The following is a 115,343-nucleotide window of genomic DNA, read 5'->3' on the forward strand; positions in this document are numbered from 1 at the left end:
CCATCTGCATTCCCTGATCTCTTACATCTCCTGCAGCAGGATCCTGATAATAAATAATATCCGATTCATCTTTACTGCCGTCTTCATGTTCTACAAGACCTACTTCAAACATGCTTCTTGCAATCACAGCTCTGGCTTCTTTTACCGTAAGTCCTACAACATTAGGAATGGTAATATTTCTTAACGGTCCTGAACCGATCACAACATCTACTACAGAAAATCTCGGAAGTTTGGTTTTAGGTTTTACAGCCGTTCCTTTATACAGTATTCTTAACACCGCATCTTTCTGAATACTCGGCTCAAAAATAGTATCTCCTACTTTTAATCCCACCTGCTCCAATCTCTGGAATGCAAGGCCCGAATATTTATTGATAACATCAGGAACTTCCACTCTGGCCCAGGTTCTCGGGTTTACTTTCAGCTGAATTGCTCTTCCGTCTTTTACACGCGAGCCGGGAGCCGGATACACCTGCAATACCTGGAATGGTCTGTATTTAGGATCATATTTAAAACTATCCACTTCATAATCCAGTCCGGAATCATCCAATATTTTGATTGCTTCCTGCACAGATTTATTGACAATATTGGGAACGGGAATTTCCTGGCCGTGATTGGTGTGATACTCCAGCCAACGGAATGTAAGCCAAACCAATCCCACGAAAACACCGATGGCAACAACTAAGTTCAGTAAAACTTTCCAATTGAAAAGTGATTTAAGCATACTATAATTACTATAATTAGACAGCAAATATAATTAATATTTTAGAATGTGCTTTGATTTCCGTTGAGCATTTTCGTTTTCAAAATTTCTGAATTTCCAAAATTGCATGATATAAAATCATTAAATTTGCCCTAATTGATACTTTAGAAATATGAGCAAAAAAAGTGTTGCTGTAGTGATGGGAGGCTATTCTGAAGAATATGTCGTATCATTAAAGAGCGGGCAGCTGATTTACGATTCTCTGGACAGAAATCTTTATGATGTATACAAAGTGGTTATTCTTCGGGATGAATGGTATTTTTTAGATGAAAAAAATCAGAAATTCCAGATTAATAAAGGTGATTTTACTGTAGCCATCGATAACAATACTTCGCTGAAATTTGATGTCTGTTTTAATATCATTCACGGAACACCGGGAGAAAACGGTATTCTTCAGGCATATTGGGATGCCATTGGCCAGAAATATACCGGCTGTGATTTTTACCAGAGCGCTCTTACCTTCAATAAAAAAGATACGTTAGCCGTACTTTCCAAATATGGTATTCCTTCTGCAAAGAGTGTTTACCTGAGAAAAGGCGAAGACATCAATGTGGATGAAATTATAGAAAATCTGGCTTTGCCTGTTTTTGTTAAACCGAATCAATCGGGCTCCTCACTGGGAATTTCAAAAGTGAAAGAAAAATCCGAACTCATTGCTGCAACAGAAATTGCTTTTAAAGAAGATGATGAAATTTTAATTGAAAGTTTTCTTAACGGTATGGAGGTTTCCGTGGGTGTTATTGATTATAGAGGAGAAACCATTGTTCTGGGCATCACGGAAATTGTTCCTAAAAATGAATTCTTCGATTATGAAGCCAAATATGAAGGAGCATCCGAAGAAATTACCCCCGCGAGAATTGATGAAGAAACGAGAATCCGTGTAGAAGAAATTGCAAAAAGAGCCTACAATTCTCTTGGGATGAGCGGTTTTTCAAGAAGCGAGTTCATTCTAATGGATGGAATTCCATACATGCTGGAAATGAATACCAATCCCGGATTTTCTCCTGCAAGTATACTTCCGCAGCAGGCCAAAATTTACGGAATCTCCATAACAGACCTTTGCGGAAATGAGGTTGAAAAAGCTTTGAATAAAAGAAATTAGACATTAGAGCTAGATATCGAGTAAAAAAAACTCATAATTAATAGCTCATAACTTATAACTTTATCACGCATGAAAATTGCTGTTTTTCCGGGATCATTTGACCCGATCACTTTAGGACATTACGACATCATAGAACGGGCAGCTCCGCTTTTTGATAAACTGATCATCGCCATCGGGCAGAACTCCCAAAAGAAATATATGTTTCCTCTGGAAAAAAGAATGGAATTTATCCAAAACTCCGTCGCTGAGTTCCCAAATGTAGAAGTTGATTATTTTGAAGGTTTAACAGTAGATTACTGTTTTGAAAAAAATGCTCAGTACATCATCAGAGGACTGAGAAATCCCGCAGATTTTGAATTTGAAAAAGCCATCGCCCATACCAACAGAACGTTAGCCCATAAAAAACTGGAAACGGTCTTTTTGCTGACCTCATCCGGAAAATCCTTTATCAGCAGCAGCATCGTAAGGGAAATCATCAACCACGGCGGAGAATACGGACTTTTGGTACCGGACTCGGTGAGAGTGGAAAAATAGATTATTGATAATTGATAAATGATGATTGATAAATCTTCACTATTATCAATAATCGATCATCATTTATCAATCATACAATATGCACGAACAGTTCAATTTTGCCATAGAAGTTCTCGGGACGATATCTTTTTCGATGTCGGGAAGCTTTGCGGCCATGCAGAAACGGCTGGATCCGTTTGGTGTGCTGATCATTGCGTTTGTCACTTCAGTTGGCGGCGGAACGGTAAGAGATTTATTGTTGGATATCCCGGTGTTCTGGATGCACGATCTGCTAACCTGTGCTTTGATTATCCTGACCAGCATTTTCACCATGGTTTTTAAATCTTTTGAAAAAAACTTCAGGGTTACTTTATTTATTTTCGACAGTTTCGGATTGGGGCTGTTTACCATTATCGGTGTTCAGAAAGGACTTCATGCCGATATTCACCCTTTAATATGCATCGGACTGGGAACCATTACCGGATGTTTCGGAGGTATTATCCGGGATATTCTGCTCAACAGAATCCCTTTGATTTTCAGGAAGGAAATCTATGCAACGGCCTGTATTGTAGGTGGTGCTGCATTTTTACTATTAACTAAATTTACGACTTTATCGTATACTGTTATTCAGATTTTTACCATTTTGCTGATTGTATCGATCAGAACTTTAGCTGTAAAATACCATTGGCAGATCCCGAAATTTTATGGGTATGAAAATAATTCTGAGATGTAATTTATGAAAAAATGCCTTTCTTTTTTGATTTTCTCATTGTTCCTCTCTTGTCAGCATGAGAGTAATTTTGATTTAGAAAAAGATTTATATCAATTTTCAGACAAGATGGAAAATGGTGATACTGTTGAAGTAAGTGTAAATCATTCAGCCTGTCTATTTTTATCTCATGAATTGTATACTTTTATCAAACAAAACGATACTGTATTTCTTCAGACCTATTCCGAAATAAGTTCATTTGAAAAAAGAGAACAGACATTACCAAAAATAGTTTACAACGCAAGCAATAAAAATCAATTGAGCTTTGAGAATTATTTTAAATATTTATCCAAAGAAAATAAACCAAAAACGGAAACAAATTCTGCAATTGTAAGCATTCATTATAAAAACAAAGCCCAAGCAAAATCTTTTTACAGTGAAGATCTGCGAGATAGATTTGAAAAATTAGATCGTTTTGGATTACTCCGTAAGAAAATTTATCCTAATGACACATTCTTTAAATCACCAGAACCTCCACCTCCTAAATTCGCTGACTAGTCCTAAAATAAGTTGACAAGTTATTTTAGGAGGGACACGCAAAGCAAAAAAGCACCTAAAAAAATTAGATGCTTTTATTTTTGATTAGGTTATTCATTAAAAGAATTTCCCTCGGTTTCTCATATTCGGGTTATGCATATGTTTCTGCATAGTCGGCATTTTCAGCTGCTCTTTCATCATTTTGATCTGGTCGGTCATCATTCCGGCGCTGTCCAGTCGTTTTGCCTCTTCCAGTAATTTCTGGCCTTCCTGCTTTCTTCCTTTGGAAATCGCCGCTGCGGCTAGGTTTAATGTAGCCATTGCACGGTCATGTTTCATATTGAGACCATATTCCAATGCTTTTTTCATCAGAGGTTCCACTTTTGTCGGATGATCCTGAGCCTGCGTTAATCCTGTAAGGTAATGAAAATAGCCATACTGAGACTTGTGAAGCTGTGCTTTATAGTTTGTGATATTTTTCAGCCAGTCTGCTGCTTTTTCCATATTCTGCTTTCTAAGCTGCCAGAAAGCCAGGAGGATATATTCATTTTTAAAGAAAAGCAGAATAGGAGCTCCGGCCAAAAGGAAAACTACAATTCCCCACCCCAGATTTCTGGTAAAAAACATCATATAAAGTCCCAGAAGTATCAGGACTGCAGCAACAGCAAGTTTTATATATTTATTCATTATTAAATTTTAGAAGTGCAAAGATAATAAAATTAAGGTTTAGAGTTTAGGGTTCAGAATACAGAATTCAAAACTAAAATCCTGAACTTTAAACTTTAAATTTTTTCGTAGGTCTGAAAACAGAAATCATATTGATTCTTTTCATCCTTTTCGTAGCATTCTTCATTTACTTTCTTCCATATATTTAGATCAATTTCAGGAAAAAAAGTATCAGCAGTAAAATCAGCTTTTACCCTGGTTATCTCAAGCCGGTCGACCACATCCATCGTCTGTTCATAAATTTTACCTCCCCCGATGATAAAAATTTCTTCATCTATTTTCTTCGCAAATTTTATGGCTTCTTTGATGCTTCCAACAATCAGAATACCTTCTTCAAACCAGTCGTTTCTTTTTGATACAACAATATTCGTACGGTTGGGTAGCGGTTTCCCGATACTTTCATATGTTTTTCTTCCCATAATAACCGGATGTCCGGAAGTAATATCTTTAAAGTGTTTCAGATCTTTCGGAAGACGCCAAAGTAACTGATTTTCAAAACCAATTTCGTTCTTTTCTCCCATTGCCACGACTATTGTTGTCATTAAAATTATTTTTTACAAAATTAGCACATAATTTGTATATTTGGTTAGCACAAAAAATTTTTAAAAAAATTAAACTATGAAAAACAGAGGCTGTCTGAGCGCCGGCACCATCGGCATTGCTCTTCTGATTATCGTTGCAGTTTTATTCTTCTGGGGAAAAAGCGGCTACAATAATTTTGTTACGAAAGAACAGAACGTAAATACCAAATGGTCTAATATTGAGACTGTTTATCAGAAAAGAGCAAACCTGATTCCTAACCTTGAAAGAACGGTAAAATCATACTCAAAATTTGAACAGGAAACATTAACAAAAGTTGTTGAGGCACGCTCAAAAGCAACTTCCATCAATGTTGACCCTACCAATATGACAGAGCAGGATATGGCAAGATTCCAGGCTGCGCAGGGAGAACTATCTGGTGCATTAAGCAGATTAATGGCCGTTGTGGAGTCCTATCCGAATTTAAAAGCAGACCAGCAATACATTAATTTCCAGAGAGAATATACTGCTATTGAAAACAGCATCCGTACAGAAACGGTGTACTACAACCAGGCTGCTCAGGATTATAACACCACTATTAAAACGTTCCCGAATAATATTCTGGCGAACTTTACCAATTTTAAAGAAAAACCTTATTTCAAAGCAGAAGCAGGCGCTGAAAAAGCACCTGAAGTATTCACAGAATAATGGCCGGTAATTTCCTAACAAGTCAGCAGATAGCTTCCCTTGTGGAAGCTATTCAGTCAGCAGAAGAACATTCTACCGGCGAAATCCGTGTGCATATAGATTCGAATTCGGATAATGACATTGCGAAAACAGCATTCAGGGTCTTTGAAGAATTGTGCATGGGGAAAACTACGGAAAGAAATGCCGTGCTTTTTCATGTTAATTTTGAACGGAAATATCTTACCATCATCGGAGATACGGGAATCCATGAAAAAGTACGCCAGTCTTACTGGGATCATCTGCACGATTATATCACCTCTGAATTTGCCAAAGGAAATTATTACAAAGCACTGAAAAGTGCGATTCTGGAAACCGGTCTTGAACTCAAAAAACATTTTCCTGTAACGGGAGAAAACCCCAATCAGCTGTCTAATGAAATTACGTTCTCTTAAAATAGTATTTTCATTCATCAGCATATGCTTTTACACATTCGTATCAGCACAATACTCTGTTCCTAAAAAGCCTGCGGTTCTATATCCTGTTTTTGATGAAGCTAATCTTCTATCCGAACAGGAAAAAAATGACCTTAATAAAAAACTGATTGCTTTCTCAGATTCTACTTCCACGGAAATCGAGGTCATTATCATCAAATCAACAAATGGAGAAGATGTCAATTTTCTGGCGACCATGTTCGGCGAGAAATGGGGAATCGGCCAGAAAGGTGTAGATAATGGTGTTGTTTTTTTAATTGCAACCGAAGATCACACAATGTCGATCCAGCAGGGCCGCGCGGTCGAGCAATACTTAACAGCTTCCGTTTCAGGACAGATCCTTGATTATATCGTAACACCACATTTTAAACAAGGCGAATGGTTTGAAGGCATTGATCGCGGTACTTCTGCCATCATGGAAGCGGTACAGGGAAAATTTAAACCTTTAAAGCAACATCAGAAAAACAGTGATGGCGGTCTTGTCAGAATTATGATTATCGCCTTTATCATATTCATCATTTTCGTGGTACTTTTCGGAAACCGAGGCGGCGGAAGAGGTGGAAACGGTGATGACGATGATGTTATCCTGTCAAGAAGAGGCCGGAGAAATTATCCTGGTGGGTTCTTCCCTTTCCCGGGCAGTTTCGGCGGCGGCTTTGGCGGCGGAAGTTCCGGAGGAGGAGGTTTCGGAGGATTTGGCGGTGGCGGAAGCTTCGGCGGTGGTGGTGCTTCGGGAGGATGGTAAAACATTTCCGGCTATTTACAGTTTTTATGTATCCATTTCATAATTAGGAATTTTTTCCGGTTTTTTTAATCTTAATAGTGAAAATCTCTATTATTAATGTTAAATAATCAGTAAGTTCCCTTTAAATCTGTTTTTAATCCAATTTTTTTTCATTATATTTACTGAAAACAGGTTTATGAAGAAGACGTTGGTAGTTTTTGCGCATCCTTATTTAGAGCACTCAAACTCGAATGCAGAGCTCATCAATTTCTATGTCCGGCAGCAACACTTTACCTTAAGAGACCTCTACGAAGAATACCCGAATTTTCATATTGCCGCATTCAGGGAAAGAAAGAGAATAAAAAACTATGATCGCTTTATTTTCCAGTTTCCACTGATATGGTTTGGCATGCCTCCTCTGCTAAAACTCTGGATCGATGAGGTCTTCGACCGTGACTGGATTAAAGAAGGAAATTACAACCCGCTGGAAGGAAAGGAGGTTTACATTCTGGTAACCACCGGCGGCAAGGAAAGATCTTTCCACAAAGAAGGCACCTACAAATTTACGATTGAAGAGCTGATCAGCGGACTCATTGTATCTTTGAATGTTTTTAAGGCCGATATCAGAAATATCAAAATTGTTTACGAAGCCAATAAACTCTCAAAAAAAGAAATTATTTTACATAAACAGGAGTTCACTGAACTTCTCAATCAATAAATTATGGAGACAAGCTTAGCCATGAATACCCTTTTATTCCTGGGCGTTGCCATTATTATGGTTCCGCTGGCCAGGAAATTCGGACTAAGTTCTGTCATCGGATATATTGCGGGCGGAATTATCATCGGACCGTATGTATTGCGGCTGACGGGAAATGACGTTAATGATATTATGCATGCCAGTGAATTTGGTGTAATAATGCTTTTATTTTTAGTCGGACTTGAGCTTGAGCCCAGAAAATTCTGGGACATGCGGAAAAAAATTATCGGGCTCGGTCTTACGCAGATGCTTCTTACCATTTCGCTGCTTTTCCTTGTTTTCATCATGGTGGGATGGCCGTTAGACAAATCCATTGCTATCGCTATGTGTTTTGCCCTTTCTTCTACTGCCATTGTTCTGCAGACTTTGCAGGAAAAAAACAATTTAAAAACACTTGCCGGCGAAGCTTCATTTTCCACGCTTTTATTTCAGGATATTGCGGTAATTCCTATTCTCGCTATTCTACCTCTCATTGCCAATTATAAGACCAGAGATCATGATAATGAAATCCAGGTATTGATTCAGACACTTCCGGAATGGATGCAGTTTGCAACGGTAATTTTGGGAGTGGTGATACTGATTCTATTGGGAAGATATGTCTTTGTCCCTTTTTTAAGATATGTTTCAAAATCGGGAATGACGGAACTGTTAACTGCGTCTTCCCTATTCCTCGTTATTGGCGTTTCGGAATTAATGGTTGCCATAGGATTGTCTCCTGCATTGGGAGCGTTTCTTGCAGGAGTAATGCTTGCGAACAGCGAATTCCGGCACGAACTGGAGGCCCAGATTGATCCTTTTAAAGGCTTGCTGCTTGCTGTCTTTTTTGTAAGCGTAGGTTCAACTATGAATTTTAATATCATCCGGGAAGATCCCCTTTTTATTTTCAGTACTGTTTTTGCCGTGCTGATTATCAAGTTCATGGTGCTTTTTTCAATCGGAAAATTTTTTAAGCTCGATAATCCTCAAACTCTTTTTTATGCGTTTGCGCTTTCCCAGGTAGGAGAGTTTGCATTTGTACTGATCAACTATGCTTCCAACCTTTACCTGTTGAGTCCCGAGCTTAATGCCCAGATGATGGCCGTTACAGCCATTACGATGTGCATTACTCCTTTTCTGCTGATTATCAACGATAAATTGATTACACCGCGTTTTATCAAAGAAGTTCCGGATTCCGATAATGATTTTAACATTCTGGACAGCAATGTCCAACAAAAGAAAATTATCATTGTAGGTTTCGGGCATTTCGGAAGCACGGTAGGAAGGCTTTTGAAGGCTAATAAAATTTCGGCAACTGTTTTAGACAGAGATTCTGACCGCGTTAAATTACTAAGGAGTTACGGTTTTAAAGTATATTACGGTGATGCTACTAAAATTCCTACGTTGCGTGCCGCAGGAATTGAGGACGCCGAAATACTTATCCTATGCCTGGACGATCCGGATAATAATAAATTTGTTGCCGATATTGTGCGTGAAAATTATCCTCATGTGAAAATATTCGTAAGGGCTAAAAACAGAATCGATGCATACGATTATCTGAATAACGGAATTAATAACATTTACCGTGAAACATTGGGTACAGCCGTAGATATGGCCGTAGACGTCCTTCATGAAACGGGAATGCGGAAGTATGCCGCAAGACGTCTCGGGCAAAGGTTTATGGCTATTGATAAAGAATCCATCCGCAAACTTGCCAAGGCAGAGGAAGATGATGAGATTCATCTTTTTACCACAAAAGAAATCCTCCAGAGAGAGGAGGAATTACTGGCTTACGACAATCTTAATTTTGATAATAAGCAATGGGAAGATTCTTCAAATGATGAAGATGAAAACGAAAATAATTAATGGATGCTTACACTTCCACCGCTGTTTTCCTGCTTCGTTACAGAAGTTACATTTCCTTTTTTATAAACATCTACACTTCCTCCTGACGACGCTTCTGCATTAATGGATGATGAAGCACTGATATCAATGCTTGCTCCGCTAGACGCATCGGCTTTCACTTGATCGGCAACCATATCCTTCGCAGAAACACTGCTTCCTGAAGATGATGAAACTTCTGCTTTTTTCGCTTTACCTGAAAGATCCACGCTTGCTCCTGATGAAGCATCGACATCCAGGTCTACCGCCCATATTTTCCCAGTAAAATTACTGCCGCTTCCTACAGAAATTTCAAAATCATTGGCCTCAAGATTTCCATTGACAGAAGCCGAACTTGAAACCTCCACTTCGGTTTTATCCTGGACAAATTTATCTTTTACGGTAATGCCTGCTGCAGAATTTGCATTTATTTTGGAGAAATCTTTAGCATAGATTTTAGCTGAAACCTTGTGGCTGTTCATCACTCTGATGCCTTTTTTATAATGAATATGAAGTTTGCCTCCGCTGATATCCACCAAAATCTCATCTATAATATTTTCCGGGGCGGAAATAACTACCTTTTCCAAATCCGACTTGATAATCTCGGCTTCTATGGCCTGGGAGATTTCAATCTCATCAAAGTCGCCAGTTACCTGCTTTTCTCTTACAGGCCCATGATCGGTATCGACTACTTTCTGTACCCAGTCGCCTTCACTGTTTTCGTGCTTTTCTTTCCTGCCATCACATGATGCCAATAGCATAAATGCAGAAAAAATAAAAAGTTTTGTTGATTTCATATTCAATGGTTTTATGATTGTCTTATTTTATTGACACCTAATTTATAAAAAATATTACATCCATTCTCAATATTATACGATCTGAATCATAATGAACATTTTCAAAATACTTTCTCTCTATTAACTTAAAAACAAAACACCTTAAAAATCAATAATTTATACCACATTTTCTTATTCAATGGTATAAGTATTGAACTGTATATGATACACAACACAAAAATATATATTATGATTCCATCAAAAACACACGCGATTCTGGATTACCTTGTTGGTATGCTATTAATCGCTGCTCCATGGCTATTAGGCTTTGCAGACGACAGTGCTGCTACTATAATTCCTGTAGTTCTGGGGATTTCGACATTATTGTACAGTATTCTCACAAATTACGAATATTCTTTGGCAAAAGTAATTCCGTACAAAATTCACCTTACAATCGACTTTATAGCGGGTGCCCTTTTGCTGGTATCGCCATGGCTGTTCGGGTTCAACGACAGGATTTACCTTCCGCATGTTATTTTAGGTGCCTTTGAAATTGTTGCCGTATTGCTTTCCAGAAAAGCGATATCAACAGTTCATACACCAAGACACATTTAGTACTCCTTTTTAATTTTTCAATGCAATCAATATGATAGAGCTTTTCCAAATTCGGAAGAGCTCTATTTCTTGATGATAAGATGTAAATCGTGCATTTTTTAACGGAAGATTTAATATCTTTAGGCATTATTAATAAATCATTTATGAAGAAGATTTCATCAGTATTATTAATTTCTGCGTTAGCATTTAATCAATCCTGTACTACAATGAAAAGCACTGAAACTCAAAAGGAAGTTCCTTCACCGGATGCTTCCCTGTCGTCTAATCCTTTTATGAAGAAAAGCAAACTTCAGTATGAGGCCCCTGAGTTTGACAAAATTAAAGATGAACATTTCAAGCCGGCATTCGATTTCGGATTAAAACAACATGACGCCGAAGTTCTGAAAATCGCCAACAACCCTGAAGCTCCAACTTTTGAAAATACATTGGTGGCCCTGGAAAAAAGCGGGGAAATTCTAAAAAGAGCGATAATCGTGTTTTCCAATCTTACCAGTGCCAATACCAATCCAACTTTACAGGCGCTTGATGAAGAATATGCGCCGATTTTCGCGGCACACTCCGATAAAATGTATCTGAATGAAAATCTTTATAAAAGAATCAAGGCTATTTCTGAAAATGGCTTAGACTCTGAAAGCAAAAGATTATTACAGTATTACAAGCAAAATTTTGAAATTGCCGGAGCTAATCTTTCTGCCGCAGACAAAGAAAAACTGAAGCAGATCAATCAGGAACTGGCTTCCTTATCTACCCAGTATTCCAATAAATTACTTGAGGCAAGAAAGCAGGGCGGCGTTTTCTTTACGGATGCAAAAGAACTTGACGGTCTTTCCGCAGATGAAATTGCAGCGGCGGCTACCGATGCCAAAAATGCAGGAAAAGAAGGCCAATATCTTCTGGCATTACAGAATACTACGCAGCAGCCTCTTCTTCAAAACCTTAAAAACAGATCCACAAGAGAAAAACTCTTCAAAGCATCATGGACCAGAGCGGAGAAAGGGGATGCTAACGATACCAGGGAAACCATCGAGAAGCTTGCTAAATTAAGGCTTAAAAAAGCACAGATTTTAGGCAAAAAGAGCTTCGCAGAATGGAAACTTCAGGATCAGATGGCTAAAACGCCGGAGGCAGCAACCAACCTAATGAACCAGATTGCTACCCCTGCCGTTGAAACTGCAAAACGTGAAGCTAAAGATATCCAGGATCTTATCAATCAGCAAAACGGAGGTTTTCAATTGGAGCCTTGGGACTGGAACTTCTATGCCGAACAGGTGAGAAAAGCAAAATTTGATTTGGACGAAAGTGAAATCAAGCCTTATTTTGAGATCACAACAGTTCTTGAAAAAGGGGTTTTCTTTGCTGCCGAAAAATTCTACGGACTTACTTTCAAAAAAAGAACGGACCTTCCGGTGTATCATCCGGATGTGGTTACCTATGAAGTTTTCGACCATGATGGTAAATCTATTGCGATCTATTATCTTGATTTCTATACCAGGGACTCTAAAAACGGAGGAGCCTGGATGAGCAACTTTGTTGAACAGTCTTATTTACTGGGCACAAAACCTGTGATTGTAAACTGCTACAATTACCAGAAACCTGCACCGGGAAAGCCTTCATTAATCAGTTTTGATGATGTTTCAACGATATTCCATGAATTCGGGCACTCTATCCACGGAATGTTTGCGAGCCAGAAATATCCTTCTCTGTCCGGAACAAACGTCCCAAGAGACTTTGTAGAATTCCCTTCACAGATCAATGAACACTGGGCGCTGGATCCTGTAGTTCTTAAGAATTATGCAATTCGCTACGATACAAAACAACCGATTCCACAGACTCTGGTAGATAAAATTAAGAAAGCGTCTACCTTTAACCAGGGTTATATGACTACGGAACTGGTTTCTGCCGCAGAACTGGATATGGATTGGCATACGGTAACTGACGAAAGCCAGTTAATTCCCGTTTTAGATTTTGAAAAAGAATCATTAGGGAAGCACGGATTTATTTTAAAAACTGTGCCTCCAAGATATCATACGCCTTACTTTGCCCATATCTGGGGCGGTGGTTATTCTGCAGGTTATTACGCATATCTTTGGTCTGAAACACTGGATAATGATGCCTGGGAATGGATCAAGAATAACGGCGGGCTTACCCGGGAAAACGGCGACCGTTTCAGAAAATATATTCTTTCCGTAGGGAATTCTGTGGACCTGAATCAGGCATTCAGAGATTTTACGGGACACGATCCGGATATTAAGCCTTTATTGAGAAGCAGAGGTTTTATAAAATAATTTTTAAAAGCATTCAATTTTTTGGATGCTTTTTTTGTAAACATTAATCACTACATGAGTTCTTACGCTGACTTGCAAACGCACAGATTTGCAACATTATAAGTTTTGGCTAAAGCCAAATTGAATTGATTATTGTCAAGCCGGGCTAAAGCCCGCCTCTATTGATTTGGACATTATATGATTGGTAGAAAATATTCGTGTAAATTTGTGTTTTAAAATAAAATCAGAAAATGAACTGTCCCTGCTGCTCCGGAAAAACCTACGAAGAATGCTGTAAATCCTATCATAACGGTGAGAAGAATGCTCCGACGGCTGAAGCCTTAATGCGTTCAAGATTTTCGGCGTTTGCTATTCCGAATGGTGAATATTTAATGGAAACAACGCTGCCCAGCAAAAGGAAATATCACAATAAAAAGGATTTACAGGAATGGGGAGAAAGCAACAAATGGACACGTCTGGAAATTATAAACAAGCCTTCTTTATATAAAGTGGAGTTTAAAGCTTTTTACACTGATGAAAATAATAAAGCACAGATTCATCATGAATTATCAACATTTAAATTGATTCAGAACCGCTGGTATTATGTAAGCGGTGAATTTTTAGAATAAAAAATAATTAAAGTCTGTTTCATATTAAAACAAAAATGTCCGAAAGAATCGGACATTTTATATTTTAGTGAGCTTCATTTCCGTCAACGCCGTGAGCGTGACCATGTGCAAGCTCTTCCTCTGTTGCAGGACGTGTGTTCAAAATTTCTACCTGAAAATCCAAAACTTTTCCGGCCATTGGATGGTTAAGGTCTGCTATTACTACATCCGGTGTTACCTCTACCACGAATGCCTGGAAATTATTCCCCTGGTTATCGGATAATGGTAAAATTGCACCAACCGGCGGTAATCCGGATTCCTGGAACATATCTACTGGCAGCTGTGCCATTGCATCCGGCTGTCTTTCACCATAAGCTTCTTCCGGCTGAATTACAAATGCTGCTTTATCTCCAGCCTGCAATCCCAAAATATTCTGTTCAAATTTTGGAATCATCATTCCAACACCGTACAAAAACGTAAGTGGATTTTCTGCTGTTGTCTCTTCTACAAGAGTTTTACTCCCGTCTTCTTCGATGGTGTGAAGTATGTAACTTACAGCTACAACATGATTGTTTTCGATTGTCATATTTTTTTCTTTTTTTCGTGAATTTTCACGATTAACGTTACAAATATACTGTTTTTGGATTCATTAGGAGAAAATAACGGGGTAAAGAAGCATCCTTTGCATCCTACTTCTGCCCTCTTGTTTCTTTTCTTTTTCTCTCTCTCAGCACAAAAAGATATAAACTTTCTACTTTTGCTCTTGCCCAGGGCGTTTTCCTGAGAAATTTAAGAGATGAGCTGATGCTGGGGTTATCCGTAAAACATTTGATGCTGATCTGCTCACCAAGCTTTTCAAAACCATTGTAATATTCTACCAGTTCTTCAAGAATGGCATCAAGTCTTTTTCCGTGAAGGGGATCTTTAGATTGCTGTTCCATGGTGTAAAAGTAGATATAATTTAATAATAATCAGATCTGAAATATACCGAAAAGACTTTTTGAAAAGATTATTTTAATTCTAAAAAATCCCGTTCATATATTAATCAGAACTATTTTTCTTTTTTCCGGACTCAGATTTTTCCTTTTTATTTTTAAGAATATCCTCTGCCATACCTTTAAAACTTTCAGTTTTCATGATCATCAGGTTATTGCTCGGGTTCCATATGCTTACAAACTTCTTAGAAACAGTAGTGTAGCTTTCCCAACCGGTAAATTTCTGGTGCAACATCAGTGTACAGACATCGGTAGGGGTCATGGCCTGCCAGTTTTTGATGACATGACTGTGGACTCCGCTTATCGTATGTCCTATTTCCTCGTCATTAATCTTATGTACAATCATAGTATTGTGGAGCCTTTCAGCATTTTTCACCTGATCCTTGTGATCAAAAGTAATCAGATAATCATTTCCGAATATGACCGTATCCCCGGCTGAAGTCCCCGTTAAAACATACACTTTTTTAACTTTATTTCTGATCAGCGGGATGATATTGAGATTGGTATCTTTATATATTTTAAAGATCGTATCATTACGAATTCGTTCTAAAGCATTCTGTCGTATGGTAAAATATTCGGTTTCCTGAGGCGTAAAATCTCTTTCATTAAGATCTATTTTCGCATCTTTAGGATTATAATTGGCCGGAAAACAAATGGTGCCGATCACTTTCTGGCTTTTAGAGAAAAAAATACATTTCGGGACACCTTCATCCAGATAAGAAAAATAGCCTCCTATATTTTCCCTGTTTTTATAATTTTCAATAAAAATATCGGTGCCGTTCCAGCTTGTCATCTCGCTGTGATACAGGGCAATTCCTTCTTCATTGATTTCTTTGGAGAGTTTTTCAGGATTTTGAGCATTCACAAAAAGGGTGAACAAAACAGCAAATACTGTCAGTATTGGTTTCATGGTAGTTAGTTTTTGCAAAAATAGCGATAATAATGTTGTATACCACAATTCTTACTTTTCATTTATCTTCTTTACATTTACAATATGAAAATTCTGCATACTGCCGACTGGCATTTAGGTAAAAGACTCGACCGATTTTCCAGACTTGAAGAACAGGTTTTGGTGATGGATGAGCTTGTAGAGATTGCCGATGAACAAAATATTGATCTCATCCTGATTGCCGGAGATTTATTTGACAATTTCAATCCTGGTGTCGACGCCATACAATTATTTTATAAAACGTTAAAAAGGCTGTCGCTGAACGGAAAGCGGCCTGTAATTGCTATTTCGGGAAACCACGATTCTCCGAACCTTATTGACGCACCAGATCCTTTGGCCCGGGAATGCGGTATTATTCTCATTGGCCATCCCAAAGCGATTATCACTCCTTTTGAACTGGAACATTTCAGCATTTCAAAATCTGACGAAGGATATATTGAACTTACTTTAAAAAGCCTGGATCATCCCGTGAGAATCCTTCATACGCCTTATGCCAACGAGATCAGGCTTAAGCAATATTTCGGTGAAGAAAAGGAAGCCGAACTGAATAAAGTTCTCGCAGAACACTGGCAAAAAAATGCTGATGAATTTTGTGATGAAAAAGGGATTAACCTCCTCATGACCCATTTGTACATGAATAAAAAAGGCGCTCCCCTTCTGGACGAACCCGAAGGTGAAAAGCCACTCAGGATCGGAAATGCAGACCTTATTTTTTCAGACAGCATTCCTCCACAGATTCAGTATACGGCACTAGGACATCTTCACCGTTTTCAGAATATCGGAACCGAGGAAAAACCTGTCGTTTATTCATCTTCTCCCCTTTGCTACAGCTTTAGTGAAGCGGGGCAGACCAAATATATTTCTATCATTGAAGCCGAACCTGCGAAAACCGTTCAGTTTAAAAGAATCCCGATTAAAAACGGTAAATGCCTGGAAAGAAAAAGCTTTGACTGTATCGAAAAAACGGTGGAATGGCTTACGGAAAACCAGGACACATTCGTAGAACTGACTCTGGAAAGCGAAACCTTCCTTAAAGCCGATGAAAGAAAACGACTGTATCAAACCCATACCGGAATCGTACATCTTATTCCGAAAGTTAAAAACCAGGAATTGAATGAAAACCAGCTTCGGGATATCAACCTTAATCAGGACATCCAGTCTTTGTTCGGAGATTATTTTAAATCGAAAAACGGAGGCCAGGAAGCCAATGACGAACTTATCAATCTGTTTAACGAAATTCTTAATCCTAACTTATGATTCCGGTTCAACTAACTTTAGAAGGCATCTACTCATATCAGGAGCGTCAGAAAATTAACTTCGAAAATCTTACGGAAGCCGGCCTTTTTGGTATATTCGGAGCTGTGGGCTCAGGGAAATCTTCAATCCTGGAAGCAATTTCATTTGCACTTTATGGAGAAACAGAGCGCCTTAATGCCCGTGACAGACGCGCATACAATATGATGAACCTGAAATCCAACCGATCTTATATCGAGTTTGATTTTATTAATTCCGAAAACAAAAAATACCGTGCAACACGCGAATTTAAAAGAAATTCTAAAAACTTTGAAGATGTAAAAACCCCGTCAGTCACTTTTTACGAATGGAAAAATGAAAACTGGATTCCGCTTGATCACTCGAATGCAGAGCAGATTGTAGGGCTAAGTTATGCTAATTTTAAACGGACCATTATTATTCCTCAGGGCCAGTTCAAAGAATTCCTGGAATTGGGAGCCGCAGAGCGGACGAATATGATGAAGGAAATATTCGGGCTTCAGCGGTTTGATCTTCAGAACAATGTTTCCCTTATCAATACCAAAAACCGTTCGGAACTGGATCAGCTGGAAGGTCAGCTGAAAGGATTTGAAGAGGTAAATGAAGAACAGATTTCATCACAGAAAGAAAATCTAAAGCAGGAACAGCAGAAGTTTGAAGAAATACTGATAAGTTTCAAAGAAACGGAAAACATGTATTCCAAACTGAAAATTTTAAAAGAAGACTTTGAACTGCTGCATCAGAAGAAAACCCATTTTAAGCAGCTAACTGAACAAAAGGAAAATGTAGACTTGCTGGAGAGAAAAACAGAACTCTACGACCGGGTGTCGCGAATCTTCACTCCCTTGTTTTCTGAAAAAAATAAACTGGCAAAAGAAATTGCTGAACAGCAGCAGATAAAAAAATCCCAGTTACTAATTGTACAGAACACGGAGATTCAGTTTGAAAAGGTAAAAAGCGAACTTGCAGCGATACAGCCACAGTATGAAGCCCTTCATCAGTCGAAAATTCAGGAAAACGATCTGAATCTGATTCTGCAGATGATGAGGGTATATGATGAAATTAAAATCTTAAAAGAAAGAACGGAAAATGGGTTCCAAAAAGTAAAAGAAGTTGCAACTCAGCAAAAGCTGCTTCAGCAGAAAATCGAAGAGCTTTCCAAAAAATACGAACTGTTAAAGCCCTTAAAACTGGATCCAGGATTGCTGGTGAATGTAGGAAACTGGTTTCTGGAGCACAAAAAATTAACGGAAAATCTCAATAGCCAGATTCAAAAAGCTGAAGGTAAAAAAAATGAAATTATTGCCATTTCCAAAGAGCTTGAAGTTTTAAAGATCAATCCCGAAACATTCAGAGAAGATTTTAAGATCCAGGCTGAAAATCTGGAAAGTCAGAAAAAAATACTTTCTGAAAAACGTGGTCAGCTGGAGGTTCAGCAGAAGCTTTCTCATTTTGCCATTGAACTGCACGACGGAAAAGCATGTCCGCTCTGTGGCGCCCTGGAACATCCGAATATTGTACAATATGCCGATGTTAATTCAGAATTAGATGAAATTCAGCAGCAAACAGACCAGCTGGAGCACCGGAAAGATCTTCTGCAGAAACAAGTGTCTGAAATGGAAAAAATCCTTGACCGCAAGAAAATCTTTGAAGAACAGCTAAAATATGAGGACGACCAGACAAAACAGATTCAGAATCAGATAGAAATTCATCTTAAAAATTTTACCTGGAAAGAATTTAATGCAGCGAATAAAACTGATTTTGAAGAAAAAAGACAGCATTCTTTCAGCATTGAAAAGCAGATGGAAAAACTGAATGAGCAGATCAGTGTAGAGCAGAAAAATCTTGATCAAGAAAGAAATACCCTCGACAGCTACAACAAAGCACTGGAAAAATTCCGGCTGGATGAAGCTAAAAAAGAAGAGCAGATTAAAACGAATGAAGCCAACCTGAAAATCCTGAAATGGAAGAATTATACTGAAAAAGAGGCTTTAGAAGTAGAGGAAGCCCTTAACAAACTCAGCATTTCCAACCGCGAAACGGAGCAGAATTATCAGCAGCTTCTTAAAAAAGAAAAAGAAATTTCTCCAAAGCTGGCAGAGCAAAAAACCATTGTGAATCAGCTTGAAAAACGAATTTCCGAGCTGGAGCAGGAAATTGCAGAAAATACGCTTTCAATTGAAAAAGCTGTAACAGAACAGCAGTTTGACCAAAATAAAGTGCTGGAAATTTTGGCTGAGAAAATAGATGTTCAGGAAGCCAAAAACCTTATCCAGGAATTCAGAATAAAGTTTGAAACCTTAAAAAACAGCATTCTTGAGCTTGAAATAAAATTAAAGAATTTTACTTTTGATCCTGAGGAGTTTTCAGCCGCTGAAACGCGGTTTGCCTCTCTTGAGCTTGAAGTAAAAGCAGCCAATGATGCGGTTGTAAAAACAAAAGCGGAAATCGAAAGACTGGAAAAAGAGTTTAAGAAAAAAGAAGATCTTTTAAAAGTGTCGGCGCAGCTTCAAAAGCGGGCTGAAAATCTGAAAATCATGATGAACCTCTTCAAAGGGGCAGGATTCGTACAGTACGTTTCCTCGATTTATCTGCGGCAGCTTTGTGATCATGCGAATATACGTTTTCACAGGATGACAAGAAATCAGCTGAGCCTACAGCTCAATGATAACAATGAATTTGAAATCATCGATTACCTCAACGAAGGCCGCAGCAGAAGCGTAAAAACCCTTTCCGGCGGACAGGCTTTTCAGGTGTCTCTGAGTCTTGCGCTGGCTTTGGCAGAAAGTGTACAAAGCAATGCAAAGGCAGAAAAAAACTTCTTTTTTATTGATGAAGGCTTCGGGACTCAGGATCTGGAATCGGTAAATATTGTTTTTGAAACCCTTGTGAATCTTCAGAAAGAAAACAGGATTGTAGGCATCATTTCACATGTGGAAGAGCTCAAGGAGAAGATCCCCGTATCACTGAATATCATTAAGGATGAAGAAAAAGGCAGCCAGATTGAAATCGTATAATCTGATTAATTATTGAATTTAAATATAACATGCAAAATACATCTCTTATTTTAAAACCCGGAAAAGTAAAAAGCAGCATTTTACTGGTCATCAGCATCGGATTTGTTGTTTTAGGGATTTCTCTTCTGGATAGAAATATGCTCATTGCGATCCTGAATATTGTGTTTTTCGGAATCTGTTTTATCGTTTTTCTTCTCAACCTTCTTCCCGGTTCGTCTTATCTTAAGATTGATGAAAAAGGAATTGAGATGAAAAATCTTTTCAGAATAACCTTTATTCCGTGGCAGGCGGTACATTCTTTCCGTACAAAATGGGTGGCTTTTAATAAGCTCGTGATTTTTGATCTTAATAAAAATCTTGCGGGAGAAAAATTAAAGCGCCGGCAGGGAGGTTTTCCCGACACCTACGGAATGTCTGCAGACAAGCTTGCCGAACTTCTGAATGAATATAAAGCGAAGTTTGATTCTGCCATCTAAAATTAAAATTCCGCTGAAATAACTTCAGCGGAATCTTATTATCTTATCTGCGGACCAACTTTTTCACCAAATAACTCGATTGATTTTCTCATGATATCATTTTCAGGAGCTCCGACGTCCATGTGTCCGATGAATCTCGTAATCCCGAAAATCTCTTTCATATAGGCAATTTTGTCGGCCACTTCATTAGCATTTCCGATGAATAAAGCACCATCTTTGCTTCTTCCGCCCTCATATTGCATTTTAGTGTACGGCGCCCAGCCTCTTGACGAACCGATCCTGTCCATCTGTGATTTATAATTATGAAAATATCCGTCTATGATTTCCTGGTTTTCACTTACAAAAGTATGGGAGTGAATGGCAATCTGCATTTCAGATTCCGGATGGCCGGCTCTCAGATATTCCTGCTTATAAAAATCGATCAGATTTTTAAACTGTATCGGCATTCCGCCAATGATTGCAACAACTAGCGGCATTCCCAATTTTGCAGCACTCAAAACAGACTGTGGTGTTCCGCCCACAGCTCTCCAGATCGGAAGTTTTCCACCATTTTTAGCTCTCGGATAAACAGTCTGGCTCTGCATTGGCGCACGAAGTTTTCCAGACCAGGAAACGTTTTCTTCAGAATTGATCTTTAAAAGCAGTTCCAGTTTTTCATCAAAAAGCTCTTCGTAATCATTTAAAGAATATCCATACAACGGAAATGATTCAATAAAACTTCCGCGGCCTACGAAAATTTCTGCACGACCATCTGAAATCAAATCGAGTGTTGCAAAATCTTCATAGACTTTCACGGGTTCGGAGGAGCTTAAAACCGTTACTCCGCTTGCAAGCTTTATATTTTTGGTAACACTTGCCGCCGCAGCCAGCACAATTTCCGGCGATGAAACGGCATAATCAGGACGGTGATGTTCGCCCATAGCAAAAACATCAATTCCCACTTCGTCCATCAGTTTTACCTGATCAATGATTTCACGGATTTTAATTCCTGCATCTTTATATTTTCCGGTTGACTGATCTACTGCCAGATCGCCAAACATTCCGATACCTAATTCCATATTGTTGATTTTATGATACAAAGATACTTCAGGCAAAAATCAGACACATTGATCTTTGATAAGAAACAGGTTGCAGGATTTACAGTTTGCTTTTAAGTTTAAGAAACTGCTTTTCAAAAAGATGATAGGATAAAAAAGAAAAAATTACCGAAGCCATGAAGGATAACAAAACAATGACGAGCCAGCTCCATTCAAAATAATTACCCATTTTCACAAACAGCATAATGAAAACGGGATGGAGTAAATACAGCCCATAGGTGTATTTTCCTAGTTTTGCAAGAATAGTTTTGTCTGATATTTTAAAAACATTCTTCGTTCCCAGCGTAGATAAGATCAATCCTGAAAACAAAATACTCAGCAGCAATGAGGTTACTTTAGGATCAGGTTTTATCCCGGTATTTGACAGAAGGATAATTATTGCCAGAACGGACAACGCATACAAATATTTGTAAACTGCAGGAATCAATTCCATTTTTTCAATAATATCTTTTCTGAAAACAAAAATATAAGCCGGAATTCCGCCAAATGCAAAGTAATGAATATTGGTAAAAAGATCCAGCGTAATGATCCCGTAATGTTGATACACTGCCTGCATCACGAATGAAAAAACAATACACCCTAAGAGCAGTTTCGGAATATTTTTTAAGGATATCCAATAAAAAGCCAGTCCCCAGAAGATATAAAAATGTTCTTCGATACAAAGCGACCAGATAACGTTTAAGGGTGAAACATTGGGAAATGTACCCATCCGCATCTGCATATAATTTTCCAGGAAAGCACAAGTTAAAAACCAATTGGGTTCATATCCTTCATTAGAATAGGAAATATGAAAAAAGTCAAGGACAAAAGGCGTGCAGAATGCAAATAAAACCATGGCATAATACAAAGGCCAGATTCTTAATATTCTTCTTAAAAAAAACTTTTTCAGGTCAATTTTCCCATGAGTATTTATTTTCTCAACCATCAGAATATAGGTAATCAGGAAACCGCTGAGTACAAAGAAAAAGGAAACGCCAATCCCGCCTTCTTTAGCAAAGTAATGAAGAAAATTATCTTTTGGAACCGGTGAATGATGGAGGAAAACCAACAAAAAAGACAGAAACCTCAACGAATCAAACGTATGAAAGTGTACTCTGTCTTTTTGTATAAAATTCATTATGCCGGAATAGATTATTTTTTCAGATATAAATCAAAATAATCTGTTACTTTCTGCATAAGGTGTACTCTGTCTTTCCCGATTACATTATGCGGATGTCCCGGATATACAAAATAATCTACCTGTACCCCGTTGTCTACAGCAGATTTGATAAATTTAACCGAATGCTGCCACACCACCACATCATCCTGTGCTCCGTGAATCATCAGCAGCTTTCCTTTAAGATTCTGTACTTTATCCAGAAGATTGGCTTTTGCATAACCCTGCGGATTTTCCTGAGGCGTATCCATATATCTTTCCCCGTACATGATCTCGTACATGCTCCAGTCGATTACCGGGCCGCCTGCAACGCCCACTTTGAAAACTTCAGGATGACGAAGCATAAAGCTGGTCGTCATAAATCCTCCGAAACTCCATCCATGAATCCCCATTCTTTCAGAATCTACATAAGGCAATGATTTCAGGTAATCCACTCCTTTCATCTGGTCATTCATCTCGGTAGTTCCCAGGTTTCTGAAAACAGCCTGTTCAAATTTCAATCCTCTGTTTGCAGAACCTCTTCCATCCATCGTGAAGATGATATATCCGTTCTGCGCCATATATTCGTACCAAAGATTGCCGGATGCAGGGAAAGAATTGGTGATTAACTGTAAATGCGGGCCATTGTATAAATACACGATTACCGGGTATTTTTTAGATGCATCAAAATTAGTTGGAAGGATAATCTTTCCATACAGCGGAGTACCATCGTCAGCTTTTAACACGACATCTTTTATTTCGGGACGCTGGTAATTTTTCAGCGGATTTTCAGCAGTCAAAATGGTATTTGATTTAAGGCTGTTTGTATTGATTATACTTGCTACTCTCGGAGTGGTTGCATTGCTGTAGATATCATACAAATGGTTTCCGTCGCTGCTTAAAATTCCTGTGTGGATACCATCTGCATTATCCAACCGCTGCATTTTGAAATTAGTCCAGTTGATTCTGTATAAATGCTTCTCCAAAGGAGTTTCTTTGGTGGAAGCAAAATAAATCTCTTTTTTCTTTTCGTTAAAACCTAAAATATCAGTAACCAGCCAATCTCCTTTGGTGATCTGAGCAATAAGACCTTTTTCCAAACTATAATGAAACAAATGGTTATATCCTGTTCTCTGACTCTGCCAGATGAAATCTGTATTGGAATTCGGGAAGAAGGTAAGCGGGTGCTGCGGTTCTACATATTTATCACTGGTTTCTTCAAATAATGTTTTCACAAAATTTCCTGTTGCTGCATCGTACTGATTCATTGTAAGGTGATTCTGCCCTCTATTCAGTACGCCTACAAAAATATATTTAGAATCCGGGCTCCAGGTAACCGCCGTTAAATATTGGTCTTTTTCACCTTCAATTTTCAAAAATGTGGTTGACTGATTTTTGATATTAAACACTCCCAAAGTTACCTGATGGGAAGTCTGTCCTGCCATCGGGTATTTGATATTGTGGTTCACAGCAGGTGTTACAGACCAGTCGATGATCGGGTAATCTGCAACCATGGTCTGATCCATTCTGTAGAATGCTACACTTTCGGAATTTGGCGCCGGGAAAATCCCCGTATCAATCCCGAATTCATTACGGTGAACATTGGATGCTCCGTTCAGGATATTTTCATCTGTATCATTGGTAACGGCGATTGTTTTACCATTTTTATTTATAAACAAATTGTTTTTTACGGTAAATGCAACCGTCTGATTATCTGCGAAAACTTTCAGATCTGAAGCATTCTGGTCCATTTCAATCTGATTTTTCATTTTCCAGTCATTACCAGATTTTTCAATCCAGGTCATCTTTCCGGCGGAATTGAAATATCCTCTGGAATTACTGATGAATTTGATTTGAGGAACCGCTTTTAAGGAATTGTCTGCAAGGTTTCTTTTTAATTGTGTTAAGGATACCAGCGTGTCCTGCTTATTGGTTTTCAGATCTGTGACAAGATAGCCGCCTTTCACGGCCTGAATATATGATTTTCCGTCTCCGGACCATGAAAACTGGGAAATATTTTTCACTGCAAGATTAGTTCTCAACCCATTAACAGCCTCTGCCATCGTAAATTTCTGAGTCTGGGCAAATGCAGAACTTCCCAGAAGCACCATCAGTAAAGAAAATTTATATAATTTCATTTGATAAAAATTGAATCCTCCAAAAATAAGAAATAAATATGATCCGTTAAGAAAATGTTAAAACAAAACGCTGACAATAGAAATTGAGGCATTATCCTTACCTTTTTGTTATTGAACGGAAAATTAAAATGATAGTTTTAAGCCAAAAAATCATTTCTTATCCTACGTCAATGAAACGAATCTGTTTTCCGACATACATTTGCATCATTAATAACAATCAAAATTACAAAACAATGGCAACAAAATGGACATTAGACCCGGCACATAGTGAACTTACTTTCAAGGTAAAACACATGATGATTTCAAACATTAAAGGAAACTTTACCGATTTTACCGCGGAAATAGATGCTGAAGACGATAGTTTCGCCAACGCTAAAACGACTGCAACCATTCAGACAGCTTCTATCTCTACCCACAATACAGACAGAGATAACCACTTAAGATCTGCTGAATTCTTTAACGCTGAAGCTAATCCTACAATTACTTTTGAATCTTCAGCCCTGAACAACGAGGTAACAGGAAATCTTACCATCAACGGAATTACAAAACCTGTAACATTAGACGTTGACTTTAACGGAATCAATGTGGACCCTTGGGGAAATACAAAAGCTGGTTTTTCTTTTGAAGGCAAAATCAACAGAAAAGATTTCGGACTTAACTGGAATGCCGCTCTTGAAGCAGGAGGTGTAATGGTAAGCGAAGAAGTGAAAATCGCCGGTGAATTACAGTTTGTAAAACAAGCGTAATTCATTAACGCAGTCCGGGAAGTCCTGAAGGGACGACCTATAACAGAATCGGATGGTAACCCGGTTTATTAAAAAACAAATGAGTCCGCGAGGACGAACTATCCGACAACAGGATGTCAATCCTGTTTTTATTTAAATAACATAAAAGGTTCAGGGAGCAAAAGCCTTGAACCTTTTTTAATGAATATGAGATAAAATGAACCTCAACGATCTTCAAAACATAAGTGATCTTTTCAGCAATACCGCAAAAATGCCGGTCTTGTTTCTGGGACATGGCTCTCCTATGAATGCCATTGAAGAAAACCAGTTTGTACAGGGATTTCGCAAGGCTGCTTCTGAGATCCCGAAACCCAATGCCATTTTATGTATTTCGGCACACTGGTTCACGGCAGGAACTAAAGTGACCGCCATGTCGATGCCGAAAACCATTCATGATTTCGGAGGTTTTCCACAGGCGCTGTTTGATGTACAATATCCTGCTCCGGGATCTCCGGAACTGGCTAAAGAGACCGCTGAATTATTGGAGCCTGTTTTTGTAGAAGAAGACCACAGCTGGGGATTGGATCATGGCGCATGGTCGGTGATTAAGCACATGTATCCTGAAGCAGATATTCCGGTAATTCAGATGAGCATTGATTATTCAAAACCTCCGCAATACCATTTTGATTTAGCTAAAAAACTGAACAAACTTCGCGAAAAAGGAATCCTGATTATCGGGAGCGGAAATATCATTCACAACCTGAGACTTATAAACTGGAGAAATATCAATACTGTGGGTGCTGGATGGGACTGGGCCGTTGAAGCCCGTGAGAAAACCAACAACTGGCTATTGGATGGAAATTTTAAGAATATTATTGAATATCAAAATCAGGGAATTTCGCTGCAGTATGCTGTCCCGAGTCCCGATCATTATCTTCCCTTAATCTACACACTGGGACTGAAAACTTCTTCAGATGAGCTGTCTTTGTTCAATGATGAATTGATTGGTGGTTCGCTCAGTATGACAAGTGTAAGAATTGGCTGATATTTGAACAATAAAAATCGAGGGAAAAATCCCCCGATCTTAGAATATGCATAAAGTTGTTTAGATTCTTGTGATACCAACAACGTGTGGCTGACCGTTAATCGGCTGGTAGATTTCCACAATAGCCTGCCACATAACATCTGCAGGCGGCATTGAAGCGTCGCACTTGAAACGGTAATTGGTTCCGTTTACCACTTGTGTTGATACGTCGTACGGTTTGTATTGTACTCCTACAAATCCTCTCATTGCTTCGTCAAATACTTTTTGATCTTCCGGAGTAAGAGGGTGAAATGCTGTCCAGCCTCCTACTAATGTTTCTTGTTGTTCTGTCATGATTAATATTTTTGTTTTCCTACTCTTATGGCCTTTCGGATACGCCCCGTTTGAATGGTTTCTGGCTCCATAGTTTTAGTTTTTTTAAATCTCTCAGTACACTTAGACAATGGTCTATCGTACAGATCGAAATGTTTTGTTGTGATCACATGACAAAGCTAGTTCAGAAAACGGATAAATGTTAGAGTAGATATACTCAATTTTGCATTGCGTATAATTACTTAATGATTTGCAGGAAGAATTTAAAAACATAAAAGACAGCAATAATTATCGCTGTCTCTGTATTAATTTATTCGTGGTAAATTTTACTGCACTGCCTGCAGAACATTAATATTACCGTATCCGTAATCAGAATTCGGGGTAGGATAATAGGTTGCCGACTGACGCATTTTGTTCAGCACCTGATCTCTCGTCCAGGAAGGATTTTTGGACCATACCAAAGCGGCAATTCCTGCGGTGGAAGCGGTCGCAACGGAGGATCCGCCAACATAATCGGTCTGTCCGTTGTAGTAACTCAGCACCGGAACACTATTTCCTGAAGTTCTTTCCATCTGGTAGGTAAAATCAATCTCGGCACCGGAATGACACACATCGCATTTCTGATTGGATGTATTTTCTTTTACTCCTGTCACAGCCTGCGCTTCAGCCATCCAGGCCGGGAAAATCACTCCTACGAAATTGGTAAAACTGGTTGAAGTTCCGCCTGCACAGAAAATCAATTTCCCTTTTGAATACGCATATTTCACTCCGTCTTCAATTTTTCCTACAGAGAAAATATGACCCATCGACATAGATATAATTTTTACATTGGGATTGTTCCCTAATTCCGTGAAGGCGATTTTCACTCCGTTTTGTTCGTGATAGCCATCCAACACAACATTGGATGCCGCTCGATACGTAACCAAATTGGCATTATAGGCAACTCCTACCGGCTGCCCCATATTATTTCGAGGTGCTGCCATTGCCGAAGCCATGCTTGTTCCGTGCCCGCACTTATCTGCCGAACCGTCATAGCCACTGCTCCACGGCCATATGGAGTCTACATAGACTCCGTTTTTACTGATGCTTCTGCCCGAAGACAATCCGTTGTTGAAACTGGAGCCTAAAAGAGACTGCTCTGAAGAAACACCACTGTCAATCACGCCGATGGTAATTCCGGCACCGGTACTGTAACTCCAGGCATTGATAATATTATGTTTCGAAAACGACCACGGCGCTTTGGCATTGGGTGTAACGGTTGTATAATCTGATGTGCTCAAGGCAGTCGATTCAAATCCGCATCCTGATGAGGAGCTGCTGGATTTTGCAGTCCCATTCAGTTTTCTTTCATTTTCAAAATAACGGTAGTCAGCAGGTTCCACATAACGGATATTTTTCATTTTACGTAAAGCAATCACCGTTTCCTGCTTTTCGATGGCAACGTCCATCTGGTTGAGGTATGGGTCGGAAGATAATACGATCCTGTCTTTTTTTCCTTCATACTGCTCAATCACTTTTAAAATTTCTGACTCAATAGATTTGCTGTCGGGGGTCTGGCTTCTGTCGAAAGAAGAACCGAAGCCTATGGACGCAATTTTATTTCCCTGAAAGATCGCACTCCACACAAAATGATCGGATGATCCCTTCCACGAAAATCTTCCTTTGGTTTTGATGGTTTCATTAATTTTCTCATTGATCTGTTTTGCAGAAAGCGGGTCTTTCCGGGTGATTTCCATATCTGCAGGTGAATTCTGCAGATCGTCTCTGTTACATGCCGTAAAAACAAAAAACAACATGAGCACGTAGAATACATGTTTCTTCATATAAAATAATATTTGATTGGTAAACCAAGATATCACTTTACATTGAATTACAGAATATTAAAGTTTAAATTCTGATGAATTTTTATTATGCTGAAAATAATATCCACTGAAAATTACAGAGTTTTCTCGTAGCAGACACTCTTCTCAATGCCTATATACTGTCCATAATTAGGGATTCTCATATAGCCACTTTTCTCATAGACAGAGAGTGCTTCATTCTGTTCCAATGAAGATTCCAGAACCGCTTTTTGGTAGTTTAATTCTTTTGCCCACTTTTCAAGCTCTTTCACAATAGCTGTTGCCAAACCTCTTTTCCTGAAATCAGGATGCGTGTACATTCTTTTAATTTCTACCGTATCGTCTTCAAACCTTTTAAAAGCGCCACATGCCGCAGGAATTTCATGGATGTAAACAACAATACAGTTTTTAATCATATCGATTTTATTAAACTGGCTATAAAATGCCTGGTCTTCACCATTACGAACTGCCAGATCAGCATCTAAAAGTTTTACCAAATCCCGAAAATCTCTGCAGGAAGAATCTGTTCTCTGAATTTTCATAATTAAATTTTTATTGGATTAAAAAACCAAAAGCTCCGGACGAAGGAGCTTTGTATAAAATTATTATAAGAACCAGCTGTGCGTTTTGAAAAATTTTGAAAGTAGCTTCGTCACTTCGAGTGTTTTTTCGCAACAAAGTGGAGAAAAAATGTATCGAGAATGAAATCCATCTTCAAAATTATAAACTTCTCAATACGATTTTTTTCAAAAATCTACTAAAAGTGACGAAGATAGATCAAAATGCACAACTGGTTATAAGAGTACTTTTATGAATATTAGTTTACCACGAATCTCCTTTCATTAATCAGTTCTGCGATCGCAAGCATGTCTTCCCCAATTAAACGGTCATCCTCAAGTTTTTTAACTTTTGACCGTAAGATTGCAACGTTTTCTTCAATGATTTTTGAACATTTTGACGGTCTTCTGAATTCTAAGCCTTGTGCTGCAAACATCAATTCTACCGCTAAAATATTGACCAGATTTCCAAGCACCTGATTAAATTTTCTTCCCGAAATACTTCCCATCGAAACGTGATCTTCCTGTCCGAGACTTGTCGGAATAGAATCCGCAGAAGCAGGGAAACATAATGTTTTATTCTCCGTAACCAATGCTGCTGAGGTATACTGTGGAATCATAAATCCGGAATTAAGCCCTGAGCTTTCCGTTAATAATCTTGGTAAACCGTATTTTCCTTCTAACAATAAGTAGCTTCTCCTATCAGAAATATTTCCTAATTCGGCTGCCGCTAAAGTGGCATAATCCAACGGTAAAGCCATCAGCTGACCGTGGAAATTTCCACCGGAGATGGATTCTTCGGCACTTAAAACAATCGGGTTATCCGTTACGGAATTCAATTCTGTTTCCGCCATCATTTTCAGGTGCTCAAAAGCGTTTCTGCTTGCCCCGTGAACCTGTGGGACGCATCTCATGGAATACGGATCCTGAACACGCTCACAATCTTCATGAGCCTGCAGATTTTCCGAGCCTTTTAAAAATTTCAGCATTCTTGCGGCTACTTTCTTACTGCCTTCAAAAGGTCTGATCTCATGAAGTTCTTTCTTGAAGGGACTTGCAGAACCTCTGTACGCTTCAAGGCTCATGGCTGCCGTCATATCAGCAAGATCCAGTAAATATTCAAATTTTTCCAGTCCTTTGATTGCGTGTGCTAAGATAAACTGCGTTCCGTTAATCAGTCCAAGTCCTTCTTTCGGTCCCAGTGACAAAGGAAGAAGATCGTTTTTTTCTAAAATTTCTGCCGTAGGAAACATCTCGTTTCCAACCCATACTTTTCCTAAGCCCAAAAGCGGCAATACCAAATGAGCGAGCGGGGCAAGGTCACCGGAAGCGCCAACAGAGCCCTGCTCCGGAACGACCGGGATGATATCTTTTTCCAGCATCAGGATCATTCTTTCAATCACATCGAGAGAAACTCCCGAAAATCCTTTTGACAACGCATGAACTTTGGCAATCATCATGATTTTTGAAAGTTCTTTATCAATGGGCTTTCCTACTCCTACCGCATGGGAAATGATAAGATTATATTGTAAAAGTGCGGTTTCATCCGCTGAAATTTTCGTATCGCAAAGAGGTCCGAAACCCGTGTTGATCCCATACACACAACGGTCTGACTCTACAATTTTCTGAACGTTCTTTTGTGATTTTAAAATTTGCTCTTTTGCTGCTTTATTAAGTTTAGCTTTATTGGGAGTTTTGCAGATCTCCAGAACATCATGGAAACTCAAAACATCTACGCCGTATATCATTCTCTAAATTTTGTCTTAAAATTACGCATTTAACCATAATTGGGAAAACTAATTTTCAGCGATAAAAGTTTTCTCAAAACAAGCAGATTAATTTCCTATTTTTACCGCCGAAATAAAAAAATTAATATCCTTATGAAACTTAAAACATTACTGTTTGCGTTGGTTCTTTTCAGTACTGCATCTTTCGCTCAAAAAGTGAAATACTCGAAAGAAGAAATTAAAAAGATGGAACAATACCTCTTCAATGAAGGGTTCAATATGCCGTCACCAAAGAAAACCTCAACTGTTATTTTAAAAGACGGAAGCGTTCACAAAGGTTTCTGCAGTAAAACGGATTCCAAAAAAGGACAGATCTTTGAAGTTTCCCTGAAAGACAGCATCACGAAAAAGACAGAGACTTTTGATGCCGATCATATCGCGGAAATGTATATCTATCCTAGTAATGCTGAAAAAATTGCAAAAGTGGCCAAATATATGGGCAACATCAGAAATTACAGTACCCGAAAGCTCACCAAGACCACGAACAGTGACAGAATATATTTTGTGAATCAAACCGTTTCGTTAAAAAACAAAAAAGACGATAAAGAATTCCTGATGCAGGTAATCAATCCCGGATTTGACGATATTATTTCCGTTTACCATGATCCGAGGGCGAAAGAAACCGGAGGTGTATCATTTGGCTACGGACCTCAGCTGGGAGGCGGTGTTATTAAGTCTTATTATGTAAAAAAAGGCGATAAAGTAATGTGGCTTCATAAAGATGACTTTGAAGATAATTATGATTTTCTATTTGGAGACAATGCAGAATTCATGAAAAAATATCCTAAAAATTCTGTAGAATGGGATTACTTCAGCTTTTTGGTGAATGAGTATACGACAATGAGCAACGGATAATCTTACATCTATATTAAAAAATGCTGCCTCTGATAAAGGCAGCATTTTTTATGCTTCCTAAAAGCCGCGCAGGTTTCTTATAAAACCTAAGCACGTTTCACCTGAAACCTAAGCACCTTTTATCAAAAACCTGAGCAGGTTTTGACCGAAACGTTAGCACGTTTCCGGACATTGATAATCAATAATGAAAATCAGCACATTACACCACCGATATTTTACGTATAACCGGTTAACATGGCTTCATAAATAAATAACATGTAACCTGATCCTATTACACAGCTGTTTAAACAAAATAAACACAACCCTATTACAATTTAATAGATATAGTAAATGAATCTGGAAACCCAGGTAGCTGTTCGGCTTTTTTTTTGCCTTTAAATTCCCTAAATTTGTTATATGAATCCTTCCTTAGAATTACAGCTGAAAACTTTACCATCTGAACCCGGCGTTTATCGTTATTATGATAAAAACGATCAGCTGCTGTATGTGGGTAAGGCCAAAAATCTGAAGAAAAGAGTACTTTCTTATTTCAACAAGACCCTTTCCGGTTACCGTACAAGAATAATGGTCGGGAAGATAAACCGCCTGGAAACTACGATTGTTAACAGCGAATATGACGCGCTGCTATTGGAGAATAATCTTATCAAAGAACATCAGCCGTTTTATAATGTCATGCTGAAGGATGACAAGACCTATCCGTGGATCTGTATCAAGAATGAAGATTTTCCGAGAATATTTTTAACGAGAACCAAGATCAAAGACGGATCAGAATATTACGGACCTTATGCAAAAGTGCGTCCCGCAAAGATCTTACTGGATACCATCAAACATATCTACAAGCTGAGGACATGCAACCTTAACCTGGCTCCTGCAAAGATTGAGGAAGGTAAATACAAAGTATGTCTGGAATATCACATTAAAAACTGCGAAGGACCGTGTGAAGGACTGGAAAGCAAGGAAGATTACGATGAAAAGATCGATGCCATACGCGGGATTATAAAGGGAGATTTCCGCAAAGCAAAGGAATATCTGATGAATCAGATGATGAAATATGCCACAAATCTTCAGTTTGAAAGCGCACAGATCGTAAAGGAAAGACTGGATGCCCTTGAAGATTACCAGGCTAAAAATACAGTCGTCAATCCAAGCATTGATGATGTAGATGTTTTTGGAATGACCAGCGATGAGACTGCCGCTTATGTGAACTTTTTTAAGATCAGGAACGGAAATATCATTCAGAGTTTTACGACCGAAATCAAAAAAATCCTTGAGGAAACAGATGAAGAGATTATGGAAGAGGCTTTAATTGAGATTCGTCAAAAATTTGATTCAAATTCCAAGGAGGTTTTGCTGCCTTTTCACCTGGCTATTGAGATCCCGAATGTAAAATTGATTGTTCCTAAAGTAGGAGACAAAAAGCGTATTGTAGAGCTTTCTGAAAAAAATGCCAAAGAATACCGTCTGGAAAAGCTGAAGCAGGTACAGATAGTAGACCCGGAACGACATACCAACCGCATCATGGCAGAAATGCAGAAACTACTCAGAATGCCTGTAGAACCGCGCCATATCGAGGGATTTGACAACTCGAATATCCAGGGAACGAATCCTGTTTCGGCTTGTGTTGTTTTCAAAGACGGAAAGCCCAGCAAGGCAGACTACAGAATTTTTCATCCTAGAACCGTAGAAGGTCCTAATGATTTTGCTACGATGGAAGAGGTCATTTACAGACGTTATAAAAGAATGCTGGATGAAGGAGAAGACCTACCACAGCTGATCCTGATCGACGGAGGTAAAGGCCAGCTTTCTTCAGCGGTGAAAAGCTTACGTCTGTTGGGATTATACGGTAAAATAACCATCATCGGTATTGCAAAAAGGCTGGAAGAGCTTTTCTTTCCGGAAGATTCTATCCCGTTATACCTTGATAAAAAATCCGAGACGCTTAAAATTTTACAGAGAGTACGGGACGAAGCGCACCGTTTTGGCGTAAAGCACCACAGAACCAGAAGAAAAAATTCAACGATAAAATCTGAACTGGAAGAAATTCCCGGCGTGGGCGGAAAAACAATTGAACTGCTCTTATCGCGGTTAAAATCTGTGAAAAGAATTAAAGAATCAAGCCTGGAAACTCTGGAAGAGATTCTTGGGAAAAGTAAGGCTAAAATTGTATATGATTTTTTTAATAATGAATAAAAAAGGTTGGAAAATTTCCAACCTTTTCACTATCTCAAATTATTTCTTTATAAATATCTCTTTTTCATACTCACCATTTGCTTTAGGCAATTCAATGACAATATTTCCGTTTTCATAATATCCTAGAGTTGCCTCTCCGTTCTGCAATTTCACTCTGAAAACATCTGCTTTTGTTGTTGTCTTAAAAGTCGCATACGGCGAAGAGCTGTTTGAGTTTACCAAAATAAACTGCTGATTATCCAACTGCACCTTCATTACATCAACTTTACCGTTGCTGAATTTTACGGCATTATTATCTGATGTAACCTGGTTTTTATTCTCGGGTTCCTTTATTTCTGTACTCGACGATGTTGTGGTAATCGTTGTAGAGGCAGCCGTTGTCTGAACTACAGGACTTGAAGGAGAAACCGAAACAAATGTCTGCTTAAGGGCATCCTGAAAACCTTCTTTAAATTCTTTGATATTAGAACTGCCCTTAGTTGAAGATATCACTTTATCATTACAGTCTTTAAATTGAAGCAATACTTTATTTCTAAGGAGACCGCTGTCGTTTACCACATCCGCCATTAGTACACTGCACGGATTAGCCTGTGCTTCGGCAGGCCACTGCAATTTGTCTGCCGTTACAACGGTGTAATTCTTACTTTTTAAGGTTTTGGCAAGCATCTCAGCCAGGCCGTAATCCTGTTTGAAAGTTTCGAAATTTAACGGCATTGAAATATATCGGTAGTCGGAAACTTTTTGTCCAAAGGCAAACATTGAACAGGCTGTCAGTATAACAAGTGTGAGTTTTTTCATTTTAAATAATTAATCATTTCGGAATTGTCCCATATCCAGTTTTAAAGAAAAGAAGTTGGAATAAAAATTAGATCCTCCGATTCCTGAATTGGTAATGGCATAATCTAACGTAAGACCTCTGTATCTGATCCCGATTCCCGCGCTTGGCTGGAAGGAAACCTTTCTTCGAAGATCTTCAATATCTGTAATCGACTGGAATCTGTTGACTCCAAGTCTTACAAAAATCATTTTCTGATACCCCAGCTCTGCTCCCGCATACGGAGTGATGCTGGCAATATCTGAGGAAATAAGGGCTGCTGTTTTAGCAAAATCGATATTCAAACCCGCTTCCGGCAAAACATATACACTGCTGTTAATATCAAATATTTTACTGGCACCGATGTTCAGTTTTGGCATGGTAAGCTCCATTTTATCTTTAGGGGCCGGGTTGAATTCTTCTCCGTTAACCACCGTGGAAAGCTCTTTCTGATTGACACTCCAGAAGTTTACTGTAGTGGTGGCGTCTCTCAGCATACCTCCCAGCTTCCAGCCGTTGTCCATTTTATAAATGGCACCGACATCGAAACCAAAGCCGTATCCGTTGGCAAACTTTCCTACATTTCTGTAGACAATTTTCGCATTAATTCCGACATCCAGTTTGGTATTCCCTCCCGGATTGAAAGCATATGAAAGTATAGCTGCATAATCCGATTGTGAGAATTTTGTAATTTTATCGTAATCAATATTTCCCTCGGTATCGATAAGCTGTGTGGTATTGAGGATATTATCAACCCCAAGTCTTACGACAGACACCCCGAAAACCCCGGTTTCAAGAACTTTGGCGTAAGCAAGATAGTCGTATTTGGCAATTGATTCAAAATATTCGGCGTGCATTGCTGCTCCTTGCCAGTCTTTTTCGATCGCCATGAGTCCTGCCGGGTTCCACATCGGCGAATAAACATCATCCTGGTTGGAAACTACTGCCCCGCCCATCGCCAGACCTCTGGCTCCGGCTCCGATATTTAAGAATTCGTTAGAATACTTTCTGATGATCTGCGATTGCGAAATCCCGAACATCAGAAAAAATACAGGTAAAAGATATTTTTTCATCATATAGTTGATGCTTAATTTATAGTTTTTTGTTTTTTAGCTTTTATTAATCCGTTGACAATGATTGCCAGTATCATAACTCCTGAAGCCACGTAAAAAACAGGACTCATATGTTCTGATTCTCCAAAGATAAAAAAAGCTAGTATAATTCCGTAAACCGGTTCTAAATTAACTGTTAAAATTAGTGTAAAAGGCGAAATATATTTCATGAGATTCACCGACTCCAGCATCGGAAAAGCTGTGAAAACACCTGCCAACAAGCATATTAACGCAATATCACGGTAACTTATTTCATTCATGTGAAAAATTTGACCTGTAAATAAATAAATCAGCATTAAAATGCCCCATCCACAGAAGATTTCATAAAAAATAATATTTCCTGAGCTCGTCTTGCCAAACATCTTACCATTGAATACCGAAAATATAGTCCCGAAAATTGCACACAGCACTCCATAGAAAATTCCTTCTTTGAATCTGAATTCAGTTTTGAAGATTAATAAAATACATGCAACAATAACGATTCCCATGATGACTTCAGAAACATCAATTTTTCTTTTAAAAATAATGGGCTCTAAAATGGAAGCGAATAAGGTAGAAAGGGAAAGACAGCTCAGCGCAATGGAAACGTTTGAAATTTTAATAGAATAAAAAAAACAGTACCAGTGAAAAGCCATGGAGAAGCCTATGGCAGCCAGCTGAAAAAATATTTTCTTTGAGACTTTAATACTTTCTTTACGGAATACCCTGATGTAAATAAAAAGGCATACTGCGGCAAAAAGCATCCGATAAAAAACCAGAATCTCTGCATTGGCATGAATCAATTTTCCCAAAATTGCCGTAAACCCCCATAAAAACACAATCAAATGCAATCTGAAAAGAGCCAATTTATGCATATCCTACTTCTTTTTTATTTTTTTGCAAATTTACAAATCGGTTTTACAATGCAGTTATATATTGACAACTAAATCAGCCTATTTCTAAACTTTTATTTTACTGTCTTAAGTTTTTGTATGAAAGATAAAAAACAAGAGATGCAGAATATAAGTCTATCTGTTTTTACTGTAGAAATATATTGGTCGGGTTTTAGGCAAATATGTGCAAACAAAAACCCTGAAAATTTGTTCAACTTTCAGGGCCTTCAAATAATAAACTATTAAAAAAATAAACTAGGAACTTAGAGAAAAGTGTAAGATTTCACTCTTACTTTCTCTATGGTAAAGTTAGCAAATAACGAACCATAAAAAATATATTTTTTGTTAAATATTTCATAAAATTCTGAAAACCAATTTCTTAAACAAATGTTTAGAGCAATTTTCATTCCATTTAAAAAATAGTATCTTTAAAACGAAAAAATTGTGATTTATGGACATTGAATTCAACAAAAGAGAAGATCAAAACAGATTAAAATTATCAGAAATAAATCGTTTGCTCAGTGAAATTAAGAAGGGAGGCGGGGAAAAAAGGCTGCAAAAGCTTCGTGACGAAGGGAAAATGACAGCAAGAGAACGGGTTGAATATCTTCTTGATAAAGATTCTGATTCCATAGAGATCGGTGCGTTTGCCGGTTATGAAATGTATGAGGAACACGGCGGCTGCCCAAGCGGTGGTGTAGTGGTGGTAATGGGGTATGTATCGGGGAGACAATGTATCATTGTTGCCAACGATGCTTCTGTAAAAGCGGGTGCCTGGTTTCCGATAACGGGTAAGAAAAATCTTAGAGCCCAGGAAATCGCCATGGAAAACAGACTGCCAATTATTTACCTTGTAGATTCAGCGGGTGTTTATCTTCCGATGCAGGACGAAATTTTTCCTGACAAGGAAATGTTCGGAAGAATTTTCAGAAATAATGCGAAAATGAGTGCTGCAGGGATCATCCAGATTTCTGCTGTAATGGGTAGCTGTGTTGCTGGTGGGGCTTATCTTCCGATCATGAGTGATGAGGCAATGATTGTTGATAAGACAGGTTCTATCTTCCTTGCTGGAAGTTATCTGGTGAAGGCTGCTATTGGTGAAAGTATTGACAATGAAACATTGGGCGGTGCAACAACGCACTGTTCGATCTCCGGAGTGACCGATTATAAAGCGAAGGATGATAAAGATGCTCTGAATAGGATCAAAAATATTATGAAGTCTTTGGGAAGCACTGAGAAAGCTGGTTTCGACAGGATTGAGAGTGCACAACCGAAAGAAAAACCTGAAAATATTTTCGGAATTATGCCGGTTTCAAGGGCAGAGCAGTATGATACGTATGAGATCATCAAATGCCTGGTCGACAATTCGGAGTATGAAGAATATAAACCTGATTACGGTAAAAGCATCATTTGTGCGACGGCAAGAATCGACGGCTGGTCGGTAGGAATTGTTGCCAACCAGAGAAAGCTTGTAAAAAGCGGAAAGGGCGAAATGCAGTTCGGTGGTGTAATTTATTCTGATTCTGCAGATAAGGCTACAAGGTTTATCGCGAATTGTAATCAGAGAAAGATTCCTTTGGTGTTTTTACAGGATGTAACGGGTTTTATGGTCGGTTCTAAGTCTGAACACGGAGGAATTATTAAAGATGGCGCCAAAATGGTAAATGCGGTTTCTAATTCTGTAGTTCCTAAATTTACCGTGATTACAGGAAATTCTTATGGTGCCGGAAATTACGCGATGTGTGGGAAAGCTTACGATCCAAGGCTTATTGTAGCATGGCCATGGGCAGATCTTGCGGTAATGGGTGGCGCACAGGCAGCAAAAGTTCTGGCGCAGATCCAGGAATCTACGCTTAAGAAACAGGGAAAAGAAATCACAGAGAAAGAGCATAATGAAATTCTGGAAAGCATTTCAAAGAAATATCAGAAGCAGACGGAAGCAACGTATGCAGCGGCAAGGCTTTGGACAGATGCCATCATCAATCCGGTAGATACAAGAAAATGGATTTCTATGGGAATTGAAGCGGCCAATCATTCTCCGATTACTGAGAAGTTCAATCTGGGTGTAATACAGGTTTAATGATTGATGATTGATGATTGATGATTGATTATAAATAAAAAAGATGCGGAAGGTTTCCGCATCTTTTTTTGGATATTATTTCGTTTGTGCCATATTGATTTAGTGCCATCAGCCTAGCCCTGATTGCAGCAATTGTCTGAGCTCATTTTTTTAGTTTTGGCTGCGGCGGCTTCGCCGTCGCAGCCAAAACTAAAAAAATAGCGAGTGCGGAAAGCAGGAAAAAGCTTCCAATGAAAAAAAATAAATACTGCTTTCCGGTGGAATCAAATTGCTCTAAAAAATTATTTAATACAATTCGACGAAATCAAATTCCTACCGGAAAATTAATTCATTTATCAGGAAAAGAACACTCCGCTACGAAATCTTTCCTTGTTTAGTTTTTTATTGGCCGATAATCCCCAAAGAATGAACTCTTTCATAAACAAAAGATCGTCCTTTTTTGTATCTGGCTGGTATTTCTCAATAATCCTGTCGAGTGCATTGATTCGATTAAGTGCTTTGGCATACGATTCATCCGATGATTCGTCGGTAATTTCTATGAAACCGTCGTCTTCCAGGAACCAGTCGGTAATCTGTTGGAAAGGTCCTGTTGCATCTTTCTTTTCCAGCTTTTCCACTTTAGGGAAGTAAGACGTAAACAATGTTTTAATGGCGTTGTCGATGAGGATCTGTGCCACTGCTTCTGCACCTTCCTGCTCACCTTCATAGACTAATTCCACTTTTCCGGTAATGGCTGGAATTACACCCATAAAATCGCTTAATCTTACAGATGTTTTTTCGTCTCCGGTTAGAAGGGACCTTCTTTCTGCGGTACTCAAAAGGTTTTCGAATGCCGTGATGCTCATTCTTGCACTCACTCCGCTTTTGTAGTCTACAAATTCACTGTCTCGTGCTTCAAATCCGATCTGTTCTAAAAGATCTTTTGCCAGCTCGGGTACATAGACTCCCTTTTGCTGTCGGCTGTCTAAGCTAGATTCATATTTTGTAATTTCCTTCGCCACATGAATATTTTCGGGATAGTGAGTAAGGATTTGAGAGCCAATTCTATCTTTCAGCGGCGTCACAATACTTCCTCTGTTGGTATAATCTTCAGGATTGGCCGTGAAGATAAATTGTATATCCAGCGGCATTCTTACTTTAAAGCCACGAATCTGCACATCACCTTCCTGAAGAATATTAAACAAAGACACCTGAATTCTGGCCTGAAGATCCGGCAATTCATTAATGACAAAAATACTTCTGTTGGCACGAGGAATCATCCCGAAGTGGATAACCCTGTCATCTGCATAAGAAAGCTTTAGATTGGCAGCCTTTATGGGATCTACATCTCCAATAAGATCAGCCACCGTTACATCCGGAGTCGCCAGTTTTTCAAAAAACCTTTCATCACGATGCAGCCAGTCTATCGGTGTATTGTCTCCTTCAGCCTCTATGAGCTCTTTTGCATAACGCGAGATCGGGCTTAAAGGATCATCATTAATCTCACTTCCGCTTACAAAAGGAATCCATTCGTCCAGCAGTGTTGTCATCATTCTGGCCAATCTCGTTTTTGCCTGCCCGCGCAGCCCAAGCAAATTGATATTATGGCGGCTGAGAATAGCGTGCTCCAACTGAGGAATTACAGTATTTTCATATCCGAAAATTCCCTCAAACACATTCTCCTTATTCCGGATTTTAATGATTAGATTATCTCTTAATTCGTCTTTTATGCTTTTAATGGTATATCCTGATTCTTTTAATGAACCTAATGTTTTTATATCTGGCTTTGCAGTCATTGTATGTATATTATTATAGTAATGTTTTTGAACATTATTTTATTTAACGTATTCTTTTTTTACGGTTAGCCTCATAATCTTCAAAGATCATCTGCCCGAGACCATTAAGTCCGGTATAAAAGGCTTTCCCCTGGTTGGCTTCTGTAAATTCTCTGACAAATTGCTGAAGATAGGAATCCTGAGCGATCATAAAAGTAGTAACAGGAATATGAAGTCGGCGGGCCTGAGCCGCCATATTATAACATTTCTGAACAACGTATTCATCCAGACCATAGGAATTCATATAGTAAGTACCGTCAGGTTCTCTCACGCAGCTTGGTTTGCCATCGGTAATCATAAAGATCTGCTTATTCGTGTTTCGTTTCCGACGTAAGATATCCATCGCCAGCTGAAGCCCGGCAACCGTGTTGGTATGATAAGGACCTACCTGAAGATAAGGCAGTTCCTGAATCTTCACCGGCCATGCATCATCACCAAAAACAATAATATCTAATGTATCTTTAGGGTATCTTGTGGTGATTAATTCAGCAAGAGCCATAGCGACTTTCTTTGCAGGAGTAATTCTGTCTTCACCGTATAAGATCATACTGTGACTGATATCAATCATCAGAACAGTACTCATCTGAGATTGATGAACGCTGTCTTCAACTACCAGATCACTTTCAGTAAGATGAAAATCACCGATTCCATTATTGATCTGCGCATTCTTAATACTTTCTGTAATTGAGATTTTCTCTACCGGATCTCCAAAATTATAATTCCGAAATTCCCCTGTAGTATCTTCTCCAGTACCACTTTTACTGGTTTTATGATTTCCGGTTCCACTCTTCTGAAGATTTCCAAATATTTGGTTAAGTGCCTGTTTGCGAATATTCTGTTCCATTTTAGCACTAAGCCGTATCCCATTTCCACTTCCGTTGGAATCAATTTCCTCGCGAATATATCCTTTTTTCTTAAGGTCTTCTATAAAATCTTCAATGGTATAGTCCGGTGTTGTCAGTTCATACTCTTCGTCCAGCATGCGCAGCCAGTCGATCGCTTCATCAAAATCCCCTGAAGTATAGGTCAGCAGATCGGTGAAAATCTCCAGCAATCTATCGAATACAGACATCTCCGGCTGTTGGTAATTACCGAATCTGAAACCTCTTACAATATGCTCTTTCATATCATAAAGTTACGATATAAATAAGCGTCATAGTAAAAGATTTCGTCTATTTTAATTTTTACTAATTAGAATAACATTATTATCTTCAGGAGCTTCATCTCGCTATCCACTTTTACTCCTCGTGCCAGCCTTGGCCTGACTTTAGTCCATTACGCACTCATGCATACTGCGGGGTAACCGTTACTATCGAGGCTAGGGCAGTTGTCGTAACGAGAGCCAGTAGCCCTATTATAGTATGAGTAATGAGTAATGAGTAATTGGTAATGCGTAATAAAGTATAGATAAAAGCAGGATATGATATTTAAATAAACTCTTTAAACTTTGAATCTTACACCCTGAACGCTGAACCTTCAACACTGAACTTTGAACCTTAAACTTTAAACGTTGAACTTTGAACGTTGAATGGCTATAAACGAAAAAAACCTCACACATTGCTGTATGAGGTTTGTAAAAAACTGGCGGCGACCTACTCTCCCGCGTTAGCAGTACCATCGGCGCTGGTGGGCTTAACTTCTGTGTTCGGAATGGGAACAGGTGAGCCCCACCGCTAAAACCACCCTAAAGGTTGTATATAGGTTTAAGGTTTTTTCAGTTTAATGTTCAAAGTTTTAACCTTGAATCTTAAACATTGAACCTTGAACCATTTTTATCGGTAAATTTCATCACAAAGGCAAAACCTTGGTTGCACTTATAAGGCTTTATTGAGAACCAATAGGCAATAAATCTACGGGTAATTAGTACTACTCGGCTATGCTGTTACCAACTTTACACCTGTAGCCTATCAACGTGGTCATCTCCCACGACCCTTAAAAGATGTCTCATCTTGAGGCGAGTTTCACACTTATATGCTTTCAGTGTTTATCTCTTCCAAACATAGCTACTCAGCGGTGCACCTGGCGGTACAACTGATACACCAGAGGTTTGTTCAATTCGGTCCTCTCGTACTAGAATCAAGCCCTCTCAAACATCTAACGCCCGCAATAGATAGAGACCGAACTGTCTCACGACGTTCTGAACCCAGCTCGCGTGCCACTTTAATGGGCGAACAGCCCAACCCTTGGGACCTTCTCCAGCCCCAGGATGTGACGAGCCGACATCGAGGTGCCGAACCTCCCCGTCGATGTGAGCTCTTGGGGGAGACTAGCCTGTTATCCCCGGAGTACCTTTTATCCTATGAGCGATGGCCCTTCCATACGGAACCACCGGATCACTATGTCCTGCTTTCGCACCTGATCGACTTGTTGGTCTCACAGTCAAGCACCCTTATGCCATTACACTCTACGCACGGTTACCAAGCGTGCTGAGGGTACCTTTGAAAGCCTCCGTTACTCTTTTGGAGGCGACCACCCCAGTCAAACTACCCACCACGCAATGTCCTTCCGTAAGGAAGTTAGGCTCCAAGTAAGTAAAGGGTGGTATTTCAACGTCGGCTCCACAAACACTAGCGTGCCTGCTTCAAAGCCTCCCACCTATCCTACACATTACTTACTCAAAGTCAATACGAAGTTATAGTAAAGGTTCACAGGGTCTTTTCGTCCCATTGCGGGTAATCGGCATCTTCACCGATACTACAATTTCACCGAGCTCGTGGCTGAGACAGTGCCCAGATCGTTACACCATTCGTGCAGGTCGGAACTTACCCGACAAGGAATTTCGCTACCTTAGGACCGTTATAGTTACGGCCGCCGTTTACTGGGGCTTCAGTCAAACGCTTCGCTTACGCTAACGCCCTTCCTTAACCTTCCAGCACCGGGCAGGTGTCAGACCCTATACAGCATCTTTCGATTTAGCAGAGTCCTGTGTTTTTGATAAACAGTCGCCTGGGCCTCTTCACTGCGGCCACCATTGCTGATGGCGTCTCTTCTTCCGAAGTTACGAGACTATTTTGCCTAGTTCCTTAGCCACGACTCACTCGAGCACCTTAGGATTCTCTCCTCGACCACCTGTGTCGGTTTTGGTACGGGTTGCTTCACTTCGGCTTTTCTTGGATCCGATTACACTACAGCAGCTTCGCCCGAAGGCTAGGCCTTGACACTTCCGTCCGTCTTTAGTAGCTACATCGAACCGTCCCCTTTTTAGTGTGAGCAAGTATGGGAATATTAACCCATTGTCCATCCACTACCCCTTTCGGGTTCGCGTTAGGTCCCGACTAACCCTCAGCTGATTAGCATGGCTGAGGAAACCTTAGTCTTTCGGTGAGGGGGTTTCTCGCCCCCTTTATCGTTACTTATGCCTACATTTTCTTTTCTGTCCGCTCCACAATACCTCACGGTACTGCTTCGGCGCAAACAGAATGCTCTCCTACCAGATATAATAAAATTATAAATCCATAGCTTCGGTAATATGTTTATGCCCGATTATTATCCATGCCGGACCGCTCGACTAGTGAGCTGTTACGCACTCTTTAAATGAATGGCTGCTTCCAAGCCAACATCCTAGCTGTCAATGCAGTCCAACCGCGTTGCTTCAACTTAACATATATTTGGGGACCTTAGCTGTTGGTCTGGGTTCTTTCCCTCTCGGACATGGACCTTAGCACCCATGCCCTCACTGCCGTAGAACATTTATTAGCATTCGGAGTTTGTCAGGAATTGGTAGGCGATGAAACCCCCGCATCCAATCAGTAGCTCTACCTCTAATAAACTTATATACGACGCTGCACCTAAATGCATTTCGGAGAGTACGAGCTATCTCCCAGTTTGATTGGCCTTTCACCCCTACCCACAGGTCATCCGAAGACTTTTCAACGTCAACCGGTTCGGTCCTCCACTCTGTGTTACCAGAGCTTCAACCTGCCCATGGGTAGATCACAAGGTTTCGCGTCTAATCCTACTAACTATGCGCCCTATTCAGACTCGCTTTCGCTCCGGCTCCGGACCTGAAGTCCTTAACCTCGCTAGTAAAATTAACTCGTAGGCTCATTATGCAAAAGGCACGCCGTCACAGAATTAATCTGCTCCGACCGCTTGTAGGCGTACGGTTTCAGGTTCTATTTCACCCTTCTATTCGAAGTGCTTTTCACCTTTCCTTCACAGTACTTGTTCACTATCGGTCTTTCAGGAGTATTTAGCCTTGGAGGATGGTCCCCCCATATTCAGACAGGATTTCACGTGTCCCGCCCTACTCATTTATCACTTAAATATGCCTTTCATATACGGGGCTATCACCCTCTATGGCTGTTCTTTCCAGAACATTCTATTAAACATATAAAAGCTTTTGGGCTAATCCGCTTTCGCTCGCCACTACTTACGGAATCTCTTCGATTTCTTTTCCTCCGGGTACTTAGATGTTTCAGTTCTCCGGGTTTGCTCCCATTGCTGGGTGACATGTCTTCAACATGCCGGGTTGCCCCATTCGGACATCTCGGGATCAATTCGTGTGTGCCAATCCCCCGAGCTTTTCGCAGCTTACCACGTCCTTCTTCGCCTCTGAAAGCCTAGGCATCCGCCATACGCCCTTAACGATTTCTTTCCTATTTTTAGGTTACTCAAGCACTTATAAGTGCTCGGTTTTCTCTTTGTGATGTCTTTACCGTTAATGTCAATGATCTTATTTCTATTTCTGATCTAATTCGCAAATATTGTTTTTGGCTCTATCTGCTTTTTTAAAATTAAACCATCCATGATGGTGGAGAATAAGGGAGTCGAACCCTTGACCTCCTGCGTGCAAGGCAGGCGCTCTAGCCAGCTGAGCTAATTCCCCCTCTAGTTGCTTTTAGCTTTTGGCTTAGTGCTATTGGCTTTTGGCCAGAAGCTCGTCGCTAATTGCTATCCGCTTTAATTAGTAGTCTCGGGCAGGCTCGAACTGCCGACCTCTACATTATCAGTGTAGCGCTCTAACCAGCTGAGCTACGAGACTCTTTGTGTTCCGAGTTCCGTGTTTTTGGTTCCGGGTTATCCGTATCCATTAACTCGTACCCCGTCTCTCTGTTCCCTGATACTAATTTCTAGTGGGTTTTGTATTTTTAATATAAATCAACCAATAAAAAAACTAAAGCTTTACTTTGAAGTAAGTGCATGTACCTTACGGTACTAATTTTGTTTATCGTCTTAAAGACGCTCTAAAATGAGATGTTCCAGCCGCACCTTCCGGTACGGCTACCTTGTTACGACTTAGCCCTAGTTACCTGTTTTACCCTAGGCAGCTCCTTTTACGGTCACCGACTTCAGGTACCCCAGACTTCCATGGCTTGACGGGCGGTGTGTACAAGGCCCGGGAACGTATTCACCGCGCCATGGCTGATGCGCGATTACTAGCGATTCCAGCTTCATAGAGTCGAGTTGCAGACTCCAATCCGAACTGAGACCGGCTTTCGAGATTTGCATCACATCGCTGTGTAGCTGCCCTCTGTACCGGCCATTGTATTACGTGTGTGGCCCAAGGCGTAAGGGCCGTGATGATTTGACGTCATCCCCACCTTCCTCTCTACTTGCGTAGGCAGTCTCACTAGAGTCCCCAACTTAATGATGGCAACTAGTGACAGGGGTTGCGCTCGTTGCAGGACTTAACCTAACACCTCACGGCACGAGCTGACGACAACCATGCAGCACCTTGAAAATTGCCCGAAGGAAGGTCTATTTCTAAACCGATCAATTCCCATTTAAGCCTTGGTAAGGTTCCTCGCGTATCATCGAATTAAACCACATAATCCACCGCTTGTGCGGGCCCCCGTCAATTCCTTTGAGTTTCAAACTTGCGTTCGTACTCCCCAGGTGGCTAACTTATCACTTTCGCTTAGTCTCTGAATCCGAAAACCCAAAAACGAGTTAGCATCGTTTACAGCGTGGACTACCAGGGTATCTAATCCTGTTCGCTCCCCACGCTTTCGTCCATCAGCGTCAGTTAAGACATAGTGACCTGCCTTCGCAATTGGTGTTCTAAGTAATATCTATGCATTTCACCGCTACACTACTTATTCCAGCCACTTCTACCTTACTCAAGACCTGCAGTATCAATGGCAGTTTCACAGTTAAGCTGTGAGATTTCACCACTGACTTACAGATCCGCCTACGGACCCTTTAAACCCAATAAATCCGGATAACGCTTGCACCCTCCGTATTACCGCGGCTGCTGGCACGGAGTTAGCCGGTGCTTATTCGTACAGTACCTTCAGCTTTCCACACGTGGAAAGGTTTATCCCTGTACAAAAGAAGTTTACAACCCATAGGGCCGTCGTCCTTCACGCGGGATGGCTGGATCAGGCGCTAACCCATTGTCCAATATTCCTCACTGCTGCCTCCCGTAGGAGTCTGGTCCGTGTCTCAGTACCAGTGTGGGGGATCACCCTCTCAGGCCCCCTAAAGATCATCGACTTGGTGAGCCGTTACCTCACCAACTATCTAATCTTGCGCGTGCCCATCTTTATCCACCGGAGTTTTCAATATCAATTGATGCCAATCAATATATTATGGGGTATTAATCTTCCTTTCGAAAGGCTATCCCCCTGATAAAGGCAGGTTGCACACGTGTTCCGCACCCGTACGCCGCTCTCAAGATCCCGAAAGATCTCTACCGCTCAGCTTGCATGTGTTAGGCCTCCCGCTAGCGTTCATCCTGAGCCAGGATCAAACTCTCCATTGTATGTTTGTCTGACTCACTCAAAGTTTTTTAACGCTTTAGTTTTTCCTTACTTGGTTGTTATATTGTATGTCAATGATCTTTATATCTTCCGCTTTTTAACGTAGCAATCTTCTGTCAGTGTTACTCCGTATTTGCGAGTGCAAAAGTAAAAAATTATTTTTATCTGACCAAATGTTTCTGAAGAAAATTTTAAAGTTTTTTTTAGTAACCTTAACCCTTCATCCTACTCTGTCAACTCTCTCCTGCGCTTTCCGTTTACCGGACTGCAAAGATACAAATCTTTTTATTCCTCACAAGTTTTATCTGATAAAATTTGTAATTGTTTTCTGACCCATATCTCTATAAAAGAGCTTTAATTCCCGGCCCCCTAAGGCCTCTCCTGCGCTACCTACTTCCTTCCGTTTTCAGTGGGGCAAAGATAGGGCGTATTTGTAATGCAAAACAAGTTTACAGGTGATAAATTTGCCTATTGTGGATAGTATTTTATTTAACTTCCTGATTTGTTTATGATTAAATTACTACCTGTACTTATCCACAGTTATCATTTGGCCGAAATGGCAATAGACAGGGCTGTAAGAAATATATAAAATAATGTCTGATGGTGGAGTTTTGGAAACCTTGAAGGTTGGAAAGAAGGCAATAGTATGGATGATAAGATAGATAGATAGATAGATAGATAGATAGATGATAGAGGCATGGATGGATTAGATAGGAATGGTATAGTAAAGATGGTTTTATTTAGGATGGCTGCTACTGGTATCCCGAGCATCTTTCTCTTTGGGACGCCCTGCCCTAGCCCGGATCAAGCGGCCTGTCTGAGCTCTTTTCTGTTTTATGGGTTGCGGCAGCAAAGCTGCCGCAACCCATAAAACAGAAAAAGCGAGTAGCGAGAGCCGGAATAAGCTCCTGATAAACAGCAGACGAGTGAGAGAGTTTGAGAGTTTGAGGATCTAGTGTAGGAGTGGACAAGACAATTAGGCTAAATAAAACCTCTAGCTTGAGAGAAGTGAGGATTAGAAAGTAATTTACCTAAAGTCTTTTGATGATCACCTTATATATAAAGTACCCTAAAAGACATCCAACGGTATCTGCAACGATGTCTAAGGTTTCCATAGATCTGCCAAGGCCCATTTCCTCCTGGAGAATTTCTGTAAGGAAAGCGTAAATGAGAATAATCTGAATGAAATAGTAAAATTTGATCTTCGGGAATGCAGACATGAAACAAAAACCCAGTGCTGCAAAAATGCTGAGATGTAAAAGCTTATCAATGCCTTTGAACATAAACCAATATTCGTGGTTCTCTTCTCCGGGCTTGAGGAGCATATAAGTAAGAAATGCCCAATAAATGGGCAGTATCTTACTAAATATTTTTGAAATTTTATCCAATGATAGCCTGATATTCTTCAGCGGAAAGCAATTCTGAATGATCTGCACCTTCAGCAACTTCTAATTTGATAATCCATCCGTTTCCGTAAGGATCTGAATTTAATAGTTCAGGCTGATCTTCTAGTTCTGCATTGAACTCAATCACTTTTCCTGAAATCGGTAAGAATAAGTCTGAAACTGTTTTTACAGCTTCCACACTTCCGAAAACGTCTCCTCCGTTAAGATCATCATCTACCGTATCTACATCTACATAAACGATATCGCCAAGCTCTCCCTGTGCGAAGTCCGTAATACCGATTGTAGCAACGTTACCTTCGATCTTAATCCATTCGTGATCTTTAGTGTACTTTAATTCTGATGGTGTGTTCATTTTTAATTTTTTATTTGTACAAATGTATTCAAAATTCCAGAAGCTTCAAATATCGGATATAAAAAAATGTCCTCCAAAATTGAAGGACATGTAAATTTATTTTGGTTCTAATTAGAATCCTCCTGAATCTCCAAAAGTAAATGTAGCTGAGATCCCGGCTCTTATAGTTGAAAGCGGGAATGCTGTTGATATCTTATATTTTGAAGTCATCTGTTCGTAAAATACTCTCAGGTTCAGGTTTTCTGACACATTGTAATCTGCAGATATTTTAATATTCATTAATCTTTGCCCTCCTGTAACCTGCGAATCGTCTAATAAGATATTGGTTATACTGGTTCTGCTATCTCTCAAGGAAAAATCTCCCCTGATATTCAGGTCAGTTCCTTTAGCTTTACCTCTTCCTCCTGTGTTGGCCATTCCCAGTCGGAAGTTTCTTATGATGTAACCTACTCTTACAACATACTCGCTATTTGAATCTTCTGTTAAAGTATGGTTCACCAATCCTAACAACAGTGTTCTCAGTCGGTTGTACTGAAGTCCAAACTGTATATTATTTCTCATGGTCATGTCTACCCCAATCAATGGTGAGAAATTTTCTACGTAACCTACCTGAGCGAATGTAAACGGATTGATATAATCGTCGTTGATATCTCTCTGGGTTGCACCGAGATTATTGAGCGTATTGAAATAATCTATACTGGACTGCACTCCTGTTGCTGTATATGTTGCCTGGTAAGCATGAAGGATGTCAAACTTCGAGAACTGCCCATTAATAATCGGAATATTTCTTAATCCTGAATAGGTAATTTTCCAGTTCGGAATCGGAAGCCCTGCTTTTTTAGGATTGGTCATCATTTTCGGACTTTTACCTTCTACTGCTGCCCTGAACGCAGGAATGAGAATATATGCATTTGATATTCCGTATCCGTCCTTGAATCCATTCGGTTCCAATGCACCCGGCATTTGCTGAGACAGCGCTCTTGCATTTTCCCTGATGGCCTGATAAATTGCGGTGCCGTCTTTGAATGCCGTTTTTAATAAAACCACGGAATTGGAATAGGTCACCATATCGTTGGCAAAGGTATAATTAGGATTAGGCACAGGATTCGACGGATCGCTTCTATCAACATAATTAAATCCGGTATGGGTAAAGTTTCTGTTGTAATTGTGCAAAGCACTGATGTCAATTCTTAGATCATTCATCGGCATTACCTGCAAATTGGCACGGAGCTCCCGGGTGGACATCCGGACGTACGGATCTGTCATAAACTCAGAATCACTTACCCAACCGTTTTCCATAACAGTTCTTCTGATATCCGCTTGAGAACCCAAAAGGAATCCGAGGGTAGGACCTCCCAAAGTCTGACCGTAACCGTACCAGTTAGGCGCTGACAATAATCCCGGTAAAACAGTACCATTGTTTTCGGAATAGTTAATATCCAACTGTTTAATTGACGTTAATAAGTATGCCATACTCTGAAGCGGCGTGAGCCTGTTCTTAAACTTATATTTCTTATAAGCATATCTGTTTTTCTCCCAGGCCTGAGTGTAGGCATTATTCAATGAATCAACTTCCTGCTTCCGTTTCTGAAGTTTTGCAGAAATATTTTTAAAATAGCTGAACTGCCCGAAGAACCTGGTAAAGTCTGCGGAACCGGTTGCCTGAATTACGTTGGTATTCTGGCCAATTGACCCAAGACTTCCATTAGGACTTGCCAGAAGAACGGTGGATCTTGCATTCCAGTTATAGGTAAATCCGTAACTTAATTCAGCGTCGATGAAATCTAAATACGGAAGATACTGGAACGGCAGTTTGTAATTTAGCTGAACCCTGTGGTTATATAATACCGGTCTTCCTGCTCTGAATACGTTCCCGAAAATCGAGTTATTATCCATGGTATTTACATCAACATTATCATTTAATGTTCTGGTAGCAGAATTAATTTCAAGTTTTAAGGATTTTGTAAAATTAAATCCTAAGCCATACTGCCAGCCGAAATAGAAGTTTCTGTTTTTGATGGCCCCGAAATCATCAGCATAGTTTCCACTTAAAATGGCATCGATATTACGGAACTCCAATTCGTTGTAATTTCTGTCTACTTCCGTTCTGAAAGAGAATCTCGTCGGTACGGGATTAAAATTAAATTCTTTTACCCACTTCAGATATTTGGTGGATTTTGCCGTATCACTGATCATTTTATTGAAAGGACGAATCACCCATGGCTTGAAAGTATAGTTGTAATCAACATATCCTCTCAGATATTGTCTGTAATTTCTCTTGGTGTAAATATCCCTGTAGAAATCATCATTGTAAACCGCAGTTACGGAAAGGTTTTCCACATCATAGAATTTTGGTTTTCTATTCTGGTTCATTCTTTCTTTACGCATGTTCACAACGCCAATGCTTCTTTGCTGAGTATAGGTTCGTGCTACTTTTTTAAGCTCTTCCCGGTTAGCTGCTTTTTTGAATTCAACATCGGTATCCAGAGGATTGTATTTCGGATCTTCAATCGTCTGCGAATACGAATAATTCAAAGGAATCTTAACACCGCTTTTCTCAGGAAGGAACTTGTCGACATTCACAGCAGTATTGATACTGAATGCAGATTGTGTAGACTGTGTTCTTTCTGCAGGCTTAGAGTCTATATTTCCAAATCCTACAGACGTATAGGATGCACTTGTATTTACGGTAGCAAAATCTCCAAGATTAAAGTTTAAACTTGCATTTCCAGCATAGCCTCCATCGTTTTCGATCTCGGAAAGACGGATTTCATTAACCCAGAGAACTCTGTCAATAGCAGTAGTTGTTCTGTCTCCTCCATTTCTGATTCCTAAAACAATAGTGGTAATATTTCCTAAACTTGGACGACCTTTTATATAAATACTTTTAAAAGTATTTCCTGGATCGAAAACATTATCTTTTGTTCTTCCAACGATATTGTTGGGAAAGTTTTTATCTCTTCTGATTTTTGCATCTACAAAATCCTGAATATTTAAATCAACATCATTCTCCATAGGCCAAATTTCCATTGGTGCGGTAGCTGTTCCGGGAGTAATTTTTAGAGAAGCTTCATATTCGTAATAATTATCCGTCGCATCACTTCCTAAACGAATGAAAAATTTAGTTTTCTCATCAATCTGTCCAATGGCTAGATCACTACTTCTAGGATCAGGATGATGAGCATGTACAAAAAGTTTTAATTTTTTATATCTTCTCATATCCAAAGAAGTATTCTTAAACACCCCTCTCGCTTCAGCATGTAATTGCGTTGCTTTCATATATAAAGAAGCTTCATTCTGTCTTTGTGCACCTGCATTTCCGCTTAGAATCTGCCTGTCAATCCCCGGAGGCAGTACATAAGGAGGTTGGTTCAATGCATTTTCTTCAATATTTACGCTTCCTACTTCAAAGTTATTGTTCAGTGTTGTACCACCTGCAGTTCCTTCTTCGGGAGAAGTTACCGTTTCACTGAAAATTTTATTCGGATACTTTCTCCAGTCAGATCTTACAAGATCCATTGTTCCGAACCTTAGTGTAGATGTCTGATCGAAGCCTGTTAATAATAATCTTGCGAATCTTACATTATTAAGGATTGAAGGATCTGCATCTCCTGCAGTGGTAACGTATTTAGAAACAGGAACTCTGAACAAATACCATTTTACCTGAGAGGTCTGTCCGTTCTGGAACTGTGCCTGAACCGTTTTAACATCAACAATGTTATTCTGGCCTAATGACAAACTTCCCTGATCAAGCATCACTTCATATTGATTGTAGCTTTCGCTCTGGTCTAAGTTATAATCTTTATTAATATCTTCCGAATCCGGAGTCTGTGTAGATACTTCCAGAGAGTTGCTCTGAGAATTTCCTTCGGGCCCTCTGAAATATTTGTATCGCTGTATAACTGATGATGCCTGGCTTCCTGTGAAACTATTAGACATATAAAATACAAAATCATCCACAGCAGGATCAGACACATTGGTAACGGGGTTAACAAAGGTATTTCCAAAAAGTGCCGCTTCCTGGTCTGAACTCAAACCGTCGTATCCTAAATCCTGAGCTGTTCTGTCTGCACCTTCACTGGAGAAAGCATATAAAATCGGTGGCTGCTTCGGCTGGGTTCCCCAGTTTGAACTTGTGGTAGTAGATGGTACCGAAGGAGTTGGCAAACCGTTTTCATACTGCATTTGTCCATCTTTCAGGATGTCTTCGGAGACGTTACCTAATTGTAATAAAAGTTTTGGATTGGCACCCAGCGTGTTTCCGTCTGCATAAGGATCCATCATCCAGAATTCCACATATTCAATATTCGAACTTACAAAGTTGGAAACTGAGATTGGTCTCATAATACCCGCCCATCGATCTGCTGTACTTTCTGCAGCCGGATTGGCGTTGTAAGGTCCTTTTTCTGCAGGATAGTATGAAATATCGAACGTATTGGTATAGGTTTGTTCTCCGGCAACAAAATCCCTGTTATTGAAAATTTCGGAAAACTGCACCCTCCTTGAAGCGTGGTTGGACACTGATTGCGGTGTAATACCGTTCGGAGCTCTTCCTCCTACTCCCCAGAATCTCGGATCAATGTTGTACCATGATAACAGTCCTCTTCCATATCCTTCCGTGATATCATTATTTTTACCCGCACCGTCAAAAAGAGGATCAGATTGGTTCTTTTCCGGCTTTGAAGCAAGGCTCCATGCCGTAGGTTCTTTTAAAGTGATTCTGGATGTTGTCTGCTCAAAATCGTCGATATAAGACTGATCATTAATTCCTTTATTTAAACCCGGAAGTAAATAGGCAGTCTCCATCTTAAAGTTAAGATTAGAAGGTGCTTCTGTATTTATTAACGGAATTTTATCTGTCAATCTGGTAAGGAACGGCAGTTGGTTGTTGTACATTAAGTTGATCCCTGCCATCGTATTGTTTACGGCTTCCTGTCCGTAATTTACTTTTTGAGTAAGCGGTGATTCGGAATAATTAACAACCGTTCCTCCCAGGATAAAGTTTTCATTGAATCTTCTTTCGAGGTTTAATCCTAAGAAACGCTTTCTTTGCGTATTAAAAGTAAGCTGGTTTTCCAGTGAAATATTAATTGCCTGACCGGACTGCTTTACCTGTTCGTTGATAATAGTTACCGTACCGAGCAGATAATCCACCGTGTAATCAATACCTTCGGTAAGCTGAACCCCGTTTGCGGAAACTTTTACAGAACCCTGCGGAACATTTACGGCACCAAGGGAAATCCCCTGCCCCTGCGTTCCTTTATAACGTCCTTCGATAGTGTAACGCTGAGCTAAATTGCTTGCTTCAGCACTATTTGATCCTGTCTTCTGCAGATTATAAAGGTCATTGTAGACATACTGCGGATCATTACTACCGATGACTGACTGTATATAGCTACCAAATGGCTGCACTTTGGTAAAGATTACCCTTCCCGTTTCCGGTCTTATGGTGATTCCGTTCACAAAATCGAAAATCCCGTCACCGGTTGTATTTCCATTGGTCTGCAGGTCACCATTGGCATTAAGCCGGTCCCAGTTTAGCAATTTGATTAAAGGAACATTATTTACCTGCGGATTATTAGCCACCGGGAGATAATTCAGCTTACCTCCTGACTGCGGATCTCTGTATAAAACATTGAGGATAAATCCGTCCTGGTTTACCTGTCCCGCATCAAGAGAATAAATGTTTTTCATCATCAGGTTCCACATTGGAGACGTGGTTTTCACGGTTGTATTCGGCTTTAAAAGCTTCGCCATTAATACGGTACTTTCTTCAGAGAATTCCCCGACTTTATACACCTGATTGCTGCCGTTTACCGTATAGGAGAATGAGACAGCCAAAAGCTGGTTGTCATTTAATCTCTGGTTTAATGAAATGTATCCTAACTGCGGCTGTAATATATATTCATTGGTATTTAATCTTCTTGCTTTTCTGTTAAAGATAAATTCTTCTCCGTCCTGATAGGTTGCCGTCCCGCCGGAAGCTACCGGAAGATTAGCACCTTTTATGGCATTGTACGCTGTGCTTGCATCCCTCAGTCCCGGCAACGCATTTACGGCCGAATACAAGTTAAAACCCGGTTGATCATTATTTGGAAGGACACCCGGAGCATCACCAAGATCCCGTACCCCAATGATACTTTTCTGGTACTGCAGATTGCTGTTACCCTGGTCAAGCACCCACACTTCCATTCTGGTGATGCTGATTTTTGAGTTGATCTGAGGATAATTCAGCAAAGCGTTATCATAGGTATCCAGAAAATAATGACCGATGAAGTAATGCTGGTTGTCTTCATAGTCAATGGCGTTGAGTTTAAACGTATTCATAACTCCTCCACCCTGAACGGTAATATTTCTGGCTTCCCCCTGTTGCTGGGAAAGCACTACGGTTCCGTACGTTTTCCCCAATTGAAACTCGGTTTTTACCCCGAATAAAGATTGCGAGCCGCGTATAAGACTGGTCGCCAGAGGCATATTTACGTTTCCGAATTCTACTCTTTTAATAATTTTATCTTCTCCCCCCGCACTGGGTTTATCCACATCCTGAAGTCCTTTCTGCTGAAGATCTTTCCAGCTTCCTTTGGCCTGCCATACGAGGTTCATCCTGTTTTCAAAAGCGAAACCGCTCTGGGTATCATAATTGGCTTTCAATTGAAGGTTTTCTCCTACTTTCCCCAACAAACCAAGCTGTATTCTCTGATCAATATCAAAGGTAAAACTCGTTCTGTTCTGAGGTAAGATTAATGGGTTATCGATCTTCTGGTAAAGACCTGCGAAGTCGAAAGAAACATATCCTGAAGGAATGATTTCTATTTTATTGCTTCCGAATAAGGTTTCAAAAAGACGGTTATTGATCGTTAAAGAAGGAATTAATCCTTTTCTGGCTGCATCACTTTTATCCTTTCGGAACATCAGGCTGTAACGGTCTGATTTTTCTTTATAATAAGCCCTCGTCTGTTCCGCCATCATAAATTCTTTATAATCTTCGGGAGACATCGCCGTAGGAGGGCCCGTAATGGTATTTCCGATCTTCGGATATACGTAATACATTCCGGTTTTTATATCGTAATAGGCTTCATACTGCGTGGGATCTGCGAGCTGATAGTCTTTTTTTATGATTGCCGTGTCCCTAACTGCCGGTCTTTGCTGCGCAAATGTCATTATTGACACGCACATGAACGACAGGAGCAAGAATATATTGAAATACTTAATATTTGCCACCAAATGTTAAATGTTTTTTAAAATTTGTTTTACCAGTTCTTCTGTTGAAATCTCCGGATTCTGCTTGATGATTTTGTCTGCAAGTTTCTCGCTCATCCTCTTTGGAATGCCTAAAACTTCTAATGCAGATAACGATTCTTCCTTTACTTTATTATTTGCAAGGGTAGAAATATTTTCTTCCGGATTGCTGAATTTCTGCACTTTATCTTTAAGATCTACAATAATTCTTTCGGCGGTTTTGGCACCGATGCCCTTGGCTTTCTGAATGAGCGCACTGTTCCTCGAGAGGATGGCTGAAGCAATCTCATCTAAGCTTAAAGTAGACAATAAAATAAGGGCAGATACGGCACCTACTCCGTTAACGCTTATTAACAGATTAAACATCTCTTTTTCTGATCTGGTATTGAAACCGAAAAGCAAATGAGCATCTTCACGGATAATCTGCTGAATATAAAGAAAGGTTTCCTTATTGGTGGTAAGGGTTTGCGAGGTCATTAAGCTGATCCCTACATAGTAACCAACGCCCTGAACGTTGATCACTGCGTAAGTAGGCGTAAGTTCCTGAACAATGCCTTGTAGTGAAAATATCATTATTAATTTTTAAAACTCCCAAATATAGCAAATTAAACTAATTAATGTTTTCATTTCAGAGGCGAATGCTTTTTAACTTAATTTTTAAGTCGAATTTTAAAGATAATCGAGAATAATGAAAGACTTGAAAAATCATCTTGTTATAATATCCATTTAAATTCTCCGGAATTCTAATTCACACCGAGATTAAAGATTTTGGCAGCTTCATAATTCACAAGCATTACATTTAGCATAAAAAAGAGGCTGTCTCAAAAGTGAGACAGTCTTTTTTATTGATCATAAAAAAAGGAAAGTCTGAGACTTTCCTAATTGCAGCAATTTTCATAAATTGCTGTATGCATAGTAGATCAAAGGTAATCTTTAAAGATTATAATCCCAAACAAAACTTTTTGTTTCCGCCCAATTTATTAGATTTTATAGAAGAGAATCATCCGGTACGGTTGGTTTCTGAGGTTATAGACCGATTGGATATCCGCAACCTGATTAACGAATATAAATCAGGGGGAAGTTCCAGCTATCATCCTAAAATGCTTCTGAAGGTTCTGATTTTTGGATATCTCAATAATATTTATTCGAGCAGAAAACTGGAACAGGCATTAAAGGAAAATGTCTACTTCATGTGGCTTTCAGCAATGCAGAGACCTGACCATAACACGCTTAACCGCTTTAGGAGCGATAAACTCAAAGGTCAGATCAGGGATATTTTTACTCAGATTGTGATGCTGCTTCATAAAGAAGGACACGTTAGTTTAAAAACAACCTTTGTAGACGGAACCAAGATAGAAGCCAATGCAAACCGCTATACTTTTGTCTGGGGAAGAGCTTTGAAGAAAAGCAGGGAAAGAATAGAACACCAGCTGGAAGAATTATGGAATTATACGCAGCAGATTGCTCAGGAAGAACTTAGAGATACCGAACCTGTTATTTTTAAATCTATTGATAAAGAAAAAGTAAGTAAGGTCATTCAAACCATAGATTCTGTTTTAAAGAAAAAGAAGATTTCCTCAAAAGTTCGCCAGAAGATTGGTTATGCCCGTAAAAACTGGCGTAACAATCTGGAGAAATATGAAGCATATGAAAAGATTCTGGCCGGAAGAAACAGCTTTAGTAAAACGGATCATGATGCTACTTTTATGAGGATGAAGGAAGACCATATGCGAAACGGACAGCTCAAACCCGCTTATAATCTGCAGCTTTCTACCGAGAATCAGTTTATTGTTCATTATACCCTCCATCCTAATCCTACTGATACCCAGACCCTGGCCTTGCATATAGAAAGCTTTGAAGAAAATTATGGACACCCACCTGGTGAAGTTGTTGCAGATGCAGGATACGGAAGCTATGAGAACTATGAATTTCTAAGACAGAAAAAAGTAAAAGCATATGTAAAATACAATTACTTTAATAAAGACCAAAAATCAAAACAAGTTACCCAGTCTGCATCAAATCCCAAACTTGCAAAACATAGGAACAGGATTTTCAGGCTTCTCAATACCAAACGGGGAATTGCCTTAAGAAAGCAACGATGTTACGACGTAGAACCTGTTTTCGCCCAAATCAAGCACAATAAAAGTTTTAAACGCTTTTTCTTACGAGGAAAGGTGAAAGTAGAAATTGAAACCGGTCTTCTCGCCATCGCCCATAACCTTAAAAAACTACAAAAAGCAGCATAAAACAACTGCTTTTTGTAGTTTTTTATAAAACATAGAAAATGTCCCGCTTTTTATAAACTTCAAAACTAAATAAAAAAAACAAAAGAGACTGCCTTTTGAGACAGCCTCTTTCAGTATTTATCTGTACATACTAGTTCTTATCTTTTTTCTCTCTTCTCTGCGCATCCAAAACAGCGATCGTAGCAAGATTTACAATTTCATCTACGCTGGAACGCATCTGAAGTACATGCACCGGTTGCTTGAGTCCCATCAGAATCGGGCCTATTACCTGCGCAACCTTCATTCCTCTGATAATCTTATAGGAAAGATTGGCACTTTCAAGATTTGGGAAAATGAATGTATTGGCTGGTGTAGTTCCCAGTTTTGAGAATGGATAATCACTCAGGTGATCAGAATCCATTGCGAAATCCGGCTGTATTTCGCCGTCTACGATCATTTTAGGATACTTTTCGTGGAGAATGCTTACCGCTTTTGCCACTTTTTTAGACGTTTCAGAAATCGCAGCGAAGTTTTCAAACCCAAGCATGGCAACTCTCGGTTCTATAGCAAAAGATTTTACTGTTAACTCCGCCATTTTAGCGATATTTACAAGATCTTCGGCTGAAGGATTTTTGTTGATGGAAGTATCTGCGAAAAAAATCGGTTTTTTTTCAGACAAAATCATCATCATAGCCGCTACTTTATCTACTCCTTTGTCTTTTTCGATCACTTCTAATACCGGTCGTAATGTGGAAGCATAATTTTTCGAGAACCCTACGATTAATCCGTCGGTATCACCATGCTTCAGCATTAACGGACCAAAATAATCTCTCTGACGAACGAATCTTTTGGCTTTATACTCATTCATCCCTTTTCTCTGGCGGAGCTTCCAAAGTGTTTCCCTGTATCTTTTTCTGTTTTCTTTCTGGTCGTCGTCACTTGGATCGATGATCGGAACATCAAGATCAATTCCGAAACGCTCCATCTGTTCTTTGATGTATTTTTTGCTTCCTAAAAGGATCGGATAAGCAATACCTTCCTCATAAAGAATCTGTGCAGCTTTTAATACATTATATTCTTCAGCATTTCCCAAAGTAATTCTTTTAGGATTTGCTTTTGCCCTGTTCTGCATCATTCTTACCAGCTTTTCATCTCTCCCCATCCTGTCGAGAAGGCTGTTTTCATACTCATCGAAATCGGTGATGGTTTTTCTTGCTACCCCACTTTCCACAGCAGCTTTGGCAACAGCACTCGATACTTTTGTAATCAGTCGGTTATCAAACGGTTTCGGAATAAAATACTCTCTTCCGAAATGAAGGTTATGAAGGTTATACGCAAGAATCACGGCTTCAGGAACCGGCTCTTTGGCAAGATCGGCGATAGCGTGAACGGCAGCAAGCTTCATCGATTCATTGATTGTTTTTGCCTGTACATCCAACGCGCCACGGAAAATGTAAGGGAATCCAAGAACATTATTTACCTGATTAGGAAAATCACTTCTTCCTGTTGCCATGATAACATCTTTACGGGTTTCGATCGCGAGATCATAAGCGATTTCAGGATCCGGATTGGCCAAAGCAAATACAATCGGATTTTCATTCATGCTTAAAAGCATTTCCGGAGTCATCACATTTCCTTTTGAAAGACCTACGAAAACATCAGCACCTTTCAGGGCATCTTCCAATGTATCAATATCTGTCTGGGCAATGAAGTCTAATTTTTCCGGAGTAAGGTTTTCTCTTTTATGATTGATTACGCCTTTACTATCGCACATCAGGACATTTTCTCTCTTCAGACCTAAAGAAATATATAAATTGGTACATGCAATCGCAGCCGCTCCGGCTCCGTTTACCACCATTTTGATATCTTCAATTTTTTTGTTGGCAATTTTTAGCGAGTTAATAAGGGCAGCAGCAGAAATAATGGCTGTTCCGTGCTGGTCATCGTGCATTAAAGGAATATCCAGTTCTTCTTTCAATCGCTGTTCGATATAAAATGCTTCCGGAGCTTTAATATCTTCAAGGTTGATCCCTCCAAAAGTAGGAGCAATCCCTTTCACGATTTCGATAAACTTATCGGGATCTTTTTCATTGATCTCTATATCAAATACATTGATATCTGCAAAAATTTTGAACAAAAGACCTTTTCCTTCCATTACGGGCTTTGACGCCTCTGCACCGATATCGCCCAATCCCAGAACCGCTGTCCCATTGGAAATAACAGCTACCAAGTTTCCTTTTCCTGTGTAGTCGTAAACGGTTTCCGGCTTATCGTGAATTTCCATACAAGGCACTGCAACACCCGGCGAATACGCTAATGACAGATCTCTCTGTGAGGAGTGCGGTTTTGAAGGAATCACTTCGATTTTTCCTTTAGGTTCGGCTTTATGATAATCTAAAGCGGCCTGATTAAAGTTCTTTTCGTCGCGCTGGGTTTTACTTGACATATGATGAATTTTGTTTTTAAATTATAAAATATATTGAATGTGGTAATCGACAAGACTTTCTATAGGCTTCTGTACGATCTGTCCCACATTTACGTTGAGTTCTGCTGCGGCTGCACGCAGAATATCTTCATAGTAATAGGCAATAGAGCCGATGAAATTAATTTCGGCATCTTTTGATTCTTTATATGGAAGAACCTGGTAGTCGAAGAAGTTAAGCATTTCATCGTATACCATTTTGCGTAAGTACGGATGTTCTTTTCTTTCTACCACAAATTTGTTGAAATCTGCCAGAAACGCGTTGGGGCGTGTGCTGTGGTACATGTTCTTCAACACCTCATCTACGGTAAGCTTATACGTTTGTTCAAATTCGGATGAAAGATCATCGGGAAGCTTCTGCATAAAGAATCTTCTGACAAGCTGTTTGCCAATCGCGCTTCCGCTTCCTTCGTCTCCTACCAGAAAACCTAACGAAGGTAATTGTATTTTTATGTTTTTACCATCAAAATAGCACGAGTTGGAGCCTGTACCAAGGATGCATACAATCGCAGGCGTTCCTCTGTAAGCTGCATAGGCTGCTGCCGTGAGATCTTCTTTAACAATAATTTCCGCATTGGTAAAAACTTTCCCTAATTCCTGGATAATGATATCACAGTTTTGCTGAACACCACATCCTGATCCGTAAAAGTAGATTTTGGTAATGGAATTTTTAACGGAATTTAAGCTTGTATTTTTTTCAATTTCGGGAACAATAAGCTCTTTGCTGATAAAATTCGGGTTGAAGCCAATGGTTTCTGCTTTCAGAAAGACGTTTTTGAAATCGTCCAGAATGACCCAATCTGATTTTGTAGAACCACTATCAACAATAGCAACCATATTTTTCCATTTTAGTTTAAGGATGCTAAATTATGAATTTATCTTGTAAGAAGCGGGATAATTGACATGACATATGTGTTATTTGTAAATCTTAAGGTATACTAAAATAATAAAAAGAGCCGGACAAAATTCTGCTCAGCTCTCTTTAATTCGTTCTTTTGTAATGCATCATTATTGTTTTATTTCCGCATTTTTATCATTAAACTGCACCAGCCAGTCTTCGATCTCATCCTCAAGATAAGAGGTCTGAAGGATCATGGCGTTGATAAAATCATCGGGGATAGGCTCATTTTTGGAATTTTCAATATTCCAGAGCTCTTCAGACATATTTTCATACTCAGAATAGACGCGTTTGAACCGCGAATTTTCCCGTTCTAACGCTTCAATATTTTTCTGCTGAAGCTGGAATTTCCTGTATTTGTTTTGATGTTTCATACAAATATTATTAAATGTGGTCGTGAAAATTTTTTGAATCGTATGATTGAATCATATTACAAGATAGAAAAAACCATCAACACAAATCGTTGAAAATGAATTTATTATCAGGTGAAGCCTACATCCTTCCGGAAAACTAAAATTAGAAATTATTTTGTATCTAAAAAAATTTTTAACATCTTTTTTCAGTGTTTAACATATAGTTATAAATTTGCACATTATATCATCGGGATGAGAGATTTACTATTACGGCAGAAACAGGTTTTATTCTTTATTATTGCAGGAGGGCTGAGTGCTGTTGTTGAAATCGGAAGTTTTAAAGTTTTCAGTACGGCAATACCGCATTTCTTTCCCCGCGAAATTAATTTTCATGGGATTCATTATCCATTGAGTAATATTTTCTCGACCAGCTGCGGGATTATTACCAATTATTTTCTGAGCATTTGGTTTGTTTTTGAGAGAGGAAAACATTCTAAGAGGAAAGAATTCGCCTACTTCATGCTGGTTTCTTTTATTTCAACATTGTTAAGTCTTGGTTTCTTCCAGATTTTCTACAGCTATGTTTTTAAAGATACGTTTGATCTTATTATTTATTCTTTAAGTCCTGAGATTATCAGCAAGATTGCTGCAATCCTTCTGGTTTCCGTACTTAATTATTCTATCAAGAAAAAAATAATTTTTAACGGATAGAAGATGAGCAAAATTTTAAACTATCTCTGGAGGGCGTGGCTGCTGATATTGGCCTTTGTTTTTACCCTGATTTTCGGGCTTCCCGTTTATCTTTTATCTTTTAACAAAAAGCATTATAAATATGCATATCGCTTCGTAAGGTACTGGAGCTACTGCATCTTTTACGGGATGGGACTCCGTTACGAGCTGACGAAACTTTCGGGGGAGACACTGGATAAAAATCAACAGTACGTTTTTATCTCCAACCATACGTCTATTATGGATATTATGCTGATGTGTATTTTGTGTGCAGATCATCCCATTTGTTTCGTCGGTAAAAAAGAGCTGGTAAAAATCCCGATTTTCGGAACCATCTACAAAAGAATATGTGTGATGGTAGACCGCGGAAGCGCCAGAAGCCGAGCCGATGTTTACCGACGATGTGCCGAAAAAATGGAAGAGGGAAACAGTATCGTGATATTTCCCGAAGGCGGTGTTCCGGATGACACATCTATCATTCTGGATGAATTTAAAGACGGTGCTTTTACCCTTTCATCAAAACATAATTCACCGATTGTAATCTATACATTTATAGGATTAAAGGAAATTTTTCCGTTTGACAATTCAAAAGGTTATCCCGGAAAAGCCAAAGTTTATTTCAACGGGATTTTATACCCTTCGGCTCCTCCTAAGGAGCTTAAAATGTCTTCTTTTGAGACAATAAAAAAAGTATTGCTGAAACACTATAATTAAAAGAAATAATATATATTTGTTTTCAGAAATTTTCAACAAATATGTCAAATTATTCTAAACAAACCAATTGGGGACAATTCATCCCATTGGTTACTGTGTTTTTCTTCTGGGGATTTGTGGCGGCAAGTAATGACATTTTGATCCCGGTTTTCCAAAAAGCTTTTCAATTATCACAGACCGAAAGTATGCTGGTGCAGATATGCTTCTATGTTGCATATACAGTAGGTTCTTTGATTTATATGGCTGTTTCCAAAGGTATAAAACAGGATTTGGTCAACAAAATCGGTTATAAAAACGGTCTCATTGTGGGGCTTCTGATTTCTGCAGCAGGAACTCTTCTGTTCTATCCTGCAGCTAATCTCCATTCTTTCCCGTTGATGATCTCAGGTCTTTTTATTGTAGGACTTGGATTTTCACTACAACAGATTGTAGCCAATCCCTTAGCTATTGAGGTAGGACCTGCAGAAACAGGTTCCCAGCGACTTACAATGGCAGGAGGAATTAATAACCTGGGAACAACCATAGGACCGCTTATTGTGTCTTTCGCTATTTTTGGTTCGGCTGCAGCAGCGACCCAGGACGTAAGTGTTGAAAGTGTAAAAGTTCCTTACCTGATTTTGGGAGCAGCTTTTGTTCTGGTAGCGGTAATGCTTAAATTTTCTTCCCTTCCGGCTATTACACCTACCATTACTGAAGATACGGATGATATCGTTCCTGGAGAACACCGAAAGTCGGCTTTTCAGTATCCTCAGCTTTTTATGGGGATGATTGCCATTTTTGTATATGTGGGAGTGGAAGTTTCTACGGCAAGTAATCTGCCTGCTTATATGGAAAAAAGTTTAGGTTTTGAGACCAAAGATATCGCACCTTATATTTCTCTATATTGGGCATCACTGATGATCGGACGTTGGACCGGCGCTGTAGAAGCATTCGACGTAAGCGCAGGAGCTAAAAAAATATTAAGGTTTTTGGCACCTTATCTTGCATTCGGAGTTTTCTTACTGGTAAATGCCATTGCAAAACATGACCTGTCTCATTTCTATGTGTATGGATTAATCATTATCGCTATGATCATTTGTGACATTATGAGTAAAGGTAACCCTGCCAGAATGCTTCTGATTTTCTCCATTGCAGGTATTGCAGCTTTATTAATAGGAATGTTCACTGAAGGAATGGTTTCTGTATATGCTTTTACGAGTGTAGGTTTATTCTGCTCTACGCTTTGGCCATGTATTTTTGCTTTAGCAATTAACGGTCTTGGAAAACACACCAACGAAGGTTCCGGACTTTTGATCATGATGATTATGGGAGGCGGAATTGTAAGTCTTATCCAGGGATACGTGGCAGATCTTACGAATATCCACTTCAGCTATATTGTGGGAGTAATCTGTTTTGCATATCTTGCTTTTTATGCAATAAGAGTAAGCGGAATCCTGAAATCTCAGGGAATTGATCTTGACAAAATCACAAAAGGAAGTGGTCACTAAAATATCAACAATACTACATAAAAAAAGATTTTGGGCAGGTTTATTACTTGCCCAATTTGTTTTGTTTTATACATTCTCGAAATCTTCTCTAATGATTTCCTTTTTTGAACGTTTTTTTGAAAGTCAGAAGAGATTTCATCAGCTGGCGTTTTCATGGTTCCCGTTTTCTTTCGGGGATCTGCTGTATGTTTCTCTGGGAATATTTCTTATTTACCATATTGCCGGATGCTTCAGTAAAAAGAGAAGGAAAAGTTCATTATTAAAAATTCTTGCCTGCTTCAATGTTCTTTATTTTCTGTATCAGATATTCTGGGGAATGCTCTACTTCCAGACTCCGATTATTAAAAAACTTTCCTCTCAGGAAGAGCCTACCGTAGAAAAGGCTAAAATCTTAGCGCTAAAATATCTCAAAAGATGTAAAGAAACCCGGAAACTGGCCCAGGAAGATGCCAACGGAATTTTCATTATTAAAGATCTGAATGTCTTACAAACAGAAATTCTCAACAGGCAAAAAATGCTTCCTGAAAATATTTCTGGTAAAAGAGCTTCTGAAATTAATTCTTTTAAGCCCAGTCTTTTTAGAAACATCATGAGTTTTACCGGTATTCTGGGGTATTATAATCCCTTTACTGCCGAAGCGCAATTCAATTCCCAATTGCCAAACACATTAATTCCTTTTACCTCGGCTCATGAAAGCTCTCATCAGCTTGGCTTTGCAAGAGAACAGGAAGCTAATTTTATAGGCTACCTTATCGGTATAAATTCCAACAATACAGAACTCCGCTACAGTACAGAATATTTTACCCTGAAAAGTCTGTTGAATTATATCGTCGATAAAGATCCTGCATTTGTAAAATCTGTACTCAAAAACTATTCTCCTGAAATGAAAAGAGACAGGGCATACGAAAAGGCTTTTATCTTAAAGCATCAGGGTTTACTCGATGATTTTTTCGGTTTTACGAATAATCTTTTTCTGAAATCTAATCAGCAGGAAGGATCTGTGACGTATTCTTACTTCATCAATCTCCTTCTGAATTACGAAAAGGGATAATAAACAAAAGAATCGTATCAGGCGATACGATTCTAAAAACACAAATGATGAAAAAAAATTTATTACCTTGACTTGTTCCCTCATTCAAGGCGTTGTAAAATTACAATATATTTTATAAATAAAAAAATATTTTCATATTTTTTTTCACAAATTTAGGAGAATTAAAGATTTTAAATTTATGTTAACATTTCTGATAATCTCGGTTTCTCCTTCAAAGTTGTTATTATTACTCATTAAAAGGTGATTATATCCAACATTATTTTTTAGAAATAATATTTATTTACCTGATAGTAAAGCTGATACCAATCCTCAGTGATTAAATAAATTCCAGACACAAAAAAACATCCACTAAGGATGCTTTTCATTTCTTTAAATTTTCAAGTTCTTTCTTTAAGAATTCATTCTGCTCTTTTAAAAGTTTTATATAGTCCTGTAAATTATCTATTATAGAGTTGGGTATATTAAAGTTCTGATTATAATAATTCCCTGAATTATCGTTGAAAGTTGAATTATCATTATGGACAATTCCGGAAAACTCTGATTCTTTAATATCTTCAACAGAAACCTCCAAAGCTTTTGCAAGCTTTTCCCATTCATCATCATGAATTTTCGATTTTCCGCTTTCCTTACGGGAATAACTGGAAGTGTCAGTGGATAATATTTTTGCCATTTTTTCCTGAGACATGTTTTTCTGTTTTCTTATATTTTTTAATTTTTCCTGAATCATTCTAATGTGCTTTATTGCAAATGTATGAAAACGCAACGCAAAATTTGCAATAAAAACGCAAGAAAATTGCAAAATATGTCTGCTCTCCGAGATATATTTTTTAATAGTTTTGAACCATCAATATTGATAGCGCTATTTAAAATCAATTTATAATTACGCAGGTATAGATTAAAACCAAAAAGCAAAAAACCCAATGTCGGGGTTTGTACGGCAGAATATTTTTTTAATTTTAAAGATCAAATAATGAAAAATTTGAAAAAACTTTCGAGAAAAGAATTGAAAGATGTAAAAGGAGGACAATCTTGCGTTTTATATGTGCAGGGAAGTAATGGAGCATGGGTCCCAAGAACAGGTGTTTGCAAAAAGGTAGTTTCTTTTACTCAAGTAGGAGATGTTTCTATTCCTTCAACATCTAGCTATTGCGAAACTGGATTGGGTCAAGTTCCATTAAGTTCAAATGGCGGACAATCACGTTGCTAATCAAAGGAGGCTGTCTCAGAAAATAAACTAATGATCTAAGAATCTTTTAGACTTTAAAATTTGTCAGATAATATTTGAGACAGCCCCTTTAAAATATAAATAATGAAATCATACTACATAATTATTTTATTTATTTATTTCTGTGCAACATCCTGTTTTCAGGAAAGACACAGAATTATTATAAAAGGTGAAATACCTAATTTACCCGATGGTATTTTATATCTCTATAAGGATATTCCTGAAAATAGAATCGACAGCACATCTACTAAAAATGGAAAGTTTAATTTGGTTCACCAATGGAAAGAAAATGATGAACCTGCATATTTAGGTTTGGATCATATAGATAAAAAAAAGGTTACGAGAGCATTTAGTTTTCCTGCAAATGCTAAATTTAAAGGTTCTGCATGTAATCCTCAATATTTTTTTTCAGACTCAATTATTTATATAAACGGACGTATTAATGATTTTCCGTTAAAAGATTTTGAATTTTCGGAAAAATATAAAATTGTTACAAGTCCTAGACTCATTGCAGGAAAACAGACACGAGCCTTTTACAATATAGATTGTGATTTGTTTGAAAATATCGGGCAAGCAACAGAAAAAAAAGTCAATATTATTGAAAATAAAATAAAAAAATATCCCTATTCTTATCATCTATTATATAAAATAGCTGAAAATAAGAATACCTTTTCTCCTGAACAGATCAATGAGTTTTTAAAACTTTTCAAAGACGAAATTACACAAAGTAAAACTTTTAAAAATTTATCTGATTATAACAAAAAAAGATATCAAGAGAAAAATGCTTCTCTTCCACTACTAGAAAATACTGAAGGTAAGAAATCTGCGATTCTTAATTCAAAATACAAAAAGCATTTAGTTATATTTTGGGCAAGTTGGTGTGGACCCTGCAGAAAAGAGATCCCTCTTTTAAAAAAAATGTACCCGAAAAAAGATGAATCATTAGAATTTATTTCAATCTCAATTGATCAAGACTATAATGAATGGAAAAAAGCTTTAAGTGAAGAAAAAATGGATTGGGCGCAGTTTATTACAAATGAAAAAGATTTAAATTATGAAAAAATTCAGATGCAATTCAGATTAAATGGTGCAATTCCATATACAGTTCTTATTGATAATAACTATAAAATTTTAAAATATAATGTTGGCTTATCTTCCGAACAAGAACTATATAATTTCATTAACAAAAAATAGTAATTCATCAAGTAGTTATCATTGCAAAGCATATACTGCCTTTGCCAATTTTCCCCATTCATCATCATGAAGTTTCTATCTCGTTTTCTTTACGGGAATAACTTGAAATATCAGTGGACAATATTTTAGCCATAGCTTCCTGAGATTTTCTTTGTTTTCGTAAAGTTCTTAATTTTTCTGAATAATTGCTAACGTGCTTTACTCCAAATTTATGAAAACTCAACGCAAAATTTGCAATAAAAACGCAAGAAAATCGCAAAATATGTCTGCTCTCCGAGATATATTTTTTAATAGTTTTGAACCATCAATATTGATAGCGCTATTTAAAATTAATTTATACCTGCGCAGGTATAGATTAAACCCGATCGGAAAAATCCCTATGCCGGGGTTTGTACGGCAGAATATTTTTTTTAATTTTAAAAAATCAAATAATGAAAAATTTAAAGAAGCTTTCAAGAAAAAAATTAAGCACAGTTACTGGAGGCTTAGAAAACAATTGCACTTGTGGAGCAGGAAGCAGTATAGAATTTCACTGGCATGCAGAAAGCTCAGCTGCATGTTTTTCTGGATGCAAAGAATATAGAAAACGAATTAAAGCACTACAAGGACAAGAAGAAACTAATCAATAACAATGAATAAAAATTGTCTATTTCAAAAGGGGATTACTATAATCCTCTTTGTTTTATTTCTAAATTTTAATGCTCAAAAAATTGTAATAATCAACAAAAGTAATGAGAGAATATTTTGTTTTCAAAATAATGTAAAGCATGAAGTAACAAAAAATAAAGAACTTGAAATAATTGGTTCATCCGAAACTATTATTTCAGATGAAAATAAAATTATTTTAAATCTGATTAATTTCTTGGAACCAAAAGAACATTTAAAAATTGAAATTCTCAATGATGGTAAATATTCGTTTGATGGGGATAAGAAAAAAAATTATGAATACATTTATAGAGGAATTAATGAAAATTTACAGGTCACTTTAAAAAAATATGTGGAGCTTTCTCAAAAAGGTAATTTGAACTCATTTATTAATTTTTCTGAACTGGTATTAATAAATCATCTTAATAAGCTCAATTTAAAAAGTGTTTTTGATGAAAAAGATGATTCGAACGCACAAAAAAATCTTAAACAAGCCTTGAAATATCGATGGCTTGGCTGGTTTTTTTTAGTTGGTAATACAGGTGAAAAGTCTATTTTTTTCCGAAATGCAGTTAATTACTATTTTTCAAAATACATAAAAGCAGACATTGAATCATACTCATGTAATTCTATTGATGATTTCTTAAAATATAATATTTTAGAAACCATAGTAAAGCTCAATAATAAAGATGTAAAACTTCCAACATATCCAATTGTAAAAAGTACGGAATACGATTCATCAATAAAATACTTCCCTAAGAGCTGTCAGCAAGCTAAATTATTAGAAAGTTATTCTTTCAATCTGCACAAGAAAAATCCAATATATAAACTATACAAAGAAATTCTTATCAATGATTTTGGAATGAATAAAGATTTAATTGAAAAATACAGCACCAATGAATAAACTAACTTTTGTACTAGCATTTTGTCTTTTTCAAATAACCTGGTCTCAAAATATTGAGATTTCTTACAGAGTAAAATTCCGGCCACAAAAAGAGGATCACTTTATGAAGACTGAATATTCACTTTTGAAAGTCAATGGATTAAATAGCGAGTATATTCCTGCAAAAAAAATGAATGATAGCCTGAAAATCGATGAAACATATCTCAATTTTATAGTGTTACAAGACACTTCTCATATAAAATATTATGGAAGCTTTAATAATTTACAGTTTTTTTATCACGAAAAACCTATCAATAATTGGGTGATAATTCCAAACTCTGTTGGAGTTCATAACAATTACAAAACTCAACAAGCTAAAATACAATTAGATGGCAGAAAATGGATTGCTACATTTACTCCAGACATTTCAGTTTCTAAAGGACCTTACAAGTTCCAAGGTCTTCCTGGCTTAATTACAGAAATACATTCCGAAGATCAAGATTATTCCTTTGAAATGATCGGCTTAAAACAAATCAAAGAGGAAAAAAATCTACATCTTGAAAATTATAAAAAAATAGAAAAGAAGAAACTTCAACTTTATATCTCTGAATTTCTTAAAGATCCTGCCTCTAAAAAACTTTCCCTAAAAAACTCTTACGGAGATACTTTTGACTATCAACCTAGCGGAAAAAAAGATGAAGATTACAGATCTACCAACGCTTTCATTTCTGAAACACTTCAAAAATATAACAATCCAATAGATGGAGAAACTTATATTTTGGTATTTTAACATGAATTTGTACTCAATAAACTAAGAAGGAATTTACCAATATTCGTATTTACGTAAATTATTAATAGACAACAAGACAAGTATAAATCACGTTAATATGAGAAAAATGTTTGTTATTTTCAAACATCTCCTTATTTTAGTTGAAAAATATTAATATGCCATTGGACAAACTTATAAATTACCTTAAACTTGACAGACAGGAGTTTATGTTTCAGTTTAACTCTCACCCCAATTATCCTTCAGCACTGGCTTTTAGCGATACCCTGAATTTTCTGGGAGTAAGAAACGATGCATATGAGCTCGATAAAGAATATTGGGATGAGCTTCCGGAAGAATTTATTGCTATTGTGGACAATACATTTTCTTTAGTTAAAAAATCGGGAAGCCAATATTCAGTTTATTCTGATAAAGCGAAGACCATAAACAAGGATGAGCTTCATGAAAAATCTACTGATTTTGTACTGCTTTTTGAAAAAGATCCAACAGTAAGTAAATCATTCACCAGCTATAAGCCATTTCTATATCTTATTCTTTCCATCATCTTACTCTATTCACTTCTTACGCTGACTTGGTATGAATCCCTGTTCAATATTCTCTCAGTGGCCGGCGTCTATATTTCTCTTGAGATCTTTAATCAGAAATTTGGAAATACATCTGCCATAATCGGCAGCATATGTGGTGATTCGGCAGAAAAACAGAACATCAATGCCTGTAATAAAATTATAACTCAGGATAAGACAAGTATTTGGGGATTAAAGTTCTCTGATTTTTCATTGATATATTTCATAGGCATTACTGTTTTAGGACTATTTTTACCTGCGACCTCTTTGGTTGTGAAAGGCTTTTCATTTGCCTCATTAATTGCTATAGGTTATTCCTTATACATTCAGGGATTTGTAGAGAAAACATTCTGCAGGGTTTGTCTTTTAATTATCTCTATCTTACTGCTCCAACTTATTCTAAGCATCTTTTTTTTCGAAAATGTTTCTCTTGATGCAAAGACGGCTGCATTGAGTATTACTTTATGGAGTGTTTTGCTTTTTTCTGTTCTTTACCTCAATACTACTCTTGAGGAAAAAGAAAGTCTCCAGAAATCGAATGCGAAAAACTTAAGATTCAAAAGAAATTATGATTTGTTTAAAAGGGAGCTTCTGGAAAATGAAAAAATAACTTTTACAGACAATCAAACATTTCTTGTAGGAAATAAAGACGCAAAAATTCATCTTTCGATTATTTCAAATCCTTACTGCGGATTTTGTAAAGATGCCCATAAAATTGCAGAAAACCTTCTTCAGAAATATCCGGATAGAATTTCGGTCCAAATGAGATTTAACTATAGTCCGGATAAGCAAAATGAAAAATTTACGGATCTCATTTCCGATTTCATATATACCTACAAAAACAAGACCTCTGGTGACTTCCTGAATCTTGTTGAATATTGGTTTGAAACAAAAGATGAAACTAAAACAAGGCTGAAAGCGAATGTTACTTCAGGTAATGAAGACCTCTCCCCTGTTATTAACATGTCGGCAGAGAATAGAAATGCAGGACTGAATTTCACACCTATCATTCTCATTAACGGTTATCAGTTCCCTGATAAATATGACCGTGAAGATATTTATTATTTTATCGATGAATTAACGGAAGATGATGATATTTGATAAAAATATTTTTTGCAATATAAAATTCACTAAATTAGGAAAAAATTAAAACCGAAATACAAAAAATACATCATTGAAATCCTTTCCTTTTTACCGTCAGCCAGATTCCAAAGACTGCGGTCCTACCTGCCTTCGTATTGTGAGTAAATACTACGGCAAAACCATTTCCTTACAGCAGATCCGTAACCTTTCCGAGACTACCCGCGAAGGAAGCAGCCTTCTGGGGCTGAGTGATGCTGCCGAAGATCTCGGATTCCGGTCAATGGGCGTACAGATCGACTTCAATACTCTGGCTGAAGAAGTACCTCTCCCCTGCATTGTGCACTGGAACAAGAACCACTTTGTCGTTGTTTACAAAATTGATAAAAAAAACAAAGTATATATCTCAGATCCGAGCTACGGACTGATTACCTATTCAAGGGAAGAATTCATAAAGCTCTGGATCGGTGAAAACGCTAATGAAAAAACCGAAGAAGGTATTGTTCTTATTGTAGAAACAACCCCAGCTTTCTTCCAGACCGAGTTTGATGATAAAGAAAGCAAGGCAAGCTTTTCTTTCCTTTCAAAATATCTTTTAAAATATAAATCTCTTGTTATCCAGCTGGCCATAGGTCTTTCGGCAGGAAGCTTGCTGTCACTTATTTTCCCTTTCCTTACCCAGAGTATTGTGGATGTGGGAATCCAGAATCAGGACCTGAATTTTATTTATCTGGTCCTACTTGCCCAGATCATGCTCTTTATCGGAAGAATGGGAATTGAGGTGATCCGGAGCTGGATCTTGCTGCACCTTTCCGCAAGAATAAACATTTCCATCATCTCCGATTTTTTTATTAAGCTCATGAAGCTGCCGATCAGCTTTTTTGATACGAGAATGACGGGAGACATCATGCAGAGAATCAACGATCATCACAGAATCGAGCAGCTGCTGACGAGTTCCTCGCTCAATACTCTGTTCTCACTGGTCAACCTTATCATTTTCAGCATTGTACTTTTATTTTACGATTACAGGCTGTTTGCCGTATATCTGGTGGGAGCGGCAGCTTATATCGGGTGGATCAGTTTTTTCCTTAGTAAAAGAAAGGAGCTCGATTATAAAAGATTCTCCCAGGTTTCGGAAGAGCAGAGCAAAGTCATTGAACTTATCAACGGTATGCAGGAGATTAAAATGCATAATGCCGAAAAGCAAAAAAGGTGGGACTGGGAGTTTCTGCAGGTAAAGCTGTTTAAAATAAGGATAAAATCTCTATCCCTGGAGCAGTGGCAGTCCGTAGGCGGAAATTTCATCAATCAGATGAAGGATATCCTGGTAAGTTTTCTCTCTGCCAAGCTTGTCCTCACCGGCAATCTTACCCTGGGAATGATGCTTTCGGTACAGTATATTATCGGGCAGCTTAACAGCCCTTTATTGCAATTAATTGATTTTATCAAACAATCTCAGGATGCCAAGATTTCTCTCGAAAGGCTGGGAGAAATTCACGATAAAGACGACGAGGAAAACGCAGACGAACAATACACCCACGATCTGCCACAGAAAGATATTGAGATTGATAATCTCTCATTCCGGTATATCGGTTCAGAGGCTTATGTTTTTGAACATATGAATTTAACGATTCCCTACAAGAAGACAACAGCCATTGTAGGGGCCAGTGGAAGCGGCAAAACGACACTTCTGAAGCTTCTGATGAAATTTTATGAACCGAACGAGGGTGAAATAAGGCTGGGTAATACCAAGCTGAAGAATGTGTCTCCCCGGTTCTGGAGGGATCATTGTGGAGTAGTAATGCAGGAAGGTTACGTTTTTAACGATACGATCGCCAATAATATCGCCGTGGGTGAAGATTATCCTGATAAGAAAAAGTTAAGAAAAGCAGTAGAAATTGCTCATATAAAGGATTTTATTGAAGAGCTGCCTTTAAGCTATAACACCAAGATCGGAAATGAAGGGCTTGGCGTAAGCGGCGGGCAAAAGCAAAGGCTATTCATTGCCCGGGCCGTATACAAGTCTCCGGAATATATCTTCTTTGACGAGGCTACTTCTGCTCTTGATGCCAATAATGAAAAGATTATTATGGAAAATCTCGAGCAGTTTTTTAAAGGAAAAACAGCCGTGGTAATTGCTCACAGACTCTCTACCGTGAAACACGCCGATAAAATCATTGTGCTGGACAAAGGCAAGGTGGTAGAAGAAGGAAATCATGCGGAACTCGTTGCTTTGCGTGGTGAATATTACAGACTCGTTAAAAATCAGCTTGAGCTTGGAAACTGATAATTATTTAGTAAATTTATATTACCAACTCAAAATCTATCAGTTATGAAAAATTTACAAAAAATCGAAAGAAAAAATCTTAGAGAAATCCAAGGGGCAGGACCTGTTCCTGTATTTCCATGTAACTGCTTCTGCTACATTAATAACGTAAAGCAGTGGAACGCCTGCAACCGGCTTTGTCCTGATGGGGACATTCCCGGAGTAGAACCCGGCAATAATCCGAAATGCGATTATACACTGCCATTATAACAGTATTTAAACACACTCAATAGTCTTCGTAATCTGAAGATTATTGAGTTTTATATATATGAAAAAAGACATTTTAGACAATATAGAACTACGCTCAGAAAGCGTTCAGGATATCCTTACCCAGCCGCCTCACTGGATGATCCGCTGGGGAAATACCATTATTTTTTTAATCCTCATTATGATTCTCATCATGAGCTACATGATACGGTATCCGGAATTTATTCCGGCTCCCATTGTGGTCACTTCACAGAATCCACCGGAGAAACTTGAGGCCCGCACCAATTCAAAAATCGAAAAAATCTTCATTAAAGATCATCAGCACGTAAAAAAGGATGAAGTATTAATGGTAATGCAGTCAACGGCCAATTACAAAGACATCCTTGAGCTGAGAAAGCTCGTAGATTCTATTACCCCGGATCAGCTGGCCTCATTTCCGCTTAGCAGAACTTCGCATTTTAAGCTTGGCGAATTACAGGGAGATTACAATAGCTTCGCAAAGGCGTTTCAGGATGAGGCACTTTTTACAAGGCTGCAGCCTTATGCCCCTGAAAATCTTGCCGCTAATCAGAGCCTCTCGGAATACAGAGTAAGAATCGCTACGCTTAAGCAGCAAAAAAGCTTAGAACAGGCAAAATATGAAATCACTAAAAAGAACTATCAGCGTTCTCAGGAATTATTTAACCAAGGGGTAATCGCTGCCGTGGAACTGGAAAATGAAAAAATAAAATACCTGCAGGCCCAGCAAAATCTGGAAAATATCAATATCTCTCTTTCTCAGACTGAAGAGGGAATTTCGAATGTTAATAAAACGAAAAGCGGAACGGTAATCAACACTGAGAAGGACAAAATTACTTATTCTTCCCAGACGTTACAGCTTTTCGAGCAGCTCAGGAAATCGCTCAAACAGTGGGAGCAAAACTACCTTATCGTTTCCAATACGGATGGCGAGGCAAGCTTCCAGCAGTTTTTTGGGGAAAATCAGTTTGTAAAAGCGGGCGATGCCATCTTATCTATCCTTCCTGACAATAAAGAAAAACTGGTGGGACGGATGTCAGTTCCCGCCGCCAATTCAGGAAAAATTATTGCAGGGGAAAAGGTGCTCATCAAACTTGATAATTACCGCTATCAGGAATATGGCATCGTGGAAGGCAAAGTACAGAACATCTCCCTTTCTCCTGACAAGGAAGGAAATTATTACGTAGATGTTATCCTCCCGAAAGGTCTGAAAACTTCATATAATAAAACTCTGAAGTTCGATAAAGAGCTAAAAGGTAACGCCGAAATCGTAACCCAAGACCTGAGACTTATCGAAAGATTCTTCTACCAAATTAGAAAATTACTTGGGTATCAGGCCTAAATAATATGAAGCTGAAGTATTGTCTTCAGCTTTTTTTATACATTATTTTTAATTTAATGGTATGTTCTGAAAACTGATATAGGATTAGCAAATAAATATTTATTAAGCAGTGCATATATTCTTATTTTGCACTGCTTTCTTTTTATAATTTTTGGGTATTAGCGTGTATTGATAATGCATCTTCTTATGTATTTATACCAAGGTTACTTTAGTAGCCATATTGGTAAGAGCCGAAGAACTTTAGAGTATACTATACAATTTATCACATAGTCTTAATGGAATGCCAGTGCGAAATTAATATTGTAAACAGCAATTTTCAGAACAAGCTCTATATTATTACCGGATCCAACCTATGTCTTTTTGCTGAGATAACTTTGTCTAATATTTATAATCATTTTTTGATATCATCCAGTACCACTCATCAGGTAAAATGACATTACAATTAGCTACATATTCCGGTAAATCTTTGATATCAATTAAGATTCCTGATAAAATTTTGATTATACTTTCTTCGTAAGTACTATCACTAATGTTGATAGAAATCTCAATAAGTACTTAACGGATTGCAAAATTGGTTAAAATTGATAAAAAATTACAATGTACATTTCACGTAATATGAATTAGTCAATCCTGACAGTTACAATCAAATTGAATAACTTTAAAACAGATTAAGTGACTACACAACATAAATCTTCCAGCACCAAACTAACATTGTCTCCGAAGCCTTTATGTATACTTATTGATTTTTAATTTCAATCCGCTCAAAAATCAAAATCTTTTGGTTCTCCGTTCAGTTCTCTGCCTCTCAGTATTGCTTCTTTCCAATTTTTGCCAATATCCATATAGGTTTTAAAATGTTCCTTTTCTCTTTCTGTACCGAGTGAAATCCCTAACTGATGGGTTGCCTTATATTTTTGGAAAGCCAGGGGCAAATGCTCTATGGTCTTTTTCGATCTGTAGCTTTCTACTGCTCTGTTTAAAGCGACACGATAATCATCATGAGCTTCAATTGGAATTAATTCATCTTTTATTTCGGATAAGTATTGCAGATTCTCATCTGCCCTTTCATTTTCATAGGTACGATGGTGTTCTGTTCCTTTCAGATACTCTGTAATAAGTTTACTGGTTTTTTTATCCTCTATGAGTTGTGCTAAAGTTATATGTAATTTGGTGTCAAAAATATTCATATAAGGCTTTTCCAATTCCGGATCTTTTACATATGAATCAGGAGGGGAATGCTTCCGGGAATCTTCAATGCATAAGCTTTGATAAAATTTCTCTTTTTTACCCCGAATATCAGGAAGAGTAAGGAGTACTCCATTTCCTGTTTTTCCATTATGAAAATCATACCATTCGGGAAAGTTCCGGTTTTCGTTATTGGTTTCATAAGCTTCTTTTATTTCCTCATAATTCTGCCAATCCGGAAACCAGTCTTGTTCAAACTCTGCGTTGTTTTGTGAAAGGTATTGACAATACCAATCAACCTCCTGTGGGGTAATTGGAGGTATAAAAGAACAATTGAGTATATCTTCTTCCCAAGCTCTAAAATCAAAAGTGATTTCTATTTCTTTTATTTTCAGTTGCTCGGCCCGCCAAAGACATTGTGCATCAAAAAGTTTTTTTTGTTGTATAATGGAGAGGTGTTCGAATGCTAAGTCAATCCATTCGTTTTGCTTTTGCTCGTTTAATCTCTGGTACATTTCGCCCCATTTCAAACCGGATGCCTTTATATTAGCATAAGCTTTGCAGAAACTTTCCATGGAATATTTTTGATACGTCTTGCAATATTTCTGTACAGCAGGGTTTTCCATGAGCTCTTTTGTCCATTGCTCACAAAATTGGTGGTAATCTGTTTTCTTTTCTTCGTTCATGTTTTTTTAGAAATTAGCAATTAGGGATAAAGTTAAAATTAAAAAGTTTTGTATTATTCCATATCTCTACTTATTCAAATTTACAAATTATTCTTGTTGGTAATATTGTTGAAGTGTGTTATCTTCAACATACGGAATGAAAATCCCAATAAAAACTCTTGATGGTTTAGGTATTGTTGTTTTATGACTGCTGTTTAAGCTTATTACAAAGGTTTCTGTAGGCTTAAATTTAAGAGAATCCATAAAATCTAAGAACGTATGCTGTATTGGGTATAATTATATTTCGTTTATATCTTAGCAGCCAATTGGCTTGATTTGAGCAATTTTAAACCACAAAATCTTGTATCTATGATGTACATGTATGGATACAAAAAAACTCTCTTGAAAAAGAGAGTTAAATCGCTGAAACCAGCTTAATACTGTAGCGAAGACGGGAATTGAACCCGTGACCTCAGGGTTATGAATCCTGCGCTCTAACCAACTGAGCTACCTCGCCGTTTTGGTGGTGCAAATATAGAAAATATTTACTTACCTCCAAAATTATTTTAACTTAAAATATTCCAAAACATCGCCTACATGTTCTGGCTTATTGATTATCTTATTGTTAGCATCTAAAATAAAATACGTAGGTGTAGCGTGAACATTATAGGTATCTGCATAACTGCTGTTCCACCCTCTTAATTCAGAATCATTCACCCATGGAAATGCACTTATTTTTTTAGTGTAAGCATCTTTATCAACATCCAATGATAAGGCAATAATCTGGATATTTTTTGCTTTTAAATCATTGTATTTTGCCAGTAGCTGCGGCAGCTCGCTTTCACAGTGAGAGCAGGTAGAAGACCAGAATATTACCACCTTTTTATCAGCTTTTATATCATGCAAAGTTTTAACATTGGTATTAACCGGAGCCTGAAATGTGTAATTAGGAAAAACAGCACCCATTTCAACATTAGCATTAGATTTTATGGTAGAAGCCAAGCGGTCTGTGATGGTACATTTAAGATTTTTGGCCAAACCAAGATATTTGTTTTTAAAATCCTGCATGTCGTATACATCAAAGATATCAATAAGCTCAGAAAGAACGGTTTGCCCTCTTGGAGTTTCGACTTTTAGGCTGTCCAGCAGTTTATCTACAGATGTACTCACATTGGTATTTCCGCCTGTATTAAGGTATAAAACAATAATAGGTCTTAATAAAGATGAAGTTTCAAGCATATCATTTGATTTATCAATAAAATTAATGATATCATCCTGACTTACTTTCTTAGAAGCATCGTTAGAAAGAAATTTACTGTAATTGGTGTTGTAATAATAGATAAAAGGATGCTGAGTCTGATCAATTCCACCCGAAGCGCCGCTAAGCCTGTCTATTTCAGTTCTAAGTGCTTTGCCAAAATCTGTATTGTCTTTGTAATACTCCTTAATTTGCGACAGCGCCGGAAGTATAAGTTCTTTTTTCTGAGAACCCTCCTGAATTTTACTCATGAGATCATTCGCTTCATCAAGGTAAATGACATCTTTAATTTTATTGGTTTGTGTTTCGAGCCTTATACTTATATTTTTATTTTCAGAAATGAAATTAAAGGTATTGTTGGAACCCGGAAAATAAACTTTCATCATCCCCATATAGTTTGTAGGATATTGAAAGGACCAAGTGTTATTTTTACTTTTCTCCTTAGAGAAGATAATGTCTTTGGATCCGTTTAAAGTGTATAAAATAGCATCTTGATCTTTGAAATCGGCAGGAGCCTGAATGGTAACCTTAAACTGGGCTTGTAATGAAAATGCAGCTATAATAGCCGGTAATATAAAAATCTTTTTCATAAGGTAAAAATAAAAAAACTCTCCGAGTAATCAGAGAGTTTAATATTATTTTAATAAATTATATTTTCTTAGGCATGTATTTTCTGCTAAAATGTATTATGAGTATGATTGCTACAACAGCTAACACATATACATACATATCAACGGGCGAAGCCGGGGATCCGGTACCGGAACCTCCAAGTCCGCCCCCTCCCGGATTATTGGGCTGCGCTGGCTGCGCATTGACGACTATAAGTGCAAATAAGAATAAACTGGAAAGGAACTTATTAATAAATTTCATAGGTGTTTTATTTTAATATTTTTGTATTAACGATATCTCCTTTATCGGAAACTACTTTTACGACATAAGAATTTTTAATCTTCTTATCCAGTTCAATAACAAAGTCTTGGGAAGTACTTACCGATTTTTTAGAGATAACCAGTTTACCACTCATATCGTAAACTTCGATATCAGCTTTTTTCCAGTTAGGATCAAATCTAACGATGTAATCATCAATTGCAGGATTATAAATTACCAGAGTTCTGGAAGGACTTTTAGTTTCGTTTGCAGCTAAAACAATATTGATCGGTTCTCCGTAGTACAGATCATATTCTGTTCCTGTAACAGGAATAACCGCTCCCTGAACAGCCTGCTGTACAGTTCCATTGGCTGCTTTATAGTAAAAACCTATTCCTGAAGACAGCGCATGTGTACCATCAGGCACCAATTGTGCATTCTCTCTTACTTCAAATTTATATGATTTTACTATTGAAGGACTATACGTTACTAATTTTACATTTTTGCCTTTAAAGTTGGCTTCATTAGCTTCATTGATATAAAGCCAGTAATTTACATAATTATAATCATAGCCTCCTGTCAAAGCTTCTTCAAAAGTACCGATTATATCACCACCCGTTGCCGCAACCTGAATACTTGTAACGCCGGACGTCTGGTGTCCTGTAGTAGCATTGGGAGTCACTACATAATACGTACGCCCTACTTCTTTGCCTGTTGCATCCAGGGCAATAATACCTAGTTGTTTTACAGTACCGGAAATTCCTTTTGCTGCTGTTACACTGTAATCTGTATTTTCTGCTCGTGCAGTACCTGCAAATCTTCTAAGAGTACTGAAATTTAACGTTTGGGGGCTATTATCTCTCAGCTTGATAACAAAAGTCTCCATTGGTTTAATTACAAGCGCATTAACATCTCCGGTCGGGATTTTGGTTGTAGGATCATATGTTTGGGTTAAAGCTCCTATTGTATAAGTGCCTCCACCAGCATACGTCACCACCGTCCCCGGAGAATATTTTATGCCCCAGATATTTGAAATTGCATTACCATCTGAAACACCGCCTACACCACCACTTTCGGCATATCCAATTCTTGAAAGATCAATATTGGTAAAATAAGGATTCCCAAACTGATAAATATTTTTACCGTAGGTCCCCGTAAATATACCGGTTGTATTATCGAATGCATCCTGAAGATAACTGTTATATTTCTCGCCGTACTGATTGAGATTATTACCATTTGCTCCGAAGTTGACACTTGCACCTGCGTCTTGTAAGCTTACCGCTGTTAAGTCCTCCGAACGTACAGGGGAACCGTTGAGGGTATAAACAGAGCCTGTAGGGGTCGGGGAAATCGTCGCTAAACTTCCCGGAGGGGTACTTAGATCCAAATTATTATTTTTTGAACCCAGCATGTAGTAAAGTGCTGATGAAGGTGTTGTATTCGCAAGATTCGTCACATGGTTTGAGACTACAGTAGTATTATTCCAGCTAAGAATCTCATTTTGCGACCATCTTGTTGTGCTGAATGTTTTGCCTAACTCTGTTGACAGCGTACTGAAAGCCTTACCTGCGAATGGAATCGCAATTTGTTGAAAATAGTTTCCGTTCCCATGCCTATTTGTGCGATATTCTTTACTTATAGTACCTGTAAGATTTGCTGACGAAATCCCATTGATGAACAACTGACCATACGTGGAAGTTGTATAATTGGAAGGATCATTAAGTCTTAGTACGATATTTCCGCCGTTAGTTTTGGGAGCACCTGAAGTAGTAATTGTTCTGAAGGCATCAGTAGATGCAGCTTCAACCATAACATTTCCGCGAACATCTATAATACCCGAGCCTCTTGTTTGAAACCCTCCTCCGGAATATAACAGAGTACCTTCACTCACGTATGTGGTAGCAGCATCATCTATGTGTACTAGAATATTCTGCGCCTGAACAGAATATATAGCTGCTAATAGACCAATAGCAAATAAATTTTTTCTCACTGTTTGTAGTATTTGTGTGTTAATACAACGGCAAAGTTAGGTTTTTTTTAATAAAAACCAAAAATATTTTACTTTTTAACAAAAATATTATCTTCAGTCAATGTTATTTCTTTTTCTTCACCTATTGAAAACATATAGTCTTCAAGGACTTTTTCGGTAGTTCCTCTTAATCCTCTTGCCCCTAATCCTTTTTCGATGGTTTCTTCCACAATTTTTTCGATCGCAGCATCGGTAAAAACAAGATGAGTTCCATCCATTTTAAAAAGTTCAATAAATTGATTTACAATAGAATTTTTCGGTTCTTTCATGATCCTTACCATTGTTTCTTTAGTAAGTTTATCAAGATAGGTAATTATCGGAAACCTGCCCAGAAGTTCAGGAATTAGTCCGAAAGAACGGAGATCTATAGCGTTGATATTCGTTAAAATATATTCATCTTCACCGGTACTGTTGATTTTTTCTGCACTGAAACCAATAGCCTGCTTATTCATTCTGCGTTCAATGATTTCTTTGATCCCGTCAAATGCACCACCCGCAATGAATAAGATATTCTGAGTATTTACCTGAATGTACTTCTGATCAGGATGTTTTCTACCTCCCTGTGGCGGTACGTTTACAATGCTGCCTTCAAGAAGTTTTAATAATCCCTGCTGAACGCCTTCCCCGGAAACGTCTCTGGTAATGCTCGGGTTATCAGATTTTCTTGCAATTTTATCTATTTCATCAATAAAAACGATTCCTCTCTCTGCTTTTTCTACGTCATAATCTGCAACCATCAGCAGTCTGGAAAGAATACTTTCAACATCCTCACCTACATATCCTGCTTCTGTTAAAATAGTAGCATCTACAATACAGAAAGGAACATTAAGTTCCCTCGCTATGGTTTTGGCCAGTAACGTTTTTCCCGTTCCGGTTTCACCGATCATGATGATATTGGACTTTTCAAGCTCTACTTCACGATTTTCGTCCTGAGCATGAAGCAATCTTTTATAATGATTATATACCGCAATTGAGAGTTGTTTTTTGGCCTGGTCCTGCCCGATAACATATTGATCAAGAAATTCCTTGATTTCTTTCGGCTTTTTAAGCTCTTCAATATTTTCAGCAGGAGAAAAGCCTGTTTTTACCGAACTGTCTTTCACAATCGCATGCGCCTGCTCAATACAGTTTTCACAAATAAAACCATTCTGACCGGAAATCAGCATCTGCACTTCATTTCTCTTTCTTCCGCAGAAAGAACACTGGTTTGAATTCATTATTATATATAGATATAAGTATAGATTAAAATAAACCCGTAAAAATTACGAGTTTACAGTTTTTAAGAATTGATAATAGAGTTCTGAATGTCAGTGTACTCTTCGTTTGTTAATTTAAGTCTTTCATTTCTGAAATTCATATCTTCCATCTTATTAAGGGGAATCAGATGGATGTGGGCATGGGGAACTTCAAGTCCTACCACTGCGACTCCTACCCGTATGCAGGGAATTGCCGCTTTAATTTTTTTGGCAACTTCCTGAGCAAATCCCCAAAGATTTTTATATTCTTCACTTTCCAGATCAAAGATAAGGTCTACTTCTTTTTTGGGAACAACTAAAGTGTGACCTTTTACCAAAGGCATTGCATCCAGAAAAGCAATAAAATTTTCATCTTCGGCAATTTTGTACGAGGGAATTTCGCCATTGATGATCTTTGTGAATATTGTGCTCATTTTCTAAAAGTTTAGGAGTTAAAAAATAATAGATTAGAGGGTTATTTCTAATACTTCAAAAGAAAGCTTATTTCCGTTAGGTAGTGTGATATCTGCTGTTTCACCCACTGCTTTACCCAAAAGTCCTTTTGCAATCGGCGTATTTACAGAAATTTTGCCTGCTTTAAGGTCGCTTTCGTTATCGGGAACCAAAGTAAATACCTGTTCCTTTTTGGTCGCGTTATTCATTAATCTTACCGTTGTAAGGATAGAAACTTTTGAAGTATCCAGCTGACTTTCGTCTATGATCTTGGAAGTAGCAATAATATCTTTCAGCTTCGAAATTCTCATTTCAAGCATTCCCTGAGCTTCTTTAGCCGCATCGTATTCTGCATTTTCAGACAAATCTCCCTTATCTCTTGCTTCTGCAATCTGTTGGGTGATTTTTGGTCTTTCCACAGTTTCCAACTGTTCCAGCTCAGCTTTCATTTTGTCTAATCCCTCCTTTGTAACATAGCTTGCCATAATTTTCAAAATTTAGTTTTAGTATAAAAAAATAATCCGACATTTGCCGGACAATGTTTTCGAGTTGTAATCGTTTAATTTCTACAAATATATAAAAATTTAAATTGAAATGAAAAAAACTTTTTCAATATTATCTTTAATCACATTATTGATTTTCAGCAATTTAACAATAAAATCCTGTGGCAGCACGGAAGATACCGTAAGTTGCTTCCCAAATAGTCCAATCAATGTCATGCTCAATCTTAACCTTCCTGCTTACTACCCATTAAACCAGGTTGGCGGATGGGTTTACATCAATGAGCAACAATCAGGTACAAGAGGGCTCATTATCGTAAGAGCTTCCGATACAACTTTTAAAGTATATGACCGTAATGCTCCACATATCTGTCCTGACAGCAATACAACGCTGGAAGTTCAGGATAATATCAGAATTGTCTGCCCGAAAGACAACGCCCAATGGATCTTATTAACAGGACAGCCTACTGCAGTAGCCAATGTGCAGCCTAAAACGTATCTTTACAATTATGATCCTTCGGGGAAAATTTTAAATATTACGTATTAATGAAAGTCGTTATTCAAAGAGTATCAGAATCTCATGTAAAAGTGGACGGAAGCATTGTTGGAGAAATCGGGAAAGGACTTATGCTTCTTGTAGGTATCGATGAAAACGATACGGAAGCCGATGCAGACTGGGTCGTGCAGAAGATTCTTAATTTACGGATTTTCGGGGATGATGAAGGAAAACTCAATCTTTCCGTACAGGATATTAAAGGAGAAATTCTCTGCATCAGTCAGTTTACGTTAATAGCCGACTATAAAAAAGGAAACCGGCCGTCTTTCATTAAAGCGGCAAAGCCTGACAAAGCCATTCCGCTGTTTGATTATTTTAAACAACAAATGTCAAAATCCGGGCTGAAAACAGAGAGTGGCATCTTCGGTGCCGACATGAAGGTTTCTTTAATTAACGACGGACCCGTTACCATTGTGATGGATTCTATAACAAAAAGCTAATCAATGATTTTTAATGTAAGAAATTATGCTCTTTTTTTCATATTGATTTCTTCATATATTTTTGGGCAAAATCGTGATCAACTTCTGAAAATAAAATTAGATTCTGCTTTTGCAGAAACATTTAATAAAAACGAGCCTGGCGGAAGTGTTTTTATTCAGCAAGGTGGTAAGGTTTTATATGAAAAATCTTTTGGACTTGCTGATCTTAAAACCAAGCAAAAGTTTACTCCAAAAACAATTTCCAATCTAGGATCTATAACCAAGACATTCGTTGCCTATGGAATTTTGATGCTCGAAAATGAAAAAAAGCTTTCCACAGAAGACAATCTTTTAAAATTTTTTCCGGATTTCAAAGACAAAAAAATTGCTTCTACAATAAAACTGAAACATTTCTTAACACATACTTCAGGAATCCTGACAGCAGAAATGTCGAAAAAGACAGTATTTTTTATTTAACAGCAAAAGACTAAGAAAATTTTAATCCCTTAAAATCTTCCGAAACATTGGAATTTCAACCGGGTTCAAAATTTGAATATTCCAATCCTGCCTATAATGGACTCGCGATTATTATTGAAAAAATTAGCAAAATGAAATGGCAAAAATATATTGAGAGAAATATATTTCATGTTGCCGGAATGAAATCCAGTAAAATAACAGACGGAAGTTTTCCGGATAAAAATGTTGCGCACGCTTATATTCTAAAAGGAAATAAATATGAAGAATATGACTACGGCGAGTACCCAACTTTTCCTGCTGCAGGAAATGGCGGAGTCTGGAGTTCGGTTGAAGACCTGAAAAAATATATAAATGCAATTAATACCTGTAAATTTGCTGATTGCAATATTATAAAATCATCTCAGACTTCCTGGCAACCGGATCAATGGAAGGATGAAAAGTCATTTTTTCATTCAGGAGTGTGGTTTGTACATAGCGGTTTTTATTATTATGCAAAAACGGAAGAAAAGGAGAATGTCATTGAGCATGCCGGAGATCAGGGCGGTTTTAAGTCGCATTTAATAATGATTCCGGAGAAAAATATTACAATCATTTGGCTTACCAACAATAACAAGTTTATTACCGGAACGATCCGGAGAATATTGTTAAAATTAAATTATATCAATACTTAATTTACAAAAGCTTAAATTCGCAAAAAATATAGTTACAATACCAATGAAAAAAACATTATTTACGCTAGTTCTTTTAACAGGAGTAAATCTTACATTCGCTCAGAAATCATACACCGATGAGCAGAAAGCTTCCTATTACATCGGGCAAGACATTGCCGAAAACATGAAAAAGCAAGGCTTTCCGGCAGATCCTGAACTGTTGGCGCAAGGATTCAAAGATGCATTCGGAGAGAAGGCAAGCTTATTTCCTAAAGAAGAAATGGCTACTTTCATGCAGAACTTTATGCAGAAGCAGAATGAAAAAAAGCAGGCTGAAGCCAAATTAAAAGCAGAAGAAAACAAGAAGAAAGGTGCAGAATTTTTAGCGAAAAACAAGCTGAACAAGAATATCAAAACTACGGCAAGCGGTTTACAATATGAAGTTCTGAAAGAGGGTGACGGAAAGACAAAACCAACGGCTACAAGCACGGCAAACGTAACCTACACCGGTAAACTGATGGACGGAACGGTATTCGATTCTACGGATAAAAACGGCGGACAACCAGTCGAACTTAATATTTCAGGAGTGATTAAGGGATGGACAGAAGGAATTCAGCTGATGTCCAAAGGTGCAAAATACAGATTCTATATTCCCGCTGATCTTGCTTACGGAGATAACGGAGCAGGAGGCGTAATTCCTCCGGGAGCAACACTGATTTTCGATGTTGAGCTGGTAGATTTTAAATAATTATTTTCCACGTACCATATAAAAACGTCTTTCATTGCTGAAAGACGTTTTTTTCTAATAAACTTTTATAAAAAAACTAATTCGCAGGGATACTGCTGAAGTTAAGTGCTATTCTGAGGTTCATATCAGAACTGGTCTGATTTTTAAGTTCATACACCGTTCTTACGGTCACTCCGGTACTTTTCACCACCTGATCAAGAAATCCCGAGTTTTCCAGATCCAGTGTAAGGCTTGAAGCATCTGTGGAAATATTTGTTCTTGAAGCGACAAGTCTCTCACCTGTTCCGCTGGAAGAAATATATACTTTAATCGATTTGAATGCGCTTAGATTTCCTCCTGATGGCGACACTACCGAAACCTTGGCATCGGAAATTCTTACGTCTTTAATTTTTGCATTGTTATTACCTCCGAACCACGTCTGTACATTGGATGCTGTAGCGGTAGAAGAAACTTCTTTATCTGCAGGAACGCCGGTTGAAATCAAAACATTAGCTGTATAAGGAAATGTATTCTGAACCAACGACTGCACGGTGCCGCAGCTTACCAGAGCCACTGAGGCTACTGCCGCTGTCAAAATGATATTTTTCATAATGATAAAATTTAAAGTGATGGTAGCAGAAATTATACCAAATCGTTTACTCATTCTATACTCACGGTGAAGCTTCCTTTCGTATTTCCTGAAGCCATATTGCTTTTCCCGATAATAAGCCATACTTCGCCTTTTTCTTTCAGGTCGTAGGTAAGATCTCGCCCGAAAGGCCCATCATAATCGCCATTCGGTAATTTTATCTGGTTGAATCGAATATTAAAGTCCTTTTCTTTTGTTGAAATTTTAGCTTTTATTTCAGGATTTTTAAAATCGGTTATTTTGAGCACCAGCTCTTCATTTTCATTGGTAAATTCTTCACCTAAAGTTACCGGTAAATGCTCACCGTCAACCATTCTTATAATCTGTCCGTTTTTTACTTCCCGCATCACACCTGTACGCAGAACTTCTTTCGTTTTCGGTGCATTATTGATGATAGAATCTTTCATCCTTACGTCAGCAGAATCCGTTTTTTCTAAGGCAGCGGGTTGTTGCACTGCTGCCAATGAATCGGTATTCTGCGTTTCCGTAACGGAGGATTCTTTTTTACATGATACGATAAGAAGAGGGATAAGCAAAAATAATTTTTTCATAATACCTATTTTGAAATTGTAAAGCCTGCTGGCCTTTTTTAAAGTTTATTGAGAAGCGAAAATTGTTCCATTACACTATTTTTATGGTCTCTTTCTTTGAATGGACGAAAACCTCACAGGTTTTTGAAACCTGTGAGGTTTGAACAACGATAAACTTATTTCAAATTCTGATAATACAGAACTTTAGAAAGGAACTTTTCATTTTGCTGGAATTTTACTCTTTCCAGATTTAAAACTTCAGATTTTAGCCGGTAATCCCGGTTTTCTTTGGCATATTCCAGAAGATGCTTTTCGCTGAAGTTGATTTCTTTTACATGATAAGCTGCATCGAAATCATTGCGTTTCATATTTTCGGAAGTGATGATTCCGCCCCAGTTGACGTAGCTGCAAACCAGAATTACCCCGTAAACATACCAAGCCATCGTGTTGAAGAGAAAAATATTTCTTTTTTGTTTCTGAATCTTAATAAATGTAGTTAGCAATCCTATTAGCGCTAAAATCAAAAATGCATACACTCCGAATCTTTTATAGGTAAAACCATAATTCATAATATATTCTGAGTTTTTAACCATAGCTGAAATAACAAGAACTGTGTTCAGGAAAATCCAGACTTTAGCAAGTGCTTTCAGAAGTCCCGCCTTCGGATCAAAATTAAAATTGGATTTAAAGTAAAACATGATGACCACAATCGACATAATAATGGACATGATCACCGCATTTACTCTTTCGTGCGTTTCTTCGGAAAGTTTTACAGGAGTTTTCACCTGCTCATAAAACTGTTCATAATTGTAGGTAGCGATAAAAAATATCAGCAAAATATTCAGGGCAAATAAAGAAATAATACCACTCATCCTTTCCGCATCCAGATCAAGGAAAGAATAGGTTGCTTTCTGAATTTTATCTTTTTCTCCAAAGTTGTTATCCAGAAGCCTGTTGCTTTTATAAATAAATCGTTCAACCGCAAAATTCCAGTAATTAAAGGCGATAAAAAACCCTAAAACAATCATGGCCAAAAGCTGCCAGAAGTTTAGATCAAGTTCAATATTCGTGAATAAATTAGCAAAATGATCGCTTCCTGCGGAATAAATTCCAAAGAAAACAGAGATCAGAATTAAAGGAATTATTACAAAAGCCAGCACTTTCTGCCACAATCCGGAAACATTTCTTTTGGGAAGCCAGGCATCAAAATTTAAGATCCTGAAAAACTCGGTAAAACAATTCGTTATAAATACCGGAACAAGCAAAAGAATTTTCATCTTTCGGTTTCTGGAACGATATCCTAGGAGCAAAAGCGAAGATGCCACAGCCAAAAAAGAGGGAAAATCTCCGTACCAGGCGAAAGCAATGCTCGAAAGAAAGCTTGTTACAAACAGAAAAACAAATATTCCGGTTCTGTTTCTTCCTGGAGTTCTGAAGAAAGTGAGTACGGCATAGATAATTCCGATAATTCCGAGATTAAGACCAACATTCTGGTCATAGAATACAATGACAAAAAGTATTGTCGTAAGAAATATATAGTGATGTGTTTTCATAGGTTAATTTTAGTATAGTACAGTAGTGTTTTTTTGTTGGATAAAATCCTTCAGGTGTTCAAAATTCTGCCAAAGCAAAGCTTCGAAATCCCATTGATAAAACGGCCGCATGTTTTTTCCTTTTTTATAAGCTTTAATGTAAATTTTATAATATTCGGGCAAAATGATGCTTCCGAGAACAATCGCCGCCAAAAGATGCGCATTCAGTTTTCCGTTTCCCAGAAGCAGGAACTGCATGGCGATTTCATCCTCGAAATTGGTTCCGCAGCCTGTAATGAGATGATGAACATCGTGGTTTTCCATTTTCGGGATCATCGTAAAGCCGTGTTTTTTATAAAACTCACCGAGCTTTCTGCCTAAAGAATCTTCCTGAAACTCCAGTAATTGTTTTTCGGTAAACTGCCACTGCCTTTTCTTTTTCTTAAAATAGGTTCTGTAGAGCTTCTGGGTTTTGTTGTAGACGAACAGAAGAAATTGTACGCGTATTTTTTTCATAGTAGATGTATTAATAAAATTCTAAAAAGTAGGATATAAGAAGCCAAAGTGGAGCTAGAAATGGCAATGAAACGGAAAACCAAAAGCCAAGATTAAATAGATTTTTTCGAAAGTTATCGGTGTTTTCTTTATTGTTATTAAGATCTTCCGTAACACCTAAAGAATAAAATAAATTTGCAATAACAATCATTATTAAATATCCTATTCCTTGAAAAGCAATAGTAAATAATGTAATTTCAAACTCTTCATCATAAGGCATTATAAAATTTACGCCCAGAATGACGTAAAAAATAAATGCGATAATTCCGGATAAAATTAATCCTAGATTATAAAGATATCTTTTATCACTCCACCATTCTCTGATTTGAGATTTTGTAAGGTTTGATGAACTCATATTGTAATTTTTAAGAATTAAAATCCATTAGAAAAATTCCTACATAGAAATACAGAATAGCAACGGGAATGTTAATGCAAATAATTAATGATGCTTTCATGCATTCTTTTAAATGTAACCTGTAAATAAATCCATAAATAATCAGGATCGTAATTACTACCAAATTAACCGGAGTCGCAAACAATAAGAGAATAAATCCATAGGAAGCAAATGCTTCAATTTTAGTAATCATATATCCAAAAAAACAAATGTTGCCTAATATAAAGAAGAGCCAAAAGGTAATCTTCCCCACTGTAATAATATCTTTATTTTTCATAATTAAATTTTTAGGCTTGCATTAAAGTAAAAACCGTAATTTCCGGACGCACCATAAAGCGAACCTGAAAAGAATGTCCCAAAGCACGATTGATGTAAAGCATTCTTCCGTCTTCAAGATCAATTTCTCCAGAAATATATTTTCTGTTTTTCACAGGAAGCAGAGGCGTAATGACTCCGGGAATCCTGCATTGTCCGCCATGCGTATGTCCGCTAAGAATCCAACCCTGATAACCATTCCAGATATTTTGATCACAGGCATCGGGATTATGGCATAGAATTATATTTGTCTTTGATGGATCATAATCTTTCATCACTTTCTTCGGGGCAAAATTGGGTGACCATAAATCTTCAAAACCAATAAAATTCAGTCCGTTGCTTTCCTGTTGCGCATTATTCAGCATTATGATTCCGAAACCTTCCAGAATACTGCAGATGTTGACAGACGACTGAAGATCCTGCCAGTCTTTTCCGTAATCGTGATTTCCCAGAATTCCAAATGTTGCCAGATTTCCTAACACAGCATGTTTCATCACTTTTTTAAGATCTTCTGTTTCCCCTGTTCCTCCCTGATTAACAAAATCTCCTGTGTAGACTACAAAATCCGGATTGTATTTTTTAGCTTTCTGAAAAGAATCGATAATGAAATTCAAGTCGAAACGGGTTTCAATATGAAGATCGGAAATCTGCATCAGAATTTTTCCTTGAAGATTTCTGGGTAAATTTTTAATCGGAAGTTTCCGTTCTACAAATTCTAGCCAAAATGGTTCAACCTGCCATGAATAAAGAAAAGGGACGGCTCCGGCAAGAGAAAGTTGAAAAAGTCTTTTCAAAAATGTTTTCCGGTTCATCTGTAATTCAGGTTTTTACAAGGTTAACTTCCCGCGAACGGAGTTCCGAAAATTCCCACAGCCAGCTCAATCCATACCAGTGCTAGCAGCAATAAAATGATGAAACAGATCATCAGCTTAGCCATCAATGGCTTTTTTGACCGGATAACCAGATTAATAAAGAAAGCGGTTCCGAAGAGTAAAATTGCGGCAATGCCAAAATCGGAAGGCGACCAGTTCCAACCTTATACAAATAGATTTCCGAAAAAAGCAGTGACCATTAATAAAGTGGGTACGCCGAAAATGATTGTTGTTTTTTGTTTTTCTAAAGTCATGATATATTATTTTAATTTTTAAAAGTACTTTGCATTTCAAAGTTAAATAGTAAAAAAATTTAAACTTATTTTCCCAATAATTTTTCCAAAGCATTGATATGCTCGGTAAACGCTTCTCTTCCACTTTGTGTAACCCGATAAGAAGTTTTCGGCTTCTTTCCTACAAATTCTTTTTTCACTTCTATATAGCCGGATTTTTCAAGGGCATTGCTATGGCTCGCCAGGTTGCCATCCGTAATTTCAAGCAGGCTTTTCATCTCAGAGAAATCAACCCAGTCGTTAACCATAAGAACAGACATGATGCCCAATCTTACACGACTTTCAAATTCTTTATTGAGTTGATTTATCTTTATCATTTATTTAATTATCTAATATAAAATAGAATGTCGAATCAACGATTCCATGTTTTGAGTCTATCATATATATCTGATTTCCTCTAATTGCTAATCGGTTAGACTTTAATAACGTTTTTGAATCAACATTATCAATTGTAATAATTGAGTCATTTTTTATATAATTTCCACGAGAATATGAGTTTCCTAAAGCAGAACCATCTGTAAATTTGTATGTTTCATCTTCTCTTAGTTCTATTTTAATATAATTCATATCGAAATCTTGACCAGCTTCTAAAATAACATCAGAAAAATCTCTAATTGCGAAATAGACATGCATCCCAATTGTGATAAATACAATCAACACTGATATTGAAGTCAGTTTAAAAACTTTAAAATCTTTTGAATCTCGATACTTTTTAAGTTCAATATTTAAAGCCATACCAACAAAAATTGAAAATAATATCAGATAAAATCCTATAATGATACCTGCAAATATAAAATCGTTATTCTGATATTCTATTGTCAAACTAAAATACTTGATTGTAACAAGAATTATCAGAAAAAACAAAATAATGGATTTCCAATTTTTCATTGTCTTATTTATACTTCTTATGCATAATCAATCCGTACACTATATGCAAAGCTCCAAACCCAATGGTCCAGAACAGCAGTCCCCACCCTAAAAAGAATAAGGAAATCAATCCTAAAATAATCTGGCAATAGCCTAAATATTTTATATCCGTTAAGGTATATCGTTCCGCACTTACCAACGCAAGACCATAAAAAATAAGTGTTGCCGGGGCAATAAATACAAAAAGATGATGATAGAGAAGCGCCAGACAAGAGAAACCTCCCGTTATCAAAGGGACTGCAAAGGTAACCAAAAGTCTTCTTGTTGTAGCATCCCAGATCTTTAATCCTTTTCTTTTACTTTTGTTGGCCGTAAAAATATATCCGCTGAGAAGAGCAACCGCTAGAATTACTGATCCGGTGATCACCAGTTCCTGTACCAGATCCGGTCCGAAAACAATTCGCTTCCCATTAAAATAATCAATCCCTTCCCTCTGAAATACAAAATAGACATACACGGCTCCGGCAATTGCAGCCAATCCTGCTACTACACCAGATAATCCGCTTAAAGAAATAAATCGGGAAGAACGTTCCATCATAGAACGGATGTGGGATAAGTCTTCGTAATAGTTTTTCGATTCCATAAAAAGAACTTTGAATTACAAAGTTATAATTTATTTTTAATCGTACAAATGTTTTTTGAAAAAATAAAAACCGCTGGATATCCAACGGTTGATACTGTATTAAATTGAATTATTTCGCTCTCAATCTTTCCTTAATCGCTCCGATATTTTTCTTTGCAGAATCTTCCAGGATCAGGCTGGCGCTCATGTGAATTCTCGCAGGCATCAGTTCGGTGAAATGTTCTGTACCTTCCCACGAAACTTTTTTAATCAAAGCTAATGCATCACTACTTCTTGAAGCAAGAGTTTGGAGGAATTTTTCCAGCTTCGCATCCATTTCTTCAATGGTTTCTGAAACGGAATGATAAATATTGTGCTGTTCTGCCCATTCTGCCGATCTGAAATCCGCATCAATAGCCATTGCCGAAAATTGCGACTTCCCTATCTTTCTTTCCACGTAAGGTCCGATCACGAAAGGCCCAATTCCCAGATTTATTTCTGTTAGAGCCAAGGCAGCATCCTTTACGGCAAAACAATAATCTGCCCCGCAGGCAAGACCTACTCCTCCGCCAGTTGTTTTTCCCTGAACTCTTACGACTACAATTTTACCGCAGTTTCTCATCGCATTTAATACTTTGGCAAAACCTCCGAAAAACTTAGTGGATTTGTCAAGTTCTTCAATTTCCAGCAGTTCATCAAAGCTTGCTCCTGCACAGAAAGCTTTACTGCCCTCACTTTTAATGAGGATTGCTTTTACCTCATCTTTTGCACCTTCATCAAGAATGGTTTGTGCCAGTTTTTCAAGAATTGCTCCCGGAAGAGAATTACTTTTCGGGGTTCCGAATGTGATTTCGGCAATATTGTTTTTAAGTTCTGATGCTACGAATTCGTTCATTTTAATTTAATTGAATAAAAGCAAAAATACTAAATACAAAGTGTTTTAAGGAAATTAAGTGGATTAAAATCACAGGCATTGTATTATCTCAACATGATATCTTAGTGATCAATGCACTAATTTTTGACATATAATCTCTAAAAATAGAGATCCGATTATATATATACCACATTATGTAAATTAATAAATAATTTATTTATTTTTGCCGAAAATTTAACATTTTCATATTATCCGTAAAAATACGTAACGTGTAATTTGGTATTTTTCACTCTATAATAGAATATACGATTGTTGTTACTTTGAACTCTGAATAAGGTACAACATTTAGATAAAAAGGCGGAAACCGAAAAGCCTGAACAGAGTAGGATTGGAACTGAAAAATTAATAATCATAAACAAACAATTCATGAGAATAGTAAAATCACAGGCCCTCAATTTCCCAATAACGTGACATACAATGCATTATCAAAAACATGCACAATAATTCCGATACGGATTAATAAAACTTTATTGTCAGAATCTGCTTGGTGATAATATGCACTTTAATATAATCATTTACCAATTTAAATACATTATCAACCCTAAATTTAAAATTATGAAAAGTACTTTACTTTCTACCCTTTGCGGTCTTTTCGTTTCAATGCTTACATTTGGACAAACCAGTACAGAACAATTTGAGACAGAATCTAACGGGAGCTCAAGCTTCACGGATAACGGAGTGATCTTTAATATTTTGTCTGTTGTAAACAGCTATAAGGTATCAGGAGCTAATCCTACTGCAGGATGGAACGGAACTTCTATCGACAACAGGTTCATTGATAATTCCGGAACAGGAAACCAGTCTGCAGGAACATCATTCAGTATTAAAACGACTTCAAACCTTTTTAAAGTAAACAGATTCTGGGTTTCTGCAGCAGCTGCAAACGGCACATTGGGTGTAGCCGGTACTATTACTGTTACAGGAAAATTGTCTGGAGTAACGAAATTTACACAGACTAAAACCACTGGTTTCAACGGAACAACGGCTGTTACCAATGGTTATACTTTAATTGATATGACCAATCTTAACGGCCAAAATTACAGCAATATTGTAATCGACCAGCTGCAAATTACTGCGGGAGGAAACTTCCAATATCTTAAATTTGATGCCTTTACATGGGTGAAAGATGCGGGAATTGTTTTGGCGGCGAACGATGTGAAAGCTACTAAAAAAGAGAACAATGTTTACCCAAATCCAACAACCGGCCCTCTTACAATTAAAGCTACAGAAAATACAAAATTTGAAGTATACAGCGAATCCGGACAAATAGTAAAAACAATCGAAGCTAAAAAAGGAGTAAATGAAGCAGATATCACCGAATTACCAAAAGGTGTATATATGGTAAAATCTTCTTCAGAGGCTTATAAAATTATCAAACAATAAGAACTTATCATCAAACAACTAATAACCAAAACCTATTTTGATAAGTAAACTTATTGTGTGACGGTTCTAATGCATAAGTGTGATAAAAATTCCCCGAAGTTTTCGGGGAATTTTAATTTTTTAAGGCTAAAATATATTTATCAATATACAGCTGTTTATCTTTAGATTTATACTGCTGAATATATCTCGGATGCTCCAGGACAGTCATTTTGTCAAAGAGTCCGGCTTCTTGATTGAGCTTAGTAATAAAATCTGCATTTTTCTTTCCCATTATAAAAACTTCGGACGTCTCAAGGTTAAGGCTGATATGTTTTTTTAAAGAATCGATCATAAAATCTTTTACATCATTGAATAATGCTTTATCGTCATAGTAATTCGCATTGATCCAGCTTCCTTTTGACTTTCTGACAATAGCCAGCGGAAAAGGTGAATTGATATATACTTCTCTGTAAAATTCTTCCGCTCCGCCATATTCTGCAATCATATCATACACAAATACCGATGAAACTTCATGAGTATACGCTGAGGCCATCGGAATCCCGCAGACACTTTCCAGGCGTTTGGTATCGGTAAAGGGTACTCCGGTAACTCCGGCTCCGTGACGGCTGGGATTTATTCCTATCAAAAATTTCCGTTTATCAGAATCGTTATAATATTTGTGATAAAACTTTTCCATCACAACCAACGTTTCAGGATTGTTTAAATAAGGGTTTAAAACCTGAAAATCAACGGGAAGACTGCCTTCATATTTCAGATTCAGATTAAAACTTACAACTTGTTCGGCGAAGGTGTTCATTATTTCTAATACTCTAAAGGTTTATATCTTCTGAAAGTTTTATAAAAGTCATCATCATTTCCGGTAAATTTTCTTTTTTCAATCACCCTGAATTTTCCTGAAGAATCTTTTTCTTTTACTACAATTGTATCTGCTACATCAACTCTCGCAAACTCATCCAAAGAATCACTTTTAATTTTGAGAAAACTTGTTATCGTAGATCCTGTAAGAATCAAAGAATTTATACATTTTAAATCTGAATTATAGCTCAGGTTCGGATAATGATCTGAATTTTTAATATAGATAAATTCCTTGCTTTTAGGATCATAAATAAATAATTTCCGGATCGTATTTCCACCTCTTCCTGCTATTCCGCTTTGATACATGAGATCTTTAAAACCGTCGCCATTGAAATCTGAAATTTCAGCATTTATTCCTGTAAGACCATCTTTATCGAAATAAAACTTTTGCATAGATTTCCAAGTTTTTCCTACATTCTTCTGTTTTTTATAGTCCCAAATACTGTCTTGCCTATAAAAATTCAGAACTACAATATTATCTTCTCTTTTATCATTCCGGAAGTTTTCAACAGCAATTTTCGTTATTCCTTTCTCTCCTATATTTAAACTATCTATAAACTTTTCGCTAGAAAAATATACATCAGAACTCTTTTCTTTTTCTTTTAAACAAGAATTAAAAATAATATAAATAAATGATGCTAAAAAAATAGGTCTTAAAAGTTTCATAGTAAAAAATCCCTTCCAGGACAATGACTGAAAGGGATTATAAATTTATTAAATTAAATCAATCCAAACTGCTCAAAATGATGTGTAAAATGTTTTCCGTGCATCAGTTCCCACATTTCCTTATTCAGCTTCCCGAATACGAAATTCATATGCTCTGCCTGCGGATTTTCTTTGTAATAGATTATGAATCTTTTAAGATTATCCATGAAAGACTGCTTGGCAATTTCAAGGTTTTTATGTCTCAACTCCAAAAGTTTTTCATCTTCCGCCAAAAACGGAGCCGGGAAGTCTTTCGGCATCTTTCGGTGATTATAAAGGGAATCCTGCCATTTTTCCAGCTGCTCTTCAGGAGTGAAACATTTATCTGCTTCGGGCTCGCCAAGACTTACCAAAATACCGTGTTCTAAATGTTCTATCATTTGCTGAGGAGACATTTTACCCCAATCTGGCTGAGTAGATTCTGTTAAACCATTCAATATTTTTTGAATATTTTTCAGGTTTAGATCAATAAACGGAGACTGTTTTGCAACCAACGTTAATATTGTCGCTACACAGACGATTTCATCTCTCTGATTCACCACCTCAACCAGCCATTTTACCACTCCGGAAGGAATATTTCTCCCTTTTACGCCGCGGTTAATTTTTTCTTTAGCCGTTAAATATACTGTAATTGTATCTCCTGCATACACAGGATTAAAGAACGAGCAGTTTTCCAGTCCGTAATTGGCGATAACCGGTCCTTTTTTACCTGAAACAAACAATCCTGCCGCTGCAGAAAGGATAAAGTATCCGTGAGCAACCGTTTTATCAAAAATAGTTCCCGTTAAGCTTGTTGCATCAGTGTGCGCGTAAAAATGATCCCAAGAAACATTAGAGAAGTTAACAATATCTGCATCTGTCACAGTTCTTCCTGCCGTTTCCAGAGAATCTCCCACTTCTACTTCTTCAAAATATTTCCGGAACGGATGCTTGTCCGAATAATTTTTCTCAGCACCCTGCTGATATACTTTTGTAATTGCCGTCAAAATATCCGGAGAACCCTGAATGGCTGTTTTCTGAAGGAAGAAATGAAGACCGTTGAGTCCGCCCATTTCCTCACCTCCTCCTGCTCTTCCGGGACCGCCATGCATCAATGTCGGAAGCGGTGATCCGTGACCGGTGCTTTCTTTTGCATTATCTCTGTTCAGCACAAAAATCCTTCCGTGGTGTGAGGCCATTTTCCATGATGTTTCCGCTACGAACTGATCGTCATAAGAAACAATTGATCCCACCAAGCTTCCTTTTCCTCTTTTTGCAAGCGCAACAGCTTCTTCCGCATCTTTGTAAGGCATCAGGGTAGAAACAGGTCCAAAAGCTTCCACATCGTGAGAGATGTTTTTCTCAAAAGGTTTGTCATTTAGGAATAATTTCGGGCTCATAAATGCTCCGTTCTCATAATCAGCATCTACCAGTTCGTGCTGACCATCATAGATAAGCTCGGTTTCTGCTTTCAGCATGTTTATTTTTCTTAATACTTCCTCGTACTGCTGTTTTCCCACCAAAGATCCCATTCTTGTTTCCCTGCTCAGAGGATTTCCGATTTTGGTTTGGTCTAAAGCTTTTGATAAAGTCTGCTGAACGTCTCCGATAAGGTGTTCGGGAACAATAATTCTCCTGATAGCCGTACATTTTTGCCCGGCTTTTGTGGTCATTTCGTTACGGACTTCTTTGATGAATAAATCAAATTCCGGCGTGCCTGGTTTTGCTTCAAGTCCTAAGATGGAACAATTCAAAGAATCAGCTTCCATATTAAAACGAACGGCATTCCCGGCAACTGAAGGTAAAGATTTTAATTTTCTTCCCGTGGTTGCAGAACCTGTAAACAGTACGGAATCTCCATCCTGAACATAATCCAGGATATTTCCAGGCTCACCGCAAACCAGCTGAACAGCGCCTTCAGGAAGAATTCCGCTTTCGATCATATCCTGGAAAACAGCATTCGTTAAATACGAACCGAACGGTGAAGGTTTAACAATTGACGGAACACCCGCCAATAAAGAAGTTGAAAGCTTTTCCAACATTCCCCAAACCGGAAAATTGTACGCATTAATCTGAACGGAAACCCCTTCACTAGGCGTTAAAATATGGGTTCCGAGGTGCGTTCCGTTGGCAGAGATTTTCTGAGTGTCTCCATCTACCCAAAACGGGGTATTCGGAAGCATTCTTTTTGCCAATCCCGAATACGTAAAGAATGTGCCGAAACCTCCTTCAATATCTACCCACGAATCGATATGGGTAGCTCCGGTTTTGTATGATAATTCGTAATATTTTTTCTTTCTTTCTAAAAGATAAAGCGCTACTTTTTTCAGCATTTCTCCACGGTCATAGAACGTCATGGATGAAAGGTTTTTGTAGCCTATTGTTCTACCGTAATCAAGAGCCTGCTCAAAATTAAGCCCTTCCGTATCGGAAACAGCAACCTGCTCTCCCGTTACAGCATTGTATAAAGGAATTCCATTGCCGGAACCTTCGATCCATTCGCCGTAGATATAGTTTTTTAACTTTTCCATATAGTTTTTTAGTATTTTAATTTTAGCAATATATCAATTTAATAGTTTACCAATGAGATTCTTGACTCGTTCAGAATGACAGTGTGTAAAATCGTTACATTGATATATTGTTACGTTTATTTAGGGTCCTGATACGGGAACAATTTTACCAAACCTTCATACAAACTTCTGTGAAGAATGGTTGCATGATTGTCTGTTTCCATCATTTTATATTCTAAAGTCCAATTTTTCTTGCCGGCTTTCTTCAATACATTGTATAAATCTTCCGCATCTTTTATCATTACCGGGTGTTCTCCTTTTCCTACTGAAACATAAATAAATTTCCTGGTATCCTGAATTTTGGCTAGTAACATAGGCGCTTGCTTTAAAAGACTTTCATCATCCCACCACAAACTCGGACTGATGATAAAATAATTATTAAAAAGCTCAGGTTTTTTCAATAGAATTTCTGTTGCTAAAAGTCCGCCTAGCGATTGTCCGAACAGGTATTTATCCGCTGTTTTAAACTGACTTTCAATATAAGGTTTTAATTCTTTTTCCAAAAAACTGATAAATTTATCTGAATGTCCCGTTGTAGGATAATCTTTTTGTAAATCTTTTAAATCGGTATGAAAAGTGAAGTCTCTTTTTCTGTCAATATTGGCAATTCCCACAACGATCGTTTCCGGCATAGAATACATCTGATTGAAGAACTGTACCAAGCCGGTCACATGAATAAAATCTTCATTCATGCTTCCGTCCAAAAGATAGATAACCGGGTAAGATTTTGTTTTGTCGAACTTTTGCGGAAGATAGATATTTAACGTTCTTTCTTCATTTAAAATTTTCGATTGTATGGTCCTTATTTCTCCGATAGTCAGTGGTTTTACTTTTTCAGTCTGGCCCAAAACCATAGATTGAAACGTAAATAAAAGACTGCAGAAAATGAGAAGTTTTTTGATCATAATAATTTAATTATTTCACATCATCCCAAATGCTGTAATCCACAACTTTTGTTGGGATCTGCTGAACATATTCAGTAAAAGGTTCACAAGGCAGAATAGCATCTTTTCCTTCTCTTGCCAATTCCTGGTACAGCTTCGTTCCTTCTGTTTTCCATTTGATCATTTCATCAGAAATGTCACGGATGATTTTTGCGGGACTTCCAACAATTAATTTTCTCGCTTCACATTTAAAATTGGCAGGAACAAAAGCCAAAGCTCCGATAATGCATTCATCACCAATAATGGCTTTATCCATCACGACAGCATTCATTCCGACTAAGCAGTTTTTTCCGATATGCCCGGAATGAATAATAGCGCCATGACCGATATGTGCAGATTCTTCCAAAATGGTCTCAATCCCGGGAAAAACATGAAGCGTACAGTTTTCCTGAATATTAGCGCCGTCTTTGACAATAATTTTACCCCAGTCCCCACGAATCACCGCATTGGGACCAACATAAACCTCTTCGCCAATTTCTACATTTCCGATGATCACCGCCTGCGGATGAACATAAGCGGAAGGTTTTATTATCGGACGAATTCCGTGATATGAGTAGATATTCATAAATTTTTGTTCAAAAATTTAATTTAACAATGTATCAATCTAACAGTTTACCATAGATAATTCGACAAGTTCACTATACACCATTACAGTGGAATTGATACATTGATACATTTCTATATTGTTACATTATTGAAAAAGTTATACTTTTTCAATCACCATTGCATAGCCTTGCCCGACACCGATACAAAGCGTACACAATGCATATTTTTTATCCTGTTTCTGAAGTTCCATAGCCGCAGAACCAACGATTCTTGCGCCCGAAACTCCAAGTGGATGACCAATCGCAATCGCTCCTCCGTTTGGATTCACTCTTGAATCATCATCTTTTAATCCCAAACTTCTTGTTACTGCCAAAGCCTGGGCTGCAAACGCTTCATTCAGCTCAATAACGCCCATATCATCTAATGAAAGATTGAGTCTATTTAACACTTTCTGAGCAGCCTCAACGGGCCCGATTCCCATGATTCTCGGTTCTACTCCCGCTACTGCCGAACCTAGTATTTTAGCAATCGGATGAAGTCCGTATTTTTGCACGGCTTCTTCGCTGGCCAAAATTAAAGCTGCGGCTCCGTCATTCATTCCGGAGGCATTTCCTGCCGTTACGGTGCCTTCTTTCCTGAAAGCAGGACGAAGTTTTCCCAGGCCTTCCATGGAAGATGTTGGCTTAATAAATTCGTCTTTATCAAAAATTTTCGGTTCGCCTTTTTTCTGTGGAATTTCCACTTTTATAATTTCTTCAGCGAGTCTTCCGCTTTCCTGGGCTTTTGTCGCTTTCTGCTGTGACCAAAGGGCAAATTTGTCCTGATCTTCACGGCTAATCTGGTGAATATCCGCTAAGTTTTCTGCGGTTTCGCCCATTCCGTCAACACCGTACATTTCTTTCATTTTCGGGTTGATAAATCTCCATCCGAAAGTGGTATCGAACATCTGGCTGTCTCTTCCGAAAGCTGTGCTTGGTTTTGACATTACGTAAGGCGAACGTGTCATGTGTTCCACTCCGCCTGCGATATAAATTTCACCTTCTCCTGCCGCAATGGAACGGAAAGCATTTGCCACCGCCGACATTCCTGAAGCGCACAATCTGTTGACCGTTTCCCCTCCGATTTTGTAAGGAAGTCCGGCCAGTAAAAGTCCCATTCTGGCTACGTTTCTGTTATCTTCACCTGCCTGATTGGCGCATCCGAAAATAACGTCTTCAATTTCTTCAACCGGAACTTCAGGGTTTCTTGCTACAATTTCTTTAATCACAATGGCAGCCAAATCATCGGCTCTTACTTCTGAAAGCCCTCCCGACAATTTTGAAATCGGAGTTCTGATGTAATCTATGATGTATACGTTGTTCATAATGTTTTTAATGTAACAATCTGGTAATGTAACAGTGTAACAATTATTGATACATTTATAAACTGGTACATTGCTAGATTAATTTTTTAAACTTGTATTTAATATTTTATATATAATTTTCCCAATCTCGTAACCTGAAGTTCTAACTTTTCATTAAAAGGATAAGTTTTTGAATGCTTACAGAGATAGAGCCAATATTTTGTTTCTTCTAATTCTTTTGCCGCAATTTTAATTTTATTGATAAAATCATTCTTGCTGTGTGGGTTTTGTGCTTCAAATGAGTTGGCTCCTATGCTTGTCCCAGAGCGTAACAATTGTTTAGCAATAACAAATTTTCTTTTTTCATCTAAAAGTTCACAAAATTCAATAATATCTAAAGAAAATTGAACTGTTTTCTCAATTAATGGATTGTTCTCGAAATTTATCATTTGTGTTCATTTATTTTATTTCATCATTGTTAAATTGATGCTGATAAATTGTTTGTTACATTGAGTTACAGCTCCGTTACTTTCTTTCCTATTTTATATACTGTTCCGACAAATTTTGCAACCAGTTCTTCATTTTGATTGGTGATTTTAATGTCGTAAACAGCGGTTTTTCTGGTTTCGTTGACCAAAACGCTTTCTGCCCTGAAAGTATCGCCTTCTTTTCCCGCTTTGGTAAAATTGATGATACAGTTTAATGCAACGGCGGCATCTCCGGAATTATTGGACGAAAAAGCCAACGCTGAATCCGCAAAAGCAAAGGTAACGCCTCCGTGAACCGTTTTCAGCCCGTTAATCATTTCTTTCTTAATGGGCATTTCTATTAAGCAATAATTTTCTTTAACGTCAATCAGTCTGATATTCATCCACTGGGAAAAGAAATCCTGATCGAACATATATTCTGCAACCTGTCTGGGATTCATATTAATTTATGCTTGTTATTTTTTCATATAATTCATCGGCCAACCGGTCGTAAATACTCATGGTTTTACCCAGAATGACCTGTCCGTATGAAAGATTTTCTGAATTTGATAAATTTTCTGCCTGATAAAAAGCACTCAGATCAATTCCTTCTTCATTGGCAATTCTCTTAATAAGCTCCTTATATTTTTCATTGAATTTCCCTAATAATTCAAGCTTTTCCTGATAGTCATTTATCAAAGAAAGTTCCTGAACAATGTATTCTTTTTCAATATTCAGTCTTGTTTCCAGTTCGGCTCTGAATCCGTCTATATTCATTTTTTAATTTAATAATTTAACAATGTAACAGTTACCAAGAGAGATTCTTCGCTTTGCTCAGAATAACAAATAAATTGCCAGATTGGTATATTGTTACATTTTACAAAGCAACGGGCTTTGTCTATATCTTTCTTCCTGATATTCTTCGTAAAGATCCTGCAACGTTTCGGAGATTTTGGAATATCCGATTTCTTTTCCCCAAGCTAATAATCCTTTAGGATAATTTACGCCTTTCTGCATTGCCAGTTCCAGATCTTCATCATTTGCTACACCTAATCTTTTTGCTTCTACGGCTTCATTAATCAACATAGAAATAATTCTCATGAATATTTGCTGATAAAGCGCTTCATCTTTCACAGGTTCTACTTTAACAGCTCCCTCCGAATAATCGTAAAATCCTTTTCCTGTTTTTCTTCCATGAAGTTTTGCCTCTGACATTCTTTGCTGAAGAAGAGATGGTTTGTATTTCGGATCGAAGAAGTATTCATTGTAAACTGTTTTAGTTACCGAGAAATTTACGTCAACACCAATTAAATCCATCAGCTCAAAAGGTCCCATTCTGAAGTTCCCGGTGGTTTTCATCGCTTCATCCACCTGTTCTACCGTTGCGATGTTTTCTTCAACGATTCTTAACGCTTCACCGTAGTAAGGACGCGCAATTCTGTTGACAATAAATCCGGGAATATCTTTTGCAACGACAGGAGTTTTACCCCAGTCTTTCATCAGAGTATAGATTTTTTCCGCTAAAGATTTTTCGGTTAATAAGGATGGAATAACCTCCACTAAAGGCATCAGCGGAGCCGGATTGAAGAAGTGAATTCCGATGAAACGCTCCGGTTTCTGTAATTCTGCACCAAGAGAGGTGATGGAAATGGATGAAGTATTGGAACCAATAACACAGCTTTCTGATACGTGTTTCTCTAATTCTGTGAAAACTTTGGTCTTGATTTCTTTGTTTTCGATAATGGCTTCAATGATCAATTCGCAATCTTTGAAGTCTTTTAATTCTGTAGCGATGGAAATATTTGCTAAAATTTCAGCCATTTTCTCTGCTGAAATTTTCTGTTTGTCGACCAGTTTGGTCAGTGTTTTTTCCAATCCTACGGTTGCCGTTTCTACCTGTTTTGCATAGGCGTCATAAATCCAGACTTTGCATCCATTGGTTGCGGCTACTTGTGCAATGCCGATTCCCATTGTTCCGGCACCGATAATTCCTACATATTTCATGTTTATAATGTAACAGTCTAACAATGTAGCAGTTTACCAATGTAAAAAATTTTGGTCATTGTTACATTGCCAGATTACTACATTGTTATATTAATTCTTATTTTCCTTTATAATCAGGTTTTCTTTTCTGTAAAAAGGCACTTACTCCTTCTCTAAAATCTTCTGTCTCTGCTGCTTCCTGCTGTAAATCTGCTTCTAATTCCAGCTGTTCTTTCAATGTATTGTTGTAAGAGTTGGCGAATGCTTTTTTGGTAAGTTTAATAGCTGCTGTCGGCATATTCGCCATTTTTTCAAGAATTTCCATTGATTTTGGGGTAAATTCTTCTTCACTGAAAACTTCTGCTACCAATCCGTATGATTTTGCTTCTTCAGCCGATAGTTTTTTTCCTGTAAATGCTAAATAGTTGGCCAGTTGTCTTCCCATTAATCTAGGCAAAAAATAGGTTCCGCCGGTATCAGGAATTAATCCGATATTTGAAAATGCCTGGGCGAAGTATGATTTGTCAACCGCCAAAACGAAATCCGAAATTAACGCCAGCATTGCTCCTGCTCCTACTGCGGGACCATTAACCAAAGCCACCACAGGCTTTCTGCAGCGTGTAATTTCCATAACCAATGGATTGTAATAATCGGTTACGATTTTTCTGATAATATCATTATCATGATGCTCATTTCCCTGAACGAAAGCATCATCCAGATTCTGACCGGAACAAAAAGCCCTTCCTCTCCCTGAAATAGCGACACATCGTACCTGAGGATCTTCACTGCATTCTTTTACAAAATCTTTCAGATCTGATAATGATGGCTTTGTAAGCGCATTCATGGTGTCAGGCTGGTTGAGGTAAGCAATTTTTAACTTTCCTTCGAAGTGGCTCTCAATATCGAGTTGTGTGTACATAGTATTAATTTTTTTAATTTGAAAATTATATAATTTGAAAATGTTTTTTAAGCAATTTTTTATTAATTAACTCATTCTCAAATTTACACATTTTCAAATTGATTAATGGCATTTAAAGTAATCAAAAGGCTCCAAACAGTCTAAGCATTGATACGAAGCTTTACATAATGTTGATCCGAACCTGCTGATCTGTTTTGAGTTCATAGAACCGCAACGTGGGCATTTTTTTGGTTTGCCAATGTGATGCTCATCGGCTCCTTTTTCTGGAGGTGTTATTCCGTAGACGCGAAGTTTTTCTCTTGCTTCATCCGTAAGCCAGTTTGTTGTCCAGATCGGAAACATCTTGGTCACCACTTTTGCCTCCCAACCGTTTTGCTTCATGATCTTGATGATGTCTTCCTCAATGGTAAACATGGCGGGACAGGCAGAATAGGTCGGCGTAATCGTTACTTCACAGGAGTTTTCACCTGTAATTTTTGCTTCTCTTACAATGCCTAATTCCACGATATTGATTACCGGAATTTCCGGATCGGGAACGAGTTCTAATATTTCTAAAGGATCTCTCAATTTAATCTAACAATTTAACAGTCTATCAATGTACCAATTATTGCTAAACTGCTACATTGATATATTGGTACATTTTATTTACCACGTACATCCCGGATATGCTCTCTGCATATACTGCAATTCACAAAGCATATATCCAAAATATTCCGTGTGATAACCTGTTCTTGATTTTGGCTGCATAAAAGGATTTGATGGATATTCCAACCCGAAATCCGCAAAATCTTTCTGCGTGATGGCCAGAAATTCTTCGTAAAGAACATCTGTATTTGGAGCAATATTTAGAGCTACCAAATCATCTTCACCATCTGTTTTTGCAAATAAACCTTTTGTATATTCCCAAATATTTTCAATCGCTTTAACCAGACGTGTTCTGCTTTCTTCCGTTCCCTGAGCGAAAATCTTCATCCAGGAAGCGGCGTGTGTATAGTGATATCTTACTTCTTTCAAAGACTTCTGAGCAATAGCAGAAAGTTCTTCATTTGCAGAATTTGACAATGCTTCGTACATTAATTTCTGATAGACTGCAAAAACGTATACTTTTAAAATCGTCTGTGCATAATCTTCATTGGGAAGTTCTACCCAATGCGCGTTCACATATTCATGCTCGTATCTTAAAAATGCCAAATCATCTTCGCTCTTACCATCATCGATTACTCTGGAAGCGTAAACATAGAAGTTATTCGCCTGTCCAAGTTCATCCAATGCGATATTCGTCAATGCAATATCTTCCTCCAGATAAGGACCTTCACCGCACCACGCAGACAAACGCTGTCCCATAATGAAACTATCGTCTGCGAGTTTTAATAAATAATTGTATAATGGGTTCATTGTTTTTTAATTTTAAGACAATTAGATGATAGAAGGATAGAAAATAGACAAGTAATCCCTAAGGTCTTTGATCTATACATCTATTATCTCCAAGTCTCATTACATATTTTTTACATCGTTTGGAATTTCGTAGAAAGTCGGGTGACGGTAGAGTTTGTCGTCTGCCGGATCGAAGAATGCTTCTTTATCCACTCCTTCCGAAGTTACGATGTATTTACTTGGAACTACCCAAACTGATGTTCCTTCTTTTCTTCTTGTATAAACGTCTCTTGCATTCTGCAAAGCCATTTCTGCTGTTGGTGCCTGTACCACTCCAACGTGTTTGTGGGATAATCCCGGTTTAGTCTGGATAAACACTTCCCACATATCTAAATTTGCCATAAATAAATTAATTTAACAATGTATTAATATAACAGTTTAACAATAATGAGACTCTTCGCTTTGCTCAGAATGACAATAGGATTGTTACATTTTTACATTGGTATATTGTTATATTGAAATTTTTTCCTGTTTTTCCGCGAAAGCCGCCGCAGCTTCTTTTACCCAGGAATTTTCTCTCTGTGCTTTTCTTTTGGTTTCGATACGTTTTTTATTGCACGGTCCGTTTCCTTTCAGGATTTCCATGAATTCATCCCAAGGAAGCTGTCCGAAATCGTAATGTTGTCTTTCTTCGTTCCATTTCAGATCCGGGTCAGGAATGGTTAATCCTAAAAATTCAGCCTGAGCAACGGTAACATCAATGAATCTCTGGCGAAGACTGTCGTTGCTTTCTCTTTTCACTCTGTAATTCATAGAGATCTTAGAGTTTGGCGAACTGTCATCATTCGGACCGAACATCATTAAAGCCGGCCACCAGAAACGGTTTAACGAAGCCTGGGCCATTTCTTTCTGCTGTTTTGTACCACGGCAAAGCGCCATTAAAATTTCATAACCCTGTCTTTGGTGGAAAGATTCTTCCTTACAGATTTTCACCATTGCTCTGGAATAAGGCCCGTAAGAATTTCCCATCAGCATTACCTGATTCATAATTGCCGCTCCGTCTACCAGCCAGCCGATGGCGCCGATATCTGCCCAGCTCAGCGTAGGATAATTAAAGATACTTGAATATTTTGCCTTTCCTGAAAGCATATCTTCATATGTTGCATCCCTGTCTGCTCTTACGGTTCCGTCTCCTAATGTTTCGGTTGCAGAATACAGGTATAAACCGTGACCAGCCTCATCCTGAACTTTGGCCAGAAGCGCCATTTTTCTTCTCAGTGAAGGCGCTCTGGAAATCCAGTTGGCTTCCGGCAGCATTCCTACAATTTCGGAATGGGCGTGCTGTGAGATCTGACGAACCAATAATTTCCTGTAATCGTCAGGCATTACATCTTTTGGTTCAACTTTATTTTCGTCGTGTACGTACTGTACAAATTTTTCAATATCTATTTCCATTTTGTAATATTTAAAATGAAGGTAAATTTTAACGCAAAGTTTGCTAAGATTTATTTTACTACTAACTGCTTTTAAGTTCGCTAAGGCGTTTCACTTAGCCAAGTCCACAAAGTTTTAGAGTTAAATCTTATCATTTTACATTGGTAAATTGTTACATTGTTATATTAATTACACATCATAATTCAGCATCACCACATTCGTTGTAGGATGACACTGGCAGGTAAGAACGTAACCTCTGGCTACTTCTTCTTCGGTAAGCGCGTAGTTTTTTTCCATGAAAACTTCACCTTCCAAAACTTCGGCTTTACACGTACAGCATACTCCTCCTTTACACGCAAAAGGCACAGGAAGATTGTCTTTTAATGCTTTATCTAAGATACTTTCTTTTTTAGAATTCAGGTGGAATGAATATTCATCATCATCAATGATTACCGTTACCATACTTTCGATATTGGCAATCGCTTTGAATTCATCACTCATTTCCTCCGTGTTTTCTTCATCGGGAGCAGTGAAATATTCAAACAAAACCTGTATAGCAGGTACTTTTTTATCTTTCTTTAAATAATCTGCGATGCCTTTAATCATTTCTGAAGGACCGCAAATGAAATACGTTGCTTCTTTTACATTGATATCAGCATATCTTTCAAACAACAGCTCAAGTTTGTCTGGACAGATTCTTCCTTCAAAAAGCGGATCTTCGTGTTTCTCACGGCTTACCAGATACACTACTTTCAGTCTTCCGTTGAACTGCTCTACCAATTTATCAATTTCAGCTCTTTTCATTACATGATTCATACTTCTGTTGCTGTAGAACAGATATGCATTGGAAAGAGGCTCCTGGTAAAGGCTTTCTTTAATATTGGACAACACCGGGGAAATTCCGCTACCGGCAGCCAGCCCAACGTATGTTTTTACATTGGTAGGATGATAAGAAGTGTTAAAACCACCCATCGGAGGCATCACTTCAAGCACTTCGTCCATGTGAAGATGTTCGTTGAAATAACCTGAGACTTTCCCGCCTTCCAATAATTTCACCAATACTTCCAGTGTATTGCTTTTTTCACTCGGCGCATTGCAGATAGAATAAGAACGTCTCTCTTCGTTTCCGTTGATCATCATCCGGAAATTGAGATACTGTCCCTGCTTGAATCTGAATTTATCTTTCAGTTCTTCAGGAACTTCAACAGCTACATTAACTGCGTCGTTGGTATCTTTCTGAACTTTTACCGTTTTTAGTTTATAAAATGAATTCATTTTGTTTTTAATATTCTATTAATTTTTCCACCTTCACATTTAGGTAAACTGTCCTGGGCATGAATTTTCACTTTTGTGGTAATTCCTACCCGTTTCTTTATTTCGTTTTCTATGTTTTTCCCGAAATTTCCGACGAAAACAGCATAATCGTCGGTATTTAAACTTAAATTTTGCGCCTTTACCAATTCATCATCTACTTCCACATCAATATCCAGCGCAACACACATCTGTTCTTTTTCAACCGGCGTCAAATAATAATTCGGAACCACACCTTCTACGTGAGAAAACGCTTCTTCAATCTGGCTGGGATAAACATTTACTCCTCTTACAATCAGCATATCATCTGCTCTTCCGATTATTGGTTTCATTTTCACCATGGTTCTTTTACCATTTCCGTCATAATAAAGGCTGGTAATATCATTGGTCCAGTACCGTAAAAGCGGCATCGCCTTTTTTGTTAATGTTGTAATGACCAAAACGCCTTCCTCTCCAAACGGAACCGGCTGCTTGGTAACCGGATCTAAAATTTCGGGATAAAAATGATCTTCCCAAATGTAAGATCCACCTTTTTCTTCAAAATCTTCCATTGAGACTCCCGGTCCGATTATTTCGCTCAACCCGTAAATATTGGTTGCATGAACGCCTAATCTTTCTTCAATATGATGTCTTATAATTTCCGTCCACGGTTCTGAACCTAGCACGGCATATTTCAAGCTGATTTCATCTGCAGAAATTCCTCTTTTGGCAAATTCATCAGCCAGCGTTAAAGCGTAAGAAGGTGAGCAGCAAAGAACTTCAGGCTTAAAATCCATAATTAAATCAACCTGTCTTGCCGTCATGCCTCCGGAAATAGGGAGAACACTCATTCCTAATTTTTCCGCGCCATAATGCAATCCCAATCCACCGGTAAAAATTCCGTAACCATAAGCATTATGCAGCTGCATTCCCGGTTTTGCTCCTGCTGCGTTTAAAGATCTCGCCACGACTTCGCTGAATAGATCAACGTCTTCTTTTGTATATCCCACTACAGTCGGTTTACCCGTTGTTCCGCTTGAACAGTGAATTCTCTGCAGTTCATTTTTCGGAACGGTACATAATCCGAAAGGATAATGATCTCTTAAATCCTGTTTATAAGTAATCGGAAGTTTCGTGATATCTTCAATAGACCGGATATCCTGTGCAGATATTCCCTCTTCATTAAACCTCCTTCTATAAAATTCTGACTTCTCCCCAAGATAGCCTACCAGCTTTATCAATCGCTCAGATTGAAGCTGTCTCAACTGATCGAGCTTTAGATATTCAACTGAAAAATCCATACTTAACTAACTAACACTTGTTAGTGTAAATGTAAAAAGATTTTTTGTTTCTGCCAAATTTTTATGATTTTCATCATAGATACACCAGTCAAAGGTAAAACGAACAATATTGAGTCAAAAACTGATCTGAAAGATAAAAAACCTTGCATTAATAAATTCAATTTTACATCATACACGCTAAATTGGCGTATCTTTGTAAGTTATACTGAAAGATTTTTATAAGTTAAGGATGATTTAATAATGGTAAGATTTATTTCTGTTGAAAAATATTTCGACTGAAATATTAATTTTTACCATTTTTTCGCAATTTTATGTTAAACTAAATTGATTATAAACATACTGTAATGAAAAGATTGGTTTTGGGTCTGTTGTTTTTGGCTTCATGGCAATTTTCCGCTCAGGAATTATATATGCCGAGAAATATTAAAAAAGCATATGCAAACGGTACCCGCGATGTATCCGGTGCACCGGGAAAAAATTACTGGCAAAATAAAGGAGTGTACAATGTAGAAGTAAAAGTGGATGCCAACTCGAAAATTGTTTTCGGTAAAGAAACCATCTTTTACAGCAACAATAGTCCGGATAACCTTCATGAGCTGGCGATCCGTTTTGTTAATAATTTACACAAACCCCAGGCTCCGAGATCCGGAATGGTTTCCAAAGATTTTCTAACGTCAGGACTGCATATTAAATCATTTGTGGTAAATGGTGAAAAATATGCTGTGAACAGTGAACATTGGGGAACTGTCGAAAAGGTAAAACTTAATTCTGCCTTAAAATCAAAAGCCAAGGCTGAAATAAAGATAGAATGGGAATATCCTTTATCGGTAGAAAGCGGAAGAGAAGGGCAGATTGATCCGGAAACATTTTATGTTGCATATTCCTTCCCCAGAATATCTGTATATGATGATTACAACGGATGGGATATGCTTCCGCATTCCGACAGACAGGAGTTTTATAATGATTTTAATGATTACAGTTTTGCCATCACTGCTCCAAAAAATTACGTTGTATGGGCAACCGGAGATTTCCTGAATCCTGAAGCAGTTCTTCAATCAGAATATTTAAAAAGATACCGGGCTTCTTTAAAAAGTGACAAAGTAATTCACGTAGCTACGGAGCATGAAATGAAATCCGGAAAGGTGACAAAACCAAATAAATGGAACACTTGGAAATTTAAAGCCAGCCATATTACAGACTTCTGCTTTGCATTAAGCAATCATTATGCGTGGGATGCTTCCAGTGTTCAGCTGAAAACTAAAAGAGCGAGTATTCAGGCAGCATATGGACCTGAAGCCAAAGATTTTGAACATTATGTAGAATGGATGCGCTATAACCTGGACTGGTTTTCCAAAAACTGGCCGGGTGTGGAATATCCGTACAATGTAATGACTGCTGTACAGGGATATGCCGATATGGAGTACCCAATGATGATTAACGATACCAGTATCCCTGATGATTTCCAGGATGCCAGATTGACCGCAGATCATGAGATTGCACATACCTACTTCCCTTTCTACATGGGAATCAACGAAACAAGATATGCCTTTATGGATGAAGGGTGGGCAACAACACTGGAGTATCTTATTGGAATCGATGAAAACGGCGAGGCAAAAGCCAAAGAGTTTTATAAAAATTTCAGGGTGAAAAGATGGATTAATGATCCTTCTGCGGAACAGGACCAACCCATCATTACAATGAGTACTCAGGTAAGCGGTGCAGGATATGGTAATAATTCCTATGTGAAAGCATCATTATCTTATCTGGCTTTAAAGGATTATCTGGGAGATGAGGTCTTTAAAAAAGCCCTGCATCATTATATGAATAACTGGAACGGAAAACATCCTATTCCGTGGGATTATTTCTATTCTATGAATACCGGTTCGGGAAAAAACCTCAACTGGTTCTTCAACAACTGGTTTTACACCAATAATTACATTGACCTAAAGATAGCGGGGGCGAGCCAGATGAATGATCTTTTAACCGTAAATATTAATAATATAGGTGGCTTTGCGATCCCTTTTGAAGCAGAAATAAGCTATGATGACGGAACGGTTGAAAAGCTTCATTTCTCACCTTCTGTCTGGGAAAAGGACCAACGACAGACCATGCTCACCATTCCTATTACGAAAAAGGTAAAATCAGTGAACCTTGAAGGTGGAATTTTTATGGATTACACTCCTGAAGATAATAAGAAAACGCTATAAAACAAGTCCGGCTGTTTCAGAATGAAACAGCTGGACTTTCGTATTTATGAAAAGTTATTTATTAATATAATCGTAATCCTGATCTTGCTCCTGATGAAGCTACCACAGACTGCATTCTCGTTTTTTGTCCGGCAGAGAACATGAACATGGCGGCATCATCTACATAATCCATGTAATTCATGAACATTACTGATCTCTGCACTCCTCCACAGGTATTGTACAACGGATAGCTAGGCTTCCCGTAGTTCGGTCCTGTCTGTGTAGGCGTATCGGTTACAAGATCATTTCCACAATTGGCATCTCCCCAGATATGTCTCAGGTTAAGGTAATGCCCTACCTCGTGGGTAGCAGTTCTTCCCTGGTTGAATGGTGCAGAGGCGCCTGTTTTCCCGAAATAAGAAGCAGCAATTACAACACCGTCATTCCACAGTCCTGAAGATTCAGGGAATGTAGCATATCCTAGAATTTGTCCCATATTTCCAACGATCCAGATATTAAGATAATTGGCCGGGCTTGTTGCATCAATTCCTCCGCTGGAAGCTCTTTTCATAGCGTCATTTGTACTCCAGCTTGTTTTGGTAGTTGATTTCCTTACGGTGTTTGCCAGCCTGAACCTTACTTTTACATCCCCGGCTTTCAAACTCTGAAAAGCAGTCGGAATTTTTGATGCATCACTGTTTGTTCCTCCGTAATCTGCATTCAGAACCGCAATCTGCTCTGCGATACGGGCAGCGGAAATATTTTCTGATGATGTTCTGTATAAAACATTTACCACTACGGGAATTTCAACGGTACCATCAGAAAGTACTTTCCCCAGTTTAA

The 115,343-nt window shown here is 38.0% G+C and carries 103 protein-coding genes, 3 tRNA genes and 3 rRNA genes (2 of these 109 running past the window's edge); 41 read left to right on the forward strand and 68 right to left on the reverse strand.

Features of this window, described 5'->3' with window-relative positions:
- A protein-coding gene (locus ACYT6F_RS02530; protein WP_472599746.1) for a PASTA domain-containing protein crosses the window boundary here: on the reverse strand, positions 1-721 show its 5' portion. 371 nt of this gene lie to the left of the window's left edge; 721 of the gene's 1,092 nt are visible here — the first part of the coding sequence; it begins with the start codon at positions 719-721; the stop codon falls past the left edge of the window.
- Positions 722-872: 151 nt separating this feature from the next.
- Here ACYT6F_RS02530 and ACYT6F_RS02535 point away from each other — a divergent pair, with 151 nt between their 5' ends.
- The 4 genes from ACYT6F_RS02535 (at position 873) to ACYT6F_RS02550 (ending at position 3,642) form a co-directional block, all read left to right on the forward strand.
- Positions 873-1,862 (forward strand): D-alanine--D-alanine ligase, encoded by a 990-nt coding sequence (locus ACYT6F_RS02535; RefSeq protein ID WP_472599747.1) that lies wholly within the window; start codon positions 873-875, stop codon positions 1,860-1,862.
- A 69-nt stretch (positions 1,863-1,931) separates the two neighbouring features.
- Complete coding sequence (gene coaD, locus ACYT6F_RS02540) at positions 1,932-2,396, forward strand: pantetheine-phosphate adenylyltransferase (protein ID WP_169229208.1); 465 nt, start codon at positions 1,932-1,934, stop codon at positions 2,394-2,396.
- Positions 2,397-2,475: 79 nt separating this feature from the next.
- Entirely contained in the window at positions 2,476-3,108 is a 633-nt protein-coding gene (locus tag ACYT6F_RS02545; protein ID WP_169229207.1) for a trimeric intracellular cation channel family protein, read from the forward strand.
- Positions 3,109-3,111: 3 nt separating this feature from the next.
- Positions 3,112-3,642, forward strand: a complete 531-nt coding sequence (locus ACYT6F_RS02550) for a hypothetical protein (RefSeq protein WP_472599748.1) — start codon at positions 3,112-3,114, stop codon at positions 3,640-3,642.
- Between the two features lie 96 nt (positions 3,643-3,738).
- Here ACYT6F_RS02550 and ACYT6F_RS02555 read toward each other — a convergent pair whose 3' ends face one another.
- On the reverse strand, positions 3,739-4,308 hold the full coding sequence (locus ACYT6F_RS02555; protein ID WP_472599749.1) for a DUF2892 domain-containing protein: 570 nt from the start codon (positions 4,306-4,308) through the stop codon (positions 3,739-3,741).
- Between the two features lie 95 nt (positions 4,309-4,403).
- Positions 4,404-4,889: a dihydrofolate reductase gene (locus ACYT6F_RS02560; RefSeq protein ID WP_472599750.1), complete on the reverse strand. Its 486-nt coding sequence runs from the start codon at positions 4,887-4,889 to the stop codon at positions 4,404-4,406.
- A 76-nt stretch (positions 4,890-4,965) separates the two neighbouring features.
- On the opposite strand from ACYT6F_RS02560, the gene ACYT6F_RS02565 reads away from it, so the two are divergent.
- From ACYT6F_RS02565 to ACYT6F_RS02585, 5 genes are all read left to right on the forward strand, one after another.
- Complete coding sequence (locus ACYT6F_RS02565; RefSeq protein WP_472599751.1) at positions 4,966-5,574, forward strand: LemA family protein; 609 nt, start codon at positions 4,966-4,968, stop codon at positions 5,572-5,574.
- Entirely contained in the window at positions 5,574-6,005 is a 432-nt protein-coding gene (locus ACYT6F_RS02570) for a TPM domain-containing protein (RefSeq protein ID WP_472599752.1), read from the forward strand. Before ACYT6F_RS02565 ends, ACYT6F_RS02570 begins: the two co-directional genes overlap by 1 nt.
- Positions 5,986-6,789, forward strand: a complete 804-nt coding sequence (locus ACYT6F_RS02575) for a TPM domain-containing protein (RefSeq protein ID WP_472599753.1) — start codon at positions 5,986-5,988, stop codon at positions 6,787-6,789. Before ACYT6F_RS02570 ends, ACYT6F_RS02575 begins: the two co-directional genes overlap by 20 nt.
- Positions 6,790-6,964: 175 nt before the next feature.
- Positions 6,965-7,486, forward strand: a complete 522-nt coding sequence (locus ACYT6F_RS02580) for an NAD(P)H-dependent oxidoreductase (protein WP_472599754.1) — start codon at positions 6,965-6,967, stop codon at positions 7,484-7,486.
- Between the two features lie 3 nt (positions 7,487-7,489).
- Positions 7,490-9,367, forward strand: a complete 1,878-nt coding sequence (locus ACYT6F_RS02585; RefSeq protein WP_472599755.1) for a monovalent cation:proton antiporter-2 (CPA2) family protein — start codon at positions 7,490-7,492, stop codon at positions 9,365-9,367.
- Here the strand turns inward: ACYT6F_RS02585 and ACYT6F_RS02590 are convergent.
- Positions 9,364-10,179, reverse strand: coding sequence for a head GIN domain-containing protein (locus tag ACYT6F_RS02590; protein ID WP_472599756.1), 816 nt, complete (start codon positions 10,177-10,179; stop codon positions 9,364-9,366). The genes ACYT6F_RS02585 and ACYT6F_RS02590 overlap by 4 nt on opposite strands.
- Before the next feature lie 228 nt (positions 10,180-10,407).
- Here ACYT6F_RS02590 and ACYT6F_RS02595 point away from each other — a divergent pair, with 228 nt between their 5' ends.
- From ACYT6F_RS02595 to ACYT6F_RS02605, 3 genes are all read left to right on the forward strand, one after another.
- Positions 10,408-10,773, forward strand: a complete 366-nt coding sequence (locus ACYT6F_RS02595) for an SPW repeat protein (RefSeq protein ID WP_472599757.1) — start codon at positions 10,408-10,410, stop codon at positions 10,771-10,773.
- Positions 10,774-10,916: 143 nt separating this feature from the next.
- On the forward strand, positions 10,917-13,058 hold the full coding sequence (locus tag ACYT6F_RS02600; RefSeq protein WP_472599758.1) for a M3 family metallopeptidase: 2,142 nt from the start codon (positions 10,917-10,919) through the stop codon (positions 13,056-13,058).
- A 230-nt stretch (positions 13,059-13,288) separates the two neighbouring features.
- Positions 13,289-13,666 carry a YchJ family protein gene (locus ACYT6F_RS02605; protein WP_472599759.1) on the forward strand — a complete coding sequence of 126 codons (378 nt, stop codon included), beginning with the start codon at positions 13,289-13,291 and terminating at the stop codon, positions 13,664-13,666.
- Between the two features lie 64 nt (positions 13,667-13,730).
- Here the strand turns inward: ACYT6F_RS02605 and ACYT6F_RS02610 are convergent, their stop codons facing one another.
- From ACYT6F_RS02610 to ACYT6F_RS02620, 3 genes are all read right to left on the reverse strand, one after another.
- Positions 13,731-14,231, reverse strand: coding sequence for an FKBP-type peptidyl-prolyl cis-trans isomerase (locus ACYT6F_RS02610; protein ID WP_472599760.1), 501 nt, complete (start codon positions 14,229-14,231; stop codon positions 13,731-13,733).
- A 103-nt stretch (positions 14,232-14,334) separates the two neighbouring features.
- Positions 14,335-14,586: a VF530 family protein gene (locus tag ACYT6F_RS02615; RefSeq protein ID WP_472599761.1), complete on the reverse strand. Its 252-nt coding sequence runs from the start codon at positions 14,584-14,586 to the stop codon at positions 14,335-14,337.
- A 100-nt stretch (positions 14,587-14,686) separates the two neighbouring features.
- Positions 14,687-15,550, reverse strand: a complete 864-nt coding sequence (locus ACYT6F_RS02620; protein ID WP_472599762.1) for a hypothetical protein — start codon at positions 15,548-15,550, stop codon at positions 14,687-14,689.
- Between the two features lie 84 nt (positions 15,551-15,634).
- Between ACYT6F_RS02620 and ACYT6F_RS02625 the strand changes: the two genes are divergently transcribed.
- Genes ACYT6F_RS02625 through ACYT6F_RS02635 form a run of 3 tightly spaced genes read left to right on the forward strand, consistent with a single transcriptional unit; the run spans position 15,635 to position 20,354 of the window.
- Positions 15,635-16,846 (forward strand): metallophosphoesterase family protein, encoded by a 1,212-nt coding sequence (locus ACYT6F_RS02625; RefSeq protein ID WP_472599763.1) that lies wholly within the window; start codon positions 15,635-15,637, stop codon positions 16,844-16,846.
- Complete coding sequence (locus ACYT6F_RS02630) at positions 16,843-19,878, forward strand: AAA family ATPase (RefSeq protein ID WP_472599764.1); 3,036 nt, start codon at positions 16,843-16,845, stop codon at positions 19,876-19,878. Before ACYT6F_RS02625 ends, ACYT6F_RS02630 begins: the two co-directional genes overlap by 4 nt.
- 29 nt (positions 19,879-19,907) lie before the next feature.
- Positions 19,908-20,354: an STM3941 family protein gene (locus ACYT6F_RS02635; RefSeq protein ID WP_472599765.1), complete on the forward strand. Its 447-nt coding sequence runs from the start codon at positions 19,908-19,910 to the stop codon at positions 20,352-20,354.
- 38 nt (positions 20,355-20,392) lie between these two features.
- Here the strand turns inward: ACYT6F_RS02635 and ACYT6F_RS02640 are convergent, their stop codons facing one another.
- From ACYT6F_RS02640 to ACYT6F_RS02650, 3 genes are all read right to left on the reverse strand, one after another.
- On the reverse strand, positions 20,393-21,412 hold the full coding sequence (locus ACYT6F_RS02640) for an LLM class flavin-dependent oxidoreductase (RefSeq protein WP_472599766.1): 1,020 nt from the start codon (positions 21,410-21,412) through the stop codon (positions 20,393-20,395).
- A 79-nt stretch (positions 21,413-21,491) separates the two neighbouring features.
- The gene (locus tag ACYT6F_RS02645; RefSeq protein WP_472599767.1) at positions 21,492-22,568 is read right to left on the reverse strand and encodes an acyltransferase family protein; all 1,077 of its coding nucleotides are present in this window, start codon (positions 22,566-22,568) and stop codon (positions 21,492-21,494) included.
- 14 nt (positions 22,569-22,582) lie between these two features.
- Positions 22,583-24,724, reverse strand: coding sequence for a S9 family peptidase (locus tag ACYT6F_RS02650; protein ID WP_472599768.1), 2,142 nt, complete (start codon positions 24,722-24,724; stop codon positions 22,583-22,585).
- A gap of 233 nt (positions 24,725-24,957) precedes the next feature.
- On the opposite strand from ACYT6F_RS02650, the gene ACYT6F_RS02655 reads away from it, so the two are divergent.
- The gene (locus ACYT6F_RS02655) at positions 24,958-25,470 is read left to right on the forward strand and encodes a YceI family protein (protein WP_029298650.1); all 513 of its coding nucleotides are present in this window, start codon (positions 24,958-24,960) and stop codon (positions 25,468-25,470) included.
- Positions 25,471-25,666: 196 nt separating this feature from the next.
- Positions 25,667-26,494: a 4,5-DOPA-extradiol-dioxygenase gene (gene ygiD, locus ACYT6F_RS02660; RefSeq protein ID WP_472599769.1), complete on the forward strand. Its 828-nt coding sequence runs from the start codon at positions 25,667-25,669 to the stop codon at positions 26,492-26,494.
- A 60-nt stretch (positions 26,495-26,554) separates the two neighbouring features.
- On the opposite strand, the gene ACYT6F_RS02665 is transcribed toward ygiD, so the two are convergent.
- The 4 genes from ACYT6F_RS02665 to hutH all read right to left on the reverse strand — a co-directional run bounded on the left by ACYT6F_RS02665 (position 26,555) and on the right by hutH (position 30,952).
- Entirely contained in the window at positions 26,555-26,827 is a 273-nt protein-coding gene (locus tag ACYT6F_RS02665) for a hypothetical protein (RefSeq protein WP_472599770.1), read from the reverse strand.
- Between the two features lie 305 nt (positions 26,828-27,132).
- On the reverse strand, positions 27,133-28,629 hold the full coding sequence (locus ACYT6F_RS02670) for a S8 family peptidase (RefSeq protein ID WP_472599771.1): 1,497 nt from the start codon (positions 28,627-28,629) through the stop codon (positions 27,133-27,135).
- A 113-nt stretch (positions 28,630-28,742) separates the two neighbouring features.
- Positions 28,743-29,189 (reverse strand): GNAT family N-acetyltransferase, encoded by a 447-nt coding sequence (locus ACYT6F_RS02675; RefSeq protein ID WP_472599772.1) that lies wholly within the window; start codon positions 29,187-29,189, stop codon positions 28,743-28,745.
- A 275-nt stretch (positions 29,190-29,464) separates the two neighbouring features.
- A complete protein-coding gene (gene hutH, locus ACYT6F_RS02680; protein WP_472599773.1) occupies positions 29,465-30,952 on the reverse strand; it encodes a histidine ammonia-lyase in 1,488 nt (495 codons plus the stop codon).
- Between the two features lie 132 nt (positions 30,953-31,084).
- Here hutH and ACYT6F_RS02685 point away from each other — a divergent pair, with 132 nt between their 5' ends.
- Both ACYT6F_RS02685 and uvrC read left to right on the forward strand, forming a co-directional pair.
- Positions 31,085-31,846: a hypothetical protein gene (locus ACYT6F_RS02685; RefSeq protein WP_472599774.1), complete on the forward strand. Its 762-nt coding sequence runs from the start codon at positions 31,085-31,087 to the stop codon at positions 31,844-31,846.
- Positions 31,847-32,242: 396 nt separating this feature from the next.
- Positions 32,243-34,036 carry an excinuclease ABC subunit UvrC gene (uvrC, locus tag ACYT6F_RS02690; RefSeq protein WP_472599775.1) on the forward strand — a complete coding sequence of 598 codons (1,794 nt, stop codon included), beginning with the start codon at positions 32,243-32,245 and terminating at the stop codon, positions 34,034-34,036.
- Positions 34,037-34,075: 39 nt separating this feature from the next.
- On the opposite strand, the gene ACYT6F_RS02695 is transcribed toward uvrC, so the two are convergent.
- From ACYT6F_RS02695 to ACYT6F_RS02705, 3 genes are read right to left on the reverse strand one after another with little or no spacing between them, the layout of a single operon-like run.
- Positions 34,076-34,834 (reverse strand): hypothetical protein, encoded by a 759-nt coding sequence (locus ACYT6F_RS02695; protein WP_472599776.1) that lies wholly within the window; start codon positions 34,832-34,834, stop codon positions 34,076-34,078.
- A gap of 9 nt (positions 34,835-34,843) precedes the next feature.
- Positions 34,844-35,926 (reverse strand): putative type IX sorting system protein PorV2, encoded by a 1,083-nt coding sequence (locus ACYT6F_RS02700; RefSeq protein ID WP_169229178.1) that lies wholly within the window; start codon positions 35,924-35,926, stop codon positions 34,844-34,846.
- Positions 35,927-35,937: 11 nt separating this feature from the next.
- Positions 35,938-36,816, reverse strand: coding sequence for a DMT family transporter (locus ACYT6F_RS02705; protein ID WP_169229177.1), 879 nt, complete (start codon positions 36,814-36,816; stop codon positions 35,938-35,940).
- Positions 36,817-37,285: 469 nt separating this feature from the next.
- Here ACYT6F_RS02705 and ACYT6F_RS02710 point away from each other — a divergent pair, with 469 nt between their 5' ends.
- A complete protein-coding gene (locus ACYT6F_RS02710) occupies positions 37,286-38,914 on the forward strand; it encodes an acyl-CoA carboxylase subunit beta (protein ID WP_472599777.1) in 1,629 nt (542 codons plus the stop codon).
- Positions 38,915-39,249: 335 nt separating this feature from the next.
- On the opposite strand, the gene ACYT6F_RS02715 is transcribed toward ACYT6F_RS02710, so the two are convergent.
- The 11 genes from ACYT6F_RS02715 to ruvA all read right to left on the reverse strand — a co-directional run bounded on the left by ACYT6F_RS02715 (position 39,250) and on the right by ruvA (position 57,002).
- Complete coding sequence (locus tag ACYT6F_RS02715; RefSeq protein WP_472599778.1) at positions 39,250-40,689, reverse strand: AAA family ATPase; 1,440 nt, start codon at positions 40,687-40,689, stop codon at positions 39,250-39,252.
- 43 nt (positions 40,690-40,732) lie between these two features.
- The gene (locus ACYT6F_RS02720) at positions 40,733-41,854 is read right to left on the reverse strand and encodes a vWA domain-containing protein (RefSeq protein WP_472599779.1); all 1,122 of its coding nucleotides are present in this window, start codon (positions 41,852-41,854) and stop codon (positions 40,733-40,735) included.
- A gap of 453 nt (positions 41,855-42,307) precedes the next feature.
- Positions 42,308-42,415: ribosomal RNA gene (gene rrf, locus ACYT6F_RS02725) — 5S ribosomal RNA — on the reverse strand.
- Between the two features lie 153 nt (positions 42,416-42,568).
- Positions 42,569-45,325 (reverse strand): 23S ribosomal RNA (locus ACYT6F_RS02730).
- Between the two features lie 154 nt (positions 45,326-45,479).
- Positions 45,480-45,556, reverse strand: a tRNA-Ala gene (locus tag ACYT6F_RS02735).
- 82 nt (positions 45,557-45,638) lie between these two features.
- Positions 45,639-45,712 (reverse strand) — tRNA-Ile (locus ACYT6F_RS02740).
- Positions 45,713-45,917: 205 nt separating this feature from the next.
- A 16S ribosomal RNA gene (locus ACYT6F_RS02745) occupies positions 45,918-47,434 on the reverse strand.
- Together the 16S, 23S and 5S rRNA genes with 2 tRNA genes alongside form the textbook arrangement of a ribosomal RNA operon.
- Before the next feature lie 1,029 nt (positions 47,435-48,463).
- Positions 48,464-48,757, reverse strand: a complete 294-nt coding sequence (locus ACYT6F_RS02750; protein ID WP_472599780.1) for a VanZ family protein — start codon at positions 48,755-48,757, stop codon at positions 48,464-48,466.
- A gap of 55 nt (positions 48,758-48,812) precedes the next feature.
- The gene (gene gcvH, locus ACYT6F_RS02755) at positions 48,813-49,190 is read right to left on the reverse strand and encodes a glycine cleavage system protein GcvH (RefSeq protein ID WP_472599781.1); all 378 of its coding nucleotides are present in this window, start codon (positions 49,188-49,190) and stop codon (positions 48,813-48,815) included.
- A 111-nt stretch (positions 49,191-49,301) separates the two neighbouring features.
- The gene (gene sov / locus ACYT6F_RS02760) at positions 49,302-56,351 is read right to left on the reverse strand and encodes a T9SS outer membrane translocon Sov/SprA (protein ID WP_472599782.1); all 7,050 of its coding nucleotides are present in this window, start codon (positions 56,349-56,351) and stop codon (positions 49,302-49,304) included.
- 66 nt (positions 56,352-56,417) lie between these two features.
- Positions 56,418-57,002 (reverse strand): Holliday junction branch migration protein RuvA, encoded by a 585-nt coding sequence (gene ruvA / locus ACYT6F_RS02765; RefSeq protein ID WP_472599783.1) that lies wholly within the window; start codon positions 57,000-57,002, stop codon positions 56,418-56,420.
- 335 nt (positions 57,003-57,337) lie between these two features.
- Here ruvA and ACYT6F_RS02770 point away from each other — a divergent pair, with 335 nt between their 5' ends.
- Entirely contained in the window at positions 57,338-58,675 is a 1,338-nt protein-coding gene (locus ACYT6F_RS02770) for an IS1182 family transposase (protein ID WP_472597713.1), read from the forward strand.
- A 130-nt stretch (positions 58,676-58,805) separates the two neighbouring features.
- On the opposite strand, the gene ACYT6F_RS02775 is transcribed toward ACYT6F_RS02770, so the two are convergent.
- The 3 genes from ACYT6F_RS02775 to ACYT6F_RS02785 form a co-directional block, all read right to left on the reverse strand.
- Positions 58,806-61,100 carry an NADP-dependent malic enzyme gene (locus ACYT6F_RS02775; RefSeq protein ID WP_472599784.1) on the reverse strand — a complete coding sequence of 765 codons (2,295 nt, stop codon included), beginning with the start codon at positions 61,098-61,100 and terminating at the stop codon, positions 58,806-58,808.
- A gap of 21 nt (positions 61,101-61,121) precedes the next feature.
- Positions 61,122-61,973 carry an ATPase gene (locus ACYT6F_RS02780; protein WP_472599785.1) on the reverse strand — a complete coding sequence of 284 codons (852 nt, stop codon included), beginning with the start codon at positions 61,971-61,973 and terminating at the stop codon, positions 61,122-61,124.
- Positions 61,974-62,144: 171 nt separating this feature from the next.
- Positions 62,145-62,408 (reverse strand): hypothetical protein, encoded by a 264-nt coding sequence (locus tag ACYT6F_RS02785; protein WP_169231175.1) that lies wholly within the window; start codon positions 62,406-62,408, stop codon positions 62,145-62,147.
- A gap of 231 nt (positions 62,409-62,639) precedes the next feature.
- Here ACYT6F_RS02785 and ACYT6F_RS02790 point away from each other — a divergent pair, with 231 nt between their 5' ends.
- From ACYT6F_RS02790 to ACYT6F_RS02805, 4 genes are all read left to right on the forward strand, one after another.
- Positions 62,640-63,098, forward strand: coding sequence for a GtrA family protein (locus tag ACYT6F_RS02790; RefSeq protein ID WP_472599786.1), 459 nt, complete (start codon positions 62,640-62,642; stop codon positions 63,096-63,098).
- Positions 63,099-63,101: 3 nt separating this feature from the next.
- Positions 63,102-63,830, forward strand: coding sequence for a lysophospholipid acyltransferase family protein (locus ACYT6F_RS02795; protein WP_472599788.1), 729 nt, complete (start codon positions 63,102-63,104; stop codon positions 63,828-63,830).
- Between the two features lie 41 nt (positions 63,831-63,871).
- On the forward strand, positions 63,872-65,317 hold the full coding sequence (locus ACYT6F_RS02800; RefSeq protein WP_472599789.1) for a sugar MFS transporter: 1,446 nt from the start codon (positions 63,872-63,874) through the stop codon (positions 65,315-65,317).
- Between the two features lie 91 nt (positions 65,318-65,408).
- Positions 65,409-66,368: a DUF3810 domain-containing protein gene (locus ACYT6F_RS02805; RefSeq protein WP_472599790.1), complete on the forward strand. Its 960-nt coding sequence runs from the start codon at positions 65,409-65,411 to the stop codon at positions 66,366-66,368.
- 361 nt (positions 66,369-66,729) lie between these two features.
- Here the strand turns inward: ACYT6F_RS02805 and ACYT6F_RS02810 are convergent, their stop codons facing one another.
- Complete coding sequence (locus ACYT6F_RS02810) at positions 66,730-67,038, reverse strand: helix-turn-helix domain-containing protein (RefSeq protein WP_472599791.1); 309 nt, start codon at positions 67,036-67,038, stop codon at positions 66,730-66,732.
- Between the two features lie 300 nt (positions 67,039-67,338).
- Between ACYT6F_RS02810 and ACYT6F_RS02815 the strand changes: the two genes are divergently transcribed.
- The 9 genes from ACYT6F_RS02815 to ACYT6F_RS02855 all read left to right on the forward strand — a co-directional run bounded on the left by ACYT6F_RS02815 (position 67,339) and on the right by ACYT6F_RS02855 (position 76,638).
- Entirely contained in the window at positions 67,339-67,575 is a 237-nt protein-coding gene (locus ACYT6F_RS02815; RefSeq protein ID WP_472599792.1) for a bacteriocin-like protein, read from the forward strand.
- A 102-nt stretch (positions 67,576-67,677) separates the two neighbouring features.
- Positions 67,678-68,787, forward strand: coding sequence for a thioredoxin-like domain-containing protein (locus ACYT6F_RS02820; RefSeq protein ID WP_472599793.1), 1,110 nt, complete (start codon positions 67,678-67,680; stop codon positions 68,785-68,787).
- 431 nt (positions 68,788-69,218) lie between these two features.
- Complete coding sequence (locus tag ACYT6F_RS02825; RefSeq protein WP_472599794.1) at positions 69,219-69,416, forward strand: bacteriocin-like protein; 198 nt, start codon at positions 69,219-69,221, stop codon at positions 69,414-69,416.
- Between the two features lie 2 nt (positions 69,417-69,418).
- Positions 69,419-70,336 (forward strand): hypothetical protein, encoded by a 918-nt coding sequence (locus ACYT6F_RS02830; RefSeq protein WP_472599795.1) that lies wholly within the window; start codon positions 69,419-69,421, stop codon positions 70,334-70,336.
- A complete protein-coding gene (locus tag ACYT6F_RS02835; RefSeq protein ID WP_472599796.1) occupies positions 70,329-71,105 on the forward strand; it encodes a GLPGLI family protein in 777 nt (258 codons plus the stop codon). Before ACYT6F_RS02830 ends, ACYT6F_RS02835 begins: the two co-directional genes overlap by 8 nt.
- 155 nt (positions 71,106-71,260) lie before the next feature.
- A complete protein-coding gene (locus tag ACYT6F_RS02840; RefSeq protein WP_472599797.1) occupies positions 71,261-72,766 on the forward strand; it encodes a vitamin K epoxide reductase family protein in 1,506 nt (501 codons plus the stop codon).
- Positions 72,767-72,839: 73 nt separating this feature from the next.
- The gene (locus tag ACYT6F_RS02845; protein WP_472599798.1) at positions 72,840-75,032 is read left to right on the forward strand and encodes a peptidase domain-containing ABC transporter; all 2,193 of its coding nucleotides are present in this window, start codon (positions 72,840-72,842) and stop codon (positions 75,030-75,032) included.
- Between the two features lie 45 nt (positions 75,033-75,077).
- The gene (locus ACYT6F_RS02850; protein ID WP_472599799.1) at positions 75,078-75,281 is read left to right on the forward strand and encodes a bacteriocin-like protein; all 204 of its coding nucleotides are present in this window, start codon (positions 75,078-75,080) and stop codon (positions 75,279-75,281) included.
- Positions 75,282-75,339: 58 nt separating this feature from the next.
- Positions 75,340-76,638, forward strand: coding sequence for an HlyD family secretion protein (locus tag ACYT6F_RS02855; RefSeq protein ID WP_472599800.1), 1,299 nt, complete (start codon positions 75,340-75,342; stop codon positions 76,636-76,638).
- A 761-nt stretch (positions 76,639-77,399) separates the two neighbouring features.
- On the opposite strand, the gene ACYT6F_RS02860 is transcribed toward ACYT6F_RS02855, so the two are convergent.
- The 7 genes from ACYT6F_RS02860 to greA all read right to left on the reverse strand — a co-directional run bounded on the left by ACYT6F_RS02860 (position 77,400) and on the right by greA (position 84,815).
- Positions 77,400-78,509 carry a hypothetical protein gene (locus ACYT6F_RS02860; protein ID WP_472599801.1) on the reverse strand — a complete coding sequence of 370 codons (1,110 nt, stop codon included), beginning with the start codon at positions 78,507-78,509 and terminating at the stop codon, positions 77,400-77,402.
- Positions 78,510-78,931: 422 nt separating this feature from the next.
- Positions 78,932-79,005, reverse strand: a tRNA-Met gene (locus ACYT6F_RS02865).
- 44 nt (positions 79,006-79,049) lie between these two features.
- Positions 79,050-80,336 (reverse strand): peroxiredoxin family protein, encoded by a 1,287-nt coding sequence (locus ACYT6F_RS02870; RefSeq protein ID WP_472599802.1) that lies wholly within the window; start codon positions 80,334-80,336, stop codon positions 79,050-79,052.
- A 287-nt stretch (positions 80,337-80,623) separates the two neighbouring features.
- Positions 80,624-82,603, reverse strand: a complete 1,980-nt coding sequence (locus tag ACYT6F_RS02875; protein ID WP_472599803.1) for a T9SS type A sorting domain-containing protein — start codon at positions 82,601-82,603, stop codon at positions 80,624-80,626.
- Between the two features lie 68 nt (positions 82,604-82,671).
- Positions 82,672-83,859, reverse strand: coding sequence for an ATP-dependent Clp protease ATP-binding subunit ClpX (gene clpX / locus ACYT6F_RS02880; RefSeq protein WP_472599804.1), 1,188 nt, complete (start codon positions 83,857-83,859; stop codon positions 82,672-82,674).
- Positions 83,860-83,921: 62 nt separating this feature from the next.
- Complete coding sequence (locus ACYT6F_RS02885) at positions 83,922-84,311, reverse strand: HIT family protein (RefSeq protein ID WP_472599805.1); 390 nt, start codon at positions 84,309-84,311, stop codon at positions 83,922-83,924.
- A 33-nt stretch (positions 84,312-84,344) separates the two neighbouring features.
- Positions 84,345-84,815, reverse strand: coding sequence for a transcription elongation factor GreA (greA, locus tag ACYT6F_RS02890; RefSeq protein WP_066434321.1), 471 nt, complete (start codon positions 84,813-84,815; stop codon positions 84,345-84,347).
- Positions 84,816-84,924: 109 nt separating this feature from the next.
- Between greA and ACYT6F_RS02895 the strand changes: the two genes are divergently transcribed.
- Genes ACYT6F_RS02895 through ACYT6F_RS02915 form a run of 5 tightly spaced genes read left to right on the forward strand, consistent with a single transcriptional unit; the run spans position 84,925 to position 87,680 of the window.
- Positions 84,925-85,377, forward strand: coding sequence for a hypothetical protein (locus tag ACYT6F_RS02895; RefSeq protein ID WP_472599806.1), 453 nt, complete (start codon positions 84,925-84,927; stop codon positions 85,375-85,377).
- On the forward strand, positions 85,377-85,826 hold the full coding sequence (gene dtd / locus ACYT6F_RS02900; protein WP_472599807.1) for a D-aminoacyl-tRNA deacylase: 450 nt from the start codon (positions 85,377-85,379) through the stop codon (positions 85,824-85,826). The genes ACYT6F_RS02895 and dtd overlap by 1 nt, the downstream gene beginning before the upstream one ends.
- A 3-nt stretch (positions 85,827-85,829) precedes the next feature.
- Entirely contained in the window at positions 85,830-86,282 is a 453-nt protein-coding gene (locus ACYT6F_RS02905) for a serine hydrolase domain-containing protein (protein ID WP_472599808.1), read from the forward strand.
- Between the two features lie 47 nt (positions 86,283-86,329).
- Positions 86,330-86,953 carry a serine hydrolase domain-containing protein gene (locus ACYT6F_RS02910; RefSeq protein ID WP_472599809.1) on the forward strand — a complete coding sequence of 208 codons (624 nt, stop codon included), beginning with the start codon at positions 86,330-86,332 and terminating at the stop codon, positions 86,951-86,953.
- A 43-nt stretch (positions 86,954-86,996) separates the two neighbouring features.
- Positions 86,997-87,680: an FKBP-type peptidyl-prolyl cis-trans isomerase gene (locus ACYT6F_RS02915; RefSeq protein ID WP_472599810.1), complete on the forward strand. Its 684-nt coding sequence runs from the start codon at positions 86,997-86,999 to the stop codon at positions 87,678-87,680.
- A gap of 76 nt (positions 87,681-87,756) precedes the next feature.
- On the opposite strand, the gene ACYT6F_RS02920 is transcribed toward ACYT6F_RS02915, so the two are convergent.
- From ACYT6F_RS02920 to ACYT6F_RS02970, 11 genes are all read right to left on the reverse strand, one after another.
- Positions 87,757-88,269: a hypothetical protein gene (locus ACYT6F_RS02920; protein WP_472599811.1), complete on the reverse strand. Its 513-nt coding sequence runs from the start codon at positions 88,267-88,269 to the stop codon at positions 87,757-87,759.
- Positions 88,270-88,319: 50 nt separating this feature from the next.
- On the reverse strand, positions 88,320-88,859 hold the full coding sequence (locus ACYT6F_RS02925) for a hypothetical protein (RefSeq protein ID WP_472599812.1): 540 nt from the start codon (positions 88,857-88,859) through the stop codon (positions 88,320-88,322).
- Between the two features lie 155 nt (positions 88,860-89,014).
- A complete protein-coding gene (locus ACYT6F_RS02930; protein WP_472599813.1) occupies positions 89,015-90,391 on the reverse strand; it encodes a DUF4153 domain-containing protein in 1,377 nt (458 codons plus the stop codon).
- A gap of 9 nt (positions 90,392-90,400) precedes the next feature.
- On the reverse strand, positions 90,401-90,886 hold the full coding sequence (locus tag ACYT6F_RS02935; RefSeq protein ID WP_472599814.1) for a Coq4 family protein: 486 nt from the start codon (positions 90,884-90,886) through the stop codon (positions 90,401-90,403).
- Positions 90,887-90,896: 10 nt separating this feature from the next.
- Positions 90,897-91,280: a hypothetical protein gene (locus ACYT6F_RS02940; protein WP_472599815.1), complete on the reverse strand. Its 384-nt coding sequence runs from the start codon at positions 91,278-91,280 to the stop codon at positions 90,897-90,899.
- A 10-nt stretch (positions 91,281-91,290) separates the two neighbouring features.
- The gene (locus tag ACYT6F_RS02945; RefSeq protein ID WP_472599816.1) at positions 91,291-91,596 is read right to left on the reverse strand and encodes a hypothetical protein; all 306 of its coding nucleotides are present in this window, start codon (positions 91,594-91,596) and stop codon (positions 91,291-91,293) included.
- Positions 91,597-91,606: 10 nt separating this feature from the next.
- The gene (locus tag ACYT6F_RS02950; protein WP_472599817.1) at positions 91,607-92,446 is read right to left on the reverse strand and encodes a metallophosphoesterase; all 840 of its coding nucleotides are present in this window, start codon (positions 92,444-92,446) and stop codon (positions 91,607-91,609) included.
- Positions 92,447-92,825: 379 nt separating this feature from the next.
- A complete protein-coding gene (locus ACYT6F_RS02955) occupies positions 92,826-93,116 on the reverse strand; it encodes a winged helix-turn-helix domain-containing protein (RefSeq protein WP_472599818.1) in 291 nt (96 codons plus the stop codon).
- 4 nt (positions 93,117-93,120) lie between these two features.
- Complete coding sequence (locus ACYT6F_RS02960; protein WP_472599819.1) at positions 93,121-93,687, reverse strand: hypothetical protein; 567 nt, start codon at positions 93,685-93,687, stop codon at positions 93,121-93,123.
- Between the two features lie 4 nt (positions 93,688-93,691).
- Positions 93,692-94,309, reverse strand: coding sequence for a hypothetical protein (locus tag ACYT6F_RS02965; protein WP_472599820.1), 618 nt, complete (start codon positions 94,307-94,309; stop codon positions 93,692-93,694).
- A 109-nt stretch (positions 94,310-94,418) separates the two neighbouring features.
- Positions 94,419-95,183, reverse strand: a complete 765-nt coding sequence (locus ACYT6F_RS02970) for an enoyl-CoA hydratase/isomerase family protein (RefSeq protein WP_472599821.1) — start codon at positions 95,181-95,183, stop codon at positions 94,419-94,421.
- A gap of 594 nt (positions 95,184-95,777) precedes the next feature.
- On the opposite strand from ACYT6F_RS02970, the gene ACYT6F_RS02975 reads away from it, so the two are divergent.
- On the forward strand, positions 95,778-96,605 hold the full coding sequence (locus ACYT6F_RS02975; RefSeq protein WP_472599822.1) for a T9SS type A sorting domain-containing protein: 828 nt from the start codon (positions 95,778-95,780) through the stop codon (positions 96,603-96,605).
- 112 nt (positions 96,606-96,717) lie between these two features.
- Here ACYT6F_RS02975 and ACYT6F_RS02980 read toward each other — a convergent pair whose 3' ends face one another.
- The 17 genes from ACYT6F_RS02980 to ACYT6F_RS03060 form a co-directional block, all read right to left on the reverse strand.
- Positions 96,718-97,401, reverse strand: coding sequence for an SMUG2 DNA glycosylase family protein (locus ACYT6F_RS02980; protein ID WP_472599823.1), 684 nt, complete (start codon positions 97,399-97,401; stop codon positions 96,718-96,720).
- 5 nt (positions 97,402-97,406) lie between these two features.
- Complete coding sequence (locus ACYT6F_RS02985) at positions 97,407-98,126, reverse strand: XAC2610-related protein (RefSeq protein ID WP_472599824.1); 720 nt, start codon at positions 98,124-98,126, stop codon at positions 97,407-97,409.
- A gap of 53 nt (positions 98,127-98,179) precedes the next feature.
- Positions 98,180-100,675 (reverse strand): phenylacetic acid degradation bifunctional protein PaaZ, encoded by a 2,496-nt coding sequence (paaZ, locus tag ACYT6F_RS02990; RefSeq protein WP_472599825.1) that lies wholly within the window; start codon positions 100,673-100,675, stop codon positions 98,180-98,182.
- Between the two features lie 116 nt (positions 100,676-100,791).
- On the reverse strand, positions 100,792-101,619 hold the full coding sequence (locus ACYT6F_RS02995) for an alpha/beta hydrolase (protein ID WP_472599826.1): 828 nt from the start codon (positions 101,617-101,619) through the stop codon (positions 100,792-100,794).
- A 10-nt stretch (positions 101,620-101,629) separates the two neighbouring features.
- Complete coding sequence (locus tag ACYT6F_RS03000) at positions 101,630-102,223, reverse strand: acyltransferase (protein ID WP_472599827.1); 594 nt, start codon at positions 102,221-102,223, stop codon at positions 101,630-101,632.
- Positions 102,224-102,361: 138 nt separating this feature from the next.
- Positions 102,362-103,567: a 3-oxoadipyl-CoA thiolase gene (pcaF, locus tag ACYT6F_RS03005; RefSeq protein ID WP_472599828.1), complete on the reverse strand. Its 1,206-nt coding sequence runs from the start codon at positions 103,565-103,567 to the stop codon at positions 102,362-102,364.
- A gap of 98 nt (positions 103,568-103,665) precedes the next feature.
- On the reverse strand, positions 103,666-103,995 hold the full coding sequence (locus ACYT6F_RS03010; protein WP_472599829.1) for a four helix bundle protein: 330 nt from the start codon (positions 103,993-103,995) through the stop codon (positions 103,666-103,668).
- A gap of 65 nt (positions 103,996-104,060) precedes the next feature.
- A complete protein-coding gene (locus ACYT6F_RS03015; RefSeq protein WP_472599830.1) occupies positions 104,061-104,474 on the reverse strand; it encodes a PaaI family thioesterase in 414 nt (137 codons plus the stop codon).
- Position 104,475: 1 nt separating this feature from the next.
- Positions 104,476-104,790: a hypothetical protein gene (locus ACYT6F_RS03020; RefSeq protein ID WP_472599831.1), complete on the reverse strand. Its 315-nt coding sequence runs from the start codon at positions 104,788-104,790 to the stop codon at positions 104,476-104,478.
- Between the two features lie 93 nt (positions 104,791-104,883).
- Positions 104,884-106,017, reverse strand: a complete 1,134-nt coding sequence (locus ACYT6F_RS03025; protein ID WP_472599832.1) for a 3-hydroxyacyl-CoA dehydrogenase NAD-binding domain-containing protein — start codon at positions 106,015-106,017, stop codon at positions 104,884-104,886.
- A 97-nt stretch (positions 106,018-106,114) separates the two neighbouring features.
- Positions 106,115-106,915 (reverse strand): enoyl-CoA hydratase/isomerase family protein, encoded by an 801-nt coding sequence (locus tag ACYT6F_RS03030; RefSeq protein WP_472599833.1) that lies wholly within the window; start codon positions 106,913-106,915, stop codon positions 106,115-106,117.
- Between the two features lie 102 nt (positions 106,916-107,017).
- Entirely contained in the window at positions 107,018-107,482 is a 465-nt protein-coding gene (gene paaD, locus ACYT6F_RS03035) for a 1,2-phenylacetyl-CoA epoxidase subunit PaaD (RefSeq protein ID WP_472599834.1), read from the reverse strand.
- Positions 107,483-107,560: 78 nt separating this feature from the next.
- Complete coding sequence (gene paaC / locus ACYT6F_RS03040) at positions 107,561-108,310, reverse strand: 1,2-phenylacetyl-CoA epoxidase subunit PaaC (RefSeq protein WP_472599835.1); 750 nt, start codon at positions 108,308-108,310, stop codon at positions 107,561-107,563.
- A 99-nt stretch (positions 108,311-108,409) separates the two neighbouring features.
- Positions 108,410-108,691 carry a 1,2-phenylacetyl-CoA epoxidase subunit PaaB gene (gene paaB / locus ACYT6F_RS03045; RefSeq protein WP_027373980.1) on the reverse strand — a complete coding sequence of 94 codons (282 nt, stop codon included), beginning with the start codon at positions 108,689-108,691 and terminating at the stop codon, positions 108,410-108,412.
- A 108-nt stretch (positions 108,692-108,799) separates the two neighbouring features.
- The gene (paaA, locus tag ACYT6F_RS03050) at positions 108,800-109,738 is read right to left on the reverse strand and encodes a 1,2-phenylacetyl-CoA epoxidase subunit PaaA (RefSeq protein WP_472601096.1); all 939 of its coding nucleotides are present in this window, start codon (positions 109,736-109,738) and stop codon (positions 108,800-108,802) included.
- A gap of 174 nt (positions 109,739-109,912) precedes the next feature.
- Positions 109,913-110,998 (reverse strand): 2Fe-2S iron-sulfur cluster-binding protein, encoded by a 1,086-nt coding sequence (locus ACYT6F_RS03055; RefSeq protein ID WP_472599836.1) that lies wholly within the window; start codon positions 110,996-110,998, stop codon positions 109,913-109,915.
- Positions 110,995-112,314: a phenylacetate--CoA ligase family protein gene (locus ACYT6F_RS03060; protein ID WP_472599837.1), complete on the reverse strand. Its 1,320-nt coding sequence runs from the start codon at positions 112,312-112,314 to the stop codon at positions 110,995-110,997. The genes ACYT6F_RS03055 and ACYT6F_RS03060 overlap by 4 nt, the downstream gene beginning before the upstream one ends.
- Positions 112,315-112,658: 344 nt before the next feature.
- On the opposite strand from ACYT6F_RS03060, the gene ACYT6F_RS03065 reads away from it, so the two are divergent.
- Positions 112,659-114,521: a M1 family metallopeptidase gene (locus tag ACYT6F_RS03065; RefSeq protein WP_472599838.1), complete on the forward strand. Its 1,863-nt coding sequence runs from the start codon at positions 112,659-112,661 to the stop codon at positions 114,519-114,521.
- A 61-nt stretch (positions 114,522-114,582) separates the two neighbouring features.
- Here ACYT6F_RS03065 and ACYT6F_RS03070 read toward each other — a convergent pair whose 3' ends face one another.
- On the reverse strand, positions 114,583-115,343 hold the 3' portion of the coding sequence (locus ACYT6F_RS03070; RefSeq protein WP_472599839.1) for a zinc metalloprotease. It continues 232 nt past the right edge of the window; 761 of the gene's 993 nt are visible here — the last part of the coding sequence; the start codon falls outside the window, past its right edge; it ends in the stop codon at positions 114,583-114,585.

This window comes from Chryseobacterium sp. NG-CE01 (assembly GCF_055695505.1).

Excerpts from the sequence above, each read along its gene's own strand:
- ACYT6F_RS02720 (WP_472599779.1), bottom strand. The coding sequence starts at position 41,854 with ATGAAAGAGCATATTGTAAGAGGTTTCAGATTCGGTAATTACCAACAG.
- ACYT6F_RS02790 (WP_472599786.1), top strand. The coding sequence starts at position 62,640 with ATGAGAGATTTACTATTACGGCAGAAACAGGTTTTATTCTTTATTATT.
- ACYT6F_RS02655 (WP_029298650.1), top strand. The coding sequence starts at position 24,958 with ATGGCAACAAAATGGACATTAGACCCGGCACATAGTGAACTTACTTTC.
- paaC (WP_472599835.1), bottom strand. The coding sequence starts at position 108,310 with ATGAACCCATTATACAATTATTTATTAAAACTCGCAGACGATAGTTTC.
- ACYT6F_RS02810 (WP_472599791.1), bottom strand. The coding sequence starts at position 67,038 with ATGGCAAAAATATTATCCACTGACACTTCCAGTTATTCCCGTAAGGAA.
- ACYT6F_RS02855 (WP_472599800.1), top strand. The coding sequence starts at position 75,340 with ATGAAAAAAGACATTTTAGACAATATAGAACTACGCTCAGAAAGCGTT.
- ACYT6F_RS02535 (WP_472599747.1), top strand. The coding sequence starts at position 873 with ATGAGCAAAAAAAGTGTTGCTGTAGTGATGGGAGGCTATTCTGAAGAA.
- ACYT6F_RS02885 (WP_472599805.1), bottom strand. The coding sequence starts at position 84,311 with ATGAGCACAATATTCACAAAGATCATCAATGGCGAAATTCCCTCGTAC.
- ACYT6F_RS02825 (WP_472599794.1), top strand. The coding sequence starts at position 69,219 with ATGAAAAATTTAAAGAAGCTTTCAAGAAAAAAATTAAGCACAGTTACT.
- ACYT6F_RS02775 (WP_472599784.1), bottom strand. The coding sequence starts at position 61,100 with ATGTCAAGTAAAACCCAGCGCGACGAAAAGAACTTTAATCAGGCCGCT.
- clpX (WP_472599804.1), bottom strand. The coding sequence starts at position 83,859 with ATGAATTCAAACCAGTGTTCTTTCTGCGGAAGAAAGAGAAATGAAGTG.
- ACYT6F_RS02580 (WP_472599754.1), top strand. The coding sequence starts at position 6,965 with ATGAAGAAGACGTTGGTAGTTTTTGCGCATCCTTATTTAGAGCACTCA.
- ACYT6F_RS02665 (WP_472599770.1), bottom strand. The coding sequence starts at position 26,827 with ATGACAGAACAACAAGAAACATTAGTAGGAGGCTGGACAGCATTTCAC.
- ACYT6F_RS02605 (WP_472599759.1), top strand. The coding sequence starts at position 13,289 with ATGAACTGTCCCTGCTGCTCCGGAAAAACCTACGAAGAATGCTGTAAA.
- ACYT6F_RS02980 (WP_472599823.1), bottom strand. The coding sequence starts at position 97,401 with ATGAACACCTTCGCCGAACAAGTTGTAAGTTTTAATCTGAATCTGAAA.
- ACYT6F_RS02645 (WP_472599767.1), bottom strand. The coding sequence starts at position 22,568 with ATGAATTTTATACAAAAAGACAGAGTACACTTTCATACGTTTGATTCG.
- ACYT6F_RS02925 (WP_472599812.1), bottom strand. The coding sequence starts at position 88,859 with ATGAAAAAATTATTTTTGCTTATCCCTCTTCTTATCGTATCATGTAAA.
- ACYT6F_RS02935 (WP_472599814.1), bottom strand. The coding sequence starts at position 90,886 with ATGAAAAAAATACGCGTACAATTTCTTCTGTTCGTCTACAACAAAACC.
- ACYT6F_RS03025 (WP_472599832.1), bottom strand. The coding sequence starts at position 106,017 with ATGAAATATGTAGGAATTATCGGTGCCGGAACAATGGGAATCGGCATT.
- ACYT6F_RS02705 (WP_169229177.1), bottom strand. The coding sequence starts at position 36,816 with ATGCATAAATTGGCTCTTTTCAGATTGCATTTGATTGTGTTTTTATGG.
- pcaF (WP_472599828.1), bottom strand. The coding sequence starts at position 103,567 with ATGAACAACGTATACATCATAGATTACATCAGAACTCCGATTTCAAAA.
- ACYT6F_RS02785 (WP_169231175.1), bottom strand. The coding sequence starts at position 62,408 with ATGAAACATCAAAACAAATACAGGAAATTCCAGCTTCAGCAGAAAAAT.
- ACYT6F_RS02915 (WP_472599810.1), top strand. The coding sequence starts at position 86,997 with ATGAAAAAAACATTATTTACGCTAGTTCTTTTAACAGGAGTAAATCTT.
- ACYT6F_RS03030 (WP_472599833.1), bottom strand. The coding sequence starts at position 106,915 with ATGTACACACAACTCGATATTGAGAGCCACTTCGAAGGAAAGTTAAAA.
- ACYT6F_RS03020 (WP_472599831.1), bottom strand. The coding sequence starts at position 104,790 with ATGAATATAGACGGATTCAGAGCCGAACTGGAAACAAGACTGAATATT.
- ACYT6F_RS02905 (WP_472599808.1), top strand. The coding sequence starts at position 85,830 with ATGATTTTTAATGTAAGAAATTATGCTCTTTTTTTCATATTGATTTCT.
- ACYT6F_RS02820 (WP_472599793.1), top strand. The coding sequence starts at position 67,678 with ATGAAATCATACTACATAATTATTTTATTTATTTATTTCTGTGCAACA.
- ACYT6F_RS02960 (WP_472599819.1), bottom strand. The coding sequence starts at position 93,687 with ATGAAAAATTGGAAATCCATTATTTTGTTTTTTCTGATAATTCTTGTT.
- ACYT6F_RS02710 (WP_472599777.1), top strand. The coding sequence starts at position 37,286 with ATGGACATTGAATTCAACAAAAGAGAAGATCAAAACAGATTAAAATTA.
- paaZ (WP_472599825.1), bottom strand. The coding sequence starts at position 100,675 with ATGGAAAAGTTAAAAAACTATATCTACGGCGAATGGATCGAAGGTTCC.
- ACYT6F_RS02545 (WP_169229207.1), top strand. The coding sequence starts at position 2,476 with ATGCACGAACAGTTCAATTTTGCCATAGAAGTTCTCGGGACGATATCT.
- ACYT6F_RS02965 (WP_472599820.1), bottom strand. The coding sequence starts at position 94,309 with ATGGAATCGAAAAACTATTACGAAGACTTATCCCACATCCGTTCTATG.
- ACYT6F_RS02930 (WP_472599813.1), bottom strand. The coding sequence starts at position 90,391 with ATGAAAACACATCACTATATATTTCTTACGACAATACTTTTTGTCATT.
- ACYT6F_RS02975 (WP_472599822.1), top strand. The coding sequence starts at position 95,778 with ATGAAAAGTACTTTACTTTCTACCCTTTGCGGTCTTTTCGTTTCAATG.
- ACYT6F_RS02650 (WP_472599768.1), bottom strand. The coding sequence starts at position 24,724 with ATGAAATTATATAAATTTTCTTTACTGATGGTGCTTCTGGGAAGTTCT.
- ACYT6F_RS02970 (WP_472599821.1), bottom strand. The coding sequence starts at position 95,183 with ATGAACGAATTCGTAGCATCAGAACTTAAAAACAATATTGCCGAAATC.
- ACYT6F_RS02995 (WP_472599826.1), bottom strand. The coding sequence starts at position 101,619 with ATGATCAAAAAACTTCTCATTTTCTGCAGTCTTTTATTTACGTTTCAA.
- ACYT6F_RS02985 (WP_472599824.1), bottom strand. The coding sequence starts at position 98,126 with ATGAAACTTTTAAGACCTATTTTTTTAGCATCATTTATTTATATTATT.
- ruvA (WP_472599783.1), bottom strand. The coding sequence starts at position 57,002 with ATGATATTTTCACTACAAGGCATTGTTCAGGAACTTACGCCTACTTAC.
- ACYT6F_RS02750 (WP_472599780.1), bottom strand. The coding sequence starts at position 48,757 with ATGCTCCTCAAGCCCGGAGAAGAGAACCACGAATATTGGTTTATGTTC.
- ACYT6F_RS02630 (WP_472599764.1), top strand. The coding sequence starts at position 16,843 with ATGATTCCGGTTCAACTAACTTTAGAAGGCATCTACTCATATCAGGAG.
- ygiD (WP_472599769.1), top strand. The coding sequence starts at position 25,667 with ATGAACCTCAACGATCTTCAAAACATAAGTGATCTTTTCAGCAATACC.
- ACYT6F_RS03010 (WP_472599829.1), bottom strand. The coding sequence starts at position 103,995 with ATGATAAATTTCGAGAACAATCCATTAATTGAGAAAACAGTTCAATTT.
- ACYT6F_RS03060 (WP_472599837.1), bottom strand. The coding sequence starts at position 112,314 with ATGGATTTTTCAGTTGAATATCTAAAGCTCGATCAGTTGAGACAGCTT.
- ACYT6F_RS02695 (WP_472599776.1), bottom strand. The coding sequence starts at position 34,834 with ATGAAAAAACTCACACTTGTTATACTGACAGCCTGTTCAATGTTTGCC.
- ACYT6F_RS02895 (WP_472599806.1), top strand. The coding sequence starts at position 84,925 with ATGAAAAAAACTTTTTCAATATTATCTTTAATCACATTATTGATTTTC.
- ACYT6F_RS02685 (WP_472599774.1), top strand. The coding sequence starts at position 31,085 with ATGAAACTTAAAACATTACTGTTTGCGTTGGTTCTTTTCAGTACTGCA.
- ACYT6F_RS02595 (WP_472599757.1), top strand. The coding sequence starts at position 10,408 with ATGATTCCATCAAAAACACACGCGATTCTGGATTACCTTGTTGGTATG.
- ACYT6F_RS02815 (WP_472599792.1), top strand. The coding sequence starts at position 67,339 with ATGAAAAATTTGAAAAAACTTTCGAGAAAAGAATTGAAAGATGTAAAA.
- ACYT6F_RS02940 (WP_472599815.1), bottom strand. The coding sequence starts at position 91,280 with ATGAGTTCATCAAACCTTACAAAATCTCAAATCAGAGAATGGTGGAGT.
- ACYT6F_RS02675 (WP_472599772.1), bottom strand. The coding sequence starts at position 29,189 with ATGAAAATTCAGAGAACAGATTCTTCCTGCAGAGATTTTCGGGATTTG.
- ACYT6F_RS02585 (WP_472599755.1), top strand. The coding sequence starts at position 7,490 with ATGGAGACAAGCTTAGCCATGAATACCCTTTTATTCCTGGGCGTTGCC.
- ACYT6F_RS03055 (WP_472599836.1), bottom strand. The coding sequence starts at position 110,998 with ATGAATTCATTTTATAAACTAAAAACGGTAAAAGTTCAGAAAGATACC.
- ACYT6F_RS02560 (WP_472599750.1), bottom strand. The coding sequence starts at position 4,889 with ATGACAACAATAGTCGTGGCAATGGGAGAAAAGAACGAAATTGGTTTT.
- ACYT6F_RS02600 (WP_472599758.1), top strand. The coding sequence starts at position 10,917 with ATGAAGAAGATTTCATCAGTATTATTAATTTCTGCGTTAGCATTTAAT.
- ACYT6F_RS02805 (WP_472599790.1), top strand. The coding sequence starts at position 65,409 with ATGATTTCCTTTTTTGAACGTTTTTTTGAAAGTCAGAAGAGATTTCAT.
- ACYT6F_RS02565 (WP_472599751.1), top strand. The coding sequence starts at position 4,966 with ATGAAAAACAGAGGCTGTCTGAGCGCCGGCACCATCGGCATTGCTCTT.
- ACYT6F_RS02850 (WP_472599799.1), top strand. The coding sequence starts at position 75,078 with ATGAAAAATTTACAAAAAATCGAAAGAAAAAATCTTAGAGAAATCCAA.
- ACYT6F_RS02870 (WP_472599802.1), bottom strand. The coding sequence starts at position 80,336 with ATGAAAAAGATTTTTATATTACCGGCTATTATAGCTGCATTTTCATTA.
- ACYT6F_RS02795 (WP_472599788.1), top strand. The coding sequence starts at position 63,102 with ATGAGCAAAATTTTAAACTATCTCTGGAGGGCGTGGCTGCTGATATTG.
- ACYT6F_RS02640 (WP_472599766.1), bottom strand. The coding sequence starts at position 21,412 with ATGGAATTAGGTATCGGAATGTTTGGCGATCTGGCAGTAGATCAGTCA.
- ACYT6F_RS02800 (WP_472599789.1), top strand. The coding sequence starts at position 63,872 with ATGTCAAATTATTCTAAACAAACCAATTGGGGACAATTCATCCCATTG.
- ACYT6F_RS02615 (WP_472599761.1), bottom strand. The coding sequence starts at position 14,586 with ATGGAACAGCAATCTAAAGATCCCCTTCACGGAAAAAGACTTGATGCC.
- paaB (WP_027373980.1), bottom strand. The coding sequence starts at position 108,691 with ATGGCAAATTTAGATATGTGGGAAGTGTTTATCCAGACTAAACCGGGA.
- ACYT6F_RS02955 (WP_472599818.1), bottom strand. The coding sequence starts at position 93,116 with ATGATAAAGATAAATCAACTCAATAAAGAATTTGAAAGTCGTGTAAGA.
- ACYT6F_RS02860 (WP_472599801.1), bottom strand. The coding sequence starts at position 78,509 with ATGAACGAAGAAAAGAAAACAGATTACCACCAATTTTGTGAGCAATGG.
- ACYT6F_RS02590 (WP_472599756.1), bottom strand. The coding sequence starts at position 10,179 with ATGAAATCAACAAAACTTTTTATTTTTTCTGCATTTATGCTATTGGCA.
- coaD (WP_169229208.1), top strand. The coding sequence starts at position 1,932 with ATGAAAATTGCTGTTTTTCCGGGATCATTTGACCCGATCACTTTAGGA.
- ACYT6F_RS02770 (WP_472597713.1), top strand. The coding sequence starts at position 57,338 with ATGCATAGTAGATCAAAGGTAATCTTTAAAGATTATAATCCCAAACAA.
- ACYT6F_RS02945 (WP_472599816.1), bottom strand. The coding sequence starts at position 91,596 with ATGAAAAATAAAGATATTATTACAGTGGGGAAGATTACCTTTTGGCTC.
- ACYT6F_RS02625 (WP_472599763.1), top strand. The coding sequence starts at position 15,635 with ATGAAAATTCTGCATACTGCCGACTGGCATTTAGGTAAAAGACTCGAC.
- ACYT6F_RS02670 (WP_472599771.1), bottom strand. The coding sequence starts at position 28,629 with ATGAAGAAACATGTATTCTACGTGCTCATGTTGTTTTTTGTTTTTACG.
- ACYT6F_RS02715 (WP_472599778.1), bottom strand. The coding sequence starts at position 40,689 with ATGACTGCAAAGCCAGATATAAAAACATTAGGTTCATTAAAAGAATCA.
- ACYT6F_RS02700 (WP_169229178.1), bottom strand. The coding sequence starts at position 35,926 with ATGATGAAAAAATATCTTTTACCTGTATTTTTTCTGATGTTCGGGATT.
- hutH (WP_472599773.1), bottom strand. The coding sequence starts at position 30,952 with ATGATATACGGCGTAGATGTTTTGAGTTTCCATGATGTTCTGGAGATC.
- ACYT6F_RS02840 (WP_472599797.1), top strand. The coding sequence starts at position 71,261 with ATGCCATTGGACAAACTTATAAATTACCTTAAACTTGACAGACAGGAG.
- greA (WP_066434321.1), bottom strand. The coding sequence starts at position 84,815 with ATGGCAAGCTATGTTACAAAGGAGGGATTAGACAAAATGAAAGCTGAG.
- ACYT6F_RS02835 (WP_472599796.1), top strand. The coding sequence starts at position 70,329 with ATGAATAAACTAACTTTTGTACTAGCATTTTGTCTTTTTCAAATAACC.
- ACYT6F_RS02555 (WP_472599749.1), bottom strand. The coding sequence starts at position 4,308 with ATGAATAAATATATAAAACTTGCTGTTGCTGCAGTCCTGATACTTCTG.
- ACYT6F_RS02575 (WP_472599753.1), top strand. The coding sequence starts at position 5,986 with ATGAAATTACGTTCTCTTAAAATAGTATTTTCATTCATCAGCATATGC.
- ACYT6F_RS03065 (WP_472599838.1), top strand. The coding sequence starts at position 112,659 with ATGAAAAGATTGGTTTTGGGTCTGTTGTTTTTGGCTTCATGGCAATTT.
- ACYT6F_RS02950 (WP_472599817.1), bottom strand. The coding sequence starts at position 92,446 with ATGAACCGGAAAACATTTTTGAAAAGACTTTTTCAACTTTCTCTTGCC.
- dtd (WP_472599807.1), top strand. The coding sequence starts at position 85,377 with ATGAAAGTCGTTATTCAAAGAGTATCAGAATCTCATGTAAAAGTGGAC.
- ACYT6F_RS02620 (WP_472599762.1), bottom strand. The coding sequence starts at position 15,550 with ATGAAACCAATACTGACAGTATTTGCTGTTTTGTTCACCCTTTTTGTG.
- ACYT6F_RS02570 (WP_472599752.1), top strand. The coding sequence starts at position 5,574 with ATGGCCGGTAATTTCCTAACAAGTCAGCAGATAGCTTCCCTTGTGGAA.
- ACYT6F_RS02830 (WP_472599795.1), top strand. The coding sequence starts at position 69,419 with ATGAATAAAAATTGTCTATTTCAAAAGGGGATTACTATAATCCTCTTT.
- ACYT6F_RS03015 (WP_472599830.1), bottom strand. The coding sequence starts at position 104,474 with ATGAATCCCAGACAGGTTGCAGAATATATGTTCGATCAGGATTTCTTT.
- ACYT6F_RS02780 (WP_472599785.1), bottom strand. The coding sequence starts at position 61,973 with ATGGTTGCTATTGTTGATAGTGGTTCTACAAAATCAGATTGGGTCATT.
- gcvH (WP_472599781.1), bottom strand. The coding sequence starts at position 49,190 with ATGAACACACCATCAGAATTAAAGTACACTAAAGATCACGAATGGATT.
- ACYT6F_RS02635 (WP_472599765.1), top strand. The coding sequence starts at position 19,908 with ATGCAAAATACATCTCTTATTTTAAAACCCGGAAAAGTAAAAAGCAGC.
- ACYT6F_RS02610 (WP_472599760.1), bottom strand. The coding sequence starts at position 14,231 with ATGACAATCGAAAACAATCATGTTGTAGCTGTAAGTTACATACTTCAC.
- ACYT6F_RS02920 (WP_472599811.1), bottom strand. The coding sequence starts at position 88,269 with ATGAAAAATATCATTTTGACAGCGGCAGTAGCCTCAGTGGCTCTGGTA.
- ACYT6F_RS02550 (WP_472599748.1), top strand. The coding sequence starts at position 3,112 with ATGAAAAAATGCCTTTCTTTTTTGATTTTCTCATTGTTCCTCTCTTGT.
- sov (WP_472599782.1), bottom strand. The coding sequence starts at position 56,351 with ATGACATTTGCGCAGCAAAGACCGGCAGTTAGGGACACGGCAATCATA.
- uvrC (WP_472599775.1), top strand. The coding sequence starts at position 32,243 with ATGAATCCTTCCTTAGAATTACAGCTGAAAACTTTACCATCTGAACCC.
- ACYT6F_RS03000 (WP_472599827.1), bottom strand. The coding sequence starts at position 102,223 with ATGAATATCTACTCATATCACGGAATTCGTCCGATAATAAAACCTTCC.